Raw genomic sequence first — 115,343 nt, 5'->3', positions numbered from 1 at the left:
AGCCAGAAGCGCTCACGCTGGAAGGCGTACGTGGGCAGATCCACCAGACCCGACCCCGGCAGAAACCGCTCCCACTCCACACCCACACCATGTGCGTGCACAGCGCCCAAGGCGGTGAGGAGGGAACGCTTCTCGGCACGGTCCTTGCGCAGCACCGGAACCACGACGATGCCCTCGGTGTCGGCCAGGCACTCGCCCGTCAGACCCGCAAGCGTCCCGACGGGACCCAGCTCCACAAAAGCCGACACACCCAGCCCGGCCAGCGTCGCGACACCGTCAGCGAACCGCACCGCCGACCGAGCCTGAACAGCCCAATACTCCGCCGAGAACTCCTCGACCAGCCCACCCGTCACATTCGACACCACCGGAATCCGCGGAGCCGAATACGTGAACCCCTGCGCAACCTCAGTGAGCTCCTCCAACATCCCATCCAGATGCGCGGAATGGAAAGCATGACTCACGTTCAAACGAGTCGCCTTCACACCCTCCGCACGAGCCAGCTCCAACACCTCCAACACCGCAGCCTCGTCACCCGAAACCACCGTGCTCCCAGGACTGTTGAACCCCGCCACACCCACACCCGAACGACCCTCGAGCCACCTCGAGACCCGCTCCTCACCCACATTCAGAGCAACCATCGCCCCACCTGCGGCCACACCCTCCATCAAACGCGCCCGCGCACAAACCAAACGCGCCGCATCCTCGAGCGACAACACACCCGACACATGAGCCGCAACCAACTCACCCACCGAGTGACCCACCAGATAATCCGGCACCACCCTGTAATGAGCCAACAGGCGAAATAACGACACCTCAACCGCAAACAACGCCGGCTGCGTGAACACCGTCCGATCCAAAAGCTCCGGCTCGCCCTCGATCACCGCAGCAAGAGAACGATCCAAATACACATCAAGAGCCGCAACAACCTCATCGAAAGCAGCCGCGAACACCGGCTCGCTCACATACAACTCACGACCCATACCCACACGCTGACTACCCTGCCCCGAGAACAGGAACGCCACCGCACCACCCGGCACCGCACGACCCGACACCACACCAGCCGCAGGCACACCCGCAGCCAACGCCCGAACACCCGCCAGAAGCTCCTCACGAGTCTCCCCCACAACCACCGCACGATGATCGAAACGGGCACGCGACACCGCAAGCGAACGACCCACCGCCGCGACGTCCAGCTCCGGACGCCCCTCCAGGAACGACACCAGCCGCCCCGCCTGACCAGCCACAGCCTCAGCCGACTTACCCGACACCACCCACGGCACCACACCCGAGCCGGACTCAGCGCCAGGCAACTCCTCCTCCGCCGCCAACTCAGTGCACCAGTCCGAAAGCACGACGTGGCAGTTTGTACCGCCCATACCGAACGAGCTGACACCTGCGTAGAGCGGCTCGTCTGGACGCGGCCATGGCTCGAGGCTTCGCTGTACGGCGAGCTTCAACTCGTCGAACGGAATGTCTGGGTTGGGGGTTTCGAAGTTCAGGCTCGGCACGAGCTCGCGGTTACGGATGCAGAGCGCCGCTTTCAGCAAGCCGACGATGCCAGCGGCACCCTCGAGGTGCCCGACGTTGGTCTTCACCGATCCGACCCGCAGCTCAGCTCCGTCCACGCGGCCGTCACCGAGCACCGCGCCCAGAGCCGATGCTTCGATCGGGTCGCCCACCTTGGTACCCGTGCCGTGCAATTCGACGTACTGCACCTGCTCCGCGGACACCTTGGCACGCTCGTACGCCTGCCGCAGGACATCCTGCTGGCCAGCCGGACTCGGTACGGCGAGACCCTCGGTCGTCCCGTCGTTGTTCATCGCGCTGCCGTGCAGCACGCAGTAGACCGAGTCGCCGTCTGCTACGGCGGCGTGCAGCGGCTTGAGCACCACGAACGCGCCGCCCTCACCGCGTACATATCCATTCGCCCTCGCGTCGAAAGTGAAGCTGAGACCGTCTGGTGAAAGTGCGCCAAAACGCTCCGCGCCGATGGTGCTGTCCGGCACCAAATTGAGGTTGACACCGCCGGCGATGGCCATGGCGGACTCGCCTCGGCGCAGGCTCTCGACTGCCAGGTGCACAGCGACCAGTGAGGAGGACTGGCCGGTGTCCACGGCCGCACTCGGTCCGTGCAGACCCAAGGTGTAGGAGATCCGGTTGGCAACGACGCCGCGACTAAGACCGGTCAGGGTGTGGCGGGTGATGCCTTCGACCCCGTGCTGATGCGTGAGGGCAGCATAGTCGTCGGCGATAACGCCGACGAAGACACCGGTCCGACTATCGGCAAGATCGGACGGGAGGATCCTGGCGTCCTCCAGTGCCTCCCAGGCGAGCTCAAGCATTAGCCGCTGCTGCGGATCCGTCGACGACGCCTCACGCGGACTGATGCCGAAGAAGCCTGCATCAAAGCCGCTGACGTCCTCGAGATAGCCCCCCGGCCGAGAGGGCAGTTCGGGGCGGCCTGCCGGGGGCGCGCCAATCGTACTGCGGCCGTCGCGCAGCAGCTGCCACAGCTGAGCGGGGTTCTCCGCATACGGCAGTCGGCAAGACATACCGACGATGGCGATCGCCTCGGTCGATGTCGACGTGTCCGCTTGGAATTCAACCATGGTCGAGCTGCCCTACCTATCGTTACGTACGATGCTTGAGCGGAGGCGTACACCCGCAGCCGTGCTGCGGGTGTACGCGAATTGATCAGGATCGACCGTCTGCCCGTCGGTGAGGTGGACGAGATCGTGGTGTGCGGTCCGAACGTCATGGCCGGATATCTCGGTCGCCCAGATATCACCGCCGAGGTTTTGATCAACGGCTGGTTCCTTACTGGCGATCTCGGCAGGCTGGATGGTGACGGCTACCTTTCGGTCGTGGTTGCCGTAAGAAGGACTTGATTCTTCGTGGCGGCTACAATGTTTATCCGCGCGAAATCAAGGAGATCCTCGTCAGGCATCCGGCCGTGGCGCAGGTGGCGGTTATCGGTGTTACGCACCTTGAGCTCGGTGAGGAGGTCTGGGCGATTGTTGTGCCTGCCCGGCCGGAGGACGTTACCTCTGGATCGGATCAAGAGATCATCGAATGGGGCAAACAGTGTCTCGCCGCATCAATACCCTCGTCGAGTCGAGTTCCCGCCAGCTCGTAGCTGCAAACGAAAGCGCCCTGAAGAACGAGTGGCTACACCGGGTGAAGTGTACCACTCGCGATCAGGCGCGGCGTGCGTTGTGGGGCAGTTCAATCTTCGCCGTGCAGTTGAAGCAAGCGGTATATCGTTCGTCTGGCTATAACGGAGTGTCGGAAGGCATCCCGATCGGGGTAGCCGTTCGGCGCGCGCCGTACGGCTACCCAGGGCGTCGGCGTTCTCGATTGGGTGCGGCTCGTTTCGAGGGATGTCCTGACCTGGGGAGATGTTGATTGGTGTGTGGGCGGGCAGGTCTGTCCTTGACGGGAGGGGGTGCCGGTGGGTCGTTGTTCGATGCGATCGAGGCCGAGGAGACCGTGGTCCGGGAGCGTGTGGAAGAACTCGAGTCTCGGGTAGCCGAGTTGATGGTACGGATGAGGGCCGAGCTTGAACGGCTGTCTCGGCTGGTGATCACGCGGGAGACGGCCGGCGAGCTTCTCGCGAGAATGGTCGGCGATGATCCGGGAGAGACAGTGCGGGAGACGCCGCCGCGGCGAAAGACACCTCATGCAGTTAACCTCGCCGTTTCGGTTGGGGCGGTGAGGCGTCGCTGAGGGGCAACTGTCGGGTGACCGATGCGATTTCGGTGTTCGGACATGGCGGAGTCCCGGCGCGGTGGTCGGGTTCTCCAGGATCCTTCGGGTCGTGGCGGGCAGGGTTGCCGGTCAGTCGGCGGGACGGGGCAGTGCTGCGAGGCGATGGAAGGCCGTGGCCAGTTCGTGTCTCCAGGGCCAGGTCGCTGATATCCGCAAGCGCAGGCGTCGGCCGCCGCGGGTGAGGCGGGCGGCGACGTGCAGCAGCCGGTAGCGGAGCTTCTTCGGCTCGGCGGTGGCCAGCTCCCCGTCCAGCAGCAGGACACGGGTCCAGGCCATCAGGTCGATCGCCGTGAGGCTGAGTTCGAGCCAGACGGTGTTGATGGCGAAGTCGCGGGAGGGGAAGCGGCCGAAGCCGGTGGTTTTGCCGCACCGGATGTGGTCCTCGACGCATGCATGCCCGCGGTGACGGACCTCCAGGAACTGGGCGGAACCACCACCGGAGTAGGGGGTGTCGGTGAGGAACACCTGATGCCGCAGGCCCTCGTCGAGGTCGAACAGGGACAGCTGGGCGCCGGGGTGCGGGCGCTCGCGGCGCACGATGATGCGGGTGCCGACGGGGTAGCCGGTCAGGTCGACCATGTCGGTCAGCTCGGCGACCTCGGCGCCATCACGCAGCGTCCCGTCCTGGTCCAGGGCGGGATGCCAGAGGCGGTCGGGCAGGGCCCGGACAGCGCGGCGGACCGGCTCGGTGATGGCGTATCCGACCGAGAAGAAGGTACGAATTCCTCGTTTCCGCACGTCGCGGATGTGGGCGAGGAAGGCTTTCGCGGATCCGGCGCTGTCGGCGCGGACCAGGATGTCGGTGCCGTGCCGGTGAGCGTCGGGGATCTGCGCGAGCGCCTGGTCGAGGACCGTGATGTGGTCGCTTGCGGTGTTGGCTCCGGAGTTCCCGGGCCGAAGCCGCCCCGACACGGCCTCGCCGGTGTTCGCGAGGAAACACAGCAGCGGATGGAAGCCGAAGCCGCCCTTATAGGTGGGTGCGGCCTGTTCCTTTTCCGAGTGGCAGGTGACCAGCGTGGCGTCGAGGTCCAGGACCAGGCCGGGAAGTTCTCGTCCGCCGGCCCGAGCAGCAGGTATGCCCTCGCCGGTCTCGGCGGCCTGCATCCAGGCGACTTCCCGGGCTGAAGCGCGGGCCGCTCGCAGCGAAGCGAGTGCAGCCTCGTCGGTGTCGGCGAGCAACCGCCAAGCCGTGGGCGTGGAGGCGACCGGGCCGAACACCTCGCCCTGGTCCCGCAGCACGGCCAGATCCGCGATCGCCTCACCGCCGTCGGCGAGCATCACCGCGAGATCGGTGGCGACCCGGCCCGGATCATGCCCGGTCCCGCGCGGCCGAAGCGGCCTGAGAGCGGCGGAGTACGCGGCGGTCAGCCCGGTGGCATCGGCAAGATCCGCCAGCAACCGTGCCCCGGCATGCCCGACCACCCCCGAACCATCGGCACTGACATGGACCTTGGGACGCAACCCGATAGCCTGCACGTAGAAAGTGCCCTCCGCCTGGACCGACAGAACCCCTCAGCAAGGTTCATCGTCCCAGGTCAGGAAGGCACTTTCGCGTTTCCGCCCCAAAGCCAGCCGTACCCAACCGAAACGGCGAGGTTAAGCCGTCAAGCCGTGGGGTGTTCGCCTCCCCATCGCGACCGCAGGACCTGGGCCCAGTCACCGGCATCCGGACCGGGATCCTTCAGCTGCGGCACCGGGCCGGGAGCCGTCTCGATCAGGTGCACGAGCGTCCAGGCGACGCCGTAGCAGTCGTCTGGGCCGAAGCAGGTGGCCAGGGCAGCGGCCTCTTCGGAACTGACAGGGCGCGAGATCGCTGTCAGCTGGCGTTCACGCCGGTCGATCTCTTCCTCGCTCGCGTCCCAGTCGGGAAGGGGTCCGTCGGCAACGAACGTCTGCACTTCGGGTCTCATGACCGAATGATCGTCGCCCTACCGTCCCTGAACAAGCTGCCCCATTCCGTTCACGCGGTGGCTGTTCCTGCTGGCTGGGGCTCTGCGGGGAAGGCGATCGCTTCGTCGAACGAAATCCGTACCAGGAGGCAATGGTGGAGCTGGCCGAGCATCCGGTTGAACAGGTGCCGCAGAGCCTGCATGTGCCAGTCCCCTCCTGCCCGGCGGCGCCGGTAGTGGGCGTCCGCGCCGGTGGAACCGCTGATGGAGGCGAAGGCCCACAGGTGGCCGACGTGGTTGAGCCGGTTGTTCTTGACGAACCGGCGCCCAACGTAGTGGCGCTTGCCGGAGGCCCGCGTGATGGGGGACGCGCCCGCGTATGCCTTCAATCCTCCGGCGGTGGCAAACCGGGTGCGGTCGTCGCCGATCTCCGCGAGGATCCGTGCGCCGATCTGGGGTCCGATGCCGGGAAAGCTCAGCATGATCGGGGCGTCGGGATGGGCCCGGAAGGCTTCCTCGGTGGCCTGGCCAAGGTCGTCGACCGCTTCGCAGGCTGTGTCCAGTTGCAGCAGCAGGGCCGCGGCCTGCTTGCCCATCGCTTCTTCCACCAGCGGGACTTGGTGCGGCGCCTCCCGGCGGAACAGCTGCTGCAGACGCTCAGCATCGGCCTCGATGTTCCTGCGCCGGCCAGCGCGCTTCATCATGGCCGTCAGGCGCCAGAGCGGCAGCCTGGCGGCCAGCGCGGGCGTGGGTGCCACCGCCAGGATCCGGCGGGCGTCGGCGCGGGCCAGACCGCCCTGCTTGTCCTTGAACGCCTCCAGGAACGCCGGAAAGTACTCACGCAGCAGCGACCGGAGCTGGTTGCAGAGCTGTTGCCGGCTCCAGACCGCGTCCTGCTGGGCCCGGGCCAGGACCGCCACCGCTTGGGCCAGGTCGGTGTCGGCCGCCAGCGGCCGGTGCATCGGCATGTCCGTGCGGATGATGTTGGCCAGCACCAGGGCGTCGCCGGGGTCGGACTTCTTGCGGCTCACGCCGTGGCGGTCGCGATAGCGAGAGGCGGCCATCGGGTTGACCGCGAAGACCTGCCGGGCACCTTGCCGCAGCGTGGCGACCAGCAGGCCGCGACTGGTCTCGATGGCCACCGGGATCGGCGCCTGCGCGGTATCGCCGTGCTCCGCCAGGAGATCCAGCAGCAGGTGATAGCCGTCCAAGTCGTCGTTGATCCGGCACTTGGCCAGCAGCTTGCCGGTTTCATCCACGAGCGCGACGTCGTGATGCCCCTCCGCCCAGTCGATCCCGCAGAACACGCCCATGGATCCCGCCCCTTCTCCGGTGCCGTTCTCGAAGACGAGCACGCGGGGCCGCACGGCGCACTAATTCCAGGACTCCAAGGCCCGCCACCTCATCAGCCGTGCGCGGCACCGCCAGACCGCACGGGCGCACGCCGTGTCCAGAGCTCAAGGCTCGTGAGGAAGAACGCGTCACCGTGCGGCAGCTCATCCAACGAGGATCCCGAACCCGACGGGCCCGCGGGGGCAGAACGTGCGAGGACCGGCCGGCGCCCAGCGCCACCAGTCTTTCAACAGACCTAACGACGTGGTGCGCGACTGTGGTTCGGATGCGCTGGCCTGGCGGTTCGGCTGGTGGGTAATCAGCGCAGGGCGGTGCGGTCGGAGACCAGGCCAGCGATGGCGAGGTGGGTGTCGTCGTAGTACTCGCGGCGTCCGGTCCAGCGTTGGAGTGGGCGCCATTGCTTGTGTTCGGCGTTGGCGTGCTCGACCGGGATCCTGCGGGAGGACTGGGCCTTGCGGGCGGCCTCCCAGGCGGCAATTTCTTCGGTATCGGCGTCTTTGCCGAGCTTCTTCGGAGGGGCGGTGACCTGCTCGGGAAAGTCCTTCGTCAGGCCTCGGTACCCCGCATCGACCTGGGCTTTCACGTCGGGATGCTGGACGAACAGGTCCCAGATCCCCTCGGTCTTCAGCGCGGTCTGATCGTGCATGCGACCGGGGCGGATCGCGCCCGTCCACAGGGCGCGGCCGGCATCGTCGCTGATCACGGTGGCTTTCTTGGTGTTCTGCTTGCGCTTGCCGGAGACGAAGGCCCGGCGTCCGGGCCGGCCGGCCCTCGGGCGACGGACCTGAATCTCGGTCCCGTCGATCCGCAGCTCGACACCCTTCGCGCTGGCGTAGGCGAAGACGTCCGCCAAGGTGCGTAGCCGCAGCCCGGGCTCACCGGGGACGGCGAATCCGCGGGCTGCGAGCAGCGGCCGGATCTCGTGGACGGCCCGGGTGATCGTGGAGCGGTCCACTCCATAGAAAATGGCAAGAACCGCGTGCGGAAGCTGGAAACGCAGGATCACCAGAGTGGCGATCACCCGATCGGTGAAAACCAGCCGATGATCCGGGCCGCCGCCCTCGGCCCGCAGACGCTCGTGACCTCGGCGCTCATGCAGCCGGGCGTTCTCCCGCGCCATCCAGGGCCCGGCCAGCTCGGCGATGATCTTGCCGAGTTGATTCCGGGAGATGCCGGTGCAGATACGATGCGAGAGAGCCGTACGGGCCAAGGATCGCTTCACAACTTTCCCAACCCGTACGGCTCTTCTCACGTCACGGCCTGATCATCACTTGCTGTCGTACACCACGTCGTAACACGGTCGGAGGTGTCGTAGGGGTCACCACGGCACCGACCGGACCACACACGTCCTGCCCCGGGCTGGACAACGCCGCCCCGGGCCCATCAGAGATCCAGAACCTCTAATTACTAACGAATTAGCCTCGCCGTTTCGGTTGGGGCGGTGAGGCGTCGCTGAGGGGCAACTGTCGGGTGACCGATGCGATTTCGGTGTTCGGACATGGCGGAGTCCCGGCGCGGTGGTCGGGTTCTCCAGGATCCTTCGGGTCGTGGCGGGCAGGGTTGCCGGTCAGTCGGCGGGACGGGGCAGTGCTGCGAGGCGATGGAAGGCCGTGGCCAGTTCGTGTCTCCAGGGCCAGGTCGCTGATATCCGCAAGCGCAGGCGTCGGCCGCCGCGGGTGAGGCGGGCGGCGACGTGCAGCAGCCGGTAGCGGAGCTTCTTCGGCTCGGCGGTGGCCAGCTCCCCGTCCAGCAGCAGGACACGGGTCCAGGCCATCAGGTCGATCGCCGTGAGGCTGAGTTCGAGCCAGACGGTGTTGATGGCGAAGTCGCGGGAGGGGAAGCGGCCGAAGCCGGTGGTTTTGCCGCACCGGATGTGGTCCTCGACGCATGCATGCCCGCGGTGACGGACCTCCAGGAACTGGGCGGAACCACCACCGGAGTAGGGGGTGTCGGTGAGGAACACCTGATGCCGCAGGCCCTCGTCGAGGTCGAACAGGGACAGCTGGGCGCCGGGGTGCGGGCGCTCGCGGCGCACGATGATGCGGGTGCCGACGGGGTAGCCGGTCAGGTCGACCATGTCGGTCAGCTCGGCGACCTCGGCGCCATCACGCAGCGTCCCGTCCTGGTCCAGGGCGGGATGCCAGAGGCGGTCGGGCAGGGCCCGGACAGCGCGGCGGACCGGCTCGGTGATGGCGTATCCGACCGAGAAGAAGGTACGAATTCCTCGTTTCCGCACGTCGCGGATGTGGGCGAGGAAGGCTTTCGCGGATCCGGCGCTGTCGGCGCGGACCAGGATGTCGGTGCCGTGCCGGTGAGCGTCGGGGATCTGCGCGAGCGCCTGGTCGAGGACCGTGATGTGGTCGCTTGCGGTGTTGGCTCCGGAGTTCCCGGGCCGAAGCCGCCCCGACACGGCCTCGCCGGTGTTCGCGAGGAAACACAGCAGCGGATGGAAGCCGAAGCCGCCCTTATAGGTGGGTGCGGCCTGTTCCTTTTCCGAGTGGCAGGTGACCAGCGTGGCGTCGAGGTCCAGGACCAGGCCGGGAAGTTCTCGTCCGCCGGCCCGAGCAGCAGGTATGCCCTCGCCGGTCTCGGCGGCCTGCATCCAGGCGACTTCCCGGGCTGAAGCGCGGGCCGCTCGCAGCGAAGCGAGTGCAGCCTCGTCGGTGTCGGCGAGCAACCGCCAAGCCGTGGGCGTGGAGGCGACCGGGCCGAACACCTCGCCCTGGTCCCGCAGCACGGCCAGATCCGCGATCGCCTCACCGCCGTCGGCGAGCATCACCGCGAGATCGGTGGCGACCCGGCCCGGATCATGCCCGGTCCCGCGCGGCCGAAGCGGCCTGAGAGCGGCGGAGTACGCGGCGGTCAGCCCGGTGGCATCGGCAAGATCCGCCAGCAACCGTGCCCCGGCATGCCCGACCACCCCCGAACCATCGGCACTGACATGGACCTTGGGACGCAACCCGATAGCCTGCACGTAGAAAGTGCCCTCCGCCTGGACCGACAGAACCCCTCAGCAAGGTTCATCGTCCCAGGTCAGGAAGGCACTTTCGCGTTTCCGCCCCAAAGCCAGCCGTACCCAACCGAAACGGCGAGGTTAGAGGTGTCGCCGTTCGCGGGGCGGAGCGGCGGGTCGTGGGGGTTCTGGCGGTGCCGAAGTGGCGGCTGGGCAAGAGCCGGGTGTGCTGCCACGGGTCTACCAGGACATCCGGGAGGTCGTGGGGACGCTCCGGGGCCCGTGCGGGCCAAGCAGATCGTGCCGAGGATCGGCCTTGCGGTCGAGACCGCGAAGATCGAGGGAGCGCGCACGAAGCTGAAGCGTCTGGTCGAACGGGGCTGTACCGGTCGGCCCAACTCGCCCTGAAAAACGGTCCATCGCGTGAATTCTGATCACGGGTGTCAAGCGGGTTCGGGGTGGTCTTTCGAGTGCGGGCAGCAGGGTGTGCCGGGTGGCCGTCCGGTGCGGGTTCTCCGATGTCTTTCGGGTCGTGGGCGGGTAGGGGCGGTCGCGCGGGTCAGCTGAGCATGCGCTGCCCGGTCGTTGTCCACGTACGAAGCAAGCGTCCGTCCGGGTCACGCCCTCGGCACGACCACCGTCTTCGGTACGGCGATAGCGGAGACCACAAGATTTCGGCGGGCCAGCCAACGGCCCTTCAGAAGGCTGGCTTCTCCCCTGAACTGGGGCCGGGAAGGGATGATGCGTGCCGTGAAGGAGGCTGCCGCGGCGTCCACTTCGATGTCGGCGTCCTCGAAATCCAGTCGGCGCCCCGTGGCCGGATACCAGGCCTTGTAGACCGCTTCCTTCATGCTGAACAGCAGGCGGTCCCAGCACACGCCGGGTTCGGTCGCCCGGAGTCTGCGCAGGCGCGCGATTTCACCGGGCAGGGCAATGGTCTCCAACACGCCTTCGGGCAGCGGCTGATCGGGTTCCGCGTCGATCCCCATCATGGCGACATCGGACGTACGGGCCAGGGCCGCGACTCGATAGCCGGTGCAGTGCGAAATGCTGCCTGTCACGGATTCCGGCCAGCGCGGCGCTCCGTGCCAGCCGGGCAGCAGGGGCCCGGACGGCAGGCCGAGCTGGGCGAGGCAGCGTCGCGCGCACAGCCGTGCCGTGGCGAACTCACGCCGCCGACTGTCCACGGCGTTCGCGACGACCCTGGCCTCCTCCGGATATAGCTCGGCCGGTGCGAAGTCGTCGTACGCCTCGGCCACAACGACGTTCGGCGGGAGTATCTCTTCGATCACGGAGTTCTCGTCTGTGGCAGCACACGACGGGGGACGTTGCGCGGGTGGCCGGGGCGGCGCCACTCGCGCGGATAGCCGACGGACACCTCCTCGAAGCACACGCCGTCGTGCCAGGTCGTCCGGGGGATGTGCAGATGGCCGTACACCACCGACCGGGCGCGGAACCGGTGGTGCCAGTCGGCCGTCCGCACGGTGCCGGACCACTGCGCGAACTCAGGGTGATACAGGATCCGGGTCGGATGGCGCACCAGCGGATAGTGGTTGACCAGCACCGTGGGCAGGTCGGGGTCGCACGCGGCGAGGCGCCGTTCGCTCTCCCGCACCCGAGCGTCGCACCAGGCCTCACGACTGGGATAGGGGTCCGGGTGGAGGAAGAACTCGTCCGTGCACACCACTCCCTTCTCGTACGCCTGCTCCAGCGCCGCCTCCTTGGTCACGGCGGTCGGCGTACGGAGGCTGTAGTCGTAGAGCACGAACAGCGGCGCCACCGTCACCGGTCCGCCCGCCACTTCCCACACCGCGTAGGGGTCCTCCGGGGTGAGGATGTCCATCCCCCTGCACAGGTCCACCAGGTAGCGGTATCTCTCCTCGCCCCGGAGCTGCACCGGGTCCTCGCGGGGCGTCCACGGCTCATGGTTGCCCGTCGCCCAGACGACCTTGGCGAAGTGGTCCCGCAGCGTGCTCAGCACCCACTCGATGTCTTCGGTCAGCTCCCCGACGTCACCGGCGACCAGCAGCCAGTCGTCGGCCGCCGTCGGGCGCAGGTTCTCCACGATCTCCCGGTTCTCCGGATGGCTGACGTGCAGATCGCTGATGCCGAGCCGGTTCGCGGGGGCCATCCGTCACCGGTCCGACGCGGGCGGGCCGGTCAGCGACGACTCCGCGATGCCGGCCGAGAACGCCTCCATCACCGCTTCCGCATGGGAGTTGAGGTAGAAGTGACCGCCCTCGTACACCTTGAGTTCGAAGCCGCCGACCGTGTGCTCGCTCCAGGCCTTCGCCTCGTCGAGCGTCACCTGGGGGTCGTCGTCGCCGGTGAAAGCGACGACGGGGCAGTCCAGCGGAGGGCCTGGAACGTGGCGGTACGACTCCACCGCCTTGTAGTCGCTCCTGACGGCCGGGAGGATCATCCGCAGCATGTCCGGGTCGCCCAGGATCTGGGAGTCAGTCCCGCTGAGCTTCTTGAGCTCGTCGATCAGGCCGTTGTCGTCGCGCCGGTGCACGTTCCCGTCCCGCGTACGCGACGGGGCGCGCCGGCCGGAGACGAAGAGGCGCAGGGGCTTGATCTCCTTGCTCTCCAGGCGCCTGGCGGCCTCGTACGCCACCATGGCGCCCATGCTGTGGCCGAAGAGGGCCAGCGGCTTGGTGTCCAGGGACAGCAGCTCCTCGACAACGCGGTCGGCCAGCTCGCCGATGTCACTGACACACGGTTCGCTGTGCCGGTCCTGCCGACCCGGGTACTGGACCGACAGCACCTCGATCGACCGTGACAGCGTACGGGAGACAGGAAAGTAGAAGGTGGCCGAGCCTCCCGCGTGCGGGAAGCAGACCAGCCGGACACCGGCATCTGGCGCCGGGTGGAATCGACGCAGCCACGCCGTGTTACCTGTCATGGTTCCTAAACGTCCCCTCTGTCTTGCCGTCTTGCCATCTCTGTCCTGCGGTTCTGTGGTCTTGCCGGGCCACATCGGCGGGTTGCCGTGTTTACGCGAGGACAGCCGAGCGTCCTTCGCGCGCAGTGCCTCAAGTGCCTCAATCAGAACGGGTTTTGGTTCGGCGGGGTCGATCACGTCGTCCACGAGCCCGCGTGGCGGCGTAATAGGGATGCATCAGCTCCTGCCGGTACTTGAGGGGCCTCGCGCTTCTTGGACAGCATCTGGCCATTGATGTCACGCGGAGATTTGCAACTTCTGGTACTCGGCGTGGCCTTCGCACGGAGGGCGGTAACCCACCGCCGAGTGAAGGCGTTTGCGATTGTACCAGAATTCGATGTATCGAGTGATGTCCTGCCGGGCTGCCTCGCGGGTGGGGTAAGTCGCCCGTGATACGCGCTCGTTCTTCAGGGCTCCGAAGAACGATTCAGCCATGGCGTTGTCGAAACAGATTCCGGTACGGCCGGCGGATCTGCGAAGCCCGAACCGCTTCAGCGTCTTCCCGAACTCGACTGACATGTAGTTCGGTCTTCCATCGCGTAACCGATTACTTCTTTCGTGCAGCCGTCGAGGACGGTCGCAAGATACAGCCACCCTTCTGCGGTGGCTATATAGGTGATATCGCCGACCAGCTTTTCACCTGGAGTATCGGCGGTGAAGTCCCGGCCGACGAGGTCCGGTACGGGACCGGGCGTGCCCTGGGTGAGGCCGAAGCGTTTCGGCTTCGGCTGGCAGGGCTCAAGGCCCAGCTCGCGCATGATGCGGCGGACCAGCTCCAGGCCCGCGGTGATGCCCCAGCGATGCAGCTGGGCGTGGATGCGCCGGTAGCCGTAGGTGCTGTCGGCTTCCTCGAATGCCTTCTTGATGAGAAGCTTCAATTCCTCACGCCGCTGGGCCGTCGCGGATTCCGGACGGCCTCGCCAGTTGTAGTAGCCGGACTTGGACACGTCGAGCCGACCGCACATGAACTCGACGCTATACACGTACTCCACCGTGTCGAGCCGCATCTCATCGATGAACTCGTATTGCTCGCTACCGGGGATCCTTCGCGAAGTACGCGGCCTTAGCCTCGCGCTTTCACGAGGCAGGGCGTCCGGTGGGTGATCAGAAACGCAGAGAGTGCTCCTGACCTGCAACGATGGGACTTGTCTAGTGTCCAGGTCGTCGCATGAAAGAAGCACTCTCCAGGTGAAGAAGCGTATCGGGTCCTACCCGCGTGTCCGCGTCGAGGGCGGTGGCCGCGGGGTGGTGTCCCAGGCTGGCGGTGTGCTGCTGGTGGAGACGATCCGCTCCGGACGCCGGCGGGCAGGTGGTCGTGGACCTGGACGGGGTGCTGGTGATCGCGCATTCCGAGAAGCAGGATGCGGCCGCGACCTGGAAAAAGACGTTCGGGCACCATCCGCTGATGGGGTTCGTCGACCACGGCCGGGGCGGGTCCGGGGAGCCGGTGGCCGGGCTGCTGCGGCCCGGGAACGCGGGCAGCAACACCGCTGCGGACCACATCGAAGCCGCCAGGATCGCCCTGAAGCAGCTGCCGAAGAAGTACCGGCGCGGACGGCGGACGCTGATCCGCACCGACTCGGGCGGCGGCACCCACGAGTTCGTGGACTGGCTTTCCGCGCGCGGCCGGTGGCTGTCCTACTCGGTCGGCATGACCATCACCGATGCCATCCACCAGGCCGTCGGGAAGGTCCCGGCGTCGGCCTGGACGCCGGCCGTCGAGCCCGACGGCGAGATCCGCGACGGTGCCTGGGTCGCCGAACTCGACGGCGACTGCCTGACCGGCTGGCCCAAGGAGATGCGGCTGATCGTGCGGAAGGAACGCCCGCACCCCGGCGCCCAACTGCGCTTCACCGACGCCGACGGCATGCGCCTGACCTGCTTCGCCACCAACACCAAGCATGCTCCGATCGCCGCGCTCGAACTGCGGCACCGCCAGCGCGCGAGGGCCGAGGACCGCATCCGCGCCGCCCGCGCCACCGGCCTGCGCAATTTGCCCCTGCACGACACCGCGCAGAACCAGATCTGGCTGGAGATCGTCCAGATCGCCCTCGACCTGCTCGCCTGGATGCCCATGCTCGCTCTGGCCGGCACCGCCCGGGTGTGGGAGCCCAAACGCCTGCGCCTGCGGCTGTTCTCCATCGCTGCCCAGTTGGTCACCACCGGCCGCCGCCGCATCCTCCGGCTCGCGAAACACTGGCCTTGGACCAACCTGATCACCGACGCGTGGGCACGACTCGAAGCCCTCCCCAGCCCCGGCTGACCAACACTTTCTCGTCCCTACGGGCAGCGCAAGCCCACCGGAGCAAACGAATGATAACCCAGCGTACCGATCCAAATGCACTGTCGCTACTTGAAGTGGACTACTACGCGCCCCGTGTTGGAACTGTCCGCCACCACCGGCTTGCAAAACCTCTTCATGTGTTTCTGATTCAGATAGGCGAGAACATGATGCTTGAGACGCCCCGTCCCTTTGCCTGGGATGATCTCGACCGCACCCTCTCCTCGACTGTACGCCTTGAACACGAAGGTGCGCACGCTCTGATCGATATCCCTGTTATTCCGGAAGATGGGATGCAGGTCGAGCGATAGCATAACCACTCCTCTGATCGAAGCTACGACATTCATCAAATTGAGAGCATCGCTGATGATGACACAGCGCCTGCAGGGCGAACGACGGGCCGTCAGGGTGCTGCCATCGTACTCAGGTTGAACCCGTAGCGTCGCCGTGATGGATCATGGCGGCTTCATGATCAGTCCGGTGTCGGTGAGGCAGCCGGTGATCGCGTCGGGCCGGTACTGGATCTGCTTGAGTCGGCTGCGGACGAGCGCTTCGAGGTCGTCGATGCCGGCGAGCGGGAAGTTGACGATGCTCCGCTTGAGCCAGGACCAAATCCACTCGACGGCGTTCAGCTCGGGTGTATACCTGGGCAAGTAGAACACCCGCAGCCACCTCTGGAGCGCGGCCCACGCGGTGAGCTCCGGCGTCTTGTGGGTGGAGACGTTGTCCCACACCAGCACGACGGGGCGTGCAGCTGATGATGCAGCGCGGTCAGGAAGCCGCCGGTACTCGTCCGGAGTGAAGCTCTTGGTCTCCGTCTTGCGGCCGTGCCAGGTGTGCAGCCGGCAGGCGAAGCGCGGCCGGTTGTCGCCGGGGCGGTAGCAGGCAGCGCCGAGCACGTTGACCCGCCCGCGCTTGCGTACATGCACCTTGACCTGCGGGCGAGCCCCGCGTCTGGCCCAAGTCCTGCCTCGCGGCGGGCTCAGCCCCTGCCCCAACTCGTCGGCGAAGCAGATGTAGGCGCCGACCTCGCCGGCGGTCTTTCCACCTCGGGCCAGGTCTCCTCGCGCCAGCGCGTGATCTCCTCCTCATCACGTGCCGCCGCGCGGCGTACCGGGACCTGCCAGGAGTAACCGTGCCGGTCAAGCAGCTTGCTCACCCCGGTCAGGGTGTAACTGACATGGCACGTCCGGCCGATCAGGTCGGCGACCCGCGCCAGCGTCCAGCGCTGGTCGTCCTCGAAGCCGCACACACCAGGCCCGGCGTCCAGCAGCGCAGCCACCTTCGTCCACTGCCGCTCGCTCAGCCGCTCCCGCGACACCGGCCCCGCCGAGCACAGCGCCTCCGCACCACCCCGCTTCCACGCCGCCCGCCAGCGCTCCACCGAGCGCCGCGTGACCCGCAGCTCCCGCGCGATCCGCGCACTCGACTCGCCCACCGCGAACCGCTCAGCGACTTCCAACCGCAGCCGTTCCCGACGGGCCTGCTCCTTGGGCGTGTACCCGCCCGCCGCCGCGTACCTCACGATCCAGCAATAGCGCGAGGATCACGAACCGTCACCACCCAAGGCGACGCTGCGAGTTCAACCTGAGAAGGTGTCCACACTCAGGGGGCAAGCCCCAAGGCCGGGTAGTTAACGGATTCGCGTTGGTGGCAAGGGGTTCATGAGGTGCCTTGGCTGGTGTAGGCGGCGGGTCCGGCTTTGTGGATGAGTCCGTTGCTGGCCCATCGGTCGAGTTGTCGGCGCATGGTGCCCAGGGTGACGTCGCCGAGGTGACGGGCGAGGTCACGCGGGTGCCAGTGGCGGTCGGGGTCGGTGTCGAGGACCTCCAGGACACGCTGTCGGCGGCGGTCGTCCGGCGGGATGTGACGGTCGTCGTGTGAGGCGGCGGGCAGCTCAGGTTCGGGTTCGAGGATGGAGATGTCGAGGCCGGTGACGGTGCGGCTGGTATCCGGGCGGCCGTCGTCCTGGCGGGCGTGGTAGCGGGAGATGGGCGACTTGACCTTGCGGACTGACGCGGGGCCGCCTCGGCGGAAGGAGCCCGGCCAGGATGCGCTGGCTGATGACACCGGTCGTCCCGCATCCGGTGACGCCGGCGGCCTGGACGACCAGGTCACGGGCGGTGTGCAGGGCAGTGGTGAAGCCGCAGCGGTCCGGATCTGTGCCCGGCCGCGACTCGGCGGCCTCCACCATGACCGTCCGCAGGGCCTGGTAGAGCGCGAGATGAGCCCACAGCTCCTGCTCGACACCGGCGGGGTCGGCCGAACGCAGCACCCGGCCCCTCAGGAGGGTGTGCCGCAGCGCGTAGTAGGTCGATTCATGCTCCCACCGCTGGTGGTAGAGCGCGACCAGTGCCCCGGCCGGGTAGCGGCCAGCGTCGGTCAAGGTGGTGGCGAGGCGGTAGGAGCCGGTGAACGAGGTGCCGTCCTTACAGGTCACGACGATCTGCGCTTCGACGATGCGGACCGGGACGGTGCCGATGACGGACAGATAGGAGCCGTCCGCGAGACGGACAAGGACGGGGGTGCGGCGGTTGGCGCGGATCCGGCCCAGGAACTGGGCGCCGGTGTCGGCCACGGCGGCGAGGAAGGCGTTGGCGTCGAAGCCCTTGTCCCACAGGACCAGCATGTCCGGGCGCAGGTGGTGCAGCAGTCGGCGGGCATAGTCGGTCTCGCCCTCTCTGGTCGGGCCGAACACCGCGCCGATCAGGGCCCGGGTCCCGGTCTCCACCAAGGTCATTAACTCCAGCATCGGGTAGCCGCCGCGGCTCTGCGGTCCGAAGCGGTCGGTGTTGCGGCTGCTGTCGGGGATCTTGATGGAGCTGCAGCCGTCGAAGGAAACCGTGCGGAACGGCCCGAACCTCACCCCGCGTGTCGACGGCTGGGCCAGCGTCCCGGCCAGCACCTCGAACAAGCGCTGCAGTGGCGTGGCGCCGACCCGGCGGCGCAGGTCTCGCAGGGCCTTCGTGCTGGGCCTTGCCACGTCGAGGTCGATCAGGCCTGTGATCAGCTTCTGCCACACCAGCCGGTAACCGACCTCGGGAAACAGGCACATCGCGAGCACGAAGTACACCCCGACCCGGGAGGGCAGGTCCCGCAGCCTGCGCTGCACACTCCGGGTCTCTTCCAGGACCGCGTCGACCAGCTCGAACGGCAGAACCTGGGTCAACTCGCCCAGATGGCCGGGAGCGAAGCGGCCCCCGGCCACGGTGAGGCTTCGGGTCACGGTCGTCAGACCGGGCGGCAGGGCACAATGGCGTGCAGGCAACGGAGCTCCGTAACGGCAGAAGTCTTGGCGGACTACCTGCTCCAACGGGACTCCGTTGCCCTTGTTCCCCGCTCCATCACGGAACACCCGCCAACTCGCTTGCCACCAGCGCGAATCCGTTAACTACCCAGCCTTGGGTCAAGGCCCGACGGAAACCAGCTATCGGAAGTGGCTCAACGGTAGTCAGTTGAGCACCGTTTGTGAACACCGGCGTCTCGGTTGGCTGTCGAGGGTCCAGCCCGGCCGGATACCTGGGACCGACCGTCGGTGCCGGGAATGTCGGCCGACCGCATGGATGGCGGGTCGCCTGACGCATCCTGTGGAGCCGCTGGTCAAGGCCCGTTCAGGCGGATGCGTTGAGGTCCCCGGCCCCAAAGCTAGCTCGTAACTGCAGCGAGGTGCAGCAGTCCGTTCCTCAACTCGCCCGGGTGAGCGAAATCCGGACAACCGCTGCCCGTTGAGGTAAGTCCGCGATGACCGAAAGGGCACACAGTCTGCAACGATGCTGACAAGTGACGTGTGCTTGCGGATCCTTATGCGGAATCAACAGATCCACGCCCTGACGACGAAACGTTCCGGCGTTACGGGTGCCTCGGATTCGGTTCGGACCCGGATGGTGCCCTCGCGTCAGCTTGCCCGTAAGGGGGCGGCCATGGAAGGCAATGCCGCGGTCCTGTGTGGCCTCGGAGCTTGGGTCCCACCACGAGGGGTGTCCAACAAGGACCTCGCCACGGTTTTGGATACACCCGATGAATGGATCCGCACTCGTACCGGTATTGAGCAGCGATACCTCAAAGCTGCGGCGTGCGGCGGATCCATGTCTGGGCTGACTGTCGCGTCCTCGCTCCTGAGCACTACGACTCTCCGGCCATCTCCTGCTTATCGGTGCTGAAGCCTTCTCCACCATGCTCATCCCGCAGGACCGCACAGCACAACAGCACTTGTACTGGGATCTGCACGTTCGCTATGGGGAAGCGTCCTAATCACCCCGTTCCTCTCGCACGGGTTTCGCTTGTCTCGCGACAGGCTGCGAAACTAGAGAAAGGCGTTCCATGCCCTTATCGACATCCCGTCCATCTCGGGGGAAATCGGTAGTAACGGCTCGTCTGGTGGCAGGTCACTACTAAGTCTCACCGTGATCCGATCAGGAGGCACCCGTGCCGCTTATCAACGTCAACGGAATTGGCATTAATGTGCAGGATGTAGGGGAAGGCCCCGCAGTCCTACTGATCCATGGGTGGCCCGACACCCATCAACTCTGGCAACGTCAGGTACCAGCGCTGACTTCGGCTGGATTCCGGGTCATCTCTCTGGACCTCCGCGGGTTTGGTGAGTCCGACAAGCCCCTCGCGGCCGAAGACTACGCCCTCACAGAAATCATCGGCGATCTCATTGGTGTCCTCGACCATCTCAACGTAGACCGGGCGCACTTGGTGGGGCATGACTGGGGAGGGGTGATCGCCACGCTGCTCGCTGCACTGCAACCAACGCGAGTGAACAGTCTGACATGTCTCGCTGTTGGTCACCCGCAGGCATTTGTTGCCGCGGGTTGGTCCCAGCGCGAGAAGTCGTGGTACATGTTGCTTTTCCAGTTCGCCGGCGTCGCCGAGCAATGGCTATCCCAGAACGACTTCGCGAACTTGCGTGCATGGAGCAGGCATCCAGATGCCGATGAGGTCATCGCCCGCCTACGGGACCCAGCAGCACTTACCGCCAGTCTCGGTGTATACCGGGCCGTCTTTCCTCCTGAGTCCTACGTCGTGCCGGGCGGACCAGTCCCACCACTCCCGCCGATTGAGGTGCCGACCATGGGCGTATGGGGTGCTGGCGAGCTTTTCATCACCGAGGAGGCGCTGACGGCTACCGCTGAGTACACGACAGGCTCTTGGCGCTACGAACGGATCGACACAGGGCATTGGATGCCGCTCGAAGCTCCGGAGGAGACGAACCGTCTCCTCCTTGACTTCCTCGGTGGCGCCGAGACTAAGGCTGCGTGATGTGATGACTGAATAACGAGTCAGACGCGCACTCGAGTAACTTCGATTCAAGGGCAAGGAAGCGATTTCTCCCCGATCGAAGCAGCCAGGACGGATGACAACCGTTTTGCGACAGGCATTCGCTCCTTCGCCCCACGGTGCATTTCACCACCGTGCCTGGTGCGCAACATTTGTCGAGGCGTTCGGAGAAAATACCACGCCTTCGGATGAAGGACGGACTCACGTTTGAGTGTGGTCCGGTGCCGCTTTCACGGCTTCAACAAGACTAGCCCGTTTCACTTCGAACCACGCAAAAGCCGTGGGCAGTTGGTCGCTCCCTCGTCGGCGAGTACCTGCTCAATGGCATGCTCATGCGCATGACGAATTCGAACGCCGGAACCAATGCTGCTTCCACCCCGTGGCAGTGTAACGAGTCCATCACCGGCCAGGCCAGGTGATGTGTTCAGCTGGCCCCGTGTGCCAGCTGAACACATCGTTGTTGCCTTAGCCAGTTGTTGCCTTAGCCAGGCGCCAACTCAATTCGACAGCACTCAAGCACGTCGGTAACCACCAACGCGTCAGCATCCTCGCTGGGCGCGCTGGTCTGTCAAATAATGCGGCTTGGGATGGTCGTTGATTCCCTCGGCACCCCGCCGATCGCCCATTGCGCGATCCGCAACACACAGCACCCTTCTAAAATCCACTCGCCATCAGTAATCCCCTCGCCGCACAATGGGATCGCCATACTACAAGGAGGGGCAAGTTGCTTCCGTCACATCGGCCTCAGCGCCATCTGGCAACGGATGCTGCTCTGTACTACCGCGGTGTTGACGCTCCTTCGCGCTCATGCAGGCGCGCGGTAGCACGCGAAGAGAACATGCTCCTCACAATTCCGAAGACAAGCCGGGGATGCACCAGTGCACCGGGACCAGAGAGCATGTGTAGCGCCCTGGCAAAGTGCTTGAACATCCATGGGTCCGCGGCGACGAGTCGCAGCCATCGACTCATGTACCACTGCGCGAAGGCCGCCATGGGCGGAGGCTTACGGTCCTGTTGCCAGGCCCAGTCGCCAGCGGTCGACATCGTCCAGGGCCAGCGTGTGAGCCGAGCCGAGCGTCGTTGAAAGCGCCGAGGAAGCCCTCGGAGGTCCCTCATGGTGCTGCAGTCATCGATCATGTCCCGCAGGAGTTGAGCCTCCAGAGCTGCCACGGTCATCCCTTGCGCATACACCGGGTTGAAGGTGCATGCCGAGTCGCCAACAACTATAAGTCCGCTGGGCCAGGGTGAGATCCGATGGTAGTCGAGCCGCCGATTTGCCGTGGCGGCGTAGCGGTAGATGGGGGAGACCGCCTGCATTGATTCGATGAAATCGGCGATGGGGCTGCGCAGCGACTTGAGAAAGGCGGAGAAACCCTCCTCGTCGTTTGGTGGATGGTCGCCCCCGATACCTTGCAAGGTCACTATAAGCCGGTTCTCCTCAATTCGTGTCACGTAACAACCGCGTCGGACCTCGGGGTGCTGAAGGAACTCGACATGCATATGCCAGTCCGGCCATTCATCAGACTTATTCTCGTACAGTCGTGAGGCGTATCCGATTCCGGCGTCAAGGATGTGTTCCTTTGGGCGGGGAAGTCCCACGGCTTCGAGCCAGTCGGGAAGGTGTGATCGGCGGCCGCTGGCATCGATCACGAGATCAGCCTCGAGAACCGTTGGTTCCTCCTCACCCGTCCGGACGGTTACCCCCGTAATATTTTCAGTGCTTCCGTACAGCCCCGTTACCGAACTGCCGTCGAGGATCCTGACTCCCGGGAGCTCAGACACCACTTCACGCAGGGATCCTTCCAGCAGAGTGCGGCCAGCCGGCTGGAAGCGGACGCCCAATTTATCCCTGGAGGCCCATCCGTTAGCAAACAAGAATGAACCGTCCGCTCCAAAATCGACGATGCGTGCGCCGGCCCTGGACAGGCCCGCGTGCGTTCCTGGAAATATCTCCTCGAACGCCTTGAAACCGCGGGCGATAAGAGTGTGCAGGTGGCGCGCCTGTGGCACCCCAGGGCGAAAGGTACGCTCGTTAGAAAACCTGTCGCGTTCCAGTATTGTAACGCTGGCGAACCGGTCAGACAGAACACGTGCTGCAAGGAGTCCGGACATTCCTGCCCCGATGATTACTGCCCTACCCAAGGGAGAGTTAGATTCCATTCCGCCTCGAATTGCTTTGTCCTTCATAGCCTTCTTCATCTAGACTCGCTCCTTAGGGCCTCGGTGCTGAAAAGTGAATACGATTCGATCGAGCTAGTCGTCAAACAACGGCATCTTTGCTGCCTAGTTATTAGCCAGCCTGATCCTATAGTTTTTGTCTGTCGCCCCACCATTCGGAAATTTAGGTCGCAGAACGCGGCCAGCAACAGAAGCGCCCAAATGGTGGGGGCGGCGGAGCCCTTCTCTAACCCCAGGGGACTGGACAACTGCCCTTGACAGAGATCAGTAGCTGGATTCGAGGCGGGAGGCAGGATGGTGAATCCGCTGGCACGACACAGCCGCCGCCTTTTGCTGAGTCGCGCGCCATGGTGAGCGCGGAACTGAGGTCGGCTTTTCCTGGTGGCGTGCGCGCCACTGAAGGATCGAAGGACTGAGGGATAAAACCATCTTAAAAAGGGTGATATACCCATGAATGATGCAGTTTCCTTTGGGCGGACGATAGAAATGCTGCGTTTGCGCAGAGGGATGACCCGAGAGACGCTCGCGGAACTCATTGGCCGTAGCACCGAATGGCTTCGACAGGTCGAGCGTCAAGACCGACCAGTCGACCGTCTCTCCGTTCTCCTGCGCCTTGCAGAAGTCCTCCACGTACGCGATATCACAGGTTTCCTCGGCCTGCCCGACGCCGTGAGTCGTACTACTTCTCCACACCAAGCCGTTGAAAGCACCTTCCTGAGCACGCTCCTCGGCCATTGGGCGGGCGGCGAAGACCCCCGGTCCGGTGCGGAGAGTGACTGGATCCCGCTGGAGGGGCGATGGGAGGAGTGGTACGGCTCGACGAAGCGCTTCAGTCTCGCACTGGCCGCCCTGCCCTTGCTGCTCACCAACACGAGGGTGATCGATCGTCGAGCCTGGCCTCAAGGCGCCCACGAGTTTGCTGAAACCCATCGGTTCGCCGCCACTGTGATGATGAGGATGGGTGATTTTCAGCTCGCATTGTTGGCGATCGAGCGGGGTTTGGCTGCAGCGCAGGTAAGCAGGAAGGAAGCGACGTTGCACGCCTGCCGCCTCGCCTACGGCGCAGCGGTGCTCGACAGCGGCTTGCCGCGCGAGGCTGGAAGGATCTTCGAAGGAATAGCTGACAGTATTTCGGACACTGGGTCGAAGAGTGAAGCGGCGCTGCTCGCCTGGAAAGGGGCTGCTTATTTGGGGGGAGCTGTCGCCGCTAGCCACGACTGCGACGCCGGCACGATGCATTCCCTGCTTGCCCGGGCCCGGGAGTGCGCCGGCGGCGCTTGCTCTCCGAACCTCTTCGGTCCAGCGGAGGTGGACCTTGAGGAAATCAGGATCCATCTGATGCAGAGCAAGTACAAGTCCGCCCTGAAGCTCGCCGATCATGTGGACTTCACGCCGGAGATGTCCAGGGACTGGAGGGCTCAGTTCTTCCTTATGATGACCCAGGCTCATTTGAAACTGGGTGACGTAGTCGCGGCCTCCTTCAGTCTCCTCCAAGTGGAGGAGGTATCGAGTGAGGAGATCACGTTCAACCCCCAGGCGCGTGAACTCGCGAAGGAGTTGATGTGCCGAGACAGCAGCACCGTGCGGAGGAATCTCTGGCCACTGTTCAACCGCGCGGGCCTGCTCTGACCTAGGCATTTTTTCTGTCGCCTACCGTCGCCGGTGCGGTGCGCTTGACGGTATGGAAGGACAACTGGCTGCCCCAAGGTGACGTGTGAGACAACTGACGGACCGCGGCGTTCCCCACCACTCCGGCGAGTATGGCGACCATCGGGTCAGCTGCCAGATACGTGCGTCGCCCGTCGCGCAGAGGCCGGCAGTTAGTCGGCAGATGCGCCGGCTCAGAGGGCCCAGTAGCTGTACGCAAGGAGGCTAGCACCGTCATGCCCTCCCTCTTGGCGGTAGAAGCACGAGTGACAGCCAAAACAAATGCGCCTTCTGCGACCTCCGGTCCGCCGGTTTGCTCGATGATGGCGCTCAGTTCTGGCGTGCTGTTGCCACTAACCGCGGCAACGAGGACAACCTCGAGCGAGCCGTGTCTCAAGTACCGCTCGGCCGTCCTCAAGGCGTCAAGAGAGGAATCAGGACCCGAATCTATGACCATGTTGAGACCACGTAGATCTCTCAGCGCTGCTACCCGCGAGGCGATGATGTTCGGCATGATGCCCGGGAGCATTGCGTCGTCGCCGGCTGGCACTTCGGAGCGCACCAGTTCTTCTACCCGCTCCAGCCCAGCGCTATCGATCCACTCTGTTCCTGTATCGGTGTTTGCTTGGACGAGGCGCCGCAGGTTTTTCAGGTGGCAGCGGAGTGCGTAGTTCACGGAGTTCCGGGTGGGACCCATGTGTCCGACCACTACGCCAGTGGTGTCACGCATTCGCTCGCAGGCCACGTGTACGGATTTTGGCAGATGTGCCGCCGCCGCCAATAGCATGAGCTGCGCCCTATCGGTACTGCGCAATGTGGGAGGTGGCAGGGGGACCTCGCGGAATGAGGGGAGCGGATAATCGCTTCCGTAAGAGGTGGCGGGGGGTGAAGATGTCCCGTCCAGCCACCCTTGGATTTCTTGAGTACTAGGCCTTCCGGGTAGTTCGGCACCCCATCCGACCAGCACCATCTCGTCATCGCGCTCCATGGCTGGGGCGTTGCCACCCTTGATTGCAGACATCGTCGATGTGGCTTTCACCGTTCCATGGCGGCCAGGCGATTCTTCTGGATGCCGCATGATCAGGTGAGCGTTGGTGCCGCCGAAGCCGAAGGCTGAGATCAGAGCCCTCAGAGGTTGCGGACCCGACAGTGGTGTGATGGTCGTTGGTACTCGGAGGCGGCTGCAGGCCAGGTCCTCGATGGGACGATCGTAGAAGCCCTGGGACGGCACCTTGCCATGCTGAAACCCGAGGATGCCATGGATGAGGGAAATCAGGCCAGCTGACCAACCAGTGTGCCCCACGATGCTTTTGTTCGCCGACAGGAGCACTGGAGACCCGGAACCAAGAGCCGCTGTGAGCGCCTTTACTTCTACTCGGTCACCGACCGGTGTCCCGGTGCCGTGGGCGATTACCCACCCGATGTCAGAAGGGTCAACATTCGCATCCGCACAAGCGCGGTGGAGTGCTCTCATCTGGCCATCGGCGTTCGGTGCATAGATGGCCTTGCCCTTCCCGTCACAGGAGAGGCCCACTCCTTCGATCACTCCGAGGACCCGATCTCCGTCTGAGATTGCTCTGCCCAAGGTCTTGAGGACTACCGCTCCGGCACCATCTGAGAAGAGGACGCCATCCGCTCCCCTATCGAACGCCCGGACGTTACTGGAGGGGGACAGGCCATGAATCTTGGCGAACAGCACATGAACGCGGGGCACCAGCGCAAAGGCACCACCGCAGAGGGCCACCTCGCAACTTCCTTCGCGAAGTGCCTTGACTGCGAGGTCTATCGTATAGAGCCCGGAAGAGCAAGCGGTGTCAACCATGACCAGTTCAGTACGGTCCGGCAACAGCCCCTCAATCGCTGCCTTCCCCGCTGAGTGCGGCAGGAAGTGGTACGGCGCTGTGCCGGTATCTGGATACAACGCGGCCAGTCGGCTCTCCCACTCAGCGCGTGGCTGCCCGGTGTGGCGCGCCAGCCGCTCGCTGAATCCAGCGAGCACCATGGATCGTTCGAGTTCCCAACTGCCGTCGGGGGTGTAACCCACTGCGGCGAACCATCGATCGCCTGGAGCCACGCGCACTCCGTCAAGGGCGCTGTGCACCGTGTGGCGCAGCCACCGCACACTGGGCTCCGGATTAGGAACCGTGTTGTCCTCGATCTCTTCGAGCAGGGCCGTGTGTGGCCCGAATGCCTTTATGAAACCTGACCTAGCGGCGTAAGAGGAGTCAACTGCCGTTGGGTCGGAGTGGTGAAAGGCTTCCATATCGAATCGGTCTGGCGTAGTGAAGACATTGTCGTGACCATTCAACAGCGTCCAGAACTCGGCCGGCGTGTTGGCGCCAGGCGTCACGATACCCATACCTACGACGGCGATCGCGTTACGGGTTTCCGCTGCTTCCCCTGTGTTCATCATCCCTGCTTTCCGCGGCTCGCTGTAAGACCGTCAGCTTCTGCGTGCTGGGCCCGGCCTGGATAGCCCAACGAACGCGCGACCACATCACGGAACAGTCCGCCTGCCATGGTGCCTGGGAATTCCTGCCGGGGACCCAAAGCGAGTTGCGCGCAAATAAAGTTGGTCAGCAAACCCCAAATCAAGTTGTGTAGAGGGAAGTTGATCGCTGCTGTCATAGCGGCAGAAGGATCCGCTGGGTAGGGAGTACTGACCCGAGAGGCCTTAGTGGCGATGTATGACGATGTGTACCGGGAGTCGCGACTTAGGATCGCAGCGCTTGTCGCGGAGCTCAGCCAGAACGAACTGCACCGGGCGGTCCCAGCCTGTCCGGCGTGGAGCATCTCCGACATGGTGGCGCATCTAGCCGGTGTGGCACACGACTTTGCTGCAGGCCGGCTCGACGGGGCCCCCGGAACGCTATGGACTCGGCGTCACGTGAGAGAGCGTCGTCATCGAACGGTTGCCGAAAACCTCACCGAGTGGCAGCTGCTGTCACCCGACATAGAGGCACTTCTTCGGGCTCCGGTGCCTGAGGTGAGGCTCGCTCACGACGTGGTACAGCACGAAGCAGACTTGAGGGCTTGTGTCGAGGGGGCGGGAATGGTCCCCCGGTCGGTCCGGACCCTACTGCTGGACCAGCTGTGTGCAACAGCCGAAGCCTGGATCACAGGGCCGGGGACTCTCGTCTTGCGCGCTGACGGCCGAACGTGGTGGATCGGCGGCGATGACTCGTCCCTGGCCCTCGCCGATGTTGACGGATATGAGCTGTGGCGTGCCTTCTTTGGTCGCAGGAGCCGGGCGCAGATGGCCGACTGGTCCTGGTATGGAGAGTCCGAAATATTTCTGGAGCAGCTGCCACGGTTTCCCGCTCGTGACACGAACCTGTGTGAACCAGAGCAGTTCTCAACTAAGGCGTGACCAGCTCAATCGTTGTCAAACGAATCGAGAGGACACCAATCATGGCGGTAAAGACGGCGTTGCTCTTCCCTGGACCGGGTGCGTACCTGCCGGGTGTGCTGGCCCCCTTCGCGGAGCCTGACACTGCGGCGCACGAGGCACTCCAGGCCATAGACGCCGTGGCGGAGAAACACAGCTGGGGCAAGGTCTCCTCGGTCCTGACCTCGCCCGCCGATGCCACCACTCCATCCCGTCCTGAGTCACTCTGGCTTGGGTTTTACGCCACCTCAATCGTCATGTCTGATGCATTGGAGGCCGCGGGGGTCGAGTGCGACACGCTCGTGGGACACAGCGGAGGCGAGATCAGTGCTCTGACCGTCGCAGGCTCACTGTCTGTTGCCGACGGAGCGAGGGTGCTTGTCGAGCGGGTCCTCGCGCTATCGCGCGCATCTCAGTCGGACGGCACGATGATGGTTGTCTCCGCCGCCGCACATCGTGCCGAAGCGTTGTGCCAGGCCGTGGGAGACGCCTCCCTCGCCCTCGCTGTGGACAACACGCCGCGCCAGTCTGTGGTCTGTGGTCGCCGCGACGCGATTATCAAGTTGGAGGAACTGGCTGTCGGCCTTGGCTGGGAGACCACTCGACTGGCCATGCCTTATATGCTCCATAACCCACTGCTCGCCGGGGCAGCGGAGGATTTCCTCGATGCGATCGCAGATGTCCGGGTGCGAGCGCCACGGCGTTCCGTGTACTCCCCTCTGCTCGGACGGCTGGTGCTCACAGCGGCCGATGCACGCGAGGTACTCGAGTGTCACCTTGTTCGTCCCGTTCGATTCAGAGATGCCCTCAGCGTCCTTTACCGTGAGGGGACTGAGCGATTCATCGAATGCGGGGCAAGGCGTGTGCTGACCGACTTGGTCGCCGCGACTCTTCCTGCGGAGGCGCGCGCACTCGCCATCCTGGACCACCGGAACGATGCCTCAGGGCTGGCGAAGCTCATGACATCGTTCCTGTCCTCGTCCGAGGTGGAGCCGGCGCCCGTTGTCGTAGCACCGGAGCCGGCCGCCCGGAATTCTGTAGCAGAACAGACCGGAGCTACCTCCGCTCCTGCGGAGGGCACCCTCGTTGATGAGCAGACTTCCTCGGCCAGTGCGCCGGCCCATCCCGCACTGCCTGTTGATGACGAAACCCTCCACGAGCAGCTGATGGAGACGTACGCCGCCGTCCTGCAGTACCCGGCAGATGTTTTCACCCGGGATGCCGACCTGGAAGGTGACCTCGGGGTCTCGTCCATCAAGCAGACAGAAATCTTTGCTCGACTGCTTGACCGCTATGACCTGCCGACCCCCTCGTCGGACACCAGGGTCTCGGCTTACCGCACTCTCGGTCAGATCGGAGACCTTCTTCGTTCGCTAGCAGCCGCAGCCTGATCACCGGACCAAGCATTGGATCACGTCGGCCAGGAACGGAGAAGATCAGACACCATGGCGGGAAGAAGGCTGTCAGCAACACCGAATGACCCGGTAAATAGCGATCAACCGCAGATCGCGATCGTGGGCATGGGAATGGTAGTACCCGGTGCGAGCAATCCATCCGAGTTTTGGGAATTGCTTCTGAGATCCACCAGCGCCCTCTCCATGCCTACTCGGTTTGATTCAAAGCCTCTGCTCGCCGCGTCTCAGTCTGGTACCGAAGACGGCTGCCCCGTAGACGTCGCTGGGTTCATTCGTGACTTCCAGCCGCATTCCACGCTTGCCGCTGAGCTCGCCGACGACCGGTGGGCGACGTCCCCCGTTGAGGTGTTGTGGCTGAGGCACAGTTTCTTGGAGGCACTCAGCGGTGTACGGATAGGGGAGCGTGATCGCATCGTGTGCTCTGTCGGTACCTGGGCCGGCGGCAGCCAAAGCATGGAAGACACGCTCATCGTGGGTTCCGTAGCTCGGCGGATGGCTCAGGCTCTGACGGAAAACACTATGGATCAGGTCCGCCACGAGCGCAGGTTGCGCGGAATACTTCGGGAGCGATTCCGTTACGCCTGTGCACGGCCGGCGGACGCCATGCCAGAGGCGGTCGTCCGGGAGGCTCTTTCCGGCTTGACGCCGCGCCCCTCAGAAACATTCCTGGTCGACACCGCAAGCGCATCGTCGCTCTATGCTTTGGAGCTGGCAATGCTGAGCCTCCTGCAGGGCGACTCTGACGTCGCGGTGGTTGGCGGCCTAAACAACGTAGGCCGCATGGGTATGACTCAGTTGCATGCCTTTAAGGGACTGTCCGCGTCTGGTCGATTGCGCGCGTTCGACCGAGAGGCTGATGGGACGCTCTTTGCGGAGTCCGCAGCAGTGATCGTGCTCAAACCTCTGGAGCGTGCACAGAGGGACGGCGACCATATCCACGGCGTGATTCGCGGTCTTGGAACGTCCAACGATGGCCGTGGCCGTGCCATATCGGCACCGAACCCCAAGGGGCAGAGACTGGCGATAGAGCGTGCCTTCGCGACGAGCGGCTTGGAGCCGGCTGACGTCGGTTGGGTCGTGGCTCATGGCGGCGGATCGCCTGTCGGGGACGAAGTAGAGCTGGCTGCGCTGCAGAACGTTTGGGGTGACAACCCGCTCTGGTGCACCTCAAATAAATCGCAGGCGGGACATGGTTGCTGGGCGTCTGGCGTCGTTTCGGTGATTCATGCGCTGCTTGGTCTGCGACATGCCATGATCCCAGCCCAACGGCAGTTCACCGCCGTTAGGGCCACTGCGGCCTCAGGAAGTGTGCGTGTGCCTACATCGGACATTCCTTTGGCTTCTGGGAAGTCTGGGATGCGCACCGTCGCGGTGAACTCGATCGGGCTGGGAGGCACAAACGCCCACCTCCTCCTCCAGGATGCTGCTACTGCTCGTACGCCCAGTCACACCGTCACGTCAACGGTCTCACCCGAACTGGCGCTGATCGGCTGGAGTGCTCACCTGCCGGCAGACCCAGGCCGCGAGGAGGTTGTCCGCTGGTTGAGCGGGGACGGTCCTGCTCCCGTGCCGTCTTTTGCGGCTGCCGATTTCGCTCTTCCCTTCGACGTGGCCAGGCTCCCTCCGACCACACTTCGCGCCATTGATCGCACCCATATAGTGTCGCTGTCCACTGCCGCCTCTTTCGTAAAGACATACGGCGAGCTCTGGCAGGATCACCGCGAGCATACAGGCGTGATCGCCGCGCATGGAGGTCCCTCACCTCGGCTGGTCGACGCTGCCCTCCGGGCAGCATCCGCAGAGGCGACAGATTTGATTGCGTCCCTCCCCGATGCCAAGGCGCTGCGTGGAGTCCTTTCCGAGGCCAACGAGCGTGCCCCAATGACAGAGGAGTCAATGGCGGGAGTACTTCCAGGTGTGGCGGCTTCCCGCATCGCCAATCGCTGGGACTTGAACGGGCCCACCATGTCATTCGACGGTGGCCCCCACGCCGGCCGCGCCGCACTCCAGGCTGCGGCCCGTTACCTGAAGTCGGGTCAGCTGAGCATCGCTCTGGTCCTGGGCATCAGTTCGGGACGGACCTCGGAGAGTGCCGAATTTTCGGAGTTGCCAGTTGACCAGCTCGCCGAAGGAGGTTTTCTGATCGCCCTGGCGCTCGCTTCAGAGGCGGAGTCCCAGGGATGGCCCATACTTGCCCGCATCCCGTTCCACCAAATCTGCGGTATTCCTGAACGGCAGATCCCCGCCCTCCCAGTAGCAGTTGAGCAGGGAGCGCTAACCGCACCCTACTTTGGCGCCGCGCCTATTCTTGAACTGCTGAAAACCGCTATGACTGGTGGGCGTGAGCGCAGCAACTTGCCGCCGAAAACCGAGTCAGACCCAACGCCAACGGGTTCCGAGAAGACGGTCGCCTCGCCAACCAGCGAGAACCTGGCTCGCGCAGCCGTGAGCCCACTCTCACCGGGACACTCAAAAATAGGTAGCCCACAGTCTCATCCCCCGGGGAACTCCCGCTTCACCATGGCGATGAGGCGATGTGAGGCCACCCCTCTCTCCCCGTCCGTCGCCCGCCTCGGTGCGATACCACAACGTTCCGTTATCCTGACGAACTCGGCGGAGATCGTGTCTGACCTCGCCGCACGCAGCCGGGCACGCAAGGCCCTTGTGCTGAGTACTGACCCTGCAACCCCCACGAGTGTCGCAAGGACGGTATCCCTTATCTCAGGGGAAGGGGAGGACTGTCCGTCGCTGAACCGTGCACTCGACGAGATGGGGGAACAGCAACCACACATTCGCGTGCTGGTGTCGGTGCCGGAGGTCAAAGGCCGTTGGCCCGGACCGCTCCCGAGGGGACTTACCACCCTACAGGAACTACTGCTCCTGGTCCTTAAACGCTTCGGTGATCGCATGGCATCAGGTTCGCTCGCCGTGGTGATACAGGACCCGCAGACTGATGGATGCACCCATCCTTACAGCTGCCTGTTCACTGGCATGGTCCGGAGCCTGGCCTGGGAGATCCCACCACATCGAGTGCTGGCACTGGTCACCGACGCCGAAACCAGCCCGGCTCTTACTGAACTAGCCAACGAGTTCGCAGCAATCCGCGACCGCGCGGTCATTTACTACCGAACCGGACTGCGGCATACCGAACGAATGATCCCTGCTCCGCTCGCTTCCCTCACCACCGGCAGTACAGCTCTGTTGCACGAGGGATCAGTCGTGGTGGCGGCCGGCGGCGCTCGCGGCATAACCGCCGCCTGTCTGATTGGCCTTGCCGAGCGGTTCCGGCCGAAGATTTGGCTGCTTGGTACTACGCCCCTGGAGGACGTTCCCCACCTCTTCATCGCCGCCACCGACGAGGATGAGGGCGAACTGCGGAGGGCATACATATCCGCGTCAAGGAAATCCCACCCCGGACCCACCATCGGCGAAATAAATCGGCAGTTCACGATGCTTTGGAGGGCCAGGGAGGCGGCCCACACGCTTCAGAAGCTGCGCACCCACTGTGGAGAAGAACGGGTGCACTATCTTGTCTGCGACCTGACAGACCCTCTGGCGACCCGAAGGGCCATCGACCAGGTCCATTCGACCGATGGACCAACCGACCTGCTGATCCATGCCGCAGCTCGGAGTAGACCGGGCCCTTTCACCACCAAGCCACTGCGCGACTTCCGTGATGTGTTGAATGCCAAAGTCGGTGGATATCTCAATCTCCGACAGGCATACGAGGGAAGACCCCCCGGCTGGTGGTGCAACTTCGGCTCTGACGTCATCACTTTTGGCATGGCCGGAGACGCCGACTACGTCGCGGCCAATGAATTCCTGGCCGCCGCGGCAAGCTATGAGAGTCGACTACTCGGCGGCAACGAGTTCACGATTGGCTGGGGGCTCTGGACGGAGTCCGGATTTGCATCGGGGCAACTCGAACGCGAACGCACCAAGCGCTTTGGTCTTTCCAGTGGCCTGAGTGACAATGAGGGCATACAAGCATTCCTCAGCGAACTTGCGCTGCCGAGGTCCCGGGAGCCGGCCCCGCTCTGGTCTAGCCCTGACGAACGCGCTCTGGCCGAGCAGCGTTCGCCTGGCATCACCGACCAGGGTTCGCCAGAGTCACCATCCCGTCATCTGCTCCTGGGCCTCCCGGACAAGACCGCTCCCGGCCACCTGGAGTGGACGTGGACGATTGACAAGAACCGTGATCGACACTTGGGCGACCACATGCTGGATGGCAGGCCAATGCTCGCGGGTATGACCATCCTGGCGATCGCCGCGGAAGCTGCCACCGAACTGATTCCCTCGGTCCCGCCCATCGGCTTCCGCGACATACAGTTCAGCGAATTTGTCTGGGCTGACCATCACTTTCCTGGAAAAAGTAAGTACCGTGTACGCGCGGAATTGATCACCCCGGACCGAGTGCGTGTCACGATTCTCTCCGCTGTACGTACCCCGGACGGTCGCCTTCTCATCGCGGACCGCGAGCATGCCCGCGTTGACGTTCTCTTCGGTGTCGCTCGCTTCCAGTGCAGCGTAAACTCACCTCTGGTTGTGAACGGATCGAGACAGATCGATCCAACCTACTCCGACACATCGCCACTGAGGCTTTACGGAGCGTTCCGAAACACCACTGGCATTGAGGCCGACACCGGCGGAGCTATCGCGCTATGGCATGCGCGCATCGCCGGGGATGAGATCTTCGCACGTCTTCCCATACCTGTACTACTCCTGGACGCGCTGGTACGTACCACCTTCTATGCGCGTGCGGACCACGGGCAGGTAGCGATTCGCGTCGTAAAGGGGATTTCCGCACTGGATCTGTACAGTTGGTGTTCGGACCAGACCCTCGCTGACCGGAATCCAGCGGGCGTTCAATTGCACTGCGACAGCAAGTCTAACGACTGTATTGCCACGGCGAACGGGCAAGTCATCGCCAAACTAGCAGGCGTCGACACCCCTCTCTACGCGACCGTATCAGCCGTTTCCCCTCCTCTCATTACACCGCCACGGAGGCTAGCATGAGCCGGACATTCGACATCAACCTGGTAGCCACCACCGGTGATACCAATATGGTCGGCAACGTGTACTTCGCGACCTTCATAAAGTGGCAGGGAATGTGTCGTGAACTGTGCCTCGTCGAGCATGCGCCGAAGTTCCTTCAGGAGCTTGACGGTGAGATCTCGGCATTGACCGAGTCGACGTCGTGCAAGTATCTCGACGAAGTCTGGGTCGGTGACCGCGTCAGCGTTCGAATGTCCATTCCGTGGATCAGGCTGCACTTGATGCCACTAGAATTTTCCTACTACCGGATCACCGAAGCAGGAGAGCAACTCGTCGCAACAGGTGAGCAGATGATAGCCTGTATGCGTAAGGATGGCCGGACCTTCCGCCCAGGACCGTGGCCTCCCGAAATGATTGCTCTGGGGGACCTTATGGGGGCCGACACCAGGAGAGCTTTTACCATCTGATGGCGAAGGGCGAGGTTTACGGGGATGCCCGAATTCTTGCCGGGGTATTGGGTACCTGTTAATTCGTCCACGTCACTCTTATCTGTCCACCCCCTATCACCACCCATGTTCTCTGTGGCTCAAGGCTGCCGAACGGCACAACGGCCCTGGCCTCAATAGCACACCTTCGCCGGCCCGAGAGGTACGGAGAGGAAGTAGCATCGCAGCAGGGTGAGACAGAACCCAGCGGTCAATGCAGCACATGATCACGAGGTCCGTGCCTCGGACATGCTGCCGCAGCCGGCCCTTGGTTTTCTCGCTGAATCCCCGTTGCCGGGGCTACCAGGCTCACAGGAGTAGACCGGGACGTCGGTCGCCATCCGACACGTGTGGGCCGCCCGTCCTCGGGCCCCTGGCAAAGGGTCTCGTGGGAGACGGGAATCTCGATCCGGGTCACGGCTCGCAGTACATGAGTCGGGCAGAGCATGAGCGCGATCGGGTTCAGCGCGGACGACGCCGCCGCCGAGTCGTTCAACGCAACCTTCAAAAGAGAGACACTCAAAGGCAGGAAGGGCTGGTCGAACGAGCGCGAGTCGCGACTCAACACCTTCCGCGCTGGCTGACCCGATACAACAACCCCACGCCGGCACGCCCGGCTTCACCAGCTGTCTCCGATCGCCGAGAACGCCTTTCACCCGACATCAACTACAACTACCCTGGCCCGAGCCGCATAGACGTGTTCAAGGTCTCAGGGTTCCGGCGCCATTGCAACCACACTTGTCGGAGGCCTCTCTCATGAGAGGTGCCGATATCTAACCTCGGGCTTTCATGACAGCTCGCCAGTTCATCTGGCGGGCTGTTTCTGTCTGTGCTGTGGGTTTCGGGCATGACATCGCCCCGGCAGTCGCGTCGGGTGGGCGCCGGGTTCCACTGCTCCGGTGGGCTTGCGCTGCCCGTAGGGACGAGAAAGTGTTGGTCAGCCGGGGCTGGGGAGGGCTTCGAGTCGTGCCCACGCGTCGGTGATCAGGTTGGTCCAAGGCCAGTGTTTCGCGAGCCGGAGGATGCGGCGGCGGCCGGTGGTGACCAACTGGGCAGCGATGGAGAACAGCCGCAGGCGCAGGCGTTTGGGCTCCCACACCCGGGCGGTGCCGGCCAGAGCGAGCATGGGCATCCAGGCGAGCAGGTCGAGGGCGATCTGGACGATCTCCAGCCAGATCTGGTTCTGCGCGGTGTCGTGCAGGGGCAAATTGCGCAGGCCGGTGGCGCGGGCGGCGCGGATGCGGTCCTCGGCCCTCGCGCGCTGGCGGTGCCGCAGTTCGAGCGCGGCGATCGGAGCATGCTTGGTGTTGGTGGCGAAGCAGGTCAGGCGCATGCCGTCGGCGTCGGTGAAGCGCAGTTGGGCGCCGGGGTGCGGGCGTTCCTTCCGCACGATCAGCCGCATCTCCTTGGGCCAGCCGGTCAGGCAGTCGCCGTCGAGTTCGGCGACCCAGGCACCGTCGCGGATCTCGCCGTCGGGCTCGACGGCCGGCGTCCAGGCCGATGCCGGGACCTTCCCGACGGCCTGGTGGATGGCATCGGTGATGGTCATGCCGACCGAGTAGGACAGCCACCGGCCGCGCGCGGAAAGCCAGTCCACGAACTCGTGGGTGCCGCCGCCCGAGTCGGTGCGGATCAGCGTCCGCCGTCCGCGCCGGTACTTCTTCGGCAGCTGCTTCAGGGCGATCCTGGCGGCTTCGATGTGGTCCGCAGCGGTGTTGCTGCCCGCGTTCCCGGGCCGCAGCAGCCCGGCCACCGGCTCCCCGGACCCGCCCCGGCCGTGGTCGACGAACCCCATCAGCGGATGGTGCCCGAACGTCTTTTTCCAGGTCGCGGCCGCATCCTGCTTCTCGGAATGCGCGATCACCAGCACCCCGTCCAGGTCCACGACCACCTGCCCGCCGGCGTCCGGAGCTTCCTCACCGGCCAACGTCCACACACATTCACGGACTTGAGAGCGGGCCTGCCGCAGTGCGGTCAGAGCACGCTTCCCACCCGCTGCCAGCGTGTCGATCAGCCGGGATACCGTCGGATCGGAGGCCACCGGCCCGAACATGGCCGGTTCGGCCCGCAGCAGACCGACGTCTGCCAGGCAGTCCCCACCCAGCGCGACCGCGAGCGCCACATCCAGCAGGACCTTGCCCGGATCATGCACCGCCCGCGGCCTTCGCCACGGCTCAAGCGCCGCCGATATCGCCTGATCCAGACCGGACTTGCGGATCGTCTCCACCAGCAGCACACCACCGGCCTGGGACACCACCCCGCGGCCACCGCCCTCGACGCGGACACGCGGGTAGGACCCGATACGCTTCTTCACCTGGAGAGTGCTTCTTTCATGCGACGACCTGGACACTAGACAAGTCCCATCGTTGCAGGTCAGGAGCACTCTCTGCGTTTCTGATCACCCACCGGACGCCCTGCCACGTGAAAGCGCGAGGCTAGGCGGCAGGCGAGGCTGGAGATATTCCAGTGGCTCACCTACTACAACGCCCGCCGCCGCCACAGCGCGCTGGGCTACCTCTCCCCGATGGAGTTCGAACAGCAGCACCACAAGACAGCTAAACTCCAACTCGCAGCATGAACCCCTGTGCCCACACTCCGGGAGTCACCTCACCCCGCCGACGGCCCACCAGTACCCTGTGGCAGAACCTCGGCCAGGCAGTGGAGAAGACGGTCAACACCCTCCGCTCCCGCCTCGCCGAGCCGCTGCCTGTTCCTGGCCCCTCGGCCCCGCCGGACACGGAGCCGAAGGCACTGCAGCCACCGCCCGAGCTGAAGATCGTGACCCGGCTGCGCGACCAGCACGCTGCCGTCCACGAGTTGCGGGAGCAGAACATGTCGAGGGCAGCGATCGGCCGGAAACTCGGGCTCCATCCGCAAGCTCGTGAACGCCCGTTCCGCCGACGACGTCATCGCCAAGAGCCTCCAGCGCGCGCACATCGTCGACCCGTACATCGGCTACCTGCACCGGCGCTGGAACGAGGGTGTCTGAAACGCTGCCCAACTTTGCCCAGAGATCCAAGAACTAGGTTATCCAGGCGGCGAGTTGGCGGTCCAGCGTCACCTTCGCCGCTACCGCGACGGACGAGGGCACGCACCCGCCCCGGGGCCGAAGCCCCCATCGGTCCGCGAAGTCACCTCCTGGATCATGACTCACCCCGAACACCTGCGGGACGACGACGGCGACAAACTGCATCGCCTGCGCGAACGCGACAGCGATCTGGACCGGCTCACCCTCCACGTCCGGAAGTTCGCGGCCATGATGACCGGCCGGCACGGTGACCGCCTCGACGAGTGGATCGCCGAAGCCGAACAGGACACCCTGGCACCTCTGGCGTCCTTCGCCCGCAACCTCCGCCGTGATCGCGACGCGGTCCGCAACGGCCTGACTCTGCCGCACAGTTCCGGAGCCGTCGAGGGCAACATCAACCGCCTGAAGATGCTGAAACGCCAGATGTTCGGACGTTCCGGACTCGATCTCCTTCGCAAACGCGTGTTGCTCACACACTGAGCCGGAGCGTCCGGATCACAAGATCGTCGACAGAACCAAGGTCCGCGACGGCGGCATGGTCACCAACAAGGCCGCCCACCTGGTCATCGGCGTCGACGTGGACGGCATCAAGAACGTGCTGGGCATCTGGCTGCAGGATGCCGAGGGCTCGAAGTTCTGGCTGAACGTGCTCACCCAGCTGAGGAACCGCGGCCTGAAGGACGCCCTGATCGTGTCCTGCGACGGGCTAGACCGGACTGCCCGAGGCGATCAATACCGTCTGGGAGAAGGCTCTGGTCCAGACGTGTGTGACCCACTTGATCCGCTCGATGAAATACGTGTCCTACGGTGACCGCAAGCAGGTCGCGGCCGCCCTCAAGCCGGTCTACACCGCCGCCACAGAGTCCGAGGCGCTGTCCGCGCTGGACGAGCTCCGGTCCAGCTACGGAAAGAACTACCCTGGCCTGATCGCCAGTTGGGAGCGGGCCTGGGAGGAGTTCATCCCCTTCCACGCCTTCGACCGCGAGATACGCCGCGTGATCTACACCACGAATGCAATCGAATCCTTGAACTACCAGCTCCGCAAGATCACCAAGACCCGGGGGCACTTCCCCTCCGACGACGCCGTAAAGCTCCTCTACCTCGGCATCCGCCGGATCGAAGGCCGGCACATCGACGGCGACGGCCCCATCCCCCGCGGTCACGTCCGCGGCACCGGCACCCTCGGCTGGAAGCGCGCTATGAACCACTTCATGCTCGCCTTCCCTGACCGCCTCCCTCTCTGACCCAGCAAGATCACCGAAAGTAACCAACCCACGGGCCCGACCAGCAAGACCGTGCACCTCTACATACACAAAGGAATTGACAACCTCCTCGTCCGGCTCCACCAGCTTCAGCAACGCAGGAATCAGGGAAGGATCTTGTCCCTCAGCGGGCTTGCGGCCACCCCCGGGGCGCCGGACGCAGCCGTCCGGTAGCGGATCCCCGCCGGCCTCCAGCTCGAACACCCCGTTACGGACCGTGCTCTCGCTCACCCCAGCCGCCCGCGCAACGGCCCGCGCCCCACCGTGTCCGAGCAGTCGCGCCTCCTGGGCCAGCATCAGACGCCGCTGACGCTCGTTCAGATGCGGCAAGACGACCTGGAACCGCAGCGCAAGCTGATCCAGAACGTCGGCGGCGAAGCTCATACCAGAGCAACGATCTTGTCCTATGAAAGCAACGGGTTGATTCTTTACGGCTTCACTTCCTGCGTAACATCTTCGCGGTGATCCCGAAGGATTCCGCCGAGATGGTCGCCGCGACCATCCGCACGGTCTTCGCCCCGCCCCACGGCGCAGCCGTCCGTGCCCAGCTGGACACCGTCGCTGACATACTCGGTCGACAGTTTCCCAAAGTCAGGTCCATGCTCAGGGAGGCGAAGGAGGATTGACCGCGTTTGCGGACTTCCCTGATCGACATTGGAAGAAGATCCAATCGACCAACCCCCTGGAGCGGGTCAACTGGGAGATCAAGCGCCGGGCCGACGTTGTCCAGATCTTCCCCAACCCCGACGCCCTCGAACGACTCACCACCGCCGTGCTCATCGAGATGCACGATGAGTGGATCGCGTTCTCCCGCCGCTACCTGCCCGGGGCCAGCATGGACAAGATCTACCGCCAAGACGAAGATCGGCCCAACACGGTTACACCGCTACAAGGGACATGACCCGGTCAGCTGCAGCCCCTCGGCCTGGCACAGGAGAAGAGCTCTTCAACGAACCGTCGTCCACCGCCGACGATACGGTGTCGCTCTCCGACGAAATCGCTACGTTCTCGCTGGTTACGGGCGCACTCTTCCATGATCGGGACTTACCCGAATTGCTGGCCCTGTCTCACATTCGGTGGTGACGGAGAGTTGTGAGGGTCGTTGACCTTCATGTGATGGATGTCAACGAGCTTGTGCAGACGGTGTTTTCGGGTCTGTCCCCGCTGGTCATGGAGGATGTGGCCGACGAGGGTGAGCGGATCGTGGTGCGGGCCCGGACGCCGCTGGACACCGCGGTCTGCCCGGTGTGCGGGGCCTCGTCGGGACGGGTGCACGGCTATCACTGGCGGACGGTGGCCGACGTTCCGGTCGACGGGCGACGGGTGGTGGTCCGTGTGCGGGTGCGGCGTCTGCTGTGCCCCACGCGAGGCTGTCGCCACACCTTCCGCGAACAGGTGCCCGGGGTGCTGGAACGATACCAGCGACGCACGGCCCGTCTGACCAGGCAGGTCAAGGCCGTGGTCAAAGAGTTAGCCTCGCCGTTTCGGTTGGGTACGGCTGGCTTTGGGGCGGAAACGCGAAAGTGCCTTCCTGACCTGGGACGATGAACCTTGCTGAGGGGTTCTGTCGGTCCAGGCGGAGGGCACTTTCTACGTGCAGGCTATCGGGTTGCGTCCCAAGGTCCATGTCAGTGCCGATGGTTCGGGGGTGGTCGGGCATGCCGGGGCACGGTTGCTGGCGGATCTTGCCGATGCCACCGGGCTGACCGCCGCGTACTCCGCCGCTCTCAGGCCGCTTCGGCCGCGCGGGACCGGGCATGATCCGGGCCGGGTCGCCACCGATCTCGCGGTGATGCTCGCCGACGGCGGTGAGGCGATCGCGGATCTGGCCGTGCTGCGGGACCAGGGCGAGGTGTTCGGCCCGGTCGCCTCCACGCCCACGGCTTGGCGGTTGCTCGCCGACACCGACGAGGCTGCACTCGCTTCGCTGCGAGCGGCCCGCGCTTCAGCCCGGGAAGTCGCCTGGATGCAGGCCGCCGAGACCGGCGAGGGCATACCTGCTGCTCGGGCCGGCGGACGAGAACTTCCCGGCCTGGTCCTGGACCTCGACGCCACGCTGGTCACCTGCCACTCGGAAAAGGAACAGGCCGCACCCACCTATAAGGGCGGCTTCGGCTTCCATCCGCTGCTGTGTTTCCTCGCGAACACCGGCGAGGCCGTGTCGGGGCGGCTTCGGCCCGGGAACTCCGGAGCCAACACCGCAAGCGACCACATCACGGTCCTCGACCAGGCGCTCGCGCAGATCCCCGACGCTCACCGGCACGGCACCGACATCCTGGTCCGCGCCGACAGCGCCGGATCCGCGAAAGCCTTCCTCGCCCACATCCGCGACGTGCGGAAACGAGGAATTCGTACCTTCTTCTCGGTCGGATACGCCATCACCGAGCCGGTCCGCCGCGCTGTCCGGGCCCTGCCCGACCGCCTCTGGCATCCCGCCCTGGACCAGGACGGGACGCTGCGTGATGGCGCCGAGGTCGCCGAGCTGACCGACATGGTCGACCTGACCGGCTACCCCGTCGGCACCCGCATCATCGTGCGCCGCGAGCGCCCGCACCCCGGCGCCCAGCTGTCCCTGTTCGACCTCGACGAGGGCCTGCGGCATCAGGTGTTCCTCACCGACACCCCCTACTCCGGTGGTGGTTCCGCCCAGTTCCTGGAGGTCCGTCACCGCGGGCATGCATGCGTCGAGGACCACATCCGGTGCGGCAAAACCACCGGCTTCGGCCGCTTCCCCTCCCGCGACTTCGCCATCAACACCGTCTGGCTCGAACTCAGCCTCACGGCGATCGACCTGATGGCCTGGACCCGTGTCCTGCTGCTGGACGGGGAGCTGGCCACCGCCGAGCCGAAGAAGCTCCGCTACCGGCTGCTGCACGTCGCCGCCCGCCTCACCCGCGGCGGCCGACGCCTGCGCTTGCGGATATCAGCGACCTGGCCCTGGAGACACGAACTGGCCACGGCCTTCCATCGCCTCGCAGCACTGCCCCGTCCCGCCGACTGACCGGCAACCCTGCCCGCCACGACCCGAAGGATCCTGGAGAACCCGACCACCGCGCCGGGACTCCGCCATGTCCGAACACCGAAATCGCATCGGTCACCCGACAGTTGCCCCTCAGCGACGCCTCACCGCCCCAACCGAAACGGCGAGGTTAGCGGGCCGGGCGGGATCACGTTTGCTGGCGATACTCGCGGTGGGCCTGTCCCGTCACACGGCCCTGCGCACCCTGCTGCGCATCCCGTTGCCCACCGGGCGGGTCCCCCGCGTGATCGGCGTCGACGATTTCGCCCTGCGCCGGCGGCACCGCTATGCCACCGTGGTGATCGACGCCGAGACCCATGAGCGGATCGACGTGCTGCCCGACCGCACGGCCGACACGCTGGAAGCGTGGCTGCGCGAGCATCCGGGCATCGAGGTCGTGTGCCGCGACGGCTCAGCCACCTACGCCGAGGCCATCCGCCGCGCCCTGCCCGACGCGGTCCAGGTCGCGGACAGGTGGCATCTGTGGCACAACCTGTGCGAAGCCGCCCTCAGCGAGGTGAAGGCGCACAGCAGCTGCTGGGCCACCGTACTGGACGCACCCATCTACGACGGGCCACCCGCCCGAACCACCCTGGAACGCTGGCACCAGGTCCATGACCTGCTCGACCAGGGCGTGGACCTGCTCGAATGCGCCCGCCGTCTGCAGCTGGCCCTGAACACCGTCAAACGCTACGCACGAGCCGACCGGCCCGAGCGGATGCTCCGCGTCCCCAAATACCGCGCCGGCCTCGTCGACCCCTACCGCGAGCACCTGCGCAAACGCCGGACCGAGGACCCCGCCGTCCCCGTCAAGCACCTAACCTCGCCGTTTCGGTTGGGGCGGTGAGGCGTCGCGCTGAGGGGCAACTGTCGGGTGACCGATGCGATTTCGGTGTTCGGACATGGCGGAGTCCCGGCGCGGTGGTCGGGTTCTCCAGGATCCTTCGGGTCGTGGCGGGCAGGGTTGCCGGTCAGTCGGCGGGACGGGGCAGTGCTGCGAGGCGATGGAAGGCCGTGGCCAGTTCGTGTCTCCAGGGCCAGGTCGCTGATATCCGCAAGCGCAGGCGTCGGCCGCCGCGGGTGAGGCGGGCGGCGACGTGCAGCAGCCGGTAGCGGAGCTTCTTCGGCTCGGCGGTGGCCAGCTCCCCGTCCAGCAGCAGGACACGGGTCCAGGCCATCAGGTCGATCGCCGTGAGGCTGAGTTCGAGCCAGACGGTGTTGATGGCGAAGTCGCGGGAGGGGAAGCGGCCGAAGCCGGTGGTTTTGCCGCACCGGATGTGGTCCTCGACGCATGCATGCCCGCGGTGACGGACCTCCAGGAACTGGGCGGAACCACCACCGGAGTAGGGGGTGTCGGTGAGGAACACCTGATGCCGCAGGCCCTCGTCGAGGTCGAACAGGGACAGCTGGGCGCCGGGGTGCGGGCGCTCGCGGCGCACGATGATGCGGGTGCCGACGGGGTAGCCGGTCAGGTCGACCATGTCGGTCAGCTCGGCGACCTCGGCGCCATCACGCAGCGTCCCGTCCTGGTCCAGGGCGGGATGCCAGAGGCGGTCGGGCAGGGCCCGGACAGCGCGGCGGACCGGCTCGGTGATGGCGTATCCGACCGAGAAGAAGGTACGAATTCCTCGTTTCCGCACGTCGCGGATGTGGGCGAGGAAGGCTTTCGCGGATCCGGCGCTGTCGGCGCGGACCAGGATGTCGGTGCCGTGCCGGTGAGCGTCGGGGATCTGCGCGAGCGCCTGGTCGAGGACCGTGATGTGGTCGCTTGCGGTGTTGGCTCCGGAGTTCCCGGGCCGAAGCCGCCCCGACACGGCCTCGCCGGTGTTCGCGAGGAAACACAGCAGCGGATGGAAGCCGAAGCCGCCCTTATAGGTGGGTGCGGCCTGTTCCTTTTCCGAGTGGCAGGTGACCAGCGTGGCGTCGAGGTCCAGGACCAGGCCGGGAAGTTCTCGTCCGCCGGCCCGAGCAGCAGGTATGCCCTCGCCGGTCTCGGCGGCCTGCATCCAGGCGACTTCCCGGGCTGAAGCGCGGGCCGCTCGCAGCGAAGCGAGTGCAGCCTCGTCGGTGTCGGCGAGCAACCGCCAAGCCGTGGGCGTGGAGGCGACCGGGCCGAACACCTCGCCCTGGTCCCGCAGCACGGCCAGATCCGCGATCGCCTCACCGCCGTCGGCGAGCATCACCGCGAGATCGGTGGCGACCCGGCCCGGATCATGCCCGGTCCCGCGCGGCCGAAGCGGCCTGAGAGCGGCGGAGTACGCGGCGGTCAGCCCGGTGGCATCGGCAAGATCCGCCAGCAACCGTGCCCCGGCATGCCCGACCACCCCCGAACCATCGGCACTGACATGGACCTTGGGACGCAACCCGATAGCCTGCACGTAGAAAGTGCCCTCCGCCTGGACCGACAGAACCCCTCAGCAAGGTTCATCGTCCCAGGTCAGGAAGGCACTTTCGCGTTTCCGCCCCAAAGCCAGCCGTACCCAACCGAAACGGCGAGGCTAACCACGAACCCCGTGCAGCTGGCGCTGTGGCACGGCCAGGGGCCCGTCATCATCTACGCGACAGCCTGGGTGTGGCGCTTACCCTCGGCCCGTTTGCGATCGTAGAACCGGCGGGATTCCTCGCACCGTCGCATGGTGAACAGTGCGGAGGTGTAGAGGACGCGCTGAAGTATCCGGTTGTAGCGTTGAGGGCGTCGCAGGTTGCCACTGATTTTCCCGGAGTCCCGTGGAGCCGTAGCGACGCCGCCGAAACCGGCGAGACGGTCGGACGTGCCGAAGAGGGCCCTGTCACCGCCAGTGGCGGCCAGGAACTCGGCGCCGAGGATGACACCCAGGACGGGCATGCTGGTGATCACATGGAAGCTGTGGTGGGTCACGAAACCGGGCCTCGATGAACAAGGTTGCTCAAGATCATTGCGAAACTTCACCGCCCAGATTCCTCAGGAAATCGTCCCGCGTCACGCTTTGCATCAGATTCAAGTCGGCATCGAAGATGTCGACTTGAACAATGTGACGAGGCTTGATCCCCTTCCAGAAGACGACCTCTTGCAGATTCGGGGCGGACGCCAGATTGAGCGTGGCTAGAAGATCAATTCCTCCCGGGGCGTCAATCTTGTAGCGGTAGGTGAATCCCCGACTGCGGGCGTCATCCAACCGCCAGCTGGGAATGTACTCCCGAGGATTGGGGTTTCGGGTGGTGCTGACGAAGGCCGTGTGGTGCTTCACATTCTGGTAGAGCCGGAGACTTCTGGGCAAGCTACCGCTCTTCGGTCTCATACCTTCGACCATGACTATCTCGGGAGGGCGAGAATCCCAACGGTAGAGGGGCTCACGGTCCTGTCTGTACATCACTTTCGTGTACTTCACAGCCCCCTCGGATCTCGCTGTCACAATATTTTCAGGTCGAGGGCCGAAAACGCTCGAGCCGAAGCCGACCGAAGGCTGAGGGTCGAGCGTAGTCTGCCAAGGATGGGCAAAGTAGAATTTTTCGAATGCTAGCCGCATATACTGATCGGACGGATCATCCTCACCGAACGCGTCGGAGTCCTCGTCATAAGACGCGTACCCTTCGACATCGGAGTACTCCGCCCGGGCGGCGTCCGCGTATCAGGTCCCGTCCCGAGATGGGGAGTCCCCGCGTTGCGGTACCGGATATCCGGGTAGACCGGCCACGAAACCGTGCCCTGGACGCGCGACGCCGCTGTGTTCTGCGCGCGTCCGTGGGGGTAAGCCGAGCTGAACCCCGCGGCGCTGCCGTCCGGCTTCTCGTAGAGGTGCAGGCGTACGGGCTCGGCTCCCGAACTCGGTGTGACGGCGGCCTCCCACTCCACCACATGCGCGGCCAGCTTCGTCAGCGCCTCGATCCGGCGGGCGACGGCGGCCGTGGTGGTGGGATCGGGAGCCGGCGCGCTCCGACACGAGAGCACCGTGATGTCAGTAAAGCCCTCCAAGTAGGGCCAGATGAGCTCGACGAGGCCGATCGTGTCGACCTTTCGGGTCCCCCCGTCCTGCGTCACCCCGATGACGGATCCCAGAGTGCCGTGCGAGACCCAGAAGAACGTGCGGCCTCCTCCCGGGTAGGGGAGGTCCCGCTGAACGGAAACTCGCCTGCCCTCGTGGTCCCGATGCCATTCGGTGTACTGGGTCAGGTACGGCAACTGCCGAAGCGCCGGCACACGCTCCGGCATCTCCTCGTGGCTGTAGGACACCAGGCCGGTCGGCCTGCCCTCCTTGTCCAGGATTTCCCCGAGTACAAGTTCGGAGCGCCACTTCGGTCCGGCCCGATCGATGCCTGCCACGCCGACGGGCGCGTGCTCGTCGGCGAGCCCGGCGAGCACCTCGGCGGTCTCCATGGGCGTGAGGTCGAAGATCCAGTCGAGGACGGCGCCGATGGCGTCACTCTCCTCCGGGAACCGGTCGGTTCCGTCGGTCGCGGAAACCACCGGACCGTCCTCCTCCGTCCGCCGCGAAGGCAGGAGGTCGAGGGCGCGCTCGTCGGGCAGCCTGCCATCAGGGGACAGTCCGCGCAGCTCCCGCTCGGAGAGCGGGGCGATGCGCCAGTACCGGGCCCACCCGTCAAGGTAGTTCAGTTCCTCCGGCACCGCTGCACCCTCCGCGGCGATCTCTTCGAACACCATCTGTGCACCGCGCATCAGCTCGTGCACAGTGTGGTGCCGCGCCGGGACCATCCCCCCGATCATCAACAGCCGCAGCGCCGCCAGGTCCACGTCGACGCCCCATTGGTCGCGCATCTTCAGCGCGAACCGCATCAGCGAGTAGGTGGTCCCCGAGGTTCCGGACGTCACCAGGGCGCCGGTGCGGAAGGCGTCCTTCTGCAGAGGGCTACTCAGGACGACTTCGTACAGGTCGGCGCCGGCGACCCAGGAGTCCGTGGAACCTCCCGTCAGGCGCCGCTCGCCATCGCTCAGCGGCGGCTGGACGTCATCGGGCCCGATGCCGACCGCGGTCCCGTAGGCCCATCGCCGGTTCCGCTCCCGCTCCTCCTTCGTACGCTCCACACGGTCCTTGCGCTCAGCCACCAGCGCCGCGGGATACGGGGCCGGGCCCAGAAGCATTTCGAGCAGCTTGTTCTCGCGGGCGGTGTAGAAGAGGGCGAACCGCTCACGGACGTTGCCGGACTCGACGACCTTCTCCAGGGCCGACCAGCTGTCGCCGACCGCACCATCGACCCCCGCGTCCGTGGTCCCCAGAAGCCTCCAGTGGTCGCTCCTGGCCGGGTCGGCACGGTACTCGGCCGCCGTGACACGCTCCCACAGGGCACGCACCAGCGTCTCCAACTGCCTGCCGACGATCTCGTGCGCGGCCGCGTAGCGGCCCAGACGCGCCTCGAAGCGCTCGGCCTCCCGCTGGTAGCGTAGGGCGGCGAGGACCGTGACCGGTGCGTCGTGCTCAAAGGCGGCGGGCTCACCGCGTCCGGCACGCCGCGAGCCGAGCCGGTCGGCGAGGTCGCGCAGCCACTGCTCGGAGATCCGTGCGTCCCGAACCGTCGCGCGCAGTGCCGCCAGCCGCTCGGACGCCACGAGATGGTGCGGAGCGTCCTTGGGAAGCCCGTTCAACCTGCGGAGCACGTCGTGCCTGAAGGCGGCGTCCGTGTACACCGCGAGCCCCCGGCCGAGATCCGTCCCGGGCCGTCCCTGCGCCGGGTCCGCCCCGGCGTGCATGCCCCTGGCCCCGAGCGGCACCGACGGCTCCTCACGGAGTGCACCGGGGGCTTCAGGGTCACCACCGGGAGCTGCCGGATCGGCCGGACCGCCTGGAGTCGGCCCGGATCGTTCGGAACACCGCGCTGGGACGGCCGCCAGGTAGTGGCCGTCCTCGCGCACCAGCAGCACCGAGGGGCTCTCGGGGAGAGTGGTGGTGGCTCCCAGGCGCCGCACCTCCGTCGACGTGCCGCGCTCGGCGAGGACCACCTGGAAGCCGTGCACCCGTCCGAGCACGTCGGCGACCACCTCACCGACCGCACCCGGCCGCTCACCGCCGCGGCCCAGCACCAGCCGCAACTGCTGCACACCGGTGAGGCCGGCCTCCCCCACCGACACCACACCTCCCTGCAGCTCGGCCTGCGTCCGCACCGACACGGTCGGCACGACCCCGACAGCCTTCAGCTCCGCCAGCGACACACGCTGACCCGCCGCCATCAGCTCCGCGCCGGACGGGACGTCGTCCTCGGTGACCTCACCGGCCACCCACCGGTACAACGCCTCCGCCGACAGCCCCGACGGCCCCGTGAGATCCAACCCCGGCCCATCGACCGCTGTATCACCCGTCAGCAGCTGCGGCGCACCATGACGCAGCGCGTGCGCCAGCGCCTCGACCAGCCGGTCCCCCACGCCGACCACCTCAGCCAACCCCAGCTCTGAGCCAGAGAACCGCACCGACCCAGACCCCGACCACTCGAGAAGCAGCGACGCCTCCGCCGAATGCGCCGCGCCGGCCACAGGCACCGCGAGGGAGGAATGGTGGCGCGCTCCAGGAAGAATCCGCTCGTGCGGCGTTACATCCGCGGCGTTGTAGTATGCCGGGTCGGGCCGCGGCGGCATGTTGCGCACACCGCGGAATTTCACGAACGTCACCGCGGTCGTCCTGTCGCGTGACGTGCTGCGGGCCCCCGGTGAGAAGAGGACCTCCTGTGAAAGCAGCGGCATGTCCTCGGACGTCCCGTCCGACTGCTGGGGAAGCCAGCCGCCGTACCAGGCATCGTCGGTCTCTGGAGGAAGCAGCTCCAAGGCCTCGGCGACCATATCGATGTGCATCCGCAGTTCCACGAGGAGTTCACCGGTGAGATCCCGCAGGGCACGGCGCACCACCGGGTCGGAGCCGGGATCGGATCCTTCCGGCGCGTTCTCCACAGCTTCCACCAGGCGCAGGAAGTTGGGGTTCTTGTCCAAAGTTATGTGCTCAAGGCCCTCCAGGGAATTGGGCACGATCCGTTTGAGGAGCCTGGTCCCCAGGGTCCACCGCGCGACGGCATCCCCGAGACGGCTAGTCCTGGCATAGCTCTGCATCATCTCGTAGATACCGCTACGGCTGTAGAGGTACAGCGCGGTCAGGTGTGCCGGCCGAAGTGAGCGCAGGGCCTTGACGCCTTCCTTCCCGTGCCGGTCCAAGAAGGCACGTGCCGACTTGGTATTCGGCATAGTCGCTGGCTGACCGGCCAGGGCTTCGTCGAGGCCGCGTTGCAGATCCTCGGGCACCCGCTCCACCAGCAAGTCTTCGTACTGGTGCTGCCTGGCGTACAGCTGGTGGTGCGGTGCCTCCGGCCGTGTAAAGACCGACTTCTGGGAGGCCGTTTCGACAGGGTCCTCGCGCGGTGCGTAATGGTCCCGGGCCCACAGGTGGAGACGCGCAGCGTCACGGGACAGCGCGGTCCACTCCGCCTGGTCGCCCAGGCCCAGGGCGTGCGAGTCACGCAGCGCCTCGTGCAGGGACTGACGGTTGGTCAGGATCGCCCATGGGATCACTCCGCGGTCGCGGAATCGCTGCAGTTCCTCGCGGTTTGCGCCCAGCAGCCGGTACGCCTGCAGCAGCGTCCGGGCAGGCCCATCCGTACCACCGACATGACGGAACCCGTCAGGACCATGCTTGCCCCGCGCCCGCAGAGCGGCACCCTGCGGCACGCCCGGCACATCGATCCGCGCCGGCAAGGTCCCGACCAACGTGACAGCCGACGGGCCTTCGAAGACCGCCCGGGCAAACGCATCCATCATCGCCAGCACCCCCCGGCGACCCGCCGCGACGTTCCCGACGAACTCCTCCGCTTCCATCGGGCCTCGGTACTCCTCTCCCGGGAAGAACGCCGAGAACGCACCCGATCCACCGTGCCGTTCCACCAGCAGGTTCCACAACCGCCCGAACGCGTCCTGGATGGATCCGTCCGCTCCCTGGCTGCTGAACGCCACCCCCGCGGCCAGCCCCTCCTCAAACCTCTTACTCAGCTGCTGCCACTCGGGATGCGCATACAACACCCCAAACCGCACACCTTCCACAGCCCCCGCAGGCCGCCACCCAGGCACCGACCACGACCGCCGCGCAGGCTCCGCCGGCATCAGCATCGACAGGTCGAACCCGCCACCAGGCCGCACCGTCACCCACCGCGTCGGCCGCCCCTGCCCATCCTCCACCAGATGCACCACCGGAACGCCCGCACCGCCCTCACCCGGAACGACCGCCACCTTCCCAGTCGGGCGCGACACTGGAATACCCCGAGCATCCGCATACGGCTGCAACCGCCGCCACGACGCCGCCGCCCCGTTACCCTCCGCCCCGCAGGCCACCACCATCAGATGACTGACCCCGTCACCCACCAATTCCAGCAACGCGTCCACACTGTTCGCGTGCCCCGCCGCATAAAACGTCCCCGCACCCGAAGCAGGCATCGCCCGAGGCGAATTAACCGGCACACCGGCTGACCCCACACTCCACTCCCGGTACTCCGCCACGTTACCCAGACGCGCGTACACCGGCTCACGCAAAGCCCAGTCATACTCCGAGAACAACGCGGCACCGATCCGCTGGCCGTCGGCCGAGAAGACCTCCCAGCGCTGCAACCCCTCCACGCCACTGTCCGACGGCAGCCCCGCCAACCCGCCGACCACGTCCCCGGGCACATTCCCGGACGCATCTCCGGGCGCATTCCAGTACGCCCGCGCCGGATAAGAGGGTCCCCCTCCGTCCCGCCGTGAGCCCGGGGTGCTGGAGTGCACCGGCCGCGGCGGCATTTCCCGCAGCGTGAGGAGTTCGTACGCCTTACCGGTCTCGGGGTTGGTCGGGTACTCCCTCCCAACGATCTGCCACGCTCCCCCGGGCCCGTACTGGACCTCCTTCTCTTCCGGCCACCGCACGAAGGGGGCGACGATCGGCGCGGTGGAGTCCAGAACATGCCCCAGCACATGGTGTCGGCGGCCGCCGGACACGTCCTTCTTGTTCATGAAGTCGAACGCCTCTTGCTGGTCGTTCGAGGTGCTGCGGAACCAAGGGTTGAACAAGGTGTTCGCGGTGATCAACGGATCATCCGTGCGTACCTCACCGATCTGCCCGGGCATTGAGTCACCGAACCACACATCGGAATTGACTCCCGGCAGTAGTTCCAGTGCCTCCGCAGCCATGGCGACGTGCACCGGCAACTGGTTGCCAATGCGGTCGGTGATGTCATTCAGGGCCTTTTCGACTCTCAGGACAAATTTGTCGGTGGGCTCCGATTCCAGCTCGTCGATGTCTTCCACCAACTGCTTGAACGCCTCGTCGTGCTCTAGAAGTAGCGGCAGGTCCTCGTGAAAGGACGCGAATTCCCGGATCATGCTCCGCAGCATCCAGCGACCGACCGCCTCTCCGAAACGGCCACCGTTGATATGTCTCTTGAACAGCTTGTGGTCGGGCCCGGAGTAGAGGAACATCGCGGTCAGGTGCGCGGGCTGCAGCGCGCGCAGCGCCTCCCGCGCCTCATCCCCGTACGTCTCCAGCCACTCGACGGCCGCCTGCAGCCGGTTCGACGGTGACCACGGCAGCGGCCGCCCGGACAGCGCTGTGGCCAGTTCGTTCTGGATGGTATCCGGCACGATGATGTCGCCGTCATCCACGCTGAACCGGTACGTGCTGCCGTACAGCCGGTGATGCGGCGCCTGCAGCCTCCGGGTCCCTCGCACCCCGGGCGGTGCGAGGTGGGCGTCGGCCCACAGATGCAGGCGCGCCCCATCCCGGGACAGCGCAACGTGCTCCTCCTGGTCGCCCAGTCCGAGGGAGTGCGAGGCACGCAGCGTCTCGTGCAGCGACTGGGCGTCCGACCACACCGCCCAAGCCACGACCGCCTTGCGGAAAGCTGTCAGCTCCGCGCGGTCCGCGCCCATCAACTGGTATGCCTGGAGCAACCCCAGCGCCGGGCCGCCGACACCGCCGACATAGCGGAACCCACGCGCGTCGTGGACGAGCCCAGACACCCCCTCTTGGTAGCCCTGCTCCCGCACCGGCCCGGCAGGAGCGATCCGCCCCGGCAGTGTCCGGCTGAGCGCGGTCGGTGATGAGCCGTGAACCGCACGGGTGAACGCGGCCATCAGTTTCTTCAGCCCGGGCCGTGAGGCGACGAAGTCCCGGACCCCCCATACAGGCCCCTGTCCCGGGTGGTCCGGCGGGAAGAACGCCAGATCCGCACCCTGCTCACCGTGCTGCCGCACCAGGAAGTTGAAGAGCTGCTCGAACCCCCGCCGGGCCGTGGCCAAGACTTCCCGGTCACTTGCCAGCGCCGCGGCGAGCTCGGACTCGAAGTACACGCTCAGCGTCTGCCAATTGGGATCGCCGTACAGGCCCGAACCGCACACTCTCCGGGGAACCGGCCGGCTGCCAGCCCGTGACCGACCAACGTCCCGCGCCATGGTCCGTTCCGGCCGGAAGCGGGGGCGTCAGCGGCGAGACCGGGGCCAGCGCGAACGCTTCGCCGGGCCGGGCGACCGCCCATGTCGTCGGCCGCCCCGCAGAGTCCTCCAGCAGGTGAATCACCGGCATCTCAGCGCCGACTTCCAGGTCGACCGACATCGGTCCGACGTTTTGGAACACGTTCAGTGCCGTGCTGTCCGCGATGGCCCGCAGCCTGCTCCCCAGCGAGCGCACACCGTCTTCGGTCAGCGGATTTTGCGGCCGGCCAACCAGAATCACCAGATCGCGGAACCCGGCTGCCAGCAGACGGCCATGGTCACCTAGTAGGACTCCGTTAGGTGTGTTTGGGCTGGCTGTCTGGTGCGGTGTGTGGGCAGGGGGCGGTGGCAGGTGGTGCAGGTGCCGGTCCAGCAGTTCAGCAGGTCTTGGAGGGCGTCGAGGGTCTGGTAGAGGGACAGGCCGGCGTGTCGGCTTTTGGGGCCAGTCGCTGCTCGGTGAGGAAGGCGTGGGCGGCGGTGACCAGGGTGGCGTGGTGGTGCCAGCCGTTCCAGGAACGGCCTTCGAAGTGGTCCAGGCCCAGGCCGTGCTTGAGTTCGCGGTAGTCGTGCTCGATCCGCCAGCGGATCTTGGCCAGCCGTACCAGGAGGCGCAGAGTGGTGTGGGCGGGCAGGCTGGTCAGCCAGTAGTCGGTGGGCTCTGGCTGGTGGGGCGGCCATTCGGCCAGGAGGGTCTCGGCCGGCAGGGTGCCGTCCCAGGCGTCGCGTCCGCCGGCCTGATCGCGTGCCGCTTTGCAGGCCGCGACGCCGGCCGGCCGGACTTCCATGACGATGAAGCGGCCGGTCATCGCGCCGCGGCTGCCCTCCCGCCAGGTGCACCGCCGCAGCGACCTGCGTCCCGCTGCCATGACAAGATCCTTCACCGAGCGGGCCGCCTCCCGGTAGCGCGGCAGGCGGGGTGCGCCCATCCGCCCCGCCCGCTGCGGCGTGCTGGGCACGGCCTCGGCCGGATGGACGCTGGTGTCCCCGCGCACCGCGGTGATGTAGTCCAGACCGCGATCGCGCAATCCTGCCCGGAAGGGATGGATCTGGCCGTATCCGGCGTCCGCCACCACCACAGGTGGGGCCAGGCCCCACCGGGCCAGCTCGTCCAGGACATCCAGCGCCAACCGCCATTTCTCCTGGTGCCGCACCTCGTCCGGCACCCCGGTGACCCGGCGACGCTGGGTGTCGTCGTCCCACTCCTTCGGCAGGAACAGCCGCCACTGCAACGGCACCGAGGCGGTGTCGCTGACCGCGTGCACACTCACCGCGACCTGGCAGTTGGCCTGCTTGCCCAGCGCGCCGCAGTACTGACGGGCAACCGCGACCGACATCCGGCCGTCCTTGGGAAAGGACACATCGTCCACCACGAAGGCGTCCGGGCTGATCAGCGGCACCATCCGCGCGGCGATCCGCTGCTGCACCGGCATCGGATCCCACGGCGACTGATTCACGAACTGCTGCAGATTCTGCTCGCTGCCATCCGGCAGCCGCTCGGCCATCGGCTGGATCGACTTACGCCGCCCGTCCAGCATCAGCCCGCGCAGGTAGCAGTCGCCCTTCGCCCGCTGATCCCGCCGCGGCACCGACGCGAACACATCCGCTACGAACTCGGCTAACTCCGCCCGCAGGCCCTCCACTTGCCGCATGTCCATACACCCACCGTGCCCTCAACCGCACACAACAGGCAAACACACCTAACGGAGTCCTACTAGCAGGCTCTTGACCCACCGGGGATTCGTCACCGTCGTTCCGCCGTCGGCGAGCACGGCGAGGAAGAACGTGCTTTGTCCCGATGCAGGCATCCGCACCTGGATCGCGACCGCCTCACCACCGGGGCCGTGGCTCCACTGCCTGTACTCCGACACCTCTTGCAGACGCGCGTATGCCTTCGCGCGCAGGGACCAGTCGTGAGGCGAGAACAAGGCCAGACCGAACTGTCGAGAGCCCGCAGCGAGGCTTCTCATCACCGGCGCCGACGTGGCTGTTGCGGGGGTCCCCCTTTCCGGCCCTCGTCGGCTGACGCGCTCGGGCGGCGCATTCCAGTACGCCCTCGCCGGATAAACGGGCACCGCCCTCTCCCGGGGATGGGCCATCCGCGCCTGCTCATCGTGGGTGAGACCGCCCGCCGCCGTGTCGGACATCGCGGGATCTGGAGTGGGCCGCGAAGCCGTGCCAGAGGTACCAGACGCCGAGGCGTCCGGGTCGTGCTCCTCCGTCGTGCCGTCGGGGTGGTGGATGAACCATCCGCCGGGGCTGCCGTCGGGGGCCTCGAGCATATGCACGTCCACGGACTCGCCGTCCGCCGCGGGCGCGGGCGCGGAGCTCCAGCGGGGCTGAAGGACAGTGAGACCGGTGGTGCGCGCGACCCCGCGTCCCACCGGCTTGTCCGCCGGACCGGTGCCGCAACTCAGCATCACGACGACGGTGCCGGGGGCGAGCGTGGCCAGGCTCGCCCGGGACATGGTCCAGCTGGCGATCCCGTCTTCCCGGATCTGCTGGACAGTGCCGTCGGCCAGGGCCGCCTCGAGGCGGTCCGTGGCACCGTGCCCGGCCATATAGAATCGGGGGCGTCCCGGGAGCGGCATCGGCAGCCGCCTGCTCACCCTGCCTCCGTCGAGAGACCGGCGCCACTCGACGTATTCGGTCGCCTTGGGAAGATTCTGGTAGACAGGCTTGCGAAGCCTCCAGCCTTCGGGGTTGAACGACGCCTCGCCAATCGGCTTGCCGTCGTTGTCCACGATGTCGCGGAGCAGGACCGGCGCATGCCACTCGGGGGCGGAAGGGAGTGAGGACTGCGGCGCGGGAAGCCCAAGGTGTATCTCGCTACGCACATCATCGACCAGGGCGCGGGCTCGCGCGAGCAGCGCCTCGCGGACCTCGGCCAGCCATGCATCCCGGTCCGGCCCATCCTCGATCGCCGCGGCCTCGCCCACCAGCTCGCTGAAGACCTGATCACACATCAGCACCTGCGGAAAGCCGGAGTCCGCCGCCAGGCCGTCGTGGACAGCAGCCTCGATCGCCGCCAGCAGCACACGGCCGTCCTCGGCCCCCGTGCCCGGGTCGACGAACTCGGCGTCGGATCCCGCGTTCACGTACGCGGCGTCCGGCTGCGCGGACGCGTCCGCGGCCGGAACCTCGCCCTGTCCGGTACCGTCCCGACCAGCCGGTGGCGCCGCGTTCCCGGACGGCGCGGCCGGGTACGGTTCCTCCGGCAGGTCCTGCGGCTCGATCGCGGACGGCACAGCAGCCGTCAGCCCCAGTGCGTGCTCGTCCGGTAGCTTCCCGTCCCTGCCCAGGGCGCGCAGTTCCTCCGGCGACAGGGGGGCGATGTTCCAGTACCTCGCCCACCCGTCGTTGTAGTTCAACTCGTCGGGAACCGGTGTGCCGTCGTCGTCCAGTTCCTCGAATACTTCCTGCGCGCCGAGCATGACCTCATGGAAGGTGTGCTCCTTGGTCGGAACCATCCCGCCGATCATCGCCAGCCGCAGCAGGGCGAGGTCGACCTCGACCCCCCACTGCTCCCCCATCTCCAACGCGTAACGGGTCAGCAGGTAGGTCGTGCCCGATGTTCCGGTCATGACCAGGCCGCCGGATTCCTCCGCGTACTGCTGCACCCTGTGTTCCATGCGGAAGCTGCCCCGCATGCTCGCCGGCCGCCAGGTCACCGTCGGACCCGGCATCATCCGCCGTTCCGCCTCGCTGAGGGCGGGCCGTACGTCTTCCACCGGCGTGTTGGCCCACAGCCCCGTCGTCAGAACGAACGGATCCGGCGAACTTTGCTCAAGACCAAGGTGTTCATTGGCGAAGGGGTACCGGACATGCCCGAGAAGATCGGCCAGCAATTCGTGGTGCATCGAGAAGTACAGCATGGCGAGCCGCTCACGCAGGTTGCCCGACTCGACCACCTTCGCCAGCGCTTCCCGGTCCACGCCGACCGCACCGATCTCGCCGTTGTCCCACGACCCCGTGAGCGGCCAGAGCAGGTCGGAGTCCTTCACTCTCTCCCACAGGGCGCCCAAGAGCCGCCCCAGCTGCTCGTTGGCAGCCTCGTGCTCGGCCGCGTAGACACCGAGCGCCTGCTCGAACCAGGCTGCCTCCTGCTGGTAGCGGATGTTCTGGACGACCCAGTCCGGCGCGTCGGTCGGGCTCCAGGAACTGCCACCCCGGCCCTGTGCGCCCCCGGCTTCGCCGGGTGTCCCCGTCTCCGGCCCGGCGGGCACCGCATCGCCTGCGGCGACCTGCCCGGCCAGGTTCCTGGAGACGGCTGCCCCGGCCTCTCGGAGCATCCGCCCCAGTGCGTCCCAGAACTCCGCCCGCTCCTGAAGCTGTTGCCGCACCGCACGCTCGATGAAGAGACGGCCGTCCTCGTCCGCCCAGGCAAGCTCCGCCGTGTACCGGTTGATGACGTGATCCGTCTGGCGGATGTACCGCGCTGCGATGTCCTGGGCTTCACTTTGGAATTGCTCCAGCCGCTCCTCGACCTCGCGTGGCGGGGGCTCTTCGACCCCTTCGTACCGCCGCAGCCACCGGGTGAACCGGGCATCGGCACGCCGGAGTTCGGCCTGCTGGTTTCGCGTTTCTATCCGGTCCACGCTCGCCGCGAAGCCGAGCGGGTTCATGGTCCCGTCGGGCAGGTAGCGCCCGTCACCGTCCGGGTTGATCACCGCGACCGGACGTGCCCCGCGCGACGTCCCGTCAATACCCCCTCCGAGGTCGAGCGGCAGCCCCGAGGCGATCCTCGCCTCAGGGCGGTAAACGTTGAGGACCAGGCGGGCGAGGGCCGCCGGTTCCTCCGCGGCCAGTGCCGCCCGCTGGAAGTCCCCGCCGATACGCGCGACTTCCCGGACCACCGACAAGGCGATCCCCTCCCGCACATCACCGCCGGAGAAGACCTCCTCGTCAAACGGCACCACGACGGTCCGCCGCTCCTGCGGGGCGTCGAGATACGTATGCGCCCATGCCTGGGAGTCCTCGCCGTCCAGCCTCTCGGTTGTGCGGACGGGTGACCGGGCGCCCTCCTGCCACACCTCCCGCGCCTCCGGGTCAGCAAGCGCACCGCTCGGGTCCCGCAAGGAGATCCAGCCCGGGAACCGCTCCAACAGATCGAGGTCGAACACAATCGTCGTCACCGCCGACGGGCTCTCCAACGGCCCGTCGTCAGCGCTCAGTTCGAGGAGAACGGACCCCTTCTCCTCCGAGGAATGCCTGCCCGGCGCGTTCCGCGGCGGGTCGGTGGGCGGCCGGACGGCCTGGTCGGCCAGGGCGCCTTGGGGCGTCAGTACGCCGGCGTTGGCGAGGGCGTGATACGCACCCGTTCCGTACTTGAGTCGGAAGGGGAGGCCCATCAGGCGCTCGCGCAGCGTCCGCCACTCTGGCTGTCGTAGCAGCCCGAAAACGTCGGACCGCAGGCCCTGGAGGTTTCGACGGGAGAGCTCACGGAGGGAGGCAGCATCGGGCAGGACCGGCCCGGTCGCCGGTGTGGTGTCGGTGAGCGTTCGCGCTGCAACGGGATGCGTGCCGACGTTCCGGGCGAAGCCGGCCACGGTTCCGGCCTCTACGGCCCGCTCCACCGCGACGGCCAGATCCCGCGCCGCCTCCGCCACCGGAAGGTACGCACTGCGCATGCCGTGCAGGCCACCTGTACGAGCGGCGTCCGTGACCCACCCGCCGGTCAGTGCTCCCGACACCACGCCCGCCGCCGCGCGCACCTCACCGGCGCGTTCCCTCAGCAACCGGTCCTCGACCGGCTCCGCGCCCGAGGCCACGGTTGCGAGAAGCGGCTCCAGCTCGCCCAGTCCCGCCTGTAGTTCGCCGAACCGCTCCTGGATCTCCGCACCGGACCACATCATCCACTCGGCGTGCGTACCCCCTGCCGCCCGCGCTGCGCGATCCATCCGCACCGCGAACTGGCGCAGGCGCGCCGGCACACCCAGGAGACGTCCGGCAGCGGTCTGCTCCATCACCTCGTGCAACTCACGCTGGGACAACTCGTGAGCGGCGATCACCCACGATCTCGGGGGGAATCCGGGCCGCGCCGTCCACCTCTCCTGCCAGGACGGCGTTCCTGCCGAGAATTCCGAGGGTGCCGCGGATTCCCAGAAGCCCTGGCCGTTGCCGAGCAGGTAGAGGAGGTCGAGCGGCTGCGGCTCACCCCGTTCCTCGTACGTCTTCTGAGCCAGGACGACAGCCTCCGCCGGTCCGGCGTTCCATTCGTTGGGGTGGGGTAGGTCGGATGCGTGTACGGGGGGTTCGGGTGTGGTGGGCTGGTGGTGGGGGGTGCTGGTGGTGGTGGCTATGCCGAGTTCCTCGAGTGCGGCCCGGGTCTCCCGTGTGATGGCGGTCTGTCCGCTGCGGACGTGGCTGATCCATGGGCCGAGGCCGATCTGTATTAGCTGCCCGTTGATCATCACTTTGGTGACCTGAGTAATGCTGGAGTCGTTTTCATGGCTGTTCATCCAGGCGCGGGCGGCCTCCAGATAGTCCTCCTCCGTACTGGTGGTGGTGGGTGGCGGGTCGTCCGGGAGTGGCTGCATGGTTTGGCTGCCGGCGCCTGTACGGGACCGGTTTGCGGGTGGCGCTGCCCCGTCGGGACCGGCTGCCGCCGGGTCCCTTGGCGGTTGTACCCCGGCCGACCCTGCCTTCGGCAATTCCCCGGTCAGCGCAGCTTGGCCGCCGGGTTCGAAAGCGGCGGGCACGGGCTCGTGCGCCTGCGGCCGGTAGGCGTTCTCGACCTGGTCCCAAAAGGCCCGGTAACCGTTGTACAGGTCGTTCTCCGCCTGCGTATGCAGTACGGGATTCGCCCGACCCGGGTCAAGGGCCGCCGGATCAGAGCCGTACATCCGCTCCAGAATCGGCAACAACGCCGGCTCGTTTCCCCGTACCCACTCGGCGCCATTGTTCCGCGGCTGTTGGGTGTAAAAATCCACCCCGTGGTTCGTGCCGAGATAGGCGTTACTGGCCTGTGCGAAGTATTCCCACTCATCCACAGAGGAGTAATTACCGACCCGCTGCCCCTGGAGGTCAAGCAACGGACCGTCCGGCCACTGAGCACTCGGCCCCTGACCGATCTTTTCCCGGTACGCCCCCGCGATCACCGCCCGTTCAGCATCAGTCATTCCGAACTTATGGATCATATGCGCGAGCTCATGCGTCGTCGACGAATATCCATCAGCGTATGGATCACCGGCACCCGGCACACTGGTGGACTCCCCAAGGAGATTCTCCTCAGTAACGGCCGCCGTCCGATCAATCCCGCGCCCGCGCACCATGTCCCACATCCGGTCATCGCCCAGTTGCCGCCCCCGCAGATGACGGAACGCATCCAGCGAGGTCATCGCCTCATTCTTGGGCACAACCACCACACGTGAGCCCCCAGTCAGGAGCCGCGCCGCCACCTCGGGATCACGCAGCATCCGCGCTATCTGCGCCTGAACCTCATGCCGTGCTGAAACCGGCTGATCCACCCCATCCGGGATCTGCACCATCAACTGCGCCGCCACACGCGCGAACTCGTCCGTCGACAGCACCGTACGCAACCTGTCCACCACCTCCAGGTCCGACGCCAGCGACTCCCGCTCGGAAGACGACAGCAGAGCCAGCTTCGCCAGCCACTTATCCACCGGTATCCCAGGCAACCGCACCGCCAGATCCCGCACCACGGCAGACACCGTCGCCTTCTGCTCCGACGCCTCAGCGACGTCCGGCGACTTTGCGGCAGCCTCAGAAACCTTCGAATAGTTCCCTTGACGCCTCGACAGGTCTGTGGCGTTGAAGGACACCGCTCCTATGCGTTTGCCCCTCGAGTCGTTGACGGCGCTGACGAGCAGCCGAGGACGGGCCCACGCGCTGTTCGACGGCTTCGTGTACTTCTTCGGGCCTTGCGCCGGTTTCGCGGGTGGGACGATGAACGTGCCGGCTGGCTGGATGGCCGAGGAACCAGTTTTCGTACCGCTGCCGTGCGCTGATGCGGTCTGCGGGGTGGATTGGGCAGGGTCTGCGCTCGAGGTGGAGACCGTCGCTACGACCGGAGTCTTGCTGGTCGTGGGTGTCGCACCGGGTGTCGTACCGGGTGTCGTACCGGCGGTGGGAGTCTTACTGGCTGTGGGTGTCGTGCTCGCGGCAGAAGCCGGGGTGGCCGTGTTGGTGGAAGCGGGGTTGGCCGGGGCTGTCTTGGCCGGGGCGGCGTTGTCAGCGTGGGTTGGTGTCGGAGCCTGGCCGAGCGGAGCGCTCGTGGTGGGCGCGGGTGGTGTCGGGCCGGCTGGAGCGCCTGTCCCGGTGTGGGCCGGCGATCCGGGTGTGGCCACGGCGGCTTGCCCGCTGTGGGGTGCGGTGCCGGCGGGCTGAGGACGGGTTGTCGTGCCCCCGTCGGTGACGGCCGGTGCAGGCGATACCGCGCTGTCCGCTGTGGGGCGGTGGGGACTGGTACCCGAGTCCGTGGTGTTTTCCGTGCGTTCCGGGCTGTCTGATACAGGGCTGAGGGGATCGGGGCGAGCCGGGCCGGCAAGGTCCGGCTGATCCTGGCCGGGCCGCAACCCAGGCTGGTCGGGGGTAAGTCTGGGCTGGTCGGGCTGGATGGTGGATGCGGCATCCGCGGCGGCCGAGTCAGCCGGCGGAGCCCACTGGCTCTGGGCGGAACTGCCCAGGCCCGGTGTACTCGATGCCGGCGTGCCCAAGGTGTTCGGGTCGTTGCTTCCCACGGGGAGGTCGGCATCCGGCAGTTTGCCCGGTATGCCGCTGTCGCCGATGGCCGGCACGGTGGCGGACGCGTCGGTGAAGCCACCGGCCACTCTCGGCGGCGGGAAGTCGGCGGACTCGAAGTCGGTGACAGACGAGGCGCCACTGAGGTCGCTGACATCGCTGAACACCGACGGCACGTCACTGGCGTCTGTCAGGGCGCTGACGTCACTGACATCGCTGAAGATCGACGCCGTGTCACTGTCCGGGTCGGTGAGGTCGCTGACATCGCTGAACACCGACGGCACGTCACTGGCGTCTGTCAGGGCGCTGACGTCACTGACATCGCTGAAGATCGACGCCGTGTCACTGTCCGGGTCGGTGAGGTCGCTGACATCGCTGAACACCGACGGCACGTCACTGGCGTCTGTCAGGGCGCTGACGTCACTGACATCGCTGAAGATCGACGCCGTGTCACTGTCCGGGTCGGTGATGATGTCGGGTACGTCCAGCGGATCCACGACGCTCAGGGCGACGCTCTGATCCGCGCCAGGGCCACTGGAGCCGGTGAAGGCCGGCTTCGTTCCAGAGCCGTTGGCTCCGGCTCCGGCTCCGGCTCCGGCTCCGGCTCCGGCTCCGGCTCCGGCCACCAACGGGTTGGGGTGCCCAAGAGTGTGGGGCACACCGGGCGTGACATCGGTTGTGACCTCGTCGGCCGTGTGCGAGGTGCTGGACGTCACCTGCGGGCGGCTCTCCGATCCTGCGCTGCCCGCCCCTTGCCCGTCAGGGTTCGTAACGGAGTTCAAGTCCGTCTTGTTCTTCAAGAAGTCCATCTTGTTCTTGAAGATGTCGTTGATCGCCTTGCCGGTCGCAACCCCTACGCCCGCCGTGGCGTGATGCATGACCCCGCTCACGCCGGCACTCAGCATCGTGTCCGGGTCGACACTGAACTTGCCGGTGAACATCAAGTCGAAGACAGTCTTCGCGCTTGTCTCGGCGAATGCCTCGTTGACGAAGGAATCGGGAAGCTCGACCGCTTCCTTGACCCATTTAGGCTGGTCCTTGACGAGGTCCTTCGTGACCTTATTGGTGATCGACTTGAGTCCGGCGCCCGCGATGCCTCCCATCGCCTCAAGGAGCGCGGACTTACCGATGTCCGTCCAGTCGAAGTCCGTACGCCGCCGGTCAGCATTATCCGGACCCACCATTGACGTGAGTTGCGCCAGGAAGCTGGTGAAGGCCCCCTGCAGGCCCTCCATCGCTCCGGCGATCGGGATAGGCAGCTCACGGCTTATCCGTCGCGCGATGAGTATCATGGCGAGAGCCGTACGATATTTCGCAAGGAGGATTTCGGACAGCGAGAAGCCGCCGGTCAGCGCGGCCCTGATGCTGATCAGCGCGATCTCCAGCATCATATAGCTGAATTCGATGATCAATTCAGCCTTGCCCTCGGCCATCTTCATCGAGCGTTGCACCTGGACCCAGGCGCGTTCGTCGAGCTGCTCGGCGAACTCGCTCAGATGGTTCTTGCCGTTGTCGTCGATGAACACCCGCACCGCACTGCTGAACTGTTCGCCGATGCTCTCCGGTAGCGAATACGCGATCTCAGACAGTCCACGGCTCAGGAAGGACGAGAGACTGCGGAGTTGATCCGCCGACATCTCAAAAGGGAACCGGCTTCTATAGCCCTCGTCCTCGTTTCCGCTGAAGTATTTACCGCCTACATAGACCTCCATGAACTCGGCGAGAGCCGGGGGGACGTTGATCATAGTGCTATCGCTTCGTTCCCGCGTCAGGGTCGGCGGAGCCGGCGCCGCCCATCCAGTCGAGGGCGTCCGTCTGGGGCTTCTGGACGGCGGCGGCCTGATCGACGACCGCTCGGTACAGCGCGTCGAGCCCGTCCGAGATCTTCTGCATAATGCCGAGGGACGTGTCTCGCTCCTCCACCCAGGCAGGGCCCACCACGTCGGCGAACGGGTCGTCCACGCCTTCCTCACCCCACCATCCGTAAACGCCGTTCATATCCTTCTCGAATTCAGGGCCAAGCGTGCTGTGCAATCTCGCGGCGTCGCCAAGGTTCTCAGAGCTGGCGAGGATCTTGTTCACGTCCGCAGAGTAGTCAGCCACGGCCGTTGCCCTCCTCTTCGTCATCGATCTCGTCGCGGAGCCGGCTCATGGGCGTCGGTGCATGATCGTCAGCGGCCATTTCCTGCTTGAGCGGACCGAGGAGCTTCTCCCAGTCCAGCTCGCGCCCTTCCTGGGCGGCTCCACCAGCGATTGTTCGGGCCACCGGATCCATCTTCTCGACCATGTGGCGCGCCATATCCGCTCGCGCCTGGGAGGCCGCTTGAATCACCGCTGCGGAGAGCTGCGAAGCCGCCATGGTCTTGTACTTCCCGTCGAGGAAATCGACGCTCACCAAATCACCCTTCGAACCCACGGTCACCTGCACCGACCGGTCCACCGAACGTGCCGTGGCCGAGGCTTGCCGCAGCTCGGCAGCGGGGTTGCCTGTTGACAGGCCCCACAACGGGCCCGACTTTCAACCGCGCCGGCTGGTGTCGTCGAGACTGACCCCGCCGACGAGGTGCTGCCCCATCGACGGGAGACCAGTGCATCGTCCTGGGCCTGACACACTTCGCGGTCATGGCCGACAGGTCCCGGATCCGGTCGCGGACCAGCCCGGCTCCTTGCCGTGGGGCTGCCGGTCGGGCACCACCGGCCCGCGCCGCACCGCCTCCCACGACGGCAGCGGTCTGCCCCACAGCCACTCCCGCGCCCGCCGGTCGTGGGGCAGGCCCAGGCTGTCCGAGGCGTTTTGGGAGGCATGTCCAGGTGGTTGCGCCACGGCGTGTCGGGCCACGGCGTGCTCCTGGTGGGTGGGGTGGGCATGAGTTCAGTGGTGCCGCCGGTTCTTGCGGCGGCGCACCGCGGTGTTGACGAGCGCTCCGGCGCCGATGAGGGCGAGGGCCGAGCCAAGGATCAGCCCGGGCTCCTTGTTGCCGGTGTCGGCCAGGCTGCCGCCCGGCGAGGACGGTGTGGGCGACGGGGCGGGCCTTGTTGTGCTCGGCACGGGGGACGGGGTGATCGTCGGCGTGCGGGTGGACGTCGGGGTCGGCGTGGGAGTTGGTGCCGTGGGCAGGTAGCCCCCGAAGGGGACGTGGCGAGTCTCCGCGCCGCCGGTGGCCTTGAGGGCGCGTGCAACCACCGTGCCGTTGACCGGCGCACCGGTGCCGCGGAGCACCGCGATGGCCCCGGGTGTGGTCTCGGCCTCCGCCAGCTCCTGCGAAAGGGCGCGCAGGCCGCGGAACGCGCCGCGAATGTCGAGGGGCGGGGGACCCTTGACGACCCTCCCCGCCAGGGCCTCGGCCGCGCCGGGGTTGCGGACGGCATCACTGTGCACGAAGTCACCCGCGACGACCAGGATTGCCTTGCCGGGCAGCGCGTCGACCTCCGCATCGGTCAGCTTGCTGCCGGCGGTGAAATCGGCGTCGCCGCCGATGACGACCGCACCATCGGAATCGGGCGAGTGGACGGTGTCCCCGGCAACGACGTCGCTGTACTGCCGGGCCACGCCGAGCCGCTGGGCACACTGCGGTCCGGCCGGAGGCGCGGAGACGGCCAGGGAGAACGTTCCGAGAGCCATGGAACCGCTGAGTGCCAGCACCACGCTGCGGGCTGTCATGCGCATGAGATGAATTCCTCTCAGATGTCGTTGCCCGCTGACACGTGCCCGTGCGGGGCTCGGTTCAGTTCACAGGGCGGCGCACCGACACCGTGCCCGTCACAGATGCATGGCCCTGTGGCGTCATGGCTGGGGCAGAGTCCGGGTCCGGCAGTGTGAACGCGGGACGGCGCCACCCTCTTTCCGCCTGACGGGGGCGGCATGACGCCCGACCGAGTCGCCGAGAACCGAGCGGATCGCGGGGGCACTCGACGCGGCAACGGCCGCCATGCGCTCCGTGTACGTGCGGGGCATGGCGGGCAACCTCAAGGATTCTTACTGACTTCGGCTCGTTAGCCTCGCGCTTTCATGAGGCAGGGCGTCCGGTGGGTGATCAGAAACGCAGAGAGTGCTCCTGACCTGCAACGATGGGACTTGTCTAGTGTCCAGGTCGTCGCATGAAAGAAGCACTCTCCAGGTGAAGAAGCGTATCGGGTCCTACCCGCGTGTCCGCGTCGAGGGCGGTGGCCGCGGGGTGGTGTCCCAGGCCGGTGGTGTGCTGCTGGTGGAGACGATCCGCAAGTCCGGTCTGGATCAGGCGATATCGGCGGCGCTTGAGCCGTGGCGAAGGCCGCGGGCGGTGCATGATCCGGGCAAGGTCCTGCTGGATGTGGCGCTCGCGGTCGCGCTGGGTGGGGACTGCCTGGCAGACGTCGGTCTGCTGCGGGCCGAACCGTCGGTGTTCGGGCCGGTGGCCTCCGATCCGACGGTATCCCGGCTGATCGACACGCTGGCAGCGGGTGGGAAGCGTGCTCTGACCGCACTGCGGCAGGCCCGCTCTCAAGTCCGTGAATGTGTGTGGACGTTGGCCGGTGACGCGGCGCCGGACGTGTCCGGGCAGGTGGTCGTGGACCTGGGCGGGGTGCTGGTGATCGCGCATTCCGAGAAGCAGGATGCGGCCGCGACCTGGAAAAAGACGTTCGGGCACCATCCGCTGATGGGGTTCGTCGACCACGGCCGGGGCGGGTCCGGGGAGCCGGTGGCCGGGCTGCTGCGGCCCGGGAACGCGGGCAGCAACACCGCTGCGGACCACATCGAAGCCGCCAGGATCGCCCTGAAGCAGCTGCCGAAGAAGTACCGGCGCGGACGGCGGACGCTGATCCGCACCGACTCGGGCGGCGGCACCCACGAGTTCGTGGACTGGCTTTCCGCGCGCGGCCGGTGGCTGTCCTACTCGGTCGGCATGACCATCACCGATGCCATCCACCAGGCCGTCGGGAAGGTCCCGGCATCGGCCTGGACGCCGGCCGTCGAGCCCGACGGCGAGATCCGCGACGGTGCCTGGGTCGCCGAACTCGACGGCGACTGCCTGACCGGCTGGCCCAAGGAGATGCGGCTGATCGTGCGGAAGGAACGCCCGCACCCCGGCGCCCAACTGCGCTTCACCGACGCCGACGGCATGCGCCTGACCTGCTTCGCCACCAACACCAAGCATGCTCCGATCGCCGCGCTCGAACTGCGGCACCGCCAGCGCGCGAGGGCCGAGGACCGCATCCGCGCCGCCCGCGCCACCGGCCTGCGCAATTTGCCCCTGCACGACACCGCGCAGAACCAGATCTGGCTGGAGATCGTCCAGATCGCCCTCGACCTGCTCGCCTGGATGCCCATGCTCGCTCTGGCCGGCACCGCCCGGGTGTGGGAGCCCAAACGCCTGCGCCTGCGGCTGTTCTCCATCGCTGCCCAGTTGGTCACCACCGGCCGCCGCCGCATCCTCCGCCTCGCGAAACACTGGCCTTGGACCAACCTGATCACCGACGCGTGGGCACGACTCGAAGCCCTCCCCAGCCCCGGCTGACCAACACTTTCTCGTCCCTACGGGCAGCGCAAGCCCACCGGAGCAGTGGAACCCGGCGCCCACCCGACGCGACTGCCGGGGCGATGTCATGCCCGAAACCCACAGCACAGACAGAAACAGCCCGCCAGATGAACTGGCGAGCTGTCATGAAAGCCCGAGGCTAGGGTGATCTTTATCGAAGTGCCTGATCAGCAGGGCGTATGTCTGTATCCCGTGGTGTATGAGGTGTCGCGCGTCAGACTTTCTGGCACAGGGGTTTGTTGAGAAGCTGTTGTCTTTCCGGAGTTGAGAACTGCGTTTTCGCTGGTGGGGCATAGAGGCGACGAGGGAGTGACGGCTTGTCATGTCGTCGCTGCTGTGGGGGTCGGAATGCCGTCGGTGGTCGGGCTGCTGGAACAGCGCGAGCTGGCTGCTCGCCGTCGGGTGGACGAGCTGCGGGAGGAGGCCGACCGCATCCAGGCCGAGCTGGCCGTGGCCGAGCGGGAATGGCAGGAGTGGGCCATCGCCCGCTCGAACGTCGGCGAAGTGCTGGCCCCGGAGAGCGAGACGGAGCAGGACGACACCCAGGCCGACCAGGCAGCGCCGGCCTCCGCGGGGCGGGGCCCGCGCTTCGCCTGCCGGCTGCACACCTGGCACGGCCGCAAGACGGAGACCAAGAGCTTCACTCCGGACGAGTACCGGCGGCTTCCTGACCGCGCTGCATCATCAGCTGCACGCCCCGTCGTGCTGGTGTGGGACAACGTCTCCACCCACAAGACGCCGGAGTTCACCGCGTGGGCCGCGCTCCAGAGGTGGCTGCGGGTGTTCTACTTGCCCAGGTATACACCCGAGCTGAACGCCGTCGAGTGGATTTGGTCCTGGCTCAAGCGGAGCATCGTCAACTTCCCGCTCGCCGGCATCGACGACCTCGAAGCGCTCGTCCGCAGCCGACTCAAGCAGATCCAGTACCGGCCCGACGCGATCACCGGCTGCCTCACCGACACCGGACTGATCATGAAGCCGCCATGATCCATCACGGCGACGCTACGGGTTCAACCTGAGCAAGGACGAGGCCCAGGCCGTGCCCGAGGGCCGCGACGGCAGCGTGAGCGCGGCCGAGGAGCTGGCCCGGTTGCGAGCGGAGAACGTTCGGCTGCTCAAGGCCGAGCAGGAGTGGCGGCTGGAGCGCGAGATCCTGCGCCGGGCTGCTGCCTATTTCGCCCAGGAGGTGAAGTGAGCCCCCACCGCTGGGACTTCATCTCCAAAAACGGCGCCGACCTCGGCGTCAAGCGGATCTGCCGGGTGCTTGAAGCGTCCCGCGCCGGCTACTACCCGCACCTGGCCACCGAGCAGGCCCGCACCGAGCGCCGGGCCGAGGCCAAGCGGACCGTGAGCGAGATCCGCGCCATCCACGCCGAACACCAGGGCGGCCTACGGCGCCCCGCGCGCGTCATGCTGAACTGCGTGCGACAGAACGCAGGATCAACCGCAAGCGCGTAACCCGGCTGATGCGGATCAACCACATCGTCGGCCGTCACCTGCGGAAGAAGAAGAAGCGGACGACGATCGCGGACAGGACCGCGCCGCCCGCGCCGGACCTGGTGATGCGCGACTTCACCGCGGACACGCTGAACACCAGGTGGTGCGGCGACATCACATACATAGCCGTCGGCACGACGTGGCTCTACCTCGCCACGGTGATCGACATCTGCTCGAGAAAGGCGGTGGGCTGGTCGATCGCCGACCACAAGCACACCTCCCTGGTCACCGACGCGATCGAAATGGCTGCGGCCGCCCGCGGCGACCGGGTCCACAGCGTCGTTTCCACAGCGACAGGGGCGCCCAGTACAGCGCGACCGCCTTCGCCGAGGTCTCCCGCCGGCACGGCATCCGCCGCAGCATGGGCCGCATCGGCTCGAGCTATGACAATGCCCTCACCGAACCGTTCCTCCAGGGCCTCAAGCGCGAGTTGCTCCACGACCGCCGCTGGACCTCGAAGACACAGACCCGACTCGAGCTGTTCCACCGGCTGCCGAACTACAACCGGCACCGTCGGCACTCCGCGCTCGGCTACCTCACACCAGCCGAGCTCGAACAGCAACTGATCACATCACGGACGCTGTCACTCGTCGCATGAAACCCGGTGTCCACTCCCGGGAATCAGCCTCAGCGACCGACCTGACCCTCGCCGCTGGCCGCTGGCCGCGACTCGTACAACGCGACCGCGTCCGCCTTGAACTCTGGCGGATCGTACTTCATGACCACGGGACATCCGTTCTCCTGGACTCAAGATCCAAGTGTTTCGGGTGGCCAGGATCCGGGTCGAGTTGTCCCCCAGGGCTTTCCTGTACGGACGCAGAGTGGTTTCCTGTTCGAGGACCTGGTAGCGACGGACAGCACTTCGCCAGACCTCACGACCAGACAGACGATCCAAACATCGCCAGGTCGCACGACCTCGTGAGCAGTCACAAATCGACTCACCATCCCCAAGTGCCTATCTAAGGTGGATGATCTTTGTGGGACACCAGGCAGTTGAGATTAAGCCCTCGAAAGAGGCGATCCGTAACCGGATCTTCGAACTCGTCGAGCAGGATCCGGGACTTGCTGCGCGGTTGATGCGGTTGCAGGAGTTCTCGCACGGCGTCCGCACCGCGGAAGTCTTCGTCACCAATGCCTGCAACCTGCGGTGCAAGGGCTGTTGGTTCTTCGGACACGACATGGACAAGCATGGCGGGGAGATCCGCGACCTCGGCGAGGTCCGCAGCTTTGCCCAGCGATTGGCGGAATCCGGTATCACCCATGTCTTGTTGATCGGTGGTGAACCCACGCTGGCGCCCGACCGGATCACGGCTTTCGTGGACCAGATGAAGTACGTTACCGTTGTCACCAACGGTACTCACCCCCTGCCGTTGAAGGGCTTCGAAAACATCAACATCGCTGTCTCCCTCTGGGGCGGCGGTCCGATGGATGACCAGCTTCGGGGAATCCGCCCCAACGGCAGCACATTCACTGGCCTGTTCGACATGGCGCGGCGTGCCTATCGGGACGATCCTCGCGTGGTGTGGATCTACACCGTCTGCGAATCCGGAATCGACTACATCGAAGACACCGTCCGCGCGATTGCCGACAACGGCAACCAGCTCCACTTCGGCTTCTATAGCGCGTACGGCACCAACGACCCGGTCGGGCTCGCCGAGAGGCAACGCCTGATAGACGAGCTGTTGCGGATGCGGGAACTTTACCCCGATACCGTGATCAGCCACCCCTATAACATCAAGACCATAGTAACCGGCAAATCACACTGGGGAACCTTCGGTTACGATACCTGCCCCAGCATCAGCGTCGACCACCCCGCACACGTTGACCGACTGGCCAATGGCCACCCGATCCTGCGTGACTTCAACACCTACCGCGCCGACCACACCATCCAATTCTGCTGTACCGCGGGCGACTGCGACAGCTGCCGCGACAGCCAAGCAATGTCCAGTTGGCTGCTGGTAAATATACATCACTTCCTCGATAGCACCGACCAACTCCGCATATGGGTGGAAATGGCTGAATGCTTCTACCGCCAGTACTACTGGTCACCGTTCCATCCGAAGAACCCACACTACATGAGAAGCTCCCACGCTAGTGAGAACTTCAAGTGACTTCACCATGGCCACCGACTGGAAATGGAGCTCGTTTAGTGTCAGGCATCCACACTTCCTCGAGTTCAGTCCCGTCAATCACGAAGCAGCCAATCTTGAAAACAAGTTAAGTCAGACCAGTAACAGGAATAGGAGATATCGCCTTGGATTTAGTCCTAGCGCCCGCCCCTTCTTCTCGCAGGTGCTTCGCTATTTCCGGTCAGATCCCGATCGGGAGCTTTCTTCTGGTGTCTGAGATGCGCCTGTGCTGGACTGTGCCCTGATCTGTGCCTCGCGTTCAAAGTCTGGAAAGACATATGCGCGATTCATGCAGGCTGTCATAAATGTCTGGCCACAATGGGGAGCAGTGGTGGAATTTTGGGAAAGTGACGAGCGGCGCACGCTTCGACGTGAGGTCGCCAAGCTCGGAAATGCATACGGATTCGACTACTTTCTGCATGAGACTCGGACTGGTGGCAAGAGCGATAAGTTGTGGCAGGAGGTTGGGCGGCTGGGGTACCTAGGCGTTGCCTTCCCGGAAGAGTACGGTGGTGGTGGCGGCGGCATCAGCGAACTTTCCTGTGTGCTGGAAGAGCTTGCCGCGGCCGGCTGCCCATTGCTGATGATGGTGCCCTCTCCTGCTATATGTGGGTCGATCATTAACAGGTTCGGCACGCAAGAACAGAGGAATCACTGGCTACGCGGATTCGCGGATGGCTCGTTGAAGATGGCCTTCGCCATCACTGAACCGGATGCTGGTTCTAACACACATAGACTTAGGACTATTGCGAGGCGAAGCGGAAAGGACTGGGTACTCTCTGGTCAGAAGGCCTTTGTTACTGGTGTGGATGAGGCGGACGCCATACTCGTTGTGGGACGTAACGCGGACGCTCCCTCGGACCGTTTCAAGCCGGCGCTATTCATAGTGGCAACGAATACGCCCGGTTTGGAATTTTCTCCAATCGACATGGGGATCTCAATACCCGAGAATCAGTTCATGCTGTTCTTGGACCACGTGCGGGTGCCTGCCGACGCACTGATTGGCGACGAAAACATGGGCTTCGATCAAGTGTTCGCCGGGCTAAATCCTGAGCGCATCATGGCATCGGCCTATGCGCTCGGCCTTGCGCGCTTCGCACTGCAACGAGCCGTTGTCTACGCGAAGAAGCGCATAGTGTGGGAGGTACCAATCGGTGCCCATCAGGGCATAGCGCATCCGCTGGCTCAGCAGAAGATCGCTATTGAAATGGCTCGATTGATGATGCAGAAAGCGGCGTTCTTCTACGATGCCGGTGAAGACCGCAGCGCGGGTGAGCTAGCAAACATGGCGAAATACGCAGGTGCTGAGGCGGCGGTCTCTGCGGCGGACCTGGCAGTGCAGGTACACGGGGGAAACGGACTAAGCGCGGAGTATGGCCTCAGTGCTCTCCTCACCCTTTCTCGCTTTGCTCGTATCGCCCCCGTCAGTCGGGAAATGATTCTAAACTTTGTTGCCCAGCACTCGCTCGGCTTGCCGAAATCCTACTAGTAAAGGACACCGGGAGTTGGAATGATAAAGTCCTATCCACTCTTCGTTGCAGGAGAGGATCGAGTCGGGCGCGAGTGGGTCTATTGGCTTCATGCTGACTATCAGTTGGAGTACCCCGAAAAGGCACAGCAGTTGCTGAGCGAGCTCCCACAGATGCGCTGCTCTTCGGATCAGCTTAAGACGGTGGCGGGTCGTGTAGCAGTCGCCGAGGTTGCCCATGTGGAAGATGCCCTCCTGGCGGCCGCATCCGCTAAGACGGCCTGGTCACGTGTGCCTTTGAAAGACCGTGCCCGCGTCATCGGCGGTGTCTTCCGTCGGATAACTGCTCGCCGAGACGAGTGTCTCGATGTCATGGTGGCCGACGGCTTTCCCCACCGCGCGGCAGAGCAGGTCATAGACATGCTGCTCCACGCGATGAGCCCGGAGTACGTGGATCGATGTATGACGATGATGCATCAGGAGATGCATCATGGGTCAAAGCATCTCCTGTTGCTGCGGCGACCTGACGGGGTAGTTTGCGTGAATCCACCGAGGAATGGAGCGATAGGTCTGGCCACACTTGTTACGACGCACATGCTCGCCGCCGGTAACACTCTCGTGGTTAAGGCCCCATATTCCGCTCCGGTTGGAACCATGCACTTCTTGCGTGAAATTGTCCTGCCGGCCCTAGCTGAGCTCAATCCACCGCCGGGGACCTTGAATCTCATATGTGGAGATTCACAGATGATCAGGGAGACCTGGCTTGATAGCCCACAGGTGGATGACATCGTATTCTTCGGAGGCGACGTTGGTCTGCGTTTCGGACAGGAGTGCGTACGACGGGGTAAGAAGCCCCTACTGGAGCTGGCCGGCAACGATGGCGTTCTCGTGTGGCAGGACGCCCACCTCGTTCGCGCGTCAGAGGCCCTAACCGAATGCTTTCTTGCATCCGCGCAGGGTTGTTTCGTCCCCAAGTATGCGATTGTCCATCCAGCCGTTGCTGCGGGCGTACTCGATCGCGTAGTTGCATTGGCGAGAGAACTGCAGCCGAGCCTACCGTCAAACCCAGGCGCTGCACTAAGCCCAGTTGGAAAATTCAACGAGTTTTTCGAAGTGCTCAATGAAGCAACAGCCAAGGGCGCGCAGATCCTGGTCGGCGGGAAGGCCGTCGACCTTCAAGGACAGGAATCAAAGCACGGGCCTTTCATCCAACCCACAGTCGTGCGCATAGAAGGCCTTGACACAGCACGCAAGCTTCGCTGCGTCAACGAAGAAACATACTTTCCCCTCCTACCCATAATCATACCTGAAACGAAAAAGGCTGACATCCTGCTAGAAGAGGTCATCGACTTCATGAACGACAACGCTTACGGGATTCGCAACTCCGTATGGACGGACGACGAAGACGTTATCCGTCGCGTCGTCGACCGGGTGACATCGGGAGGTCTTCTAAAGATTAACGATTCGCACGTAAGCACAGCTCCTCTCCTCCCTGTTCTTGGAGGAACCGGGCGCAGCGGCGGACCCTGGGGCGAAGCCTCCTACCCCATGCTATGGGCCACCCACCTCCAAGGTGTCTCGATTGGCGGCCCCATCGCCAGCAGTGGATTGCACGGCAATGATTGATTCCTCCGTCATGGCGCAACCGCTGTCCTTCGGACCAGGATGGACAGCGGCAAGGGCCCTTACGGCACTTAAGATCCGTCTCCATTCATCCCTGGAGACACTGGCAGCCCGAACAACAAAGTACCAGTCAGGGCCAGTCGCTGGTCACCGTGTTTGTCAAATTTACCCTCGCTGATAAGGCAATCCTTCTCATGGTCGGCTGCTCTCCTGCTCGCTTTCGCATATACCAGGCTGGATGGAGTTAACGATGAACCATAATCGTAAACCCGGTGGAGCGGCTACTAACCCGTGCCCTAGAAGTAACACCATATCAACAGTGCCGCGGAGCCTGCTGGACGCGGAGACACTGGAGAATCCGTACCCGATCTATACGTGGATGCGGCGTGAGAAACCAGTGCACTACCTAGAGGACCAGGACTTGTGGGTGGTGTCCCGGTATGACCACTGCGCGCATGTGCTAGCGCACCCAGAGCTATTCTCCTCACGCGAGTCCAATTCGAGCATGCATGCCTTCCGACGGAGTCCTGAAGCTCTAGAAATCCTACGTCGCGCTCCAGGCTATCCCCGAGGCCGAACACTCGTTATGGCCGACCCCCCACGCCACACGCAGCATCGAAGAATCATGAATTGGGCGTTCGCACCGGTCAAGACCGCAAACGCGTTCACCCCGCGGATCCAAGAGCTGGTCGATGAGCTGATCGACGGGTTTGCCATGGCCGGCAAGTGCGAGTTCATAAGGCAATTCGCCTCTCCACTGCCGATTCAGGTGATCGGAAGCGTACTCGGTGTACCAGAAAGCGACATTGGGATGCTAAAAGCCTGGTCGGACGACTTCGCAGCCGTCCAGTGCGGAAACATTCCGCACGAGCGACTAGTGCAAGTGGCGCGCAGTGTGGTGGAGTCCCAAGAATATTTTCTCGCCCAACTTGAAGAGCGACGCCGCGAGCCTCGGGACGACCTTCTCGGGCGCATGATCAGGCCACCCAACGGTGAATCACCCCTCGAGGTGCCGGAGTTGCTCGACTTGATCAATCAAATCATGGTGGCGGGAAACGAGACTACGACAGCCTTCCTGGGAAACGCCATGTACCTGCTCGCCACCACTGAGGCACTTACCGACCAACTCGACGATACCCCAGCCCTCATTCCTAACCTAATAGAAGAGGTCCTGCGCCTAGAAACGGTGCTTCCCGCTCAGTACCGAACCACAACCGAGGACGTAGAAATCAGTGGCACGCGCGTACCCGCCGGCGCGAAAATAGCGGTGCTGTTCGCGTCTGCCAACCGGGACGAGTCCTACTACGACGAGAAGTTCAAGCCAGACCGCGAAAATTGGCCGGTGCCGCACATGGGTTTCGGGCGCGGCATTCACGCGTGCATTGGCCAAGCACTTGCACGTCGTGAAGGCGAAATAGCAATTGAAAGACTCGTCAAACGTCTAACTGACTTCCGAATTGATCCCGACCGTCTACCTGTTCGTACTCATTTGTTCGGCCTCCGTGGCCTGGTCGAATTGCATCTGCGGTTCAGACCGCGCTACTCGTAACCCGGACAGGCCACTGCCCTGCCTGCCGACAATCTCTCGCCTTACTCAGGTTGAACTCGCAGCGTTGCCTTGGGTGGTGACGGTTCATGATCCTCGCGCTACTCAGGTTGAACCCGTAGCGTCGCCGTGATGGATCATGGCGGCTTCATGATCAGCCCGGTGTCGGTGAGGCAGCCGGTGATCGCGTCGGGCCGGTACTGGATCTGCTTGAGTCGGCTGCGGACGAGCGCTTCGAGGTCGTCGATGCCGGCGAGCGGGAAGTTGACGATGCTCCGCTTGAGCCAGGACCAGATCCACTCGACGGCGTTCCACTCGGGTGGATACCTGGGCAAGTAGAACACCCGCAGCCACCTCTGGAGCGCGGCCCACGCGGTGAACTCCGGTGAACCGTTCCGGGTTCGGTAGGGACTCGATCATTTGAGAGGATCGAGTCATGGCACGTCCTTCCCAGTACCCGCTTGAGCTGCGCCGTCGGGCGGTGCGGATGGTCGCCGAGGTGCGGCCGGAGTACGACACCGAGTGGGCCGCTATGAAAGCGGTCGCCCAGAAGCTGGGCATCGGCACGACCGAGACCCTGCGGAAGTGGGTACGGCAGGACCAGATCGACGCTGGGACCCGGCCGGGGACGACGACGGAGGAGTCCGCCGAGCTGAAGCGGCTGAAGAAGGAGAACGCCGAGCTCAAGCGGGCGAACGAGATCCTCAAAGCCGCGGCGTCTTTCTTCGCGGCCGAGCTCGACCGGCCACACACACGCTCGTAGCGTTCATCGACGAGCACAAGGACCGCTTCGGCGGCGTCGAGCCGATCTGCCGCGTGCTGACGATGCACGACTGCAGGATCGCCTCCTCCACCTACTATGCCCACCGCAGACGCCGGACCGCGCCGTCCGCCAGGACCGTGCGGGACGGCGAGCTGAAGGAACTGATCCAGCACGTCTACGACGCCAACTACCGCGTCTACGGGGCGAGGAAGATCTGGCGGGAGCTGAACCGGCAGGGCCAGGCCGTGGCCCGCTGCACCGTCGAACGCCTGATGCGCGAGCTCGGCATCACCGGCGCGGTCCGCGGCAAACGCGTGATCACCACGCTTCCCGGCGGCCAGGCCGGGCGGGCTCCCGACCTCGTGGACCGCAACTTCGTCGCCGGCGCCCCGAACCGCTGCTGGGTCGCGGACTTCACCCATGTCAGAACGTGGGCCGGCGTCGTCTACGTCGCCTTCGTCGTGGACACCTTCTCCCGCCGGATCGTCGGCTGGTCGGCCGCCACCGTGAAGGAGACGGTCTTCGTGCTGGACGCCCTGGAGATGGCGATCTGGCAGCGCGACCGTGATCAACATCCAGTCCAGCCAGGTGAGTTGATCCATCACTCCGATGCCGGGTCGCAATACACGAGTTTCCGGCTCGCCGAGCACCTGGACGCCGCCGGTATCGCCGCCTCGATCGGCTCGGTCGGCGACGCCTACGACAATGCCCTGATGGAGAGCACGATCGGGCTGTTCAAGACCGAGCTGATCAAGCCCCGACGGCCGTGGAAGACGCTGTCCGACGTCGAGCTCGCCACCGCCGAGTACGTCGACTGGTACAACCACCGACGACTCCACGGTGAGATAGGCCACGTCCCGCCCGTTGAATACGAGAACAACCACTACCGGGCAACCACAAAACCCCAGGTCACAACCAACAACTGAGATCTCTACCGAACCCGGAACGGTTCAAAATCCTGCTGGAGTATTAGAAGTCAATTGTCCACTGGGCGACCTTGGTTGCCGCTGGCCGGTTCTGAGGCACCCACGGTGGGCGACAGAGGAACATGTCACCGTTGCGAACAAAACGCAGGATTAAGGAAGGGAACAGCATGACTGACGAGCTTCGTCAGATTTTCAACTTCATCGCCTATTCCGCCCGGCTTCGGGAGGTCGAGCGGCACAACAACGCCACCCGCGAGCGGAAGGAGAGCGTGGCTGAGCACTCGTGGCACCTGGCGCTGGTCTGCTGGGTCCTACATCGCGAGTTCGAGCGCGAGTGCGGGTACGCGCTGGACCTGGAGAAGATGCTCAAGATGTGCCTCGTGCACGACCTTGTGGAGATCGAGGCGGGCGATCCCTCGACCTGGCGCACCCAGGACAGCGCCCAACGCCGGGAGGAGAAAGCCCGCATCGAGGAGGAGGTCGCCCAGCGCCTGTACGGGGCGCTTCCCGGCGGACTGGGTGCCGAGTTCTTGGCGGTGTGGCGCGAGCACGAGGAGGGCGTCACGCCCGAGGCCCGGCTCGTGCGGGGTGTGGATCGGCTGAATCCCGCGCTGATGCGCTGCCTCACCGGGCAGGGGTGGGAGGACGTGGGCGCGGACGCCGGGGCGCTGGACCGGGTGCAGCTGCCCAGGCTCGCGGTGAGCGAAATCCTCACTGCCCTTTACCAGGAGGTCAGGGCCGCCGCGATCGCCCAGGGTCTGCTCGCGCCCGCCTCCTGAGGCCCGGGGGCCGTGCGGTGGCCCGGGATGCGGGCCGCCGCGGGGACAGGCAAGTTCCTGAGGTTGATCTCCAGGAGTGGACTCCGGGTTTCGGCCCCGTAGTCCTAGCTCGGACACCAGGGAACAAGTAACCCGTCGGTAGCTTTCACCGGGTGAGATCTCCCGTTTCCCGCCGCCATGCGCCTCGTTGGGCTGATCGGGTAAATCCCCGACGGGCCGATGAAAGGGGCGGGTGTGCGTCAGGAGTGGTCGCCGGAAGACGTGGTGACGTGCTGGACACTGGTGGACGGCGACTGGGACCTGGTGGCAAACAAGACCGGTCCGACCCGCCTCGGCTTCTGCCTGATGCTCAAGTTCTTCGAGATCGAGGGCCAGTTCCCGGAGTTCATCGAGGAGTTCCCGCAGCCCGCGGTCGAGTACGTCGCGGGTCTGGTGAAGGTGCCGGCGGCCGAGCTCGCGAAGTACGACGTGGCGGGGGCGAAGCGGCACCGGAGGCAGATCCGCGAGGCGCTGGGATTCCGGCCGTCGACGCTCGCGGATGAGGAGCGGCTGACCGCGTGGCTGGCGGTTGAGGTCTGTCCGGTCGAGCTGGTCGAGGACCGGCAACGGGAGGCACTGCTGGTTCAGTGCCGTGTCGACCGGATCGAGCCGCCAGGCCCGACGCGGGTCGAGAAGGTCCTGGTGGCGGCCCACAACCGCTGGGAGAGAGCGCTCTGTTCGCGAACCATCGAGCGTCTGGGAGCGGCATGTACCGGCCGCCTGCTCGCTCTGGTGGCCGAGGGAAACGAGGAGGGCGCCACGCTGCTGGCGTCGCTGAAAAGGGACCCGGGCGCGGTGGGGCTGGACTCCTTGCTGACGGAGATCACCAAGCTGACATCGGTAAGGAAGTTCGAACTGCCTGAGGGGCTGTTCTCCGGTTACTCGGAGAAACTGGTCGCCGCGTGGCGGGCGCGGGCGATCAAGATGTACCCCTCCGACTTCCGGGACACCCACGAGGACGTACGGATCACGCTGCTGGCCGCGCTGTGCTCGTCCCGCGAGGCGGAGATCACCGACGCGCTGGTGGAGCTACTGATCGCCCTGGTCCACAAGATCAATGCCCGTGCCGAGCGGCGAGTCGAGAGGCAGCTCACGGCAGAACTGAAGAAGGTCCGCGGCAAGGAGGGCATCCTCTTCAAACTGGCGGAGGCCGCAGTCGGCAAGCCAGACGAGGTCGTGCGCCGCGCGCTGTACCCGGTGGGTGGGGAGAAGACGCTCAAGGACCTGGTGGCCGAGGCGAGGGCGACCGAGAAGGTCTTCAAGGCCAAGGTCCGCACCACGCTGCGGTCCTCGTACAGCTCGTACTACCGGCAGATGCTGTCGCCGCTGCTCAAGACGCTGGGCTTCAAGTGCAACAACACCGCCTACCGGCCGGTGATGGACGCGATGAAGCTGCTGGAGAGGTACGCCGAGGTCGACGGCAAGACCCGCTTCTACGACACCGCCGACGAGGTGCCGATGGACGGCGTAGTCCGCAAGGACTGGCGCGAGGCCGTCGTCGACGACAAGGGCAAGGTCGAACGCATCCCGTACGAGCTGTGCGTGTGGTCGCAATGAAGGACGCTATCCGGCGCCGTGAAATCTACATCGAGGGCGCCGCCCGCTGGCGCAACCCGGAGGACGACCTGGCTGTGATCGCTGAGAAGGCCCAGAGGTAGCCGGCGTGGTTGAGGGGGTCGTTCTTGACCCAGCGGCGGGTGATGTTCGACTTCTTGCCGGAGGCTCTGGTGATGGGTGAGGAGCCGGCGTATGCCTTCAGGCCGCGGGCGTCGGCGAACCGGCTGCGGTCGTCTCCGATTTCGGCAAGGACCCGGGCGCCGAGCTGGAGGCCGAGGCCGGGGAAGCTGAGGATGACCTCAGCGTCCGGGTGCTGAGGGAAAGCCTCTTCCACCGCCTCGGCGAGCTGCTCGGCGGCGGTGCACGCGGCCTCAAGCTGGACCAGGAGGGCAAGCATCTGCTTGCCGAGCGCGTCCTCGACGAGCGGCGGCTGGTGGGCCCACTCGGATCGGAAGACCTCGCGGAGCCGTTCGGCTTCTCCTTCGATGCCCCGCTGACGGCCTGCCCGTTTGAGCGCGGCCTGGAGCTGGGTGCGGGTCAAGCGGGCGGCGCGAGTCGGTGTAGGGGCGGCCTTGAGGATCTCGTGGGCCTCGCGCCGGCACAAGCCGTTCTTCCACGCCTCAGCTGCTGCCAGGGCGGACGGGTAGTACTCGCGCAGGAGGGATCTGAGCTGATTGGAGATCTGCTGGCGGTTCCAGGTGGCGTCCTGCTGGGCGCGGGCGAGGACGGCGACGGCCCGGGCGAGGTCGCTGTCCTGGGGCAGCGGCCGGTGGGCATGCATGTCGGTGCGGAGGATGTTCGCGAGAACCAGGGCGTCACCCGGGTCGGACTTCTTGGGGGATACGGAGTGCCGGTCGCGGTAGCGGGCGGCGGCCCTGGGGTTGATCGCGAACACCTGCCGCTTGCCGGTCCGCAGCACGGCAACGAGCAGGCCGCGGGAGGTTTCGATCGCGACCGGGATCGGATTCTCCTCGGTGTCGCCGTACTCGGCGAGCAGGTCCAGAAGGATCTTGTAGCCGGTGGCGTCGTCGGTGATGTGGCGTTTGGCCAGGAGCTGGCCGGTGTCGTCGACGAGGGCGACGTCGTGTGTCTTCTCCGCCCAGTCGATGCCGCAGTAGATCAAGGTCCCTCCCGATACTGCTGTGCGTTTGTACTGGTCACGAGCTCGTGCGGAACCACGCAGCGACCTAATCCCAGGACTCGACACGATGGCCGGTCCGCCACCTAATGGGCAGCGAAGCGAGTGATCGCTATCCGAATCCGGAGTGAAGAGCTCTTTCGACAGACCGCGGGGCTCGCTTCTGCAGCGGTTCCGGCCGGGACGAAGATCTCATCCGCCACCTGGGCAGGAAGTCCTCTACTGAGAGCGATCTGGTCCCGGCCGGAACCGTTCCAGCATCTGAGCTTCGCGAGCACAACAGCACCTCACGCGGGCATAAAGGCCTCACAACGGGTCTCAGAAGACCCAGTTCAGAACACCTCACCAGTCGGCACGAACCGGGGGTTTCGATGGTCGTGGCCTGAGCCAACCGCACGGAACACCTTTCATCGCGTCGCGAGCCTGAGAGCTCTCACGAAGACGAAGGACCGTGCAGTTCGCTGGGGTTGCGAACGGCTGGTGGGATGTTGTGCCTTGAGCACTTCCATTAGGGAGCACGCGCACCCTGCACAGGCTCTGGCCTGCCGACACACCAGAGTAGGAGGGAGAACATGATGGAGATCGCAGGATTACCGGTGCCAGTGTTCTGCGGGGTGGACTGGGCAGAAGACCACCACGATGTCGCGCTCGTCGACGCCGGCGGGACACGGCTCGCCAAGCTGCGAATCAGCGACGATGCCGCCGGATTCACACAGCTCACAGCCCTGCTGACCGAGCACGGCGACAGCAAGGAACATCCGATCCCGGTCGCCATTGAGACGTCCCGGGGATTGCTGGTCGCCTGTCTCCGCGCGACGGGACGCCCTGTGTTCGCGATCAATCCGCTGGCGGTGGCCCGCTACCGGGATCGGCACTCGGTCGCGAGGAAGAAGTCGGACGCCATCGACGCCGCTGCCCTGGCGAACATTCTGCGGACCGATATGGCCGCCCACCGTCCTCTGCCGCAGGATTCCGAGCTGGCACAGGCGATCGCGGTACTGGCGCTGGCCCAGCAGGACGCGGTCTGGGACCGGGGCCAGGCTCACAACAAGCTCCGCTCTCAGCTGCGCGAGTTCTATCCGGCGATCCTGGCTGCCTTCGCCGACAAGCGCGAGGGCATCTGCTCGCCCGAGGCCGGGCCATCCTGGCCGCGGCCCCGACGCCCACGGCGGCGGCCCGTCTCACGCGCCGACGTCTCCAGTCTCTGCTCAGGCAGGCTGGACGTCTGCGCGGCATCGAACCCGAGGCCGCCCGACTTCACGAGGTTTTCCGCCGTGAGTACCTCCACCAACCACTACAGGTTGAGGAGGCCTTCGGCCGGCAGACCGCGGCCCTGCTGCGTCAGCTGGAGGCCGCCTGCACCAACGCCGACGAGCTGGAAGCTGCCACCAGGGAGGCGTTCGAGCAGCACCCCGACGCCCCGGTCATCTGCAGCTTTCCGGGCCTGGGCTCATTAACCGGGGCCCGAGTCCTCGCCGAGATCGGCGACGACCGAGCCCGTTTTGCGACCGCCGGATCGATGAAGGCCTACGCCGGCAGTGCACCGGTCACCCGGGCAAGCGGCAAAAGCTGCTCGGTGATGGCCCGCCGGGTCAAGAACCAGCGACTGGCCGCCGTCGGCTACGTCTGGGCCTTCGCCTCCCTGACTGCCTCCCCCGGCGCGAGAGCACACTACGATCGTCGCAAAGTGGCAGGCGACCGCCACGTCGCCGCCCAGCGCAACCTTTTCAACCGCTTCATGGGGATGCTCTTCCACTGCCTCCAGCACCGTGTGCCCTATGACGAAGGGAAGGCGTTTCCCGACCGGCCCATGGTGATGGCGAACCTTCCTGCGGAAGCGGCTTGACGAGCTACGCGCGTGGGATGTCTCAGCTTGACTCTGTCGGGGATCTTGGTGTCGTCTGCTCAGTCTCTGGCGGACCGCCAAGACCTCGGCCGGGGGATCCCGTGCTGGTCCAGGAAGTTCTGGAAGGCGGTCGGCGGCCGGGACGGAGGTGCTTCTCCGGTCGGCGGCCGTCGGCTGAGGCGCTCGATGTTTGCGGCGATGGCTGTTAGCACGTGTTGTAGGTGGGCTTTCTGCTGTCCCCGGTAGCGGCAGCGGCGCATGCCGTGTCCGTGAGCGAGCTCGTTGATCGTGCCTTCCACTCCGGAGCGGACCGCATAGCGGGCCTGCCATTCGGGTGTCTGTTGCTCGGCGCGGACTCGGAGTTGCAGGTCACGGAGTTCTCGCGGAGGAAAGCCCACGGTTCGGGCGCTGTCAGTGGTGGTCGTGCAGCGGGTGCGGACCGGGCAGGGACGGCACTGGCTCTTGGTGAACCGTGCCACGATCAGAGGTGCCGCGGTGGGTGAGGAGGTCGGATAGGGGCCGTGCCATCCCGCGCTGGTCTCGCCCTGCGGGCAGGTGACCTGCTGGCGGTCGAAGTCGATGTGGAAGTCGTCGCGGCCGAAGCCGTCGTTCTTGCGGTGCTGGCGGGTGGAGTTGACCGGTAGCGGTCCGGTGACCGTGACCTGGTGTTCGCGGGCTGCCTGTTCCAGATGGACCAGGGAGGTGTAGCCGCCGTCGACCAGATGCTCGGCGGGCAGCAGCCCGCGGTGCTTGAGCCGGGTGTGAATGCCGGGCAGCGCCTTCGCGTCGTAGCCGGTGGCGTCGGTGGTGGCCACATCTGTGATCACGTTGACGCCGTCGGGATCACAGGTCTCAGTGAGATGTGCGACGAACCCTTTCCAACGGGTGACGTGTCCGCGGCGCGCGTAGCGGGCCGTCGGGTCGCAGGGCGAGACGACCGCGACGGCCGAGGGCGGCAGGCCGCTGTCCTCGGCGGTGCGCCAGCGCAGGCGGCCGGCCCCGTCGCGGTAGTAGTTCTGCACCATGATCTGCCGCAGGGCCTGGACCCGGGGACCGGACAGGCGATCCGCCTCATGCTCCCCGACGTGCTCCAGCAGGCGGACGGCGTCGCCGCCTGTGGCAAGGATCCTGGTCTTGGGGCGGGTGGGGTTCTTGCCCAGACGGACCGGACGGCCGTAGCGGCGCCCCCACTCCTCGTCCACCAGGCCGGCCAGCAGGTGCGGAGCTGTGCCGGCCAGCTCTTCCAGCGCGGCGCGGACGGCCTCGGTGACCAGTTCCAGCCGGGTCAGGTCGCGCACCGCGGCCAGGACGTGGGTGGAGTCCGTGCGCTGGGTGGTGCGCTCGCGGACGAGACCGGCCTTCTTCAGGCGCTCGAGCGCGAGGTCGAGGAGACGGTCGGCTCGGCCGCCCTCGGTGAGACGCTCACGGAAGTCGGCCAGCACGCTGTGGTGGAAGCCGGGATCGTCCAGTTCCATGGCCAGCGCGTACTTGAAATCGATACGGCAGCGGACCGCCTCGGCCGCCTGCCGGTCCGACAGACCGAGCAGGAACTGCAGCACGCAGACGGTGGCCAGCTGGGCGGGCGAAAGCCCCGGGCGGCCATCGCGCGGGTACCAGTCGGCGAAGTCCTCGTCCCGCCACAGCCCGCCCAGGTGGTCTCTGACCCACATCGCCGTTGTACCGCCCGGGTTGCTCGCCCGCGCCATCTGCACGGTCAGAGAAGGAACTTGCTCACCAGAGCGGGCGTGGAGCGACAACGGGCACCTCGACAACTGCATCGGTCCTTGAACAGAGCCGAGCATGCCCGTTGATCACGCTGCCCCGCCGGGGATCCCCAAGATCCCCGACAGAGTCAAGCTCAGTAGCTGTTCGTGGCACCAGCTCGCCCCACGGGCCTCGGTCTATCCGGGAGCTCAAATGGCTCGGGCGTATCAAGAGGTCACCGAGCGGCGGGCTCGCACCACCAACCCCAACGAGTGATCAAGGTGGGAGGTGTTGACGGTGGCGGAAGCCGCCGGGACGCCGGACGCCGCCGTTCTACGGACGGGCATCAGGGCCAGGCGCTCCAAAGGCATCCGTCCGGCGTCCCGCAGCCTCCACCATCGAGGTGGTGGAGGCTGGAGATGTACCGAGACGCGCGATCTCACACTAGCCTCGCCGTTTCGGTTGGGGCGGTGAGGCGTCGCTGAGGGGCAACTGTCGGGTGACCGATGCGATTTCGGTGTTCGGACATGGCGGAGTCCCGGCGCGGTGGTCGGGTTCTCCAGGATCCTTCGGGTCGTGGCGGGCAGGGTTGCCGGTCAGTCGGCGGGACGGGGCAGTGCTGCGAGGCGATGGAAGGCCGTGGCCAGTTCGTGTCTCCAGGGCCAGGTCGCTGATATCCGCAAGCGCAGGCGTCGGCCGCCGCGGGTGAGGCGGGCGGCGACGTGCAGCAGCCGGTAGCGGAGCTTCTTCGGCTCGGCGGTGGCCAGCTCCCCGTCCAGCAGCAGGACACGGGTCCAGGCCATCAGGTCGATCGCCGTGAGGCTGAGTTCGAGCCAGACGGTGTTGATGGCGAAGTCGCGGGAGGGGAAGCGGCCGAAGCCGGTGGTTTTGCCGCACCGGATGTGGTCCTCGACGCATGCATGCCCGCGGTGACGGACCTCCAGGAACTGGGCGGAACCACCACCGGAGTAGGGGGTGTCGGTGAGGAACACCTGATGCCGCAGGCCCTCGTCGAGGTCGAACAGGGACAGCTGGGCGCCGGGGTGCGGGCGCTCGCGGCGCACGATGATGCGGGTGCCGACGGGGTAGCCGGTCAGGTCGACCATGTCGGTCAGCTCGGCGACCTCGGCGCCATCACGCAGCGTCCCGTCCTGGTCCAGGGCGGGATGCCAGAGGCGGTCGGGCAGGGCCCGGACAGCGCGGCGGACCGGCTCGGTGATGGCGTATCCGACCGAGAAGAAGGTACGAATTCCTCGTTTCCGCACGTCGCGGATGTGGGCGAGGAAGGCTTTCGCGGATCCGGCGCTGTCGGCGCGGACCAGGATGTCGGTGCCGTGCCGGTGAGCGTCGGGGATCTGCGCGAGCGCCTGGTCGAGGACCGTGATGTGGTCGCTTGCGGTGTTGGCTCCGGAGTTCCCGGGCCGAAGCCGCCCCGACACGGCCTCGCCGGTGTTCGCGAGGAAACACAGCAGCGGATGGAAGCCGAAGCCGCCCTTATAGGTGGGTGCGGCCTGTTCCTTTTCCGAGTGGCAGGTGACCAGCGTGGCGTCGAGGTCCAGGACCAGGCCGGGAAGTTCTCGTCCGCCGGCCCGAGCAGCAGGTATGCCCTCGCCGGTCTCGGCGGCCTGCATCCAGGCGACTTCCCGGGCTGAAGCGCGGGCCGCTCGCAGCGAAGCGAGTGCAGCCTCGTCGGTGTCGGCGAGCAACCGCCAAGCCGTGGGCGTGGAGGCGACCGGGCCGAACACCTCGCCCTGGTCCCGCAGCACGGCCAGATCCGCGATCGCCTCACCGCCGTCGGCGAGCATCACCGCGAGATCGGTGGCGACCCGGCCCGGATCATGCCCGGTCCCGCGCGGCCGAAGCGGCCTGAGAGCGGCGGAGTACGCGGCGGTCAGCCCGGTGGCATCGGCAAGATCCGCCAGCAACCGTGCCCCGGCATGCCCGACCACCCCCGAACCATCGGCACTGACATGGACCTTGGGACGCAACCCGATAGCCTGCACGTAGAAAGTGCCCTCCGCCTGGACCGACAGAACCCCTCAGCAAGGTTCATCGTCCCAGGTCAGGAAGGCACTTTCGCGTTTCCGCCCCAAAGCCAGCCGTACCCAACCGAAACGGCGAGGCTAGGTCTCCCGGACCAGGCAGCTGATAGGCGTCCTCGCGACACCTGCCGACCACCACCACGACCAGGACCGCCCGCCGATCTACGGGAAGGCACCACGCGCTCTTCGAGGTCCAGCGGCGGTCGTGGAGCAACTCGCGCTTGAGGCCCTGGAGGAACGGTTCGGTGAGGGCATTGTCATAGCTCGAGCCGATGCGGCCCATGCTGCGGCGGATGCCGTGCCGGCGGGAGACCTCGGCGAAGGCGGTCGCGCTGTACTGGGCGCCCCTGTCGCTGTGGAAACGACGCTGTGGACCCGGTCGCCGCGGGCGGCCGCAGCCATTTCGATCGCGTCGGTGACCAGGGAGGTGTGCTTGTGGTCAGCGATCGACCAGCCCACCGCCTTTCTCGAGCAGATGTCGATCACCGTGGCGAGGTAGAGCCACGTCGTGCCGACGGCTATGTATGTGATGTCGCCGCACCACCTGGTGTTCAGCGTGTCCGCGGTGAAGTCGCGCATCACCAGGTCCGGCGCGGGCGGCGCGGTCCTGTCCGCGATCGTCGTCCGCTTCTTCTTCTTCCGCAGGTGACGGCCGACGATGTGGTTGATCCGCATCAGCCGGGTTACGCGCTTGCGGTTGATCCTGCGTTCTGTCGCACGCAGTTCAGCATGACGCGCGCGGGGCGCCGTAGGCCGCCCTGGTGTTCGGCGTGGATGGCGCGGATCTCGCTCACGGTCCGCTTGGCCTCGGCCCGGCGCTCGGTGCGGGCCTGCTCGGTGGCCAGGTGCGGGTAGTAGCCGGCGCGGGACGCTTCAAGCACCCGGCAGATCCGCTTGACGCCGAGGTCGGCGCCGTTTTTGGAGATGAAGTCCCAGCGGTGGGGGCTCACTTCACCTCCTGGGCGAAATAGGCAGCAGCCCGGCGCAGGATCTCGCGCTCCAGCCGCCACTCCTGCTCGGCCTTGAGCAGCCGAACGTTCTCCGCTCGCAACCGGGCCAGCTCCTCGGCCGCGCTCACGCTGCCGTCGCGGCCCTCGGGCACGGCCTGGGCCTCGTCCTTGCTCAGGTTGAACCCGTAGCGTCGCCGTGATGGATCATGGCGGCTTCATGATCAGTCCGGTGTCGGTGAGGCAGCCGGTGATCGCGTCGGGCCGGTACTGGATCTGCTTGAGTCGGCTGCGGACGAGCGCTTCGAGGTCGTCGATGCCGGCGAGCGGGAAGTTGACGATGCTCCGCTTGAGCCAGGACCAAATCCACTCGACGGCGTTCAGCTCGGGTGTATACCTGGGCAAGTAGAACACCCGCAGCCACCTCTGGAGCGCGGCCCACGCGGTGAACTCCGGCGTCTTGTGGGTGGAGACGTTGTCCCACACCAGCACGACGGGGCGTGCAGCTGATGATGCAGCGCGGTCAGGAAGCCGCCGGTACTCGTCCGGAGTGAAGCTCTTGGTCTCCGTCTTGCGGCCGTGCCAGGTGTGCAGCCGGCAGGCGAAGCGCGGGCCCCGCCCCGCGGAGGCCGGCGCTGCCTGGTCGGCCTGGGTGTCGTCCTGCTCCGTCTCGCTCTCCGGGGCCAGCACTTCGCCGACGTTCGAGCGGGCGATGGCCCACTCCTGCCATTCCCGCTCGGCCACGGCCAGCTCGGCCTGGATGCGGTCGGCCTCCTCCCGCAGCTCGTCCACCCGACGGCGAGCAGCCAGCTCGCGCTGTTCCAGCAGCCCGACCACCGACGGCATTCCGACCCCCACAGCAGCGACGACATGACAAGCCGTCACTCCCTCGTCGCCTCTATGCCCCACCAGCGAAAACGCAGTTCTCAACTCCGGAAAGACAACAGCTTCTCAACAAACCCCTGTGCCAGAAAGTCTGACGCGCGACACCTCATACACCACGGGATACAGACATACGCCCTGCTGATCAGGCACTTCGATAAAGATCACCCTAGCCTCGGGCTTTCATGACAGCTCGCCAGTTCATCTGGCGGGCTGTTTCTGTCTGTGCTGTGGGTTTCGGGCATGACATCGCCCCGGCAGTCGCGTCGGGTGGGCGCCGGGTTCCACTGCTCCGGTGGGCTTGCGCTGCCCGTAGGGACGAGAAAGTGTTGGTCAGCCGGGGCTGGGGAGGGCTTCGAGTCGTGCCCACGCGTCGGTGATCAGGTTGGTCCAAGGCCAGTGTTTCGCGAGGCGGAGGATGCGGCGGCGGCCGGTGGTGACCAACTGGGCAGCGATGGAGAACAGCCGCAGGCGCAGGCGTTTGGGCTCCCACACCCGGGCGGTGCCGGCCAGAGCGAGCATGGGCATCCAGGCGAGCAGGTCGAGGGCGATCTGGACGATCTCCAGCCAGATCTGGTTCTGCGCGGTGTCGTGCAGGGGCAAATTGCGCAGGCCGGTGGCGCGGGCGGCGCGGATGCGGTCCTCGGCCCTCGCGCGCTGGCGGTGCCGCAGTTCGAGCGCGGCGATCGGAGCATGCTTGGTGTTGGTGGCGAAGCAGGTCAGGCGCATGCCGTCGGCGTCGGTGAAGCGCAGTTGGGCGCCGGGGTGCGGGCGTTCCTTCCGCACGATCAGCCGCATCTCCTTGGGCCAGCCGGTCAGGCAGTCGCCGTCGAGTTCGGCGACCCAGGCACCGTCGCGGATCTCGCCGTTGGGCTCGACGGCCGGCGTCCAGGCCGATGCCGGGACCTTCCCGACGGCCTGGTGGATGGCATCGGTGATGGTCATGCCGACCGAGTAGGACAGCCACCGGCCGCGCGCGGAAAGCCAGTCCACGAACTCGTGGGTGCCGCCGCCCGAGTCGGTGCGGATCAGCGTCCGCCGTCCGCGCCGGTACTTCTTCGGCAGCTGCTTCAGGGCGATCCTGGCGGCTTCGATGTGGTCCGCAGCGGTGTTGCTGCCCGCGTTCCCGGGCCGCAGCAGCCCGGCCACCGGCTCCCCGGACCCGCCCCGGCCGTGGTCGACGAACCCCATCAGCGGATGGTGCCCGAACGTCTTTTTCCAGGTCGCGGCCGCATCCTGCTTCTCGGAATGCGCGATCACCAGCACCCCGCCCAGGTCCACGACCACCTGCCCGCCGGCGTCCGGAGCTTCCTCACCGGCCAACGTCCACACACATTCACGGACTTGAGAGCGGGCCTGCCGCAGTGCGGTCAGAGCACGCTTCCCACCCGCTGCCAGCGTGTCGATCAGCCGGGATACCGTCGGATCGGAGGCCACCGGCCCGAACACCGACGGTTCGGCCCGCAGCAGACCGACGTCTGCCAGGCAGTCCCCACCCAGCGCGACCGCGAGCGCCACATCCAGCAGGACCTTGCCCGGATCATGCACCGCCCGCGGCCTTCGCCACGGCTCAAGCGCCGCCGATATCGCCGCATCCAGACCGGACTTGCGGATCGTCTCCACCAGCAGCACACCACCGGCCTGGGACACCACCCCGCGGCCACCGCCCTCGACGCGGACACGCGGGTAGGACCCGATACGCTTCTTCACCTGGAGAGTGCTTCTTTCATGCGACGACCTGGACACTAGACAAGTCCCATCGTTGCAGGTCAGGAGCACTCTCTGCGTTTCTGATCACCCACCGGACGCCCTGCCACGTGAAAGCGCGAGGCTAAGAGGGTGTCTCACGTGGCGTTAGCCTCGCCGTTTCGGTTGGGGCGGTGAGGCGTCGCTGAGGGGCAACTGTCGGGTGACCGATGCGATTTCGGTGTTCGGACATGGCGGAGTCCCGGCGCGGTGGTCGGGTTCTCCAGGATCCTTCGGGTCGTGGCGGGCAGGGTTGCCGGTCAGTCGGCGGGACGGGGCAGTGCTGCGAGGCGATGGAAGGCCGTGGCCAGTTCGTGTCTCCAGGGCCAGGTCGCTGATATCCGCAAGCGCAGGCGTCGGCCGCCGCGGGTGAGGCGGGCGGCGACGTGCAGCAGCCGGTAGCGGAGCTTCTTCGGCTCGGCGGTGGCCAGCTCCCCGTCCAGCAGCAGGACACGGGTCCAGGCCATCAGGTCGATCGCCGTGAGGCTGAGTTCGAGCCAGACGGTGTTGATGGCGAAGTCGCGGGAGGGGAAGCGGCCGAAGCCGGTGGTTTTGCCGCACCGGATGTGGTCCTCGACGCATGCATGCCCGCGGTGACGGACCTCCAGGAACTGGGCGGAACCACCACCGGAGTAGGGGGTGTCGGTGAGGAACACCTGATGCCGCAGGCCCTCGTCGAGGTCGAACAGGGACAGCTGGGCGCCGGGGTGCGGGCGCTCGCGGCGCACGATGATGCGGGTGCCGACGGGGTAGCCGGTCAGGTCGACCATGTCGGTCAGCTCGGCGACCTCGGCGCCATCACGCAGCGTCCCGTCCTGGTCCAGGGCGGGATGCCAGAGGCGGTCGGGCAGGGCCCGGACAGCGCGGCGGACCGGCTCGGTGATGGCGTATCCGACCGAGAAGAAGGTACGAATTCCTCGTTTCCGCACGTCGCGGATGTGGGCGAGGAAGGCTTTCGCGGATCCGGCGCTGTCGGCGCGGACCAGGATGTCGGTGCCGTGCCGGTGAGCGTCGGGGATCTGCGCGAGCGCCTGGTCGAGGACCGTGATGTGGTCGCTTGCGGTGTTGGCTCCGGAGTTCCCGGGCCGAAGCCGCCCCGACACGGCCTCGCCGGTGTTCGCGAGGAAACACAGCAGCGGATGGAAGCCGAAGCCGCCCTTATAGGTGGGTGCGGCCTGTTCCTTTTCCGAGTGGCAGGTGACCAGCGTGGCGTCGAGGTCCAGGACCAGGCCGGGAAGTTCTCGTCCGCCGGCCCGAGCAGCAGGTATGCCCTCGCCGGTCTCGGCGGCCTGCATCCAGGCGACTTCCCGGGCTGAAGCGCGGGCCGCTCGCAGCGAAGCGAGTGCAGCCTCGTCGGTGTCGGCGAGCAACCGCCAAGCCGTGGGCGTGGAGGCGACCGGGCCGAACACCTCGCCCTGGTCCCGCAGCACGGCCAGATCCGCGATCGCCTCACCGCCGTCGGCGAGCATCACCGCGAGATCGGTGGCGACCCGGCCCGGATCATGCCCGGTCCCGCGCGGCCGAAGCGGCCTGAGAGCGGCGGAGTACGCGGCGGTCAGCCCGGTGGCATCGGCAAGATCCGCCAGCAACCGTGCCCCGGCATGCCCGACCACCCCCGAACCATCGGCACTGACATGGACCTTGGGACGCAACCCGATAGCCTGCACGTAGAAAGTGCCCTCCGCCTGGACCGACAGAACCCCTCAGCAAGGTTCATCGTCCCAGGTCAGGAAGGCACTTTCGCGTTTCCGCCCCAAAGCCAGCCGTACCCAACCGAAACGGCGAGGTTAGGTGGATGCGGCATGATGCTTTGCCATGGTTGTTGGTTTGTCGCAGCGGTTGGTTCCTGACGAACTCTGGTCGCTCGTCGCACCGTTGTTGCCTTCGTTTACTTCCCGTCCGCAGGGTGGAGGCACGGCCCCGGTCGATGAGCGAGCAGCGTTCACGGCTGTGGTGTACGTGCTGACCAGCGGCTGTGCCTGGCGCCATCTGCCGGAGACTTTCGGTGTCTCGCCGGCCACCGCGCACCGCCGGTTCTCCGCTTGGACCAAGGACAGGCTGTGGCGGCGGCTGCATCGGGCCGTTCTGGACGAACTCGGGGCCCGTGGTGAGGTGGACTGGACCTCGGCGATCGTGGACGCGGCCTCGGTCCGTACGAAAAAGGGGGATCGCTGACCGGGCGCAATCCGGTCGACCGGGGCAAGAAGGGCAGCAAGCTCCACGTACTGTCCGACGCGCAAGGCTTACCCCTCGCTCTTGGCGTCTCTGGCGCGAACGTTCATGACAGCCAGGCGCTGCTGCCGCTGGTCCTGGGCATACCCGCCATCCGCTCGAGGCGCGGTCCCCGTAGACGCCGCCCCGGCAGGCTCCGTGCCGACAAGGCGTACCACTCCGCCGAGAGGCTGAAGTGGCTGCGCGAGCGGGGCATCGTCCCGCGCATCGCCAGGCCCGGCATCGAGTCCAGCGAGCGTCTCGGCCGGCACCGCTGGAAGATCGAACGGTCGATCTCCTGTCCGCTTCCCAGCGGCCGAACCGCTCGTAGACGGTCTGCCAAGGCCCGTAACGCCCGGGCAGATCGCGCCACGGAGATCCGGTCCGCAGCCGCCACAGCACCCCATCGATCACCTGCCGGTGATCACGCCACGGACGACCACGCCCATCCACCCGCGGCAACAGGGGCTCTATTCGCTCCCACGCCGCGTCCGTCAACTCACCTCGACCTGCCACAAGATCAATGATCAGAGTGCCCGCGCTCGGACTCCCACCCGGGGTTCGTCACGAACCGGCTCAGCCGGTAGGTGGTCGGCAGCGCCAGGCGCCCGCACAGCGTGTCGATCCGGATCATCGACCCGTCGACTCCTGCCTCCCGAAGGCGGCGCAGCTGCGCACGCATCTCCGCATGGTCCCGAGTCTCAACGACCAGTTTCCACTGTCCCGCATTCGGCGCGGTGCGAGCGGCAAGCCGCTGACTCTCGGCGTCTTTTCGCCGCCTTCTTTTTCCTTGTCCTGGCACCAGCCCAGACTCACTGGCCGACGTCAGTACGGCAACGCAATTGGACCGAGCATGCACATCCCCGCTCGGTGATCATTTGTCAGACTGAACCGTTCCGGGTTCGGTAGAGATCTCAGTTGTTGGTTGTGACCTGGGGTTTTGTGGTTGCCCGGTAGTGGTTGTTCTCGTATTCAACGGGCGGGACGTGGCCTATCTCACCGTGGAGTCGTCGGTGGTTGTACCAGTCGACGTACTCGGCGGTGGCGAGCTCGACGTCGGACAGCGTCTTCCACGGCCGTCGGGGCTTGATCAGCTCGGTCTTGAACAGCCCGATCGTGCTCTCCATCAGGGCATTGTCGTAGGCGTCGCCGACCGAGCCGATCGAGGCGGCGATACCGGCGGCGTCCAGGTGCTCGGCGAGCCGGAAACTCGTGTATTGCGACCCGGCATCGGAGTGATGGATCAACTCACCTGGCTGGACTGGATGTTGATCACGGTCGCGCTGCCAGATCGCCATCTCCAGGGCGTCCAGCACGAAGACCGTCTCCTTCACGGTGGCGGCCGACCAGCCGACGATCCGGCGGGAGAAGGTGTCCACGACGAAGGCGACGTAGACGACGCCGGCCCACGTTCTGACATGGGTGAAGTCCGCGACCCAGCAGCGGTTCGGGGCGCCGGCGACGAAGTTGCGGTCCACGAGGTCGGGAGCCCGCCCGGCCTGGCCGCCGGGAAGCGTGGTGATCACGCGTTTGCCGCGGACCGCGCCGGTGATGCCGAGCTCGCGCATCAGGCGTTCGACGGTGCAGCGGGCCACGGCCTGGCCCTGCCGGTTCAGCTCCCGCCAGATCTTCCTCGCCCCGTAGACGCGGTAGTTGGCGTCGTAGACGTGCTGGATCAGTTCCTTCAGCTCGCCGTCCCGCACGGTCCTGGCGGACGGCGCGGTCCGGCGTCTGCGGTGGGCATAGTAGGTGGAGGGGGCGATCCTGCAGTCGTGCATCGTCAGCACGCGGCAGATCGGCTCGACGCCGCCGAAGCGGTCCTTGTGCTCGTCGATGAACGCTACGAGCGTGTGTGTGGCCGGTCGAGCTCGGCCGCGAAGAAAGACGCCGCGGCTTTGAGGATCTCGTTCGCCCGCTTGAGCTCGGCGTTCTCCTTCTTCAGCCGCTTCAGCTCGGCGGACTCCTCCGTCGTCGTCCCCGGCCGGGTCCCAGCGTCGATCTGGTCCTGCCGTACCCACTTCCGCAGGGTCTCGGTCGTGCCGATGCCCAGCTTCTGGGCGACCGCTTTCATAGCGGCCCACTCGGTGTCGTACTCCGGCCGCACCTCGGCGACCATCCGCACCGCCCGACGGCGCAGCTCAAGCGGGTACTGGGAAGGACGTGCCATGACTCGATCCTCTCAAATGATCGAGTCCCTACCGAACCCGGAACGGTTCAGACACGGCCTAGTACAGCCGCTTGCGGCCCCACCAGCAGATGAACACCGCGACGGCGGCCGTGAGGGTGAGCAGGATCGCGGATCCGGTCCACAGCATGGGTGACAACTCGGAGGGGGGCAGGTAGTCCACCGACCAGCCGACGACGTCCTTCCTGTCCAGGCACGCGTTGATCGCCTGCTCGGTCTGCAAGGCGCAGCTGTCTCGGCCGAGGAGCTCTCCCGAGCTGGTGAGGTAGGACTGGCGCACCTCATAGGCGGCTTGGGGCAGATCCGGAAGTGTGCGGGCGCCATCATGTGTGGTGATCGTCGTCACGTTGCCGAGATCCCGCCAGCGAAAGGCCCAGACGAGCTGTATCGTGACGGCGAAGCCGAAGGTGACCACCATGGACAGCAGCGTGCGGCGCAGGAGCATGCCGATCGCCACACCTCCGACCATCGTGAGCAGGGTGAGCGCCACCGGCAACGGGCCCGTGGCGCTGCCCGCCACCCAGTAGAGGGCCGGGTTCTCCTTGCTGACCGGTCCCAACCACCAGCCGAACGCGGCGGAGAGCGCCGCGGTGCACACCGTGACCACCAGCACGGCCATGCCGAGCTTCGTGGCGAGCCAGCGGCCGCGGCTCACCGCCTGCGACGTGACGAGCTTGCCGGTGCCGTGCTCCAGGTCGTTCGCGATCAGCGGGGCGCCCAGAAAAACGCCCACCAGGACGGGCATGAGCAAGCCGAGTGCGGACGAGGTGTTGGACAGCAGGGAGTCGTATGTCTCGAAGCCGGCCGACCAGTCCGCCGACTTTGAGTGGGGCCAGCCGATCCCGTTGAGGTAGTCCATCATGCTCGCGCGCTGGTAGGCGAACGATGCGATGCCCGCGGCGGTGATGGCGAGCCCAGTCCAGAACGCGGCTCGGTGCTGGCGCCAGACCAACCAGGTCAAGCCCCTGAGCCGTGGGCCGCGGCGGGAGTCTGCGAGGGCGGTGGTCGTGATGCTCATGCTGCTGCTGCCTTCGGGTCGGCCTGGGCGCTGGGGCTGACCAGGGGGGGTGTGTCGGGGGAGCGGAGGTAGGCGAGGAGGACCTCTTCGAGGTTGGGGGTGTCGGCCTGCCAGCTGCCTGCGACGGGGCCGTCGGGTCGGACGAGTGCGGTGACCTGCCGACCGCTGACGCGGGATTCGACGACCGTGTGCTGAGCGAGGTCCGGGACGCCGTCACCCGTGTGGGCCCCGGTGAGCCAGGTGTGGGCGGTGAGCAGCTCGTCGACCTCGCCGGCCAGGCGGACACCGCCCGAGGCGACGACGATGAGGTAGTCGCATATGTTCTCCAGGTCGGCGAGCAGGTGGGAGGACATCAGCACGGTGGTTCCGTGCTCGGCGGCCTCGGCCAAGAGGACGGACATGAGTTCGTGGCGTACCAGCGGGTCCAGGTCGGACATGGGCTCGTCGAGGATGAGCAGGTCGGGACGTCTGCCGAAGGCGAGGGCGAAGGCCACACGGGTGCGCTGGCCGCCGGAAAGGGTGCCGATCCGGGCGGTGAAGGGCACATTGCCGGAACGGACGATCTCCTCCGCGGTCTTCTGGTCCCAGCGAGGGTTCAGCTCCCTGCCCACGCGCAGGATCTCGGCGACGGTGAACCGCCGGAACAGCGGCTTCTCCTGGGCCAGGAAGGCGGTGCGCCGGTTGGCCTCCTCAGACCCCGGGGCCGCGCCGAACACCTGGACGGTGCCCGTCGTCGGCTTCAGCAGGTTCACCGCCATCCCCATCAGCGTGGTCTTGCCCGCGCCGTTCGGGCCGACGAGCCCGCAGACCCGCCCGGCCGGCAGCCGGAACGAGCAGTCCTCGAGTGCCCAGCCGCGCCGGTACCGCTTCCCCAGGCCGTACGCCTCGATCGCGGATTCCTCCGCGTACCCCCCATTGCCTATGACCGTACTCACTTGAGCTCCTTCCTTTCGCCGCTGCGACTGCTTCCGGCGGTCGTCGCGCTCTCGGCGTACCGCTCCTCCAGGACCGACGCGACCAGGGCAGTCACGTCGTCACGCTCGAGACCCGCCGCGCGGGCCCGGTCCATCCACGCCGCCAGTTCTCCGCGCAGCGGAGAGTCGGCGGCAGCCTGAGGCTGGGCCAGTGACCGACGTACGAACGTCCCCAGGCCAGGGCGCGGTTCGACCAGTCCCTCCCGCTCCAGCTCCCGGTAGGCCTTGAGGGTCGTGTTCGGGTTGACCGCGCTGGTCTCCGCGACCTCCTTGGCCGTCGGCAGCCGGTCACCGGGCAGGAGTACGCCAAGCCGCAGGGCCTGCTTGGTCTGCAGGATGATCTGCTGGTAGGCGGCGATCCCGCTCCGTCTGTCGATACGGAACTCGATTCCCTTCACCACCTTTCGCTAGTTCTCTAGTGGAATGATGATGGAGGGCGGCGCGGACCTTGTCAAGCGAACTGGTCAGCGAGTGCGTGGAGCAGAAAAGCCGCCTACCGCATCTTCGGGAAGGAGGCGTCGGCGCAGGTGACACCGGCTTGGATAGGCGAATCCGGCATAACGCACAACAGCCGTGGGGCGGCCCTTGACCCAAGGCCGGGTAGTTAACGGATTCGCGTTGGTGGCAAGGGGTTCATGAGGTGCCTTGGCTGGTGTAGGCGGCGGGTCCGGCTTTGTGGATGAGTCCGTTGCTGGCCCATCGGTCGAGTTGTCGGCGCATGGTGCCCAGGGTGACGTCGCCGAGGTGACGGGTGTTTGTGGCAGGTTTCGTTGGCCCCACTCTGGCACTCTGGTCTGGCCCCAGTTGATCGACATTTGATTTGGCCCCACCCGTGCCGCTCTAAGACGACGTGCCCTCGTCCGAGTGAATGGTCTGCGCTGTCTGCCCGATCCCGACAGGGTGTGTCCGTCGTTCACGGTCATGTCGGAGGCCGTGCTGTTGGTCATGGCCGTGTCGGGAGGCCGGGGTGCGTGTTTCGCGTGTCGAGCTGTTCGAACAGATCCGTCGGGACGTCCGTCTCGATCCGTCGATCTCGCTGCGGTCCCTGGCGGCGAAGTACGGCGTTCACCGCCGAACCGTCCGGAAGGCCATGGCCTCCGCGGTCCCTCCGCCGCGCAAGTCCGGCCAACGGCAGTTCCGCATCCTGGACCCGGCCACCGAGTGGATCGACGCGATGCTCCGGGCCGACCTGAAGGCCCCAAGGAAGCAGAAACACACCGTCGAACGGATCCAGAAGTGAGCTGTACTGAGATTTGTGGAGTCCCTGATGCCAGGGTTACGGTCCTGGCGAAGGAGATCCACCAACACTATGCCTGCACCCCGTAAATACCCGGACGAGCTCCGCGAGCGCGCGGTCCGCGAGGTCCGTTCCACCGGCCGCCCGATCGCGCACGTTGCGAAGGACCTGGGCATCCATAAAGAGGCCCTGCGCGGCTGGGTCCGCCAGGCGGAGGCCGACCGTGGCGAGCGCGACGACCGGCTGACCACCGCCGAGCAGGACGAGCTCAGGCAACTCCGCAAAGAGGTGGCGGAGTTGAGGCGGGCGAACGACATCCTCAAGGCCGCGTCGGTGTTTTTTGCCCAGGAGATCGACCGTCCCCGGACGAGGCCGAGCAGGTGATCGACCATCTGCGTGACAAGGGTCTCGGGGTCGATCCCGTCTGCCGGGTGCTGGAGCTGTCGCCGTCGACGTACTTTGCCCGCAAGAAGCGGCCGAAGTCGGCCCGCCGGCTCCGCGATGAACAGCTCATGCCTGTGATCGAGTCGGTCCACGCCGAGTCGGACGGCACCTATGGAGCCCGCCGGATGACCCGTGCCCTCAAGCGCAAGGGGGTGGACGTCGCCCGCTGCACCGTCGAGCGCCTGATGGCCAAGCTGAACCTGGAGGGTGTCATTCGCGGACAGCGGCGCCGCACCACGATCTGCGAACCGTCGGCGCCGAGGCCGCCGGACCTGGTCGATCGGGACTTCACAGCCTCCCGCCCGGACGAGCTCTGGGTCGCCGACATGACTTATGTGAGGACGTGGTCGGGCTGGGCATACGTGGCGTTTGTCCTGGACGTGTACTCGCGGATGATCGTCGGCTGGCAGGTCGCGAACCACATGAGGACCGAACTGCCCCTGGACGCACTGGAGATGGGTCTGTGGAGACGCCGGATCAAGGCAGGCTCCGGCCTCATTCATCACAGCGACCGCGGATCTCAATACGTGTCAATTCGGTACACCGACCGGCTCGCTGACATCGGCGCCTCCGCGTCGGTCGGCTCCGTGGCCGACTCGTACGATAACGCGATGGCCGAGGCCCTGAACGGCACGTTCAAGGCCGAGCTGATCGAGATGCAAGGGCCGTGGCGGGACGTCGACCAGGTCGAACGGGCGATCTTCCAGTGGGTCACGTGGTACAACGAAGAACGCCTGCACTCCGCACTCGACTACGTACCGCCCGCCGAGTACGAACGCGACTTCTGACGACAACAGGAAGCCACCCCGCAGTCCGCCTGAAACAAGACCACCGGACTCTACGAAACTCGGGGCAGCTCACACTGGCACTACGACGGAAGGTGGGCTGGGGTTCACCCAACGTGGCCAGACATGACCTGTTCCGGCCAGGCCGCCGTGCGAGGTGGGCAGTTGCGGCGTTCGCCCCGGGAAACACAGCCAGCCCGTGACAACTGCTCCATGCAGGTCTCGCGCTGGTCGGGGTGAACGTCCGGCAAAGAACGCGACACAGCTCCTGACACTGACCCGGCCCCGCTCCAAGAACCGAGGCCGGTTGGGCCCGAACCGTTCTCCGCCGGTCGTGCCAATGCCCGCCCTCGTCGTCCACCACGGATCGGAGAATCCGTCGGTCCCGGATTGAACACGGGTCGAGATCCTGTGGTCCGTCGGGCTGTCGGGCTGTCGGGCTGTCGGGCTGTCGGGCTGTCGGGCTGTCGGGGCCCATCGTCCAGTCCGGATCCGATGCCCTTCACGCTACCGCTCCGCCCCCTCCCCACGGCCAGGGAACCCACTCGATCGGGGTGGGGCCAAAACAACGTGTCGGCGCCAGGTTGACGACCTCCCCCGGGCCACCCTCACAACCTCGGTGGGGCCAACTTCAGTGCCGGAGTGGGGCCAATTGAAGTTGCCACAAACAGACGGGCGAGGTCACGCGGGTGCCAGTAGCGGTCGGGGTCGGTGTCGAGGACCTCCAGGACACGCTGTCGGCGGCGGTCGTCCGGCGGGATGTGACGGTCGTCGTGTGAGACGGCGGGCAGCTCAGGTTCGGGTTCGAGGATGGAGATGTCGAGGCCGGTGACGGTGCGGCTGGTATCCGGGCGGCCGTCGTCCTGGCGGGCGTGGTAGCGGGAGATGGGCGACTTGACCTTGCGGGTGCTGACGCGGGGCCGCCTCGGCGGAAGGAGCCCGGCCAGGATGCGCTGGCTGATGACACCGGTCGTCCCGCATCCGGTGACGCCGGCGGCCTGGACGACCAGGTCACGGGCGGTGTGCAGGGCAGTGGTGAAGCCGCAGCGGTCCGTTAACTTTACAGGTGGGCGAGATCGCTGTGCTGATCACCTCGGATGCGGAAAATGTGGCCGGGCATCCCGGTCAGCCGATGGGCCTGCGATGCGGGCGAGCTCGTTTTACAGGATGGCGATGGGGGCCGACCAGGGGACCACGGATTGTTGCCAGGGCATCGGGCATCCGCTGCCGGGAGCACGAGTGTCAGACTCCGCCTTCTCCCTTGGCCCCTCCGGGGTGTCCGCCGAGCACGGATGCACCGGGCGGGAGGGAGAGGACTATGCCCCGGCGTGAGGACGTGGAGGACGACATCATCCATCTGCGGTCCGCTGGAGTGGACCTGGGCAAGCGGTTCCTACTCGCGTGCGTACGCACCCCGTCCGAGAAACGGGCCGGCAGTTGGTCGGCGGAGACCGAGCGGTTCGGCACCACCACTGCTGAAATACGACGCCTGTTGGCCTGGCTGGTGGACCGGCAAGTAGAGGTGGTGGTGATGGAGGCGACCTCGGACTTCTGGCGTCCGGTCTACTACCTGCTCCAGCCGCACCTGAACCTGATGCTGGTCAACCCCGCCCATCTGAAGGGAATCCGGGGCCGCAAGACGGACCCGAACGACGCGGCCTTCCTTGCCCGGGCCGGCGCCTCGGGAATGGTGATGGCATCCTTCGTGCCGCAGCGGGACATCCGCGAGTTACGCGATCTGACCCGTCGCCGCACCGAGCTGGTCAGGGCGGCGGGCTGGGAGGCCCAGCGGTTGGAGAAAGAGCTGGAGGACACCGGGATGAAGCTCTCAGCGGTCCTCAGCAACGTGGTCGGCGCCAGCGGCCGGGCCATCCCGGAGGCACTCATTGCTGGGGAGCGCGACCCCGGCCGTCTTGCGGACCTTGCGGTCGGCCGGGCCCGCAATAAGATCCCCGACCCTCATCGAGGCGCTGGACGGCGAGTTCACCGATCACCGCGCGTTCATGATCCGGCACTACCTGGACGAGATCGACCGCTGGAAGAGCGTCATCACTACCTTCGACGCCCGAATCGCCCGGCTGCTGGCCGACCGCGAGGAGGACATGGCCAACCTCGCCACGATCCCTGGAATCGGCCGACTCGGCGCTGAGATCATCATCGCCGAAACCGGCGGCGACATGGCCCAGTTCGCCTCAGCCCACCACCTGGTCTCCTGGATCGGGGTCTGCCCAGGCCAGAACGAGTCGGCTGGGGTGAGCAGGTCCGGCCGCACCCGTCCCGGCAACAGCAAGCTCAAACGGCTACTCGGGATCGCCGCCATGGTCGCGATCAAGAAGAAGGACTCCTACCTCGGCGTTTTCTTCCGACGCCTGGCCGCCAGACGAGGCGGCAAGCGGGCCCTCGTGGCCGTGATGCACAAACTCGCCATCGCCGTCTGGCACGTCCTGCATGACAGGGCCCGCTACCGCGAACTCGGCGCCGACCACTTCACCCGACGCGACCCCGAACGCGCCATGCGCCGCATACTCAAGGAAGCCAACAGCCTGGGCCTGACCGCCCGCTTCGAGCCCATCACGACCTAACCGGCTCAACCACGAGTCATTTTCGTGTCAGACCCACGCCTGAACGTCGAGTGGTTCGTCGTGGTCTCCGACGGCAAGCTGATCAAGAAGTCCTTCTGAGGGCCTCGACTTCGGGCCCACGGCCGTTAGCCCGCAGCGTGCCGCCGCGCCCATGAGAGCTGCATGGCTCAGGCCGCCCGGAGTGAGGGTGGTGTCCCGCCGAGTGGTGTAGCAGCGATCTGTGCGTAGCCCCTGGTCATGGGGCGGCCATCGCGCAACTCTCCGAGTAGCGAAGCTCGTTGAAACGAGAGGTGACGTGATGGCCTTGTCCCAGCATGACTTACTCCGCCTGATGGAGTCACTGCGTACGGCGGACGGAATCGAGTTGATCAGGGTCCTGGCCCAGCGGATCCTGCAGGAACTCATCGAGGCCGAAGCCACCGCCCACATCGGCGCCGAGCCCGGTGAGCACACCGGGACCCGCACGACGATGCGCAACGGGCACCGGGGGAAGGTGCTGACCACGCAGGCCGGGGACCTGGACCTGGCGATCCCCAAGGTCCGCACCGGGTTGTTCTTCCCGTCGCTGCTGGAACGCCGGCGACGCATCGACCAGGCCCTCTACGCCGTCATCATGGAGGCATACGTGCAGGGCGTGTCCACCCGCAGCGTGGACGACCTGGTCAAGGCCCTCGGTGGCGACACCGGCATCTCCAAGAGCGAAGTCTCCAGGATCTGCGGCGACCTCGACACTGAACTGAGCGTGTTCCGCACCCGCCCCCTGGACCACACCCGCTTCCCCCTACGTCTACCTGGACGCCACCTCCTGCAAGGCCCGGGTGAACCACCAGATCGTCTCCCAAGCCGTGGTCATCGCCACCGGCATCACCGAGGACGGCGGACGCGAGGTCCTCGGGCTGATGGCCGGCGACAGCGAGACCGAAGTCTTCTGGAGCGAGTTCCTGCGCTCCCTGCGCGAGCGGGGCCTGACCGGAGTCCGCCTGGCCATCGCCGACCACCACTCCGGCCTGGTCAAAGCCGTCCGCAAGGTCATGCTCGGCGCCGCCTACCAGCGCTGTCGCGTTCATTGAAGCCGTAAAGAATCAAGGTGCTGCTTTACAGGGACAGGCTCGTTGTCAGGGTATGGCAGTTCCGGAGGAGATCTGTTTCCAACTCCAGTGCAGGTTCTCGGTGTTGTTGCCGTACTTGAACGAGCGGCAGCGGCGGCTGGCCCTGGCTACCGAGGCCCGGCTGCTCGGGCACGGCGGCATACGGGCGGTAGCGCGGATCGCGCAGGTCAGCGAGACGACCGTGCGTCGTGGAGTGTTGGAGCTGGAAGCGGGGGCCGGGCCTCTGCCGGACGGCCGGGTGCGTGCACCAGGCGGAGGCCGCAAGCGGGCCGAGGAGAACGATCCGGTCTTGCGCAAAGCCCTGTTGGGGCTGGTCGAGCCGGACGAGCGGGGAGATCCTCAGTCTCCGCTGCGGTGGACGACGAAGTCGCTGCGCAACCTGGCCGAGGAGCTGACCCGGCAGGGGCACCCGGTGTCCGCGCCGACGGTGGGCCGGCTGCTCAAGCAGGAGGGCTTCAGCCTGCAGGCGAACGCCAAGACCCTCGAGGGTGCCCAGCATCCCGACCGGGATGCCCAGTTCCGCTATATCAACGAGCAGGTCAAGCAGCACCAGGCCGATGGCGAGCCGGTGATCAGCGTGGACACGAAGAAGCGGGAGCAGATCGGACGGCTGCCCATGGCCGGCCGCGAGTGGCGGCCCAGGGGCGAGCCGGTCGAGGTGGAGGACCATCACTTCTTCTTCAGTGGCCCGGACGTTCAGCAGGCGATCCCATACGGGATCTACGACATCGTCCGCAACACCGGATGGGTCAACGTCGGTGTCGACCACGACACGTCGGTCTTCGCGGTCGAGTCCATCCGCCGCTGGTGGCGCTGTCGCGGCAGCCTCGACTACCCGAAGGCGTCACGCCTGCTGATCACCTCGGACGCAGGCGGCTCCAACGGTTACCGCTACCGGGTCTGCAAGAGCGAACTGGCCGCCCTGGCCGCCGAAACCGAACTGAGCATCACCGTGTGTCACTTTCCTCCGGGCACTCAATGCCGTTGCTTGACTACCGAACTATCACGGGCTGTAGCGTGATGACCTTGGATGGGATCCGTCGTGTCGGCCGCCGGTCACGGGTGTTGATCCGGTAGGAGAGCTTCGACGAGTACTTCGAGTCCGGACGCTTCAGATGTCGGTCCGCCTCCCGCAGGCGCCTGGCGCCGTTGTCGAGCTTACGGCGAACCTTTGCCGCCAGCACCACCAAGAACTCCTTGATCTTCGTGGGCGTGTCCGTGCACTGGCGGACCACGCTGCGCCGTGCGTGCTTGAGGACCTTGACGAAGGAGACCCGGTCCGGGGGAATCCCGGTGTCGTCGGCCAGAGCGATGATGACCTGCGTGAGGCAGTGGTGTACGACCAGATGCGCCCAGACCTCCTGGCGCACCAGATCCGGGTCACCCGAGCGCAGGACCTCGGCTGGCCCGCGCTGGAAGGTCTTGATCTGCCGGAATGCCGACTCCGCCTCCCACCGCGAGTGATAGAGCCCTGCCAACTCCGCCGCCGGATATGCGACCGGGTCCACAAGGTCGGTCAACAGCCTGACCACCTCGCCGTCATCGACGCGGTACTCGATCACGCGGACCAGCACACCTCCGGGATGCGCGCCTTTCTGCCCGGCCAGGTTCATCCTCGCCAGGTAAGTACCGTCGGGCAGATACTTGACCGGGCGAGCAGCAACGCTCGACCGGGCACGGATTAGCAGATGAGCCCCGGTCCCGGTGTATGCCTTCCATAGCGCCACCCCGGGAAAGCCGCGGTCCATGATGACCAGCATCCCGGCCGCCGCGTCGGCCATTTTGATCGCCAGCTCCGGCTCGCCGCCGTTGAATCCGCCCACCGCCGCGTCGATCTGTGCGTGGGTGCCGCACTCGGTCAGCGTCACCCCCCGGACCTGCGGGAAACCCGCGGGCTGGCCGTTCTTGACCGGTCCGCCGAACGCGGCCCGATTGGCCGTCGTGTCCGGCACGTCCAGCACGAACCCGTCCACTGCGGCCAGCCGCATCTCGCGATAGAAGGCGCTCTTCAAACCGACCGGAGCCAACGGCCCGGCCAGCTCCCGGAACATGGTTTCCAAGACCTGCGGTCCCAGGCGCCTTCGCGCCCGCGTGAACGAGGACTTGTTGGGGATGCTCTCACCCAACTCCGGGATACTGCCGACAAGCTGCTCGGCGACGTCGTCGTAGGAGTCCTGCTGAAACAGGGCCAGAGCGAGCGTGAAGTAGACCATGAACCCGGCCGGCAGGGCGCCGGACTTCTTGTCGCGAACCCCGCATTTCTCCAGCACTTCACCGACGAGCTCCGGGGTCACCCAGCGTGTCACCACTCCCAGCCGCACATGATCAGATATCCCCACCCATGGATGCATGCCGGGCTCAACGATCACTGTGCCCCAAACGTCACCGCGAACTGCTTGCCCTACTCAAGCAACGGCATTGTTCGGGCACAAGCAAATGGAACAAAATCGAGCACCGGCTGTTCTCCCACATCACCCACAACTGGCGTGGCAGGCCGCTGACCAGCCACGAAGTCGTTATCGAGACGATCGCCGCCACCCGCACCCGGGCTGGTCTGCGCGTCGAGGCCCACCTGGATCCCGGTGACTACCCCACCGGCATCGCGATCAGCAAGGACCGCTTCGCCGCGCTGCCGCTGGTCCGGCATGAGGTTCACGGCCAGTGGAACTACACCCTGCTGCCCGAACCCTCCGCGCCACAGGCCCTGCCTGTCAGCGAGGCGCACGGCGTCGCCGGCCGACGCCGCGAACTTCTGGCCCGTCTGGCGGACCCGCGCCTGACCGGGCTGAATGGCACGGAACTCGCAGAGCTGTGTGCTGAGTTGGCCCCGCTGCAGGCCGCCCGGGCCCAGGAACGCTACAGCGAGCAGCGCGGCGGACGCGCCCGGCGCGCAACCGGAAATCAGCGGGCCAAGCCGCTGTTCGACGACGCCACCCGGGTGATGCTCACCCTCCTCTACCAGCGCCAGGTCTGCTCGATGAAGCTGCTGGGCGACATGCTGGAGGTGACCCCAACCTGCATCGGCCACCTCATCGCCGAGACCCGCCGGGTCCTGGAGGACCACGGCCACCAGCCCGGTTACGCTCCCCAGCCGGTTCACCACGGCGCACACGCTGATGGCCTTCCTCGACACCGACAAGACCCCGCCGCGCACCCGGATCATGGAGAGCCTGTCCCATCCGCGGCTTACCGGCATGTCCCGCACGGAACTGGATGCACTCGCTCGCCGCCTCGCCCCACGCCAGGTTGCCCTGGTCGAACGTGCCTCCTACCAGCGCCGGGGCACCGATCGCCAGCCGGGCAGCCGCGGCGGCGTCTTCCCGCAGAAGCTCGGCGACAGAGAACGCGTCGTCGTCGCCATCCTCTACCTGCGGAGACTGTGCACCCTGGACGTCCTCGCCGACGTGCTGGGGGACGTGAGCAGGTCCTCGATCGGGAACGTCGTCCGCGAGATCCGGCCCCTGCTCGCCGAAAGCGGACTTCTCCCACCTCCGGCCACCACCCGCTACCGCACCGCCACCGAACTCCTCGCCGCCGCGGATGAAGAAACCGACACACCGACAAGTTGATTCTTTACGGCTTCAATGAACGCGACAGCGCTGGTAGGCGGCGCCGAGCATGACCTTGCGGACGGCTTTGACCAGGCCGGAGTGGTGGTCGGCGATGGCCAGGCGGACTCCGGTCAGGCCCCGCTCGCGCAGGGAGCGCAGGAACTCGCTCCAGAAGACTTCGGTCTCGCTGTCGCCGGCCATCAGCCCGAGGACCTCGCGTCCGCCGTCCTCGGTGATGCCGGTGGCGATGACCACGGCTTGGGAGACGATCTGGTGGTTCACCCGGGCCTTGCAGGAGGTGGCGTCCAGGTAGACGTAGGGGGAAGCGGGTGTGGTCCAGGGGGCGGGTGCGGAACACGCTCAGTTCAGTGTCGAGGTCGCCGCAGATCCTGGAGACTTCGCTCTTGGAGATGCCGGTGTCGCCACCGAGGGCCTTGACCAGGTCGTCCACGCTGCGGGTGGACACGCCCTGCACGTATGCCTCCATGATGACGGCGTAGAGGGCCTGGTCGATGCGTCGCCGGCGTTCCAGCAGCGACGGGAAGAACAACCCGGTGCGGACCTTGGGGATCGCCAGGTCCAGGTCCCCGGCCTGCGTGGTCAGCACCTTCCCCCGGTGCCCGTTGCGCATCGTCGTGCGGGTCCCGGTGTGCTCACCGGGCTCGGCGCCGATGTGGGCGGTGGCTTCGGCCTCGATGAGTTCCTGCAGGATCCGCTGGGCCAGGACCCTGATCAACTCGATTCCGTCCGCCGTACGCAGTGACTCCATCAGGCGGAGTAAGTCATGCTGGGACAAGGCCATCACGTCACCTCTCGTTTCAACGAGCTTCGCTACTCGGAGAGTTGCGCGATGGCCGCCCCATGACCAGGGGCTACGCACAGATCGCTGCTACACCACTCGGCGGGACACCACCCCGGACAGGGTCTCGTGGGGTCGGTTGTGGTTGAACACATGCCGGTAGTGCTCGGCCTCGCGGGCGAGCATGGTGAGGTCCTCGATCTCCAGGCGGTAGAGGTGCTCGTACTTCAGCGAGCCGAAGGCGCGCTCGCGTACGCCGTTCTGGCCGGGGCTCTTGGCCTGGGTGCGGATGTGCAGCAACTCGGGGCGGGTAGCGATGAAGCGGGCGAACGCGGCGCCCTTGAAGGCTCCGCTATTGTCGGTGACCAGCTTGATGCGCCGGTTTTTGCCGGTGTCGGGATCGGCGGGCAGCAGCTCGGCCAGCGGACGTCCGCCGAGACGTTCGGCCTCCGCGATCGCGAGCTTCACCGCCTCGATCGCGTCGGCGCCGGTGCACGAGGGGCTGATGTGCCAGCCGTGCTCGTACTTGGTGAAGTAGTCCGTCACCCCGGCCAGCTGCCAGATCCCGCCTCCGGACGTCTCGTATTCGGAGAAGTCCAGTTGCCATACTTCGTTCGGGCTCGTCGGCGGCTGGGCGAAGGCGGCCTTGCGGGCCTTGGCCGGCTCGCGGCGTATTCCCTGGTAGTCGACCGGCTGGAGTAAATCCCTTCTGCGCAGAGCCGGTTCGATGGAGGATGCAGACACGTCGTGGCCGTCGGCTCGCATCATCCAGTGGATCTTGCGGTGGCCCCAGGCCGGCCAGTCCGCGGCGTACTTCGCGGCGATCGGCTCGAGCTGGTCGACCACCGGCGCCGGCCACGGGCCCTTGACCACACTCTGGCCACGGCGGGCGCGGGCCTGCCAGCGGGTGCAGGTGCGGCGCGGGATGCCGACAAGCTCGCAGAACCTCGAGGTCGGCATCGCCGCTTCGGTGCGGATCACCTCGAGGTCCTCGAAGGGGCCAGGCGGCCCTCAGCGGACTTCTTCCACACCCGCAGCTCGACATGGGCCTCACCAAGCGCGGCCTTGAGGTCCTCGATCTGCTCCTCGAGCATCGCCTCCCGGCTGGAGGCCTGCTTCGATGTTCCGGCCGTCAGGCCAGCCTTCCCGGACTCCAGGAACTGGTCCCGCCACTTGGCCACCGACGTCTGCGACGTCTTGTTCCGGCGGGCCGCCTCAGCGACGGTCATCTCACCAGCCAGGACCGACAGCACGATCCGTATCTTGTCCTCCACCGGGAACTGCGGCGGACGGCTCATCAGGCTCTCCTTCAGCTCGTCAGGGCTCAACAAACCCCTGTGCCAGAAAGTCTGACGCGCGACACAACGACTGCACCGGCTCATTCGGAAGCAGCAACGCGCCTCACGGGCATTCTCGGCATCGACCACGCAGCAGAATCACGACGTCGCCACGCGAGTGGAGTAGGTAACTACCCCCTGCGGCCGGGGCCGACGTCAAGAGACGGCCGGGCTGGGGAGAGACATAGAGGCAGTCATCAAACGGGCGTGGTGCCGCGCGTAACGGAAGCGAGCAAAACGCGGTCATCTCCTATCATGGGTGAGGGCCACAACAAATGGCCTCCCCGTATGTGGTGGCACATCTAACTATCCCCCGGGATGCGTCACCACACCCCCCGCCCTAACCCCCGTTTGGGGCGGGGGGCAGTGATTCCCAATCAGGTTTGTCAAGGGCTGTGGTAGCGGTCGGTGTGAACCGTTCCGGGTTCGGTAGGGACTCGATCATTTGAGAGGATCGAGTCATGGCACGTCCTTCCCAGTACCCGCTTGAGCTGCGCCGTCGGGCGGTGCGGATGGTCGCCGAGGTGCGGCCGGAGTACGACACCGAGTGGGCCGCTATGAAAGCGGTCGCCCAGAAGCTGGGCATCGGCACGACCGAGACCCTGCGGAAGTGGGTACGGCAGGACCAGATCGACGCTGGGACCCGGCCGGGGACGACGACGGAGGAGTCCGCCGAGCTGAAGCGGCTGAAGAAGGAGAACGCCGAGCTCAAGCGGGCGAACGAGATCCTCAAAGCCGCGGCGTCTTTCTTCGCGGCCGAGCTCGACCGGCCACACACACGCTCGTAGCGTTCATCGACGAGCACAAGGCCCGCTTCGGCGGCGTCGAGCCGATCTGCCGCGTGCTGACGATGCACGACTGCAGGATCGCCTCCTCCACCTACTATGCCCACCGCAGACGCCGGACCGCGCCGTCCGCCAGGACCGTGCGGGACGGCGAGCTGAAGGAACTGATCCAGCACGTCTACGACGCCAACTACCGCGTCTACGGGGCGAGGAAGATCTGGCGGGAGCTGAACCGGCAGGGCCAGGCCGTGGCCCGCTGCACCGTCGAACGCCTGATGCGCGAGCTCGGCATCACCGGCGCGGTCCGCGGCAAACGCGTGATCACCACGCTTCCCGGCGGCCAGGCCGGGCGGGCTCCCGACCTCGTGGACCGCAACTTCGTCGCCGGCGCCCCGAACCGCTGCTGGGTCGCGGACTTCACCCATGTCAGAACGTGGGCCGGCGTCGTCTACGTCGCCTTCGTCGTGGACACCTTCTCCCGCCGGATCGTCGGCTGGTCGGCCGCCACCGTGAAGGAGACGGTCTTCGTGCTGGACGCCCTGGAGATGGCGATCTGGCAGCGCGACCGTGATCAACATCCAGTCCAGCCAGGTGAGTTGATCCATCACTCCGATGCCGGGTCGCAATACACGAGTTTCCGGCTCGCCGAGCACCTGGACGCCGCCGGTATCGCCGCCTCGATCGGCTCGGTCGGCGACGCCTACGACAATGCCCTGATGGAGAGCACGATCGGGCTGTTCAAGACCGAGCTGATCAAGCCCCGACGGCCGTGGAAGACGCTGTCCGACGTCGAGCTCGCCACCGCCGAGTACGTCGACTGGTACAACCACCGACGACTCCACGGTGAGATAGGCCACGTCCCGCCCGTTGAATACGAGAACAACCACTACCGGGCAACCACAAAACCCCAGGTCACAACCAACAACTGAGATCTCTACCGAACCCGGAACGGTTCACAATGGATCTTGGTGATCCTGGAAGGTGTAGATCCACGTGGCAAGGCCCTCGAAGTACAGTGCGGAGTTCCGGTCCGACGCGATCGCGTTGTGGCGGGCTTCGGCCGGCAGAAGGACGTTCAAGGACGTCGCGGCCGATCTGGATGTCAACCCCGAGACGCTCCGCAGCTGGGTGCGTAACGCCGACGCACCGCCTGCCGCCGCTGCGTCCCAGGAGACCGAGGCCGAGCGGGCCCGGCTGCGGGCAGACAATGCCCGGCTGCTGAAGAACGAGAAGGAATGGCAGCTGGAGCGGGAGATCCTTCGCCGGGCAGCGGCCTATTTCGCCCGGGAGATGAAGTGAAGACCGCCGCTTGGGACTTCGTCTCCGCCCACGCCGAGGCCTTCGGCATCAAGCGGATATGCCGGGTACCGGGAATCTCCCGCTCCGGCTACTACCGGTGGATCGCCGGGGCCGAGGCGCGGGCCGAGCGGCAGACCGCTGAGGACGCCCTGGTCACCGAGATCCGCGAGATTCATGCCGAACACCGCGGGAACTACGGCGCGTAGCGCATCCATGCCGAATTACGCGGCTTCGGCCACACCGTCAACCGCAAGCGGGTCGCCAGGCTGATGCGCAAGCACAACATCGTCGGCCGCCACCTGCGCAGGAAGAAGCGCACCACCGTCGCAGACCGGCTCGCGCCACCAGTGCCGGACCTGGTCCAGCGGGACTTCGCCGCCGGGGCTCTGGACGAGAAGTGGTGCGGCGACATCACATACGTACAGGTCGGCGCCGTGTGGCTCTATCTCGCCTGCGTCATCGACATCCGCTCGCGCCGGGTGCTCGGCTACTCGATGGCCCCGCACATGCGGGCCGAACTCGTCATCGACGCGCTCCAGGCCGCGGTCGCGGCCCGCGGTGGCGACATCTCCGGGGTGATCTTCCACGCGGACAGGGGTTCGCAGTACACCTCGGCCGCGTTCGCCCAGGTCTGCGACCGGCACGGCATCCGCAGGAGCATGGGCAGGGTCGGCTCGAGTTACGACAATGCCCTCGCCGAGAGTTTCTGACAGAGGCTGAAGAGGGAGACGATGCACGGGAAGCTGTTCGTGACTATGCGGCAGGCGAGGCTGGAGATATTCCAGTGGCTCACCTACTACAACGCCCGCCGCCGCCACAGCGCGCTGGGCTACCTCTCCCCGATGGAGTTCGAACAGCAGCACCACAAGACAGCTAAACTCCAACTCGCAGCATGAACCCCTGTGTCCACACTCCGGGAGTCACCTCGCCACCACGACCACCCCCGAACAGCGTCAACTACTCTTGTTCACCGGCCTACTGCGACATCAGCCCCACGTCAACAAACCACCGCTAGTGTCCCGGCCTGACGATGGATGGGCCGAGCCTTGCCGCCCTGGGCGGAGAGGGAAGAGGCCACCGAGGCGCAGCTGTGGAGCCTGTTCGGCGAATGGCCGGCACCGCACGCCGACCAGATGGAAGCCGCCCGGCTGGCTGCGGGCCAACTCCCTGGGATCAGTTCCTCACCCGCCTGACGGGCTGGCACTCACCCAGCCGAGAGCTTCGCGCGCAGGTAGCAGGAGTACGCACGGGTCTTCTCCTCAGCGAAGGCTCCAGTGCCGATGGCAGGGTTAGAGCTGACCTCCAGTACGTACCACTGACGGGTCTGCCGGTCCTGCACCAAGTTGACCCCCGCGATCTCGCATCCCATCAGCTCAACGGCCCGCACCGCCATGTCTAGAACGTCGGCCTCGAAGGTCTCCACGTCGAACAAGGTGGCGTGCCCGCCCTGCTCTGTGTTCGTCAGGTGCGATCCGTCAGTGGTGCAGCGGTGCATGATGATCGGCACGTCCCTGCCGAACACCAGGGTTCGGAACGTGCCGTTGTTGGGAATGAACTGCTGAGCGAGGAAAGCGACCTGCGCATACGCGGCATCCTCGACATACCGAAGGAAGTCGACCTCGGTCTCGATCAGGAAGTTCAGCCGTCCACCGCTAGTGTTCATCGCCTTCAACACGAACGGCAAGCCTAGCCGGTCAGCAAGTTCAGCGAAGGAGCCCCTCAGTAGCCGCCTCGGCAGATAGAAGGTGGCGGGCACAGGCAGCCCGTCCTGCGCAAGGACCATCAACTGGTAGAGCTTGGTCGGCGCGCTGATCGCCGCCGTCTTGACCGGCGGCCGCTGCCGGTGCTCCAAGTAAGAGGAGATGGAACTAAGCAGCGTCGCCGTCGGGCGCGGGTAGGCAGCGATCTGGATCAACCTGAACTCCGCCAGGTCCCGGCCACCGATCGTCTCGTACACGCGAGGCCGTCCAGTCTCCACCGAGAACGCGATGTCCTCTATCCCGCAGAAAAACGCCTTGAACTCACCCAGCTCCAGACCGGCAGACACCAGGTACTCGGGCTGGAACACTTCGCCGTTGATGACCAGAAGATCCCGGCCTGACTCCACCCGCCTCGTCGCTGTGGCGTCCCTACGCACGGCGCGGCGCAAGCAGACCATCACTTGGCGGACGATCCTGAGGAGTAACGACACCCCCGGCGTGGGTGACAGCCCTCGTGACACAGTTCCCTCCCTGTAAGAGCTTCCGGCGCGGGCAAGGCCTACTGGCCGCCTTTCTGCACGAAAGCCTTGACAAACTCCTCAGGGTTCTCGATCTCGTCGAGGAGGTCATCAACTTCTTCGAGCAGCTTGGCTGCCTCGGCAGAGACCTTGGAACCGCTCTCCGCAGCCTGGTCCGCGGCCTCAGCCGATGCCTCCTCCTCACGGGAGTCCTTCTGACGGCGGTGCTCTTCCCGACGCTGCACGGCTCAGCTCCTTTGCCTTAGGCACAAGGCCGCCATCGGCTCCAGCCCAAGCGGCTCCATGGGGTAACTACGGACCTCCGTGAACATTGGTTCACCGGCTCCTGGGACTTGTCCCAAGGCCGGGTAGTTAACGGATTCGCGTTGGTGGCAAGGGGTTCATGAGGTGCCTTGGCTGGTGTAGGCGGCGGGTCCGGCTTTGTGGATGAGTCCGTTGCTGGCCCATCGGTCGAGTTGTCGGCGCATGGTGCCCATGTCCCGCGTCAAGTTTTTGGCTCAGTGATCTCGGTTTGAAAGTTGGGGATGCAGGCTCGGGTCGTTGTAGACCTCGATCGGCCGGTGGCCGGACAGGGCCTCGTGGGGTCGGATGTGGTTGAACACATGCCGGTAGTGCTCGGCCTCGCGGGCGAGCATGGTGAGGTCCTCGATCTCCAGGCGGTAGAGGTGCTCGTACTTCAGCGAGCCGAAGGCGCGCTCGCGTACGCCGTTCTGGCCGGGGCTCTTGGCCCGGGTGCGGATGTGCAGCAACTCGGGGCGGGTAGCGATGAAGCGGGCGAACGCGGCGCCCTTGAAGGCTCCGCCATTGTCGGTGACCAGCTTGATGCGCCGGTTTTTGCCGGTGTCGGGACCGGCGGGCAGCAGCTCGGCCAGCGGACGTCCGCCGAGACGTTCGGCCTCCGCGATCGCGAGCTTCACCGCCTCGATCGCGTCGGCGCCGGTGCACGAGGGGCTGATGTGCCAGCCGTGCTCGTACTTGGTGAAGTAGTCCGTCACCCCGGCCAGCTGCCAGATCCCGCCTCCGGACGTCTCGTATTCGGAGAAGTCCAGTTGCCATACTTCGTTCGGGCTCGTCGGCGGCTGGGCGAAGGCGGCCTTGCGGGCCTTGGCCAGCTCGCGGCGTATGCCCTGGTAGTCGACCGGCTGGAGTAAGAGGGTGTCTCACGTGGCGTTAGGTGGATGCGGCATGATGCTTTGCCATGGTTGTTGGTTTGTCGCAGCGGTTGGTTCCTGACGAACTCTGGTCGCTCGTCGCACCGTTGTTGCCTTCGTTTACTTCCCGTCCGCAGGGTGGAGGCACGGCCCCGGTCGATGAGCGAGCAGCGTTCACGGCTGTGGTGTACGTGCTGACCAGCGGCTGTGCCTGGCGCCATCTGCCGGAGACTTTCGGTGTCTCGCCGGCCACCGCGCACCGCCGGTTCTCCGCTTGGACCAAGGACAGGCTGTGGCGGCGGCTGCATCGGGCCGTTCTGGACGAACTCGGGGCCCGTGGTGAGGTGGACTGGACCTCGGCGATCGTGGACGCGGCCTCGGTCCGTGCGAAAAAGGGGGATCGCTGACCGGGCGCAATCCGGTCGACCGGGGCAAGAAGGGCAGCAAGCTCCACGTACTGTCCGACGCGCAAGGCTTACCCCTCGCTCTTGGCGTCTCTGGCGCGAACGTTCATGACAGCCAGGCGCTGCTGCCGCTGGTCCTGGGCATACCCGCCATCCGCTCGAGGCGCGGTCCCCGTAGACGCCGCCCCGGCAGGCTCCGTGCCGACAAGGCGTACCACTCCGCCGAGAGGCTGAAGTGGCTGCGCGAGCGGGGCATCGTCCCGCGCATCGCCAGGCCCGGCATCGAGTCCAGCGAGCGTCTCGGCCGGCACCGCTGGAAGATCGAACGGTCGATCTCCTGGCTCTTCGGCTACCGCCGCCTGACCGTCCGATACGAGCGAAAGGGCAGCCACTTCCTGGCCTTCCTCGGACTCGCGGCGGCCCTGACCTGCTACAAGAAGCTCGCAAAACTCACCACGTGAGACATCCTCTAAATCCCTTCTGCGCAGAGCCCGTTTGATGGAGGACGCAGACACGTCGTGGCCGTCGGCTCGCATCATCCAGTGGATCTTGCGGTGGCCCCAGGCCGGCCAGTCCGCGGCGTACTTCGCGGCGATCGGCTCGAGCTGGTCGACCACCGGCGCCGGCCACGGGCCCTTGACCACACTCTGGCCACGGCGGGCGCGGGCCTGCCAGCGGGTGCAGGTGCGGCGCGGGATGCCGACAAGCTCGCAGAACCTCGAGGTCGGCATCGCCGCTTGGGTGCGGATCACCTCGAGGTCCTCGAAGGGGCCAGGCGGCCCTCAGCGGACTTCTTCCACACCCGCAGCTCGACATGGGCCTCACCAAGCGCGGCCTTGAGGTCCTCGATCTGCTCCTCGAGCATCGCCTCCCGGCTGGAGGCCTGCTTCGATGTTCCGGCCGTCAGGCCAGCCTTCCCGGACTCCAGGAACTGGTCCCGCCACTTGGCCACCGACGTCTGCGACGTCTTGTTCCGGCGGGCCGCCTCAGCGACGGTCATCTCACCAGCCAGGACCGACAGCACGATCCGTATCTTGTCCTCCACCGGGAACTGCGGCGGACGGCTCATCAGGCTCTCCTTCAGCTCGTCAGGGCTCAACAAACCCCTGTGCCAGAAAGTCTGACGCGCGACACCCAGGGTGACGTCGCCGAGGTGACGGGCGAGGTCACGCGGGTGCCAGTGGCGGTCGGGGTCGGTGTCGAGGACCTCCAGGACACGCTGTCGGCGGCGGTCGTCCGGCGAGATGTGACGGTCGTCGTGTGAGGCGGCGGGCAGCTCAGGTTCGGGTTCGAGGATGGAGATGTCGAGGCCGGTGACGGTGCGGCTGGTATCCGGGCGGCCGTCGTCCTGGCGGGCGTGGTAGCGGGAGATGGGCGACTTGACCTTGCGGGTGCTGACGCGGGGCCGCCTCGGCGGAAGGAGCCCGGCCAGGATGCGCTGGCTGATGACACCGGTCGTCCCGCATCCGGTGACGCCGGCGGCCTGGACGACCAGGTCACGGGCGGTGTGCAGGGCAGTGGTGAAGCCGCAGCGGTCCGGATCTGTGCCCGGCCGCGACTCGGCGGCCTCCACCATGACCGTCCGCAGGGCCTGGTAGAGCGCGAGATGAGCCCACAGCTCCTGCTCGACACCGGCGGGGTCGGCCGAACGCAGCACCCGGCCCCTCAGGAGGGTGTGCCGCAGCGCGTAGTAGGTCGATTCATGCTCCCACCGCTGGTGGTAGAGCGCGACCAGTGCCCCGGCCGGGTAGCGGCCAGCGTCGGTCAAGGTGGTGGCGAGGCGGTAGGAGCCGGTGAACGAGGTGCCGTCCTTACAGGTCACGACGATCTGCGCTTCGACGATGCGGACCGGGACGGTGCCGATGACGGACAGATAGGAGCCGTCCGCGAGACGGACAAGGACGGGGGTGCGGCGGTTGGCGCGGATCCGGCCCAGGAACTGGGCGCCGGTGTCGGCCACGGCGGCGAGGAAGGCGTTGGCGTCGAAGCCCTTGTCCCACAGGACCAGCATGTCCGGGCGCAGGTGGTGCAGCAGTCGGCGGGCATAGTCGGTCTCGCCCTCTCTGGTCGG

At 66.1% G+C, this 115,343-nt stretch carries 73 protein-coding genes and 22 pseudogenes (2 of these 95 running past the window's edge); 45 read left to right on the top strand and 50 right to left on the bottom strand.

Annotation, left to right across the window (positions count from 1 at the left end):
* On the bottom strand, nucleotides 1–2,609 hold the 5' portion of the coding sequence (locus tag QFZ82_RS00780) for an SDR family NAD(P)-dependent oxidoreductase (RefSeq protein ID WP_373429207.1). It extends 15,934 nt beyond the left edge of the window; only the first 2,609 of its 18,543 coding nucleotides appear in the window; the start codon lies at nucleotides 2,607–2,609; the stop codon falls past the left edge of the window.
* 81 nt (nucleotides 2,610–2,690) lie between these two features.
* Between QFZ82_RS00780 and QFZ82_RS00775 the strand changes: the two genes are divergently transcribed.
* The 3 genes from QFZ82_RS00775 (at nucleotide 2,691) to QFZ82_RS00765 (ending at nucleotide 3,726) form a co-directional block, all read left to right on the top strand.
* Complete coding sequence (locus tag QFZ82_RS00775; RefSeq protein WP_307711300.1) at nucleotides 2,691–2,888, top strand: AMP-binding protein; 198 nt, start codon at nucleotides 2,691–2,693, stop codon at nucleotides 2,886–2,888.
* Nucleotides 2,885–3,136, top strand: a complete 252-nt coding sequence (locus tag QFZ82_RS00770; RefSeq protein ID WP_307711299.1) for a hypothetical protein — start codon at nucleotides 2,885–2,887, stop codon at nucleotides 3,134–3,136. The genes QFZ82_RS00775 and QFZ82_RS00770 overlap by 4 nt, the downstream gene beginning before the upstream one ends.
* A gap of 323 nt (nucleotides 3,137–3,459) precedes the next feature.
* Nucleotides 3,460–3,726 (top strand): hypothetical protein, encoded by a 267-nt coding sequence (locus QFZ82_RS00765; protein ID WP_307711298.1) that lies wholly within the window; start codon nucleotides 3,460–3,462, stop codon nucleotides 3,724–3,726.
* A gap of 111 nt (nucleotides 3,727–3,837) precedes the next feature.
* Here the strand turns inward: QFZ82_RS00765 and QFZ82_RS00760 are convergent, their stop codons facing one another.
* From QFZ82_RS00760 to QFZ82_RS00740, 5 genes are all read right to left on the bottom strand, one after another.
* A complete protein-coding gene (locus QFZ82_RS00760) occupies nucleotides 3,838–5,244 on the bottom strand; it encodes an IS1380 family transposase (protein WP_307711223.1) in 1,407 nt (468 codons plus the stop codon).
* A gap of 128 nt (nucleotides 5,245–5,372) precedes the next feature.
* The gene (locus QFZ82_RS00755) at nucleotides 5,373–5,678 is read right to left on the bottom strand and encodes a hypothetical protein (RefSeq protein WP_307711297.1); all 306 of its coding nucleotides are present in this window, start codon (nucleotides 5,676–5,678) and stop codon (nucleotides 5,373–5,375) included.
* A gap of 50 nt (nucleotides 5,679–5,728) precedes the next feature.
* Nucleotides 5,729–6,970 carry an IS110 family transposase gene (locus tag QFZ82_RS00750; protein ID WP_307711329.1) on the bottom strand — a complete coding sequence of 414 codons (1,242 nt, stop codon included), beginning with the start codon at nucleotides 6,968–6,970 and terminating at the stop codon, nucleotides 5,729–5,731.
* Between the two features lie 338 nt (nucleotides 6,971–7,308).
* On the bottom strand, nucleotides 7,309–8,232 hold the full coding sequence (locus QFZ82_RS00745; RefSeq protein WP_307711296.1) for a transposase family protein: 924 nt from the start codon (nucleotides 8,230–8,232) through the stop codon (nucleotides 7,309–7,311).
* 345 nt (nucleotides 8,233–8,577) lie between these two features.
* A complete protein-coding gene (locus QFZ82_RS00740) occupies nucleotides 8,578–9,984 on the bottom strand; it encodes an IS1380 family transposase (protein ID WP_307711223.1) in 1,407 nt (468 codons plus the stop codon).
* Nucleotides 9,985–10,245: 261 nt separating this feature from the next.
* Here QFZ82_RS00740 and QFZ82_RS00735 point away from each other — a divergent pair, with 261 nt between their 5' ends.
* Nucleotides 10,246–10,371 carry a hypothetical protein gene (locus QFZ82_RS00735; RefSeq protein ID WP_307711295.1) on the top strand — a complete coding sequence of 42 codons (126 nt, stop codon included), beginning with the start codon at nucleotides 10,246–10,248 and terminating at the stop codon, nucleotides 10,369–10,371.
* A 209-nt stretch (nucleotides 10,372–10,580) separates the two neighbouring features.
* Here QFZ82_RS00735 and QFZ82_RS00730 read toward each other — a convergent pair whose 3' ends face one another.
* The 5 genes from QFZ82_RS00730 to QFZ82_RS00710 form a co-directional block, all read right to left on the bottom strand.
* Entirely contained in the window at nucleotides 10,581–11,255 is a 675-nt protein-coding gene (locus QFZ82_RS00730; protein WP_307711294.1) for a 4'-phosphopantetheinyl transferase, read from the bottom strand.
* Nucleotides 11,252–12,094 (bottom strand): metallophosphoesterase, encoded by an 843-nt coding sequence (locus QFZ82_RS00725; protein ID WP_307711293.1) that lies wholly within the window; start codon nucleotides 12,092–12,094, stop codon nucleotides 11,252–11,254. The genes QFZ82_RS00730 and QFZ82_RS00725 overlap by 4 nt, the downstream gene beginning before the upstream one ends.
* A 3-nt stretch (nucleotides 12,095–12,097) precedes the next feature.
* On the bottom strand, nucleotides 12,098–12,868 hold the full coding sequence (locus QFZ82_RS00720) for a thioesterase II family protein (protein ID WP_307711292.1): 771 nt from the start codon (nucleotides 12,866–12,868) through the stop codon (nucleotides 12,098–12,100).
* 276 nt (nucleotides 12,869–13,144) lie between these two features.
* Nucleotides 13,145–13,426, bottom strand: coding sequence for an integrase core domain-containing protein (locus QFZ82_RS00715; protein ID WP_307711291.1), 282 nt, complete (start codon nucleotides 13,424–13,426; stop codon nucleotides 13,145–13,147).
* A complete protein-coding gene (locus QFZ82_RS00710; RefSeq protein ID WP_307711290.1) occupies nucleotides 13,399–13,914 on the bottom strand; it encodes an IS3 family transposase in 516 nt (171 codons plus the stop codon). Before QFZ82_RS00710 ends, QFZ82_RS00715 begins: the two co-directional genes overlap by 28 nt.
* A gap of 278 nt (nucleotides 13,915–14,192) precedes the next feature.
* On the opposite strand from QFZ82_RS00710, the pseudogene QFZ82_RS00705 reads away from it, so the two are divergent.
* Nucleotides 14,193–15,170, top strand: a pseudogene (locus tag QFZ82_RS00705) (IS1380 family transposase); the annotation flags it as partial.
* Between the two features lie 86 nt (nucleotides 15,171–15,256).
* Here the strand turns inward: QFZ82_RS00705 and QFZ82_RS00700 are convergent.
* The 3 genes from QFZ82_RS00700 to QFZ82_RS00690 all read right to left on the bottom strand — a co-directional run bounded on the left by QFZ82_RS00700 (nucleotide 15,257) and on the right by QFZ82_RS00690 (nucleotide 16,713).
* On the bottom strand, nucleotides 15,257–15,502 hold the full coding sequence (locus tag QFZ82_RS00700; RefSeq protein ID WP_307711289.1) for a Smr/MutS family protein: 246 nt from the start codon (nucleotides 15,500–15,502) through the stop codon (nucleotides 15,257–15,259).
* Between the two features lie 141 nt (nucleotides 15,503–15,643).
* Nucleotides 15,644–16,186 carry a transposase gene (locus tag QFZ82_RS00695; protein ID WP_307711288.1) on the bottom strand — a complete coding sequence of 181 codons (543 nt, stop codon included), beginning with the start codon at nucleotides 16,184–16,186 and terminating at the stop codon, nucleotides 15,644–15,646.
* On the bottom strand, nucleotides 16,171–16,713 hold the full coding sequence (locus tag QFZ82_RS00690; protein ID WP_307711287.1) for a winged helix-turn-helix domain-containing protein: 543 nt from the start codon (nucleotides 16,711–16,713) through the stop codon (nucleotides 16,171–16,173). Before QFZ82_RS00690 ends, QFZ82_RS00695 begins: the two co-directional genes overlap by 16 nt.
* 212 nt (nucleotides 16,714–16,925) lie before the next feature.
* On the opposite strand from QFZ82_RS00690, the gene QFZ82_RS00685 reads away from it, so the two are divergent.
* On the top strand, nucleotides 16,926–17,072 hold the full coding sequence (locus tag QFZ82_RS00685) for a hypothetical protein (protein WP_307711286.1): 147 nt from the start codon (nucleotides 16,926–16,928) through the stop codon (nucleotides 17,070–17,072).
* Between the two features lie 13 nt (nucleotides 17,073–17,085).
* On the opposite strand, the gene QFZ82_RS00680 is transcribed toward QFZ82_RS00685, so the two are convergent.
* Complete coding sequence (locus QFZ82_RS00680; protein ID WP_307711285.1) at nucleotides 17,086–18,456, bottom strand: IS4 family transposase; 1,371 nt, start codon at nucleotides 18,454–18,456, stop codon at nucleotides 17,086–17,088.
* 1,157 nt (nucleotides 18,457–19,613) lie between these two features.
* Between QFZ82_RS00680 and QFZ82_RS00670 the strand changes: the two genes are divergently transcribed.
* The gene (locus QFZ82_RS00670; protein WP_307711284.1) at nucleotides 19,614–20,453 is read left to right on the top strand and encodes an alpha/beta fold hydrolase; all 840 of its coding nucleotides are present in this window, start codon (nucleotides 19,614–19,616) and stop codon (nucleotides 20,451–20,453) included.
* A gap of 795 nt (nucleotides 20,454–21,248) precedes the next feature.
* Here QFZ82_RS00670 and QFZ82_RS00665 read toward each other — a convergent pair.
* Nucleotides 21,249–22,670, bottom strand: coding sequence for an NAD(P)/FAD-dependent oxidoreductase (locus tag QFZ82_RS00665; RefSeq protein WP_307711283.1), 1,422 nt, complete (start codon nucleotides 22,668–22,670; stop codon nucleotides 21,249–21,251).
* A 429-nt stretch (nucleotides 22,671–23,099) separates the two neighbouring features.
* Between QFZ82_RS00665 and QFZ82_RS00660 the strand changes: the two genes are divergently transcribed.
* Nucleotides 23,100–24,278 carry a helix-turn-helix domain-containing protein gene (locus tag QFZ82_RS00660; RefSeq protein ID WP_307711282.1) on the top strand — a complete coding sequence of 393 codons (1,179 nt, stop codon included), beginning with the start codon at nucleotides 23,100–23,102 and terminating at the stop codon, nucleotides 24,276–24,278.
* Nucleotide 24,279: 1 nt separating this feature from the next.
* Here the strand turns inward: QFZ82_RS00660 and QFZ82_RS00655 are convergent, their stop codons facing one another.
* Nucleotides 24,280–26,709, bottom strand: coding sequence for a beta-ketoacyl synthase N-terminal-like domain-containing protein (locus tag QFZ82_RS00655; RefSeq protein ID WP_307711281.1), 2,430 nt, complete (start codon nucleotides 26,707–26,709; stop codon nucleotides 24,280–24,282).
* 270 nt (nucleotides 26,710–26,979) lie between these two features.
* Here QFZ82_RS00655 and QFZ82_RS39600 point away from each other — a divergent pair, with 270 nt between their 5' ends.
* The 6 genes and pseudogenes from QFZ82_RS39600 to QFZ82_RS39590 all read left to right on the top strand — a co-directional run.
* On the top strand, nucleotides 26,980–27,666 hold the full coding sequence (locus QFZ82_RS39600) for a maleylpyruvate isomerase N-terminal domain-containing protein (protein WP_373429206.1): 687 nt from the start codon (nucleotides 26,980–26,982) through the stop codon (nucleotides 27,664–27,666).
* Between the two features lie 41 nt (nucleotides 27,667–27,707).
* On the top strand, nucleotides 27,708–29,075 hold the full coding sequence (locus QFZ82_RS00650; RefSeq protein ID WP_307711280.1) for an acyltransferase domain-containing protein: 1,368 nt from the start codon (nucleotides 27,708–27,710) through the stop codon (nucleotides 29,073–29,075).
* Between the two features lie 54 nt (nucleotides 29,076–29,129).
* Nucleotides 29,130–29,534, top strand: a pseudogene (locus QFZ82_RS39595) (beta-ketoacyl synthase N-terminal-like domain-containing protein); the annotation flags it as partial.
* An 84-nt stretch (nucleotides 29,535–29,618) separates the two neighbouring features.
* Nucleotides 29,619–34,115: an SDR family NAD(P)-dependent oxidoreductase gene (locus QFZ82_RS00645; RefSeq protein WP_373429212.1), complete on the top strand. Its 4,497-nt coding sequence runs from the start codon at nucleotides 29,619–29,621 to the stop codon at nucleotides 34,113–34,115.
* On the top strand, nucleotides 34,112–34,561 hold the full coding sequence (locus QFZ82_RS00640; RefSeq protein WP_307711278.1) for a thioesterase family protein: 450 nt from the start codon (nucleotides 34,112–34,114) through the stop codon (nucleotides 34,559–34,561). The genes QFZ82_RS00645 and QFZ82_RS00640 overlap by 4 nt, the downstream gene beginning before the upstream one ends.
* 452 nt (nucleotides 34,562–35,013) lie before the next feature.
* A pseudogene (locus QFZ82_RS39590) lies at nucleotides 35,014–35,274 on the top strand (integrase core domain-containing protein); the annotation flags it as partial.
* Nucleotides 35,275–35,516: 242 nt separating this feature from the next.
* Here QFZ82_RS39590 and QFZ82_RS00630 read toward each other — a convergent pair.
* Nucleotides 35,517–36,893, bottom strand: coding sequence for an IS1380 family transposase (locus QFZ82_RS00630; protein WP_307711276.1), 1,377 nt, complete (start codon nucleotides 36,891–36,893; stop codon nucleotides 35,517–35,519).
* Between the two features lie 135 nt (nucleotides 36,894–37,028).
* On the opposite strand from QFZ82_RS00630, the pseudogene QFZ82_RS00625 reads away from it, so the two are divergent.
* From QFZ82_RS00625 to QFZ82_RS00615, 3 genes and pseudogenes are all read left to right on the top strand, one after another.
* A pseudogene (locus QFZ82_RS00625) lies at nucleotides 37,029–37,157 on the top strand (IS3 family transposase); the annotation flags it as partial.
* 567 nt (nucleotides 37,158–37,724) lie between these two features.
* Nucleotides 37,725–38,087, top strand: coding sequence for a transposase (locus QFZ82_RS00620; RefSeq protein WP_373429205.1), 363 nt, complete (start codon nucleotides 37,725–37,727; stop codon nucleotides 38,085–38,087).
* A gap of 37 nt (nucleotides 38,088–38,124) precedes the next feature.
* Nucleotides 38,125–38,851: pseudogene (locus tag QFZ82_RS00615) on the top strand (IS256 family transposase); the annotation flags it as partial.
* An 87-nt stretch (nucleotides 38,852–38,938) separates the two neighbouring features.
* On the opposite strand, the pseudogene QFZ82_RS00610 reads toward QFZ82_RS00615, so the two are convergent.
* Nucleotides 38,939–39,253 (bottom strand): annotated as a pseudogene (locus tag QFZ82_RS00610) (ISAzo13 family transposase); the annotation flags it as partial.
* Nucleotides 39,254–39,300: 47 nt separating this feature from the next.
* Between QFZ82_RS00610 and QFZ82_RS00605 the strand changes: the two are divergent.
* The 4 genes and pseudogenes from QFZ82_RS00605 to QFZ82_RS00590 form a co-directional block, all read left to right on the top strand.
* Nucleotides 39,301–39,770: pseudogene (locus QFZ82_RS00605) on the top strand (transposase); the annotation flags it as partial.
* A gap of 215 nt (nucleotides 39,771–39,985) precedes the next feature.
* Nucleotides 39,986–40,345, top strand: a pseudogene (locus QFZ82_RS00600) (transposase family protein); the annotation flags it as partial.
* 118 nt (nucleotides 40,346–40,463) lie between these two features.
* Nucleotides 40,464–41,870, top strand: coding sequence for an IS1380 family transposase (locus tag QFZ82_RS00595; protein WP_307711223.1), 1,407 nt, complete (start codon nucleotides 40,464–40,466; stop codon nucleotides 41,868–41,870).
* 148 nt (nucleotides 41,871–42,018) lie between these two features.
* Nucleotides 42,019–42,708 (top strand): annotated as a pseudogene (locus QFZ82_RS00590) (transposase); the annotation flags it as partial.
* A 151-nt stretch (nucleotides 42,709–42,859) separates the two neighbouring features.
* Here the strand turns inward: QFZ82_RS00590 and QFZ82_RS00585 are convergent.
* The 9 genes and pseudogenes from QFZ82_RS00585 to QFZ82_RS00545 all read right to left on the bottom strand — a co-directional run bounded on the left by QFZ82_RS00585 (nucleotide 42,860) and on the right by QFZ82_RS00545 (nucleotide 64,681).
* On the bottom strand, nucleotides 42,860–44,266 hold the full coding sequence (locus QFZ82_RS00585; RefSeq protein ID WP_307711223.1) for an IS1380 family transposase: 1,407 nt from the start codon (nucleotides 44,264–44,266) through the stop codon (nucleotides 42,860–42,862).
* A gap of 182 nt (nucleotides 44,267–44,448) precedes the next feature.
* A pseudogene (locus tag QFZ82_RS00580) lies at nucleotides 44,449–44,769 on the bottom strand (IS110 family transposase); the annotation flags it as partial.
* 31 nt (nucleotides 44,770–44,800) lie between these two features.
* Nucleotides 44,801–45,238: a hypothetical protein gene (locus QFZ82_RS00575; RefSeq protein ID WP_373429211.1), complete on the bottom strand. Its 438-nt coding sequence runs from the start codon at nucleotides 45,236–45,238 to the stop codon at nucleotides 44,801–44,803.
* A gap of 146 nt (nucleotides 45,239–45,384) precedes the next feature.
* On the bottom strand, nucleotides 45,385–52,173 hold the full coding sequence (locus QFZ82_RS00570) for a hypothetical protein (RefSeq protein WP_307711273.1): 6,789 nt from the start codon (nucleotides 52,171–52,173) through the stop codon (nucleotides 45,385–45,387).
* 518 nt (nucleotides 52,174–52,691) lie between these two features.
* Nucleotides 52,692–53,969 (bottom strand): IS701 family transposase, encoded by a 1,278-nt coding sequence (locus tag QFZ82_RS00565; protein WP_307711272.1) that lies wholly within the window; start codon nucleotides 53,967–53,969, stop codon nucleotides 52,692–52,694.
* 42 nt (nucleotides 53,970–54,011) lie between these two features.
* Nucleotides 54,012–62,759: a hypothetical protein gene (locus QFZ82_RS00560; RefSeq protein WP_307711271.1), complete on the bottom strand. Its 8,748-nt coding sequence runs from the start codon at nucleotides 62,757–62,759 to the stop codon at nucleotides 54,012–54,014.
* A 4-nt stretch (nucleotides 62,760–62,763) separates the two neighbouring features.
* Nucleotides 62,764–63,117: a hypothetical protein gene (locus tag QFZ82_RS00555; RefSeq protein WP_307711270.1), complete on the bottom strand. Its 354-nt coding sequence runs from the start codon at nucleotides 63,115–63,117 to the stop codon at nucleotides 62,764–62,766.
* Nucleotides 63,110–63,520, bottom strand: coding sequence for a YbaB/EbfC family nucleoid-associated protein (locus tag QFZ82_RS00550; protein WP_307711269.1), 411 nt, complete (start codon nucleotides 63,518–63,520; stop codon nucleotides 63,110–63,112). Before QFZ82_RS00550 ends, QFZ82_RS00555 begins: the two co-directional genes overlap by 8 nt.
* 366 nt (nucleotides 63,521–63,886) lie before the next feature.
* Nucleotides 63,887–64,681 (bottom strand): collagen-binding domain-containing protein, encoded by a 795-nt coding sequence (locus QFZ82_RS00545; protein WP_307711268.1) that lies wholly within the window; start codon nucleotides 64,679–64,681, stop codon nucleotides 63,887–63,889.
* Between the two features lie 451 nt (nucleotides 64,682–65,132).
* Between QFZ82_RS00545 and QFZ82_RS00540 the strand changes: the two genes are divergently transcribed.
* The 7 genes and pseudogenes from QFZ82_RS00540 to QFZ82_RS00510 all read left to right on the top strand — a co-directional run bounded on the left by QFZ82_RS00540 (nucleotide 65,133) and on the right by QFZ82_RS00510 (nucleotide 74,796).
* On the top strand, nucleotides 65,133–66,509 hold the full coding sequence (locus tag QFZ82_RS00540; protein WP_307711267.1) for an IS1380 family transposase: 1,377 nt from the start codon (nucleotides 65,133–65,135) through the stop codon (nucleotides 66,507–66,509).
* 369 nt (nucleotides 66,510–66,878) lie between these two features.
* Entirely contained in the window at nucleotides 66,879–67,517 is a 639-nt protein-coding gene (locus QFZ82_RS00535; protein WP_307711258.1) for a transposase, read from the top strand.
* Nucleotides 67,518–67,551: 34 nt separating this feature from the next.
* Nucleotides 67,552–68,625: pseudogene (locus tag QFZ82_RS00530) on the top strand (IS3 family transposase); the annotation flags it as partial.
* Between the two features lie 370 nt (nucleotides 68,626–68,995).
* A complete protein-coding gene (locus QFZ82_RS00525; RefSeq protein ID WP_307711266.1) occupies nucleotides 68,996–70,138 on the top strand; it encodes a radical SAM protein in 1,143 nt (380 codons plus the stop codon).
* Between the two features lie 307 nt (nucleotides 70,139–70,445).
* Nucleotides 70,446–71,645 (top strand): acyl-CoA dehydrogenase family protein, encoded by a 1,200-nt coding sequence (locus tag QFZ82_RS00520; RefSeq protein WP_307711265.1) that lies wholly within the window; start codon nucleotides 70,446–70,448, stop codon nucleotides 71,643–71,645.
* 21 nt (nucleotides 71,646–71,666) lie between these two features.
* On the top strand, nucleotides 71,667–73,250 hold the full coding sequence (locus tag QFZ82_RS00515) for an aldehyde dehydrogenase (RefSeq protein ID WP_307711264.1): 1,584 nt from the start codon (nucleotides 71,667–71,669) through the stop codon (nucleotides 73,248–73,250).
* 622 nt (nucleotides 73,251–73,872) lie between these two features.
* Entirely contained in the window at nucleotides 73,873–74,796 is a 924-nt protein-coding gene (locus QFZ82_RS00510; RefSeq protein WP_307711263.1) for a cytochrome P450, read from the top strand.
* A 134-nt stretch (nucleotides 74,797–74,930) separates the two neighbouring features.
* On the opposite strand, the gene QFZ82_RS00505 is transcribed toward QFZ82_RS00510, so the two are convergent.
* Nucleotides 74,931–75,143: a transposase gene (locus tag QFZ82_RS00505; RefSeq protein ID WP_307711328.1), complete on the bottom strand. Its 213-nt coding sequence runs from the start codon at nucleotides 75,141–75,143 to the stop codon at nucleotides 74,931–74,933.
* 86 nt (nucleotides 75,144–75,229) lie between these two features.
* On the opposite strand from QFZ82_RS00505, the gene QFZ82_RS00500 reads away from it, so the two are divergent.
* The 3 genes from QFZ82_RS00500 to QFZ82_RS00490 all read left to right on the top strand — a co-directional run bounded on the left by QFZ82_RS00500 (nucleotide 75,230) and on the right by QFZ82_RS00490 (nucleotide 78,857).
* A protein-coding gene (locus tag QFZ82_RS00500; RefSeq protein ID WP_307711262.1) for an IS3 family transposase occupies nucleotides 75,230–76,482 on the top strand; the annotation gives its coding sequence in 2 pieces (ribosomal slippage) (nucleotides 75,230–75,512 and nucleotides 75,512–76,482; 1,254 coding nt in all).
* Between the two features lie 167 nt (nucleotides 76,483–76,649).
* Complete coding sequence (locus tag QFZ82_RS00495; RefSeq protein ID WP_307711261.1) at nucleotides 76,650–77,261, top strand: HD family hydrolase; 612 nt, start codon at nucleotides 76,650–76,652, stop codon at nucleotides 77,259–77,261.
* 234 nt (nucleotides 77,262–77,495) lie between these two features.
* Nucleotides 77,496–78,857, top strand: a complete 1,362-nt coding sequence (locus QFZ82_RS00490; RefSeq protein WP_307711260.1) for a DUF4158 domain-containing protein — start codon at nucleotides 77,496–77,498, stop codon at nucleotides 78,855–78,857.
* A gap of 43 nt (nucleotides 78,858–78,900) precedes the next feature.
* Here the strand turns inward: QFZ82_RS00490 and QFZ82_RS00485 are convergent.
* Nucleotides 78,901–79,980 (bottom strand): annotated as a pseudogene (locus tag QFZ82_RS00485) (IS110 family transposase); the annotation flags it as partial.
* Between the two features lie 590 nt (nucleotides 79,981–80,570).
* Between QFZ82_RS00485 and QFZ82_RS00480 the strand changes: the two are divergent.
* Nucleotides 80,571–81,841, top strand: a pseudogene (locus QFZ82_RS00480) (IS110 family transposase).
* Nucleotides 81,842–81,900: 59 nt separating this feature from the next.
* Here the strand turns inward: QFZ82_RS00480 and QFZ82_RS00475 are convergent.
* From QFZ82_RS00475 to QFZ82_RS00450, 6 genes and pseudogenes are all read right to left on the bottom strand, one after another.
* A complete protein-coding gene (locus tag QFZ82_RS00475) occupies nucleotides 81,901–83,511 on the bottom strand; it encodes an IS1182 family transposase (protein ID WP_307711259.1) in 1,611 nt (536 codons plus the stop codon).
* A 630-nt stretch (nucleotides 83,512–84,141) separates the two neighbouring features.
* Nucleotides 84,142–85,548 carry an IS1380 family transposase gene (locus QFZ82_RS00470; RefSeq protein WP_307711223.1) on the bottom strand — a complete coding sequence of 469 codons (1,407 nt, stop codon included), beginning with the start codon at nucleotides 85,546–85,548 and terminating at the stop codon, nucleotides 84,142–84,144.
* A 220-nt stretch (nucleotides 85,549–85,768) separates the two neighbouring features.
* Nucleotides 85,769–86,707 (bottom strand): annotated as a pseudogene (locus QFZ82_RS00465) (IS3 family transposase); the annotation flags it as partial.
* A gap of 34 nt (nucleotides 86,708–86,741) precedes the next feature.
* Complete coding sequence (locus tag QFZ82_RS00460; protein WP_307711258.1) at nucleotides 86,742–87,380, bottom strand: transposase; 639 nt, start codon at nucleotides 87,378–87,380, stop codon at nucleotides 86,742–86,744.
* A 369-nt stretch (nucleotides 87,381–87,749) separates the two neighbouring features.
* A complete protein-coding gene (locus QFZ82_RS00455) occupies nucleotides 87,750–89,126 on the bottom strand; it encodes an IS1380 family transposase (RefSeq protein WP_307711257.1) in 1,377 nt (458 codons plus the stop codon).
* 296 nt (nucleotides 89,127–89,422) lie between these two features.
* Nucleotides 89,423–90,829: an IS1380 family transposase gene (locus QFZ82_RS00450; RefSeq protein ID WP_307711223.1), complete on the bottom strand. Its 1,407-nt coding sequence runs from the start codon at nucleotides 90,827–90,829 to the stop codon at nucleotides 89,423–89,425.
* 148 nt (nucleotides 90,830–90,977) lie between these two features.
* Here QFZ82_RS00450 and QFZ82_RS00445 point away from each other — a divergent pair, with 148 nt between their 5' ends.
* On the top strand, nucleotides 90,978–91,337 hold the full coding sequence (locus tag QFZ82_RS00445; RefSeq protein ID WP_307711256.1) for a transposase: 360 nt from the start codon (nucleotides 90,978–90,980) through the stop codon (nucleotides 91,335–91,337).
* Nucleotides 91,280–91,660: pseudogene (locus QFZ82_RS39585) on the top strand (transposase); the annotation flags it as partial. The gene QFZ82_RS00445 and the pseudogene QFZ82_RS39585, both read left to right, overlap by 58 nt.
* Nucleotides 91,661–91,673: 13 nt before the next feature.
* Here QFZ82_RS39585 and QFZ82_RS00440 read toward each other — a convergent pair.
* From QFZ82_RS00440 to QFZ82_RS00415, 6 genes and pseudogenes are all read right to left on the bottom strand, one after another.
* A pseudogene (locus QFZ82_RS00440) lies at nucleotides 91,674–91,889 on the bottom strand (transposase); the annotation flags it as partial.
* A 4-nt stretch (nucleotides 91,890–91,893) separates the two neighbouring features.
* Complete coding sequence (locus tag QFZ82_RS00435) at nucleotides 91,894–92,055, bottom strand: hypothetical protein (RefSeq protein ID WP_307711255.1); 162 nt, start codon at nucleotides 92,053–92,055, stop codon at nucleotides 91,894–91,896.
* Between the two features lie 232 nt (nucleotides 92,056–92,287).
* A protein-coding gene (locus tag QFZ82_RS00430; RefSeq protein WP_307711254.1) for an IS3 family transposase occupies nucleotides 92,288–93,540 on the bottom strand; the annotation gives its coding sequence in 2 pieces (ribosomal slippage) (nucleotides 92,288–93,258 and nucleotides 93,258–93,540; 1,254 coding nt in all).
* A 58-nt stretch (nucleotides 93,541–93,598) separates the two neighbouring features.
* Nucleotides 93,599–94,576 carry an ABC transporter permease gene (locus tag QFZ82_RS00425; protein ID WP_307711253.1) on the bottom strand — a complete coding sequence of 326 codons (978 nt, stop codon included), beginning with the start codon at nucleotides 94,574–94,576 and terminating at the stop codon, nucleotides 93,599–93,601.
* Complete coding sequence (locus tag QFZ82_RS00420; protein WP_307711252.1) at nucleotides 94,573–95,511, bottom strand: ABC transporter ATP-binding protein; 939 nt, start codon at nucleotides 95,509–95,511, stop codon at nucleotides 94,573–94,575. Before QFZ82_RS00420 ends, QFZ82_RS00425 begins: the two co-directional genes overlap by 4 nt.
* Nucleotides 95,508–95,939 carry a GntR family transcriptional regulator gene (locus QFZ82_RS00415; RefSeq protein ID WP_373429210.1) on the bottom strand — a complete coding sequence of 144 codons (432 nt, stop codon included), beginning with the start codon at nucleotides 95,937–95,939 and terminating at the stop codon, nucleotides 95,508–95,510. Before QFZ82_RS00415 ends, QFZ82_RS00420 begins: the two co-directional genes overlap by 4 nt.
* A 578-nt stretch (nucleotides 95,940–96,517) precedes the next feature.
* On the opposite strand from QFZ82_RS00415, the gene QFZ82_RS00410 reads away from it, so the two are divergent.
* From QFZ82_RS00410 to QFZ82_RS00390, 6 genes and pseudogenes are all read left to right on the top strand, one after another.
* A complete protein-coding gene (locus tag QFZ82_RS00410; protein WP_307711250.1) occupies nucleotides 96,518–96,790 on the top strand; it encodes a hypothetical protein in 273 nt (90 codons plus the stop codon).
* Between the two features lie 69 nt (nucleotides 96,791–96,859).
* Nucleotides 96,860–98,019, top strand: a protein-coding gene (locus QFZ82_RS00405; protein ID WP_307711216.1) for an IS3 family transposase whose coding sequence is annotated in 2 segments (ribosomal slippage) — nucleotides 96,860–97,124 and nucleotides 97,124–98,019 — 1,161 coding nt in all. Because the reading frame shifts where the segments join, the coding sequence is not laid out codon by codon here.
* A gap of 1,129 nt (nucleotides 98,020–99,148) precedes the next feature.
* A pseudogene (locus QFZ82_RS39580) lies at nucleotides 99,149–99,769 on the top strand (transposase); the annotation flags it as partial.
* Nucleotides 99,770–99,929: 160 nt separating this feature from the next.
* A complete protein-coding gene (locus tag QFZ82_RS00400) occupies nucleotides 99,930–100,598 on the top strand; it encodes a transposase (RefSeq protein WP_307711249.1) in 669 nt (222 codons plus the stop codon).
* A gap of 298 nt (nucleotides 100,599–100,896) precedes the next feature.
* Nucleotides 100,897–101,665 (top strand): annotated as a pseudogene (locus tag QFZ82_RS00395) (IS256 family transposase); the annotation flags it as partial.
* 55 nt (nucleotides 101,666–101,720) lie between these two features.
* Nucleotides 101,721–102,683: pseudogene (locus QFZ82_RS00390) on the top strand (ISAzo13 family transposase); the annotation flags it as partial.
* Between the two features lie 16 nt (nucleotides 102,684–102,699).
* Here QFZ82_RS00390 and QFZ82_RS00385 read toward each other — a convergent pair.
* Entirely contained in the window at nucleotides 102,700–104,058 is a 1,359-nt protein-coding gene (locus tag QFZ82_RS00385) for an IS4 family transposase (protein ID WP_307711248.1), read from the bottom strand.
* A 74-nt stretch (nucleotides 104,059–104,132) separates the two neighbouring features.
* On the opposite strand from QFZ82_RS00385, the pseudogene QFZ82_RS00380 reads away from it, so the two are divergent.
* A pseudogene (locus tag QFZ82_RS00380) lies at nucleotides 104,133–104,390 on the top strand (ISAzo13 family transposase); the annotation flags it as partial.
* 433 nt (nucleotides 104,391–104,823) lie between these two features.
* A complete protein-coding gene (locus tag QFZ82_RS00375) occupies nucleotides 104,824–105,276 on the top strand; it encodes a hypothetical protein (protein WP_307711333.1) in 453 nt (150 codons plus the stop codon).
* Nucleotides 105,277–105,291: 15 nt separating this feature from the next.
* Here QFZ82_RS00375 and QFZ82_RS00370 read toward each other — a convergent pair.
* From QFZ82_RS00370 to QFZ82_RS00360, 3 genes and pseudogenes are all read right to left on the bottom strand, one after another.
* A pseudogene (locus QFZ82_RS00370) lies at nucleotides 105,292–106,060 on the bottom strand (IS256 family transposase); the annotation flags it as partial.
* 87 nt (nucleotides 106,061–106,147) lie between these two features.
* A complete protein-coding gene (locus QFZ82_RS00365) occupies nucleotides 106,148–107,038 on the bottom strand; it encodes an integrase core domain-containing protein (protein WP_307711247.1) in 891 nt (296 codons plus the stop codon).
* Nucleotides 107,035–107,355 (bottom strand): transposase, encoded by a 321-nt coding sequence (locus QFZ82_RS00360; protein ID WP_307711246.1) that lies wholly within the window; start codon nucleotides 107,353–107,355, stop codon nucleotides 107,035–107,037. Before QFZ82_RS00360 ends, QFZ82_RS00365 begins: the two co-directional genes overlap by 4 nt.
* A gap of 500 nt (nucleotides 107,356–107,855) precedes the next feature.
* On the opposite strand from QFZ82_RS00360, the gene QFZ82_RS00355 reads away from it, so the two are divergent.
* Nucleotides 107,856–109,108 (top strand): IS3 family transposase gene (locus QFZ82_RS00355; RefSeq protein WP_307711245.1). Its coding sequence is split into 2 segments (ribosomal slippage): nucleotides 107,856–108,138 and nucleotides 108,138–109,108, totalling 1,254 coding nucleotides; the frame shifts between segments, so codons are not numbered across the junction.
* Between the two features lie 64 nt (nucleotides 109,109–109,172).
* Nucleotides 109,173–110,374, top strand: a pseudogene (locus QFZ82_RS00350) (IS3 family transposase).
* Nucleotides 110,375–110,682: 308 nt separating this feature from the next.
* Here the strand turns inward: QFZ82_RS00350 and QFZ82_RS00345 are convergent.
* From QFZ82_RS00345 to QFZ82_RS00335, 3 genes are all read right to left on the bottom strand, one after another.
* Nucleotides 110,683–111,546, bottom strand: coding sequence for a RimK family alpha-L-glutamate ligase (locus tag QFZ82_RS00345; protein ID WP_307711244.1), 864 nt, complete (start codon nucleotides 111,544–111,546; stop codon nucleotides 110,683–110,685).
* A 191-nt stretch (nucleotides 111,547–111,737) separates the two neighbouring features.
* On the bottom strand, nucleotides 111,738–111,941 hold the full coding sequence (locus tag QFZ82_RS00340; protein ID WP_307711243.1) for a ubiquitin-like protein Pup: 204 nt from the start codon (nucleotides 111,939–111,941) through the stop codon (nucleotides 111,738–111,740).
* A 273-nt stretch (nucleotides 111,942–112,214) separates the two neighbouring features.
* Nucleotides 112,215–112,712, bottom strand: a complete 498-nt coding sequence (locus tag QFZ82_RS00335; protein WP_373429204.1) for an integrase core domain-containing protein — start codon at nucleotides 112,710–112,712, stop codon at nucleotides 112,215–112,217.
* Between the two features lie 203 nt (nucleotides 112,713–112,915).
* On the opposite strand from QFZ82_RS00335, the gene QFZ82_RS00330 reads away from it, so the two are divergent.
* A protein-coding gene (locus tag QFZ82_RS00330; protein WP_373429203.1) for an IS5 family transposase occupies nucleotides 112,916–113,733 on the top strand; the annotation gives its coding sequence in 2 pieces (ribosomal slippage) (nucleotides 112,916–113,249 and nucleotides 113,249–113,733; 819 coding nt in all).
* 287 nt (nucleotides 113,734–114,020) lie between these two features.
* Here the strand turns inward: QFZ82_RS00330 and QFZ82_RS00325 are convergent.
* Nucleotides 114,021–115,343, bottom strand: the 3' portion of a protein-coding gene (locus QFZ82_RS00325) for an IS4 family transposase (RefSeq protein WP_307711242.1). Its footprint extends 579 nt past the window's final position; only the last 1,323 of its 1,902 coding nucleotides appear in the window; the start codon falls outside the window, past its right edge; the stop codon is at nucleotides 114,021–114,023.

The organism is Streptomyces sp. V4I23 (genome assembly GCF_030817975.1).
Lineage (GTDB): Bacteria > Actinomycetota > Actinomycetes > Streptomycetales > Streptomycetaceae > Streptomyces.
The sequence above is the reverse complement of the archived record's forward strand: the minus strand, read 5'-3'. Positions and strand labels throughout refer to the sequence as shown.

Coding starts and splice junctions, on each gene's coding strand:
- QFZ82_RS00755 (WP_307711297.1), bottom strand. CDS start 5,678: ATGAGACCCGAAGTGCAGACGTTCGTTGCCGACGGACCCCTTCCCGAC.
- QFZ82_RS00750 (WP_307711329.1), bottom strand. CDS start 6,970: ATGGGCGTGTTCTGCGGGATCGACTGGGCGGAGGGGCATCACGACGTC.
- QFZ82_RS00725 (WP_307711293.1), bottom strand. CDS start 12,094: ATGGCCCCCGCGAACCGGCTCGGCATCAGCGATCTGCACGTCAGCCAT.
- QFZ82_RS00720 (WP_307711292.1), bottom strand. CDS start 12,868: ATGACAGGTAACACGGCGTGGCTGCGTCGATTCCACCCGGCGCCAGAT.
- QFZ82_RS00715 (WP_307711291.1), bottom strand. CDS start 13,426: ATGTCAGTCGAGTTCGGGAAGACGCTGAAGCGGTTCGGGCTTCGCAGA.
- QFZ82_RS00710 (WP_307711290.1), bottom strand. CDS start 13,914: ATGCGGCTCGACACGGTGGAGTACGTGTATAGCGTCGAGTTCATGTGC.
- QFZ82_RS00700 (WP_307711289.1), bottom strand. CDS start 15,502: ATGCTATCGCTCGACCTGCATCCCATCTTCCGGAATAACAGGGATATC.
- QFZ82_RS00665 (WP_307711283.1), bottom strand. CDS start 22,670: ATGAAGAAGGCTATGAAGGACAAAGCAATTCGAGGCGGAATGGAATCT.
- QFZ82_RS00660 (WP_307711282.1), top strand. CDS start 23,100: ATGAATGATGCAGTTTCCTTTGGGCGGACGATAGAAATGCTGCGTTTG.
- QFZ82_RS00655 (WP_307711281.1), bottom strand. CDS start 26,709: ATGATGAACACAGGGGAAGCAGCGGAAACCCGTAACGCGATCGCCGTC.
- QFZ82_RS39600 (WP_373429206.1), top strand. CDS start 26,980: ATGTATGACGATGTGTACCGGGAGTCGCGACTTAGGATCGCAGCGCTT.
- QFZ82_RS00650 (WP_307711280.1), top strand. CDS start 27,708: ATGGCGGTAAAGACGGCGTTGCTCTTCCCTGGACCGGGTGCGTACCTG.
- QFZ82_RS00645 (WP_373429212.1), top strand. CDS start 29,619: ATGGATCAGGTCCGCCACGAGCGCAGGTTGCGCGGAATACTTCGGGAG.
- QFZ82_RS00640 (WP_307711278.1), top strand. CDS start 34,112: ATGAGCCGGACATTCGACATCAACCTGGTAGCCACCACCGGTGATACC.
- QFZ82_RS00620 (WP_373429205.1), top strand. CDS start 37,725: ATGACTCACCCCGAACACCTGCGGGACGACGACGGCGACAAACTGCAT.
- QFZ82_RS00575 (WP_373429211.1), bottom strand. CDS start 45,238: ATGTACAGACAGGACCGTGAGCCCCTCTACCGTTGGGATTCTCGCCCT.
- QFZ82_RS00565 (WP_307711272.1), bottom strand. CDS start 53,969: ATGGACATGCGGCAAGTGGAGGGCCTGCGGGCGGAGTTAGCCGAGTTC.
- QFZ82_RS00560 (WP_307711271.1), bottom strand. CDS start 62,759: ATGATCAACGTCCCCCCGGCTCTCGCCGAGTTCATGGAGGTCTATGTA.
- QFZ82_RS00545 (WP_307711268.1), bottom strand. CDS start 64,681: ATGCGCATGACAGCCCGCAGCGTGGTGCTGGCACTCAGCGGTTCCATG.
- QFZ82_RS00535 (WP_307711258.1), top strand. CDS start 66,879: ATGCCGTCGGTGGTCGGGCTGCTGGAACAGCGCGAGCTGGCTGCTCGC.
- QFZ82_RS00525 (WP_307711266.1), top strand. CDS start 68,996: ATGATCTTTGTGGGACACCAGGCAGTTGAGATTAAGCCCTCGAAAGAG.
- QFZ82_RS00520 (WP_307711265.1), top strand. CDS start 70,446: ATGCAGGCTGTCATAAATGTCTGGCCACAATGGGGAGCAGTGGTGGAA.
- QFZ82_RS00515 (WP_307711264.1), top strand. CDS start 71,667: ATGATAAAGTCCTATCCACTCTTCGTTGCAGGAGAGGATCGAGTCGGG.
- QFZ82_RS00510 (WP_307711263.1), top strand. CDS start 73,873: ATGAATTGGGCGTTCGCACCGGTCAAGACCGCAAACGCGTTCACCCCG.
- QFZ82_RS00495 (WP_307711261.1), top strand. CDS start 76,650: ATGACTGACGAGCTTCGTCAGATTTTCAACTTCATCGCCTATTCCGCC.
- QFZ82_RS00475 (WP_307711259.1), bottom strand. CDS start 83,511: ATGTGGGTCAGAGACCACCTGGGCGGGCTGTGGCGGGACGAGGACTTC.
- QFZ82_RS00460 (WP_307711258.1), bottom strand. CDS start 87,380: ATGCCGTCGGTGGTCGGGCTGCTGGAACAGCGCGAGCTGGCTGCTCGC.
- QFZ82_RS00445 (WP_307711256.1), top strand. CDS start 90,978: ATGGTTGTTGGTTTGTCGCAGCGGTTGGTTCCTGACGAACTCTGGTCG.
- QFZ82_RS00435 (WP_307711255.1), bottom strand. CDS start 92,055: ATGCGTGCGCAGCTGCGCCGCCTTCGGGAGGCAGGAGTCGACGGGTCG.
- QFZ82_RS00425 (WP_307711253.1), bottom strand. CDS start 94,576: ATGAGCATCACGACCACCGCCCTCGCAGACTCCCGCCGCGGCCCACGG.
- QFZ82_RS00385 (WP_307711248.1), bottom strand. CDS start 104,058: ATGCATCCATGGGTGGGGATATCTGATCATGTGCGGCTGGGAGTGGTG.
- QFZ82_RS00375 (WP_307711333.1), top strand. CDS start 104,824: ATGGCCTTCCTCGACACCGACAAGACCCCGCCGCGCACCCGGATCATG.
- QFZ82_RS00360 (WP_307711246.1), bottom strand. CDS start 107,355: ATGAGCCGTCCGCCGCAGTTCCCGGTGGAGGACAAGATACGGATCGTG.